The organism is Streptomyces sp. NRRL WC-3742, from assembly GCF_000720635.1.
Lineage (GTDB): Bacteria > Actinomycetota > Actinomycetes > Streptomycetales > Streptomycetaceae > Kitasatospora.
Map to the genome: position 1 here is coordinate 1 of NZ_JOCF01000012.1, position 111,293 is coordinate 111,293.

The following is a 111,293-nucleotide window of genomic DNA, read 5'->3' on the forward strand; positions in this document are numbered from 1 at the left end:
GGGAGGGAGGGGGCGGGGCCCGGGGGAGTGAACTGTTGCGGCGCGCTCCGGGTAGGCCCGGAGCGCGCCGCTGAAAAGCCAGAGCGCAAATCGTTCCGTCCGCCGATCAGGACAACCTGCGGAACCGTGTGGCGGGCCCTGGGTGCACCCAGGGCCCGCCACAGTAGGGGCAGGGCGCTGTGGATGCACGGAAGTCCTTTCGGAGCGGCTCGTGCCGCCATTGGTCTCGCCCGGGGCGCCTGCGTCGAGCGGACTTCAAGTTGCCCTAGGGTGTGGGGAGTTCCCGGTGGCGGATTGCTGCCGGGACTTCGTGCTTCCTGGGGCGGAGTGGATCATGCGGTACGGGCGGTTGCTGCGGCGTGGGCCTGGTGGCCGTGGCCGAGTCGCTGCCGTACATCGTTCTGGGCACGGTGGGGCGCCAACTGATGGACAGGTTCGCGTCGTTGCGGGCGCTGGCGATCGTCGACGCGGCGCGGCTGGTGCTGGTGGCCGCGCTGCCGTGGGCGTGGGCCGAGTTCGGCGCGGCGGGGCTGATCACCTCCGCCGCGCTGCTTGGGGTCGGTGGGGCGCTGTTCGATCCGAATCTCGGTGCGATGGTGCCGGACCTGGTCAGGCCGGGTGAGGTCCAGGCCGTCAGCGGGTTGATGGACCTGACCGGTCGGATCGCCCGGATCGCCGGCCCGATGACGTCCTGGACCGCAGACAACAACTGCGGGGCACGAACCGCCACATGGGCCCACTCGGCCTCCAGGTGCGGGTTGCGGGCGATCTCTCGTTGCTGGGCGCCGTGTTCAGCCACCAGTTGGACGGCCCGGGCCCGAGCGGCGCCTGGCGCGGACCATTCCACGCCAGCCCTCAGTCCGCGAGCCCCGAGGACGCCGTTGGTTCTGATCATGGCGGTCACTGAATCCCTTCGTCACGAAGTGCCCGTCCGGCTTAGCGGGACCGTGGGGTCGGTGATGGGGGAATGAAGCGGACTCGCCCATCGTGTGCGAGCCCTCCACGCGAGCGCGCTGATGATGGCCTCGATGGCTCGGCCCGGCCCCACGAGGAGATGGCGCCTGGTTACCGGCTGTTCGGGCAGGGCCAGTTCTGCCCACACCCGCTTGCCGTTTTCGGTGCGCGCGGCTCCATGTGCGAGAGCGAGGCATCCGATCAGTGCCAGACCCCGGCCGCTCTCCATGTCAGCCCCCGCCCTTCGGTGCCTGGGAAGCACGGCCGACCCGTCGTAGACCTCGATCAAGGCCCGGCGCAGCCTGACGCTCACATGAAGGGCAACAGCGAACACGGGCTGGTCGGAATGGTGTACGGCATTCGCCACCAACTCGGATGTGACCGTGTCCAACGCGAGCCGGCTGCCTTCGTCCAGAAGGACACCCCAGTCGGCGATGAGCGCCCGTACCTGGCGACGGGCATCGGAAACGGAAACCGGTTCTCTGGTCAGGAGGAAGACATGGGAATGCACGACCACGATGAGGAACCCTTCGGCACTGGCCTGGATAGCGGCGCCGGTCGCCTGGGAGCAGACGAGCAGGTGGCCGGCGCCGCCGATCGTGGAGCCGCAGCGGTCCCTGGATGGGACTCAGACTCGGCCTGACGTAGAGTCAACATGCATGTGCCGGGCGTGAACACGGCCCGGACTCCCCAGACGCTTGAAACCCTTGAAACCTGATCCGAGGGCAGCGATGGCAGCACGCGAACGGACACCCAACGTCAAGCTCGGTGCACTGGTCCAGCAGTGCCGTTGGGCGAGCAACGGAGAGTTCGCCCGAGCGGTCAACCGCGCGGGCACCGAAGCCGGGTACAAGCTCAGATACGACGAATCTGCAGTCTCGCACTGGCTTTCCGGTACCCGGCCCATGGCGAAATACCAGAACGTGGTTCTGGAGACCCTGACCCGCCGTCTGAGGCGGCCCGTCACGGCGTTCGAGGCGGGCTTCGCCGATCAGCCAGACGTTCAGCCGTGCTGTACGGATACCGTGGCTGGACTGGTCGACCTCGGGAGCGTGGACATGGACCCATCACGCAGGGGCGTACTTGGTGCGGGCCTCTACTCGATCGCTCTCACCATCCCTGACTGGCCGGATGTCATCGGGCGGTTCGAGCGGCTCAGGAGTGATCCGCACACCAGGATCGGAATGGCCGAGGTCGAGTCCGTGATCGCCATGACCGAGCGGATCAGCGAGCTCGACGACCGGTTCGGGGGGCGGACGGCCCGGCCGATGGCCGCCGCGTTCATGGTCAACAATATCGCGCCGCATCTGAAGGCCACTGCGTCCGACGATGTACGCAAGGCGATGCTGTCGGCTGCGGCTGACCATCTCTATCTGACGGGGTACATGGCCGTGGACGAACGGATGGACCTGCTCGGGCAGAGTTACTACACCAAGGCTTTGGAGCTCGCTCTCGCAGCCGGTGACCATCTCACTTACTGCACCACGCTTCGGGGCATGAGCGTGCAGGCCGTCGAGCTCGGTCATGGAGCCGAGGCGTTGCGGTTCGCGGACGCCGCTGCTGCCGCCTCGCCCGAGGCCGGGCCCCGGATGCGGGCCTTCCTTGCGGGGCAGCAGGCCCATGCTCTCGCCCAGAACCGGGACCGTGGCGGAGCGCTCGGCAAGCTCCGTGAGGCCGAAGCCGCCATGGAGCAGGCCGAGTCCAAGGCCAAGGCCCACGGGTCCTACGACCCTGCGTCGCTCTCGTACCACGTTGCGCAGGTCAGGTACGAACTCGGCGACCGTGAAGGTGCGATCCGCGCGCTCCAGCACTCCGAGAAGGTCCGCCCCGCGGTGTACCGGCGGGCCCGTGTTCGCCACCGCGCGATGATCGCCGAGTGGCAGCTCGAAGCGGGGCGGTTGGAGGAGGCCGTCCAGAACTGGCATCTCGCCTTGGACGACTTTCCCCATGTGCAGTCCGGCCGGGCCGACGACCGGTTTCGCAGGATGCTTTCCACCACGCGACCGCACCGGCGCAATCCTCACGTCCGCGAACTCCTCGAACGTGCCAGGCCGATTGCTCCCCGTCCGGCTTGATCCATCTCGTCACCGCACAGGCAGAGGGCTGTTGCGGCGCGCTCCGGGCAGGCCCGGAGTGCGCCGCTGAAAGCCCGATCGAGCCCCTTAGGAATCCGAAGGGGCCGTGGGGCTGGTCGCGGCGGGCTCTCGCAGGGCCGGAGCCCGCCGCTCGGGTTCCGCTTGTGGGACCAGCCTGCCCGGTGCATTCAGCGGTGAGCTCTGGTCCTGTCCAGAGCTCACCGCGCCACTCGCCGGGGGAGGGGCGGTCAGGCGGTTTCGCGCCAGCCCTCGTGGGTGGTGGCGAGGGCGTCGAGGGTGTGGAGGTGGGTGGGGGTCCAGCCGTCGGCGGGTGGGTCGAGGACGACGAGCCACTGGGCGTCCTCGGCGTCGTCCTCGCCGGCGAGGGCGTCGCGGACGATCTCGGGTTCGTCGAGGTCGGGGAGTTCGGTGGCGAGGGTCTCGGCGGCTTCCTCGGCGGCGTCGCGGTCGGGGAGGACGAGCAGCTGGCGGGCGTGGGGGTCGTCGGTGGGGTTGTTCTCGGTCACCTGGACATTCTCGGGCACTGTCGGCGGGCCGTGGGATGCTGGTAGGCGATGGCCAGGAAGAGTGCACCCGATGACCTGCTCGCCCCGCTGACCCTCGCGGTCGGTCAGGAGGAGCTGCTGCTGGACCGCGCGGTCGCCCAGGTGGTGGCGGCGGCGAAGGCGGCGGACCCGGACACGGACGTGCGGGACCTGCCGCCCGGGGGTCTGCAGCCGGGCAGCCTGGCCGAGTTGACCACGCCCTCGCTGTTCGCCGAGCGCAAGGTGATCGTGGTCCGCGCCGCGCAGGACCTCTCCGCCGACTCCGTGAAGGAGGTCAAGGCGTACATCGAGGACCCGGTCGAAGAGGTGATCATGGTGCTGGTCCACGCGGGCGGCGCCAAGGGCAAGGGCCTGCTGGACACCGGCCGCAAGGCGGGCGGGCGCGAGGTGGCCTGCGCGAAGCTGGCCAAGGCGAGCGAGCGGCTGGCCTTCGTGAAGGGCGAGTTCCGTACGCTCGGCCGTTCGGCGACGCCGGAGGCGTGCCAGGCGCTGCTGGACTCCCTGGGCAGCGATCTGCGTGAACTGGCCGCCGCGTGCAGCCAGTTGACCTCGGACGTCGAGGGCACGATCGACGAGACGGTGGTGGCCCGCTACTACAGCGGCCGCGCCGAGGCGACGGGCTTCGAGGTGGCGGACCTGGCGGTCACCGGCCGCGCGGCGGAGGCGCTGGAGCGGCTGCGCTGGGCGCTGGCGGTGGGCCAGCCGCCGACCGGCATCACCTACGCGCTGGCCTCCGGCGTGCGCAGCATCGGCCGGCTGGCGACGACGGGCCGGAACATGCGCCCGGCCGACCTGGCCCGGGAGCTGGGCATGCCGCCGTGGAAGGTGGACCGGGTGCGCCAGCAGATGCGCGGCTGGACGGGCGACGGCGTGGCCGCCGCGCTGACGGCGATCGCCCGGGCGGACGCGGAGGTCAAGGGCGGCTCGGACGATCCGGCGTTCGCCCTGGAGCGCGCGGTGGTCGCGGTCGCCCGCGCGGCCCGGGCGGGCTCCCGCCCGGCGTACTGACGGAGTCGGCCCGGCGGGACGGGGCTTCACCGCGCGGGGCCTCACCACACGGGCCTCACCGCACGGGGCTTCGCCGCGTCGGGGGCAGGACTCCCCGAACTTCACGGCCTTCACCGTCACCGTCACCGTCACCGACTGGCCGGTCAGGGCCGTGCCGGCGGTGAGGGCGGCGCTGCGGCGGCCAGGACCGCGCTCGCCGCGTGGCGGAGCGGTCGGAGCCCTGTGCGCGAAATGCGTACTGCCCGCCCGGTGTGTACCGGACGGGCAGTAGGAGAAGGGCCTGTGAGCAGGCGCTTCGGTCAGTCTCTGTGCACCGCACCCGCGTGGCGAACGCAGGCCGCGTGCGGTGCGAGGTCTTGCGCGCCTCGGGGTTCGGGTAGAGGGCCGGAACGTCCCGGGGCGGGGTGGGGGCGGAGCCCCCGGGGGCGTCAGGCCGAGACGGCGCTGTTGACGCGCTTGGTGATGGCCGACTTCTTGTTGGCGGCCTGGTTGGCGTGGATGACGCCCTTGCTCACGGCCTTGTCGAGCGCCTTGGAGGCGGCGCGGGCCAGCACGGTGGCCTTCTCGGTCTCACCGGCGGCAGCGGCCTCGCGGGCCTTGCGCAGAGCGGTCTTCAGCGAGGACTTGACGGCCTTGTTGCGCAGGCGCGCCTTCTCGTTGGTCTTGTTGCGCTTGATCTGGGACTTGATGTTCGCCACGAAGGAGCCTCAGTCTGTCTAAGGAGTTGAACGGGTTCGCACCGTGCGGCCGCCGGTCGTGCTGAGAGGGCATGCCGGGGCCAGGTGCAGCTGACCACGCTACCAGGGGCCCGCCGCCCGCCCCAAACCGGCGGGGGAGGAACTCCCCGACGGTCCCCCCGTCCGTAGTCGTGGGAGGATGGGAGGAACTCTTTCGATCGGACGAGACCGTCCGGTCCCCGGGGCGACCGGTCAGCGATGATCCGGCCCCCGGCCCCGGACGGACCAACGGAGAATCGGACCAAGGTGCCCGCGACCCCCAGCAATGTGCCAGAGCCCAGCCGTACCGACCCGGCGCTGATCCGCAACTTCTGCATCATCGCCCACATCGACCACGGCAAGTCGACGCTCGCAGACCGGATGCTGCAGATCACCGGCGTCGTCGACCCCCGGCAGATGCGTGCCCAGTACCTCGACCGCATGGACATCGAGCGCGAGCGCGGCATCACCATCAAGTCGCAGGCGGTCCGCCTCCCGTGGGCCCCGAGGACCGGGCCGGGCGCCGGTACGACGCACATCCTCAACATGATCGACACCCCGGGCCACGTGGACTTCACGTACGAGGTGTCCCGTTCCCTGGCGGCCTGCGAGGGCACCATCCTGGTGGTCGACGCGGCCCAGGGCATCGAGGCGCAGACCCTCGCCAACCTGTACCTGGCGCTGGAGAACGACCTCACGATCGTCCCGGTCCTCAACAAGATCGACCTCCCGGCCGCCCAGCCGGAGAAGTACGCCGCGGAGATCGCCCACATCATCGGCTGCGACCCCTCGGACGTGCTCCAGGTCAGCGCCAAGACGGGCCTGGGCGTCGAGGACCTGCTCGACCACATCGTCAACACCGTCCCGGCCCCGGTCGGCGTCAAGGACGCCCCGGCCCGCGCGATGATCTTCGACTCGGTGTACGACTCCTACCGCGGCGTGGTCACCTACGTCCGTGTCGTGGACGGCCAGCTCACCAAGCGCGAGCGCATCGCGATGATGTCCACCGGCGCCACCCACGAGCTGCTGGAGATCGGCGTCATCTCGCCCGAGCCGAAGGTCGCGGACGGCCTGGGCGTCGGCGAGGTGGGCTACATCATCACCGGTGTGAAGGACGTCCGGCAGTCCAAGGTCGGTGACACGATCACCTCGATGCACAAGGGTGCCACCGAGGCGCTGGGCGGCTACAAGGACCCGCGTCCGATGGTGTTCTCCGGCCTGTACCCGCTGGACGGCTCGGACTACCCGCTGCTGCGCGACGCCCTGGACAAGCTGCGCCTGAACGACGCCGCCCTGGTGTACGAGCCGGAGACCTCGGTCGCCCTCGGCTTCGGCTACCGCTGCGGCTTCCTCGGCCTGCTGCACCTGGAGATCATCCGGGAGCGCCTGGAGCGCGAGTTCAACCTCGACCTGATCTCCACCGCCCCGAACGTGGTCTACCGGGTGGTCATGGAGGACGGCACCGAGCACACCGTCACCAACCCGAGCGAGTTCCCCACCGGCAAGATCGCCGAGGTGTACGAGCCGATCGTGCGCGGCACCATCCTGGCGCCCAACGAGTTCGTCGGCGCGATCATGGAGCTGTGCCAGTCCCGCCGCGGCAGCCTCCAGGGCATGGACTACCTGTCCGAGGACCGCGTCGAGCTGCGCTACACCCTGCCGCTCGCCGAGATCGTCTTCGACTTCTTCGACCAGCTGAAGTCCAAGACCCGCGGCTACGCCTCGCTCGACTACGAGCCCATCGGCGAGCAGACCGCCGCCCTGGTCAAGGTCGACATCCTGCTGCACGGCGACGCGGTGGACGCCTTCTCCGCGATCGTGCACAAGGACAAGGCGTACGGCTACGGCGTGATGATGGCCGGCAAGCTGCAGAAGCTCATCCCGCGCCAGCAGTTCGAGGTGCCGATCCAGGCCGCGATCGGCTCCCGGGTGATCGCCCGCGAGACCGTCCGCGCGATCCGCAAGGACGTCCTCGCCAAGTGCTACGGCGGCGACATCTCCCGCAAGCGCAAGCTCCTGGAGAAGCAGAAGGAAGGCAAGAAGCGGATGAAGATGGTCGGCAGCGTGGAGGTTCCGCAGGAAGCCTTCATCGCCGCGCTGTCCACCGACGCCGAGTCCCCGAAGGACAAGAAGTAGCGATTGACCGCGAAGGGCCCTGGGCGGACACATCCGCCCAGGGCCCTTTCGGCTACTTGAGCGCGCTGAGGACGGCGCCGACGATCCCGGCCTTGACCAGCCGCCCCGCGGTGCCGGTGAGGACGGTGGGCTTCATCGAGTCGTCCGCGTGGACCAGCTGGAGCAGCCCGTCCCGCCGGCCGAGGCTCAGGCACTGCGCGGTGTACCTGAACGAGAACGGCTTCGAGGTGCGCCCGGCGAGCAGTCTGCCGACGTACCGGCCCTGCGGCAGGGCGGTGGCGCAGCCCATCCGCAGGGTGCCGACGCCGGGGACGGTGACGGCGGCGGCGTCGCCGATCACGTGGATGTCGGGGTGCGAGAGCGAGCGCAGGTGGTCGTCGACCAGGGCGCGGCCGCGCCCGTCGACGGCGAGTCCGGCCTCGGCGGCCAGCGGGTGGGGCTCCATCGAGGCGGCCCACACGGTGAGGTCGGCCTCGACCGGCCCGGCGGTGGTGCGCAGCCCGTCGGGGGTGACCTCGGTGACGGTGGCGTCCTCGTGGACGGCGACGCCGAGCCGGTCGAGGACGCGGCGGATGTGGGCGCGGCCCTTGGGCGAGTAGATCCCGCCGACCTGCCCGGCGGCGACGATCCGCACCGTCCAGCCGGGGTGGGCCTCGGCGAGTTCGGTGGCGAGCTCGATGCCGGTGGCGCCGCCGCCGACGACGGCCAGGGTGCCGGGGTGGTCGGCCTCGCGGATCAGGCGCCGTACCTCGGCGGCGCGCTCCACGGGGTGGGCGTGCTCGACGGCGCCGGGGACGCCGTGCCAGGCGGTGCGGCTGCCGAGGGCGTGGACGAGGGTGTCGTAGCCGAGGGTGGTGCCGTCGTCCAGGAGGACCTTGTGCCCGTCCGGGTCGATCTCGACGGCCCGGGCGCGGAGGTGCTCGATCCGGCGGCCGCGGGCGAGGTCGCCGAGGGCGGGCCAGTCGCGGCCGCGGCCGGCGGCGGCCTCGTGCTGGCGGATGCGGTGCAGGAGTCGCTCCTCGGGGGCGACCAGGGTGACGGTGCGGTGCCGTCCGGCGCCCTTGGCCGCGCTGAGTCCGGCGTACCCGGCGCCCAGTACGACGATCCGCCTGCCGGTGGTGCTGGTGCTGCTGCTCATCTCGTCCGCCTCCTCGCGGGGTCGCTCCGGTGGAGCGCTGTTCGGGAGGGGGACGACACGGCCGCCGGGGATGTGACGGTGACCCGCGTCACACGCCCGGCACGGGGCTGATCCGGGTGAGCTTCTCGGGGTTGGCCACGACATACGCCTCGGCGATCCGCCCGTCGGCCAGGACGAAGGCCACCACGCCGGCGACGGCACCGGTGGCCTTCTCGTACCAGACCATGCCCGGTTCGCCGTTGACCGTCGCGAGGTCGGTCCCGAACTCGGGGGTGAACCACTTGCCCACCGCGCCGGCCACCAGCCGGGCCACCTTCTCGGCGCCGTGGACCGGGCGGGCGGCGGCGCGGACGATGCCGCCGCCGTCGGCGTGCCAGACCACGTCCGGGTCGAGGATCTCCATCAGGCCCAGGATGTCGCCCCGGGTGCTGGCGGCGACGAAGGCTTCCACGGCCCGGCGGTGCTCGGCCGGGTCGGCGCCGGGGTGCCGGGCGCCGTCCTTGACCCGGCGGCGGGCCCGGGAGGCGAGCTGGCGGGTGGCGTCGGGGGTGCGGTCGAGGGAGGCGGCGATGTCCTCGAAGCCGACGGCGAAGACGTCGTGCAGGACGAAGGCGGCCCGCTCGGCCGGGGTGAGCTGTTCCAGGACGGCGAGCAGGGCGAGGGAGACGGACTCGCCGCGCTCGGCCAGCTCGTCGGGGGAGTCGGGGGCGCTCGCGAAGGAGACGGACGGCTCGGGCAGCCACTCCCCGTAGTACGCCTCGCGGCGGGCCCGGGCGGAGCCGAGCTGGTCGTAGCAGAGCCGGGTGACCACGGTGGCGAGGTAGGCGCGCGGGTCGTCGACGGCGGTGCGGTCGGCGGCCTGCCAGCGCAGCCAGGCGTCCTGGAGGACGTCCTCGGCGTCGGTGAAGGAGCCGAGCAGCCGGTAGGCGACGGAGCCCAGGTAGCGGCGGTTGCTCTCGAACGCGTCGGGGCTCCGGGGAGGTTCGGCGACGGGGCCGGAGCCGGGTCCGGGGGCGCTGGGCTGGGCGGTCACAGGGCCACGGTAGCGAAGGGTGCCGTCCGCTGAGAAGCCGGAACGCGAAGGGCCGGGCGGGGGAGTCCCCGGCCCGGCCCCTCGCGTGTGCGGGCGTCAGTCGACCTCGGCCACGGCCTGCGCGAACTGCGCCTGGTAGAGCCGGGCGTAGGCCCCGTCGGCGGCGATCAGCTCGTCGTGGGTGCCCTGCTCGACGATCGAGCCGTTCTCCATCACCAGGATCACGTCCGCGTCCCGGATGGTGGAGAGCCGGTGCGCGATCACGAAGCTGGTCCGCCCGGTGCGCAGCCGGGCCATGGCCCGCTGGATCAGCACCTCGGTCCGGGTGTCGACGGAGCTGGTCGCCTCGTCCAGCACCAGGATGGACGGCTGGGCGAGGAACGCCCGGGCGATGGTGATCAGCTGCTTCTCGCCGGCGCTGACGCCGGTGCCCTCGTCGTCGATGGTGGTGTCGTACCCGTCGGGCAGGGTCCGGACGAACCGGTCGACGTGGGCGGCCTTCGCGGCCTCGACGACCTGCTCGCGGGTGGCGCCCGAGGCCCCGTACGCGATGTTGTCGGCGATGCTGCCGCCGAACAGCCAGGTGTCCTGGAGGACCATGCCGATGCCCGAGCGCAGGTCCTCGCGGGACATCGCGGCGATGTCGACCCCGTCGAGGGTGATCCGCCCGCCGCTGACCTCGTAGAAGCGCATCAGCAGGTTGACCAGGGTGGTCTTGCCGGCGCCGGTGGGGCCGACGATGGCGACGGTCTGGCCGGGCTCGACCTTGAGGGAGAGGTCCTCGATGAGGGGCTTGTCCGCCTCGTAGCGGAACGAGACGTCCTGGAAGGCGACCCGCCCGCGCACCGCGTCGGGCCGCTCGGGCATGGCCGGTTCGGGGGTCTGCTCGGGGGCGTCGAGCAGTTCGAAGACCCGCTCGGCGGAGGCGACGCCGGACTGCACCAGGTTGGCCATGCTGGCGACCTGGGTGAGCGGCTGGCTGAACTGCCGCGAGTACTGGATGAACGCCTGCACGTCGCCGATGGACAGCGCGCCGCTCGCCACCCGCAGGCCGCCGACCACCGCGACCAGCACGTACTGCAGGTTGCCGATCAGCATCATCGCGGGCTGGATGATCCCGGAGATGAACTGGGCCCGGAAACTGGACTGGAACAGTGCCTCGTTGTGCTCGGCGAAGGTCTCCGCGGCCTCCTTCTGCCGGCCGAAGACCTTGACCAGGGTGTGCCCGGTGTACATCTCCTCGATGTGCGCGTTGAGCTTGCCGGTGGACGCCCACTGCTGGACGAACTGGGGCTGCGCCCGCTTGCCGACCTTGGCGGCCACGACCACCGACACCGGCACGGTGACCAGGGCGATGGCGGCCAGCAGCGGGGAGATCCAGAACATCATCGCGAGCACGCCGACGACGGTCAGCAGCGAGTTGACGACCTGTCCCATCGTCTGCTGCATGGACTGGCCGATGTTGTCGATGTCGTTGGTGACCCGGCTCAGCACCTCGCCGCGCGGCTGCTGGTCGAAGTAACTCAGCGGCAGCCGGGCGAGTTTGGCCTCGACGTCCTGGCGCAGCCGGTAGGCGGCGCGCTGGATGGCGGTGGTGGCCAGGCGCCCCTGGACGATGCCGAACACGGCGGAGGCGACGTAGATCGCCAGCACCCACAGCAGCACGCTGCCGATGGCGCCGAAGTCCATGCCGTGGCCGGGGGTGAAGTCGACGGCGGAGAGCAGGTCGGCGACACCGCCGTCGCCGTGGGCGCGCAGCCCGGCGACGGCCTGCTCCTTGGTGATGCCCGGGTCGAAGCGTTCGCCGACGACGCCGGCGAAGATCAGGTCGGTGGCGTCGCCGAGGACCTTGGGGCCGGTGACGGCGCAGCCGATGCTGAGCACGCCCAGGCCCAACACGCCGGAGAGCAGGGCGCGTTCGGGGCGCAGCAGGCCGAGGACGCGCTTGCCCGAGCCCTTGAAGTCCATGGACTTCTCGGTGCCCTGGCCGCCCATGAACCGGCCGGGCCCGGCGGGGCCTCTGCGGGCGGCGGCGGCCTGCGAGTCGCTGGGGAGGTCGTCCGCGTTCTTGGCGGGGGCCTTGTCGGGGGTGGTCACGCCGCCTCCTGCTCGGTGAGCTGTGAGAGCACGATCTCCCGGTACGTCGGGTTGTCGGCCATGAGCTCGTGGTGGGTGCCGGTGCCGACGACGGCGCCCTCGTCGAGGACGATGATCCGGTCGGCGTCGCGGATGGTGGAGACGCGCTGGGCGACGATCAGGACGGCCGCGTCGGCGGTCTCGCGGGCGAGGGCCTTGCGGAGCCTGGCGTCGGTGGCGTAGTCGAGGGCGGAGAAGGAGTCGTCGAAGAGGTAGACGTCGGGCTTGCGCACCAGGGCGCGGGCGATGGCCAGGCGCTGGCGCTGGCCGCCGGAGACGTTGCTGCCGCCCTGGGCGATGGGCGCGTCCAGGCCCTGGGGGAGCTTCTCGACGAAGTCCTTGGCCTGGGCGACCTCCAGGGCGTGCCAGAGCTCCTCGTCGGTGGCGTCGGGCTTGCCGTAGCGCAGGTTGCCGGCGATGGTCCCGGTGAACAGGTACGGCTTCTGCGGGACGAGGCCCACCGTCTCGGCGATGGCCTCGGGGGAGAGCTCGCGCACGTCCACGCCGCCGAGCAGGACCTGCCCGGAGGTGGCGTCGAAGAGCCGGGGTACGAGGCCGAGCAGGGTGGACTTGCCGCTGCCGGTGGAGCCGATGACGGCGGTGGTCTCGCCGGGGCGGGCGGTGAGCTCGATGCCGCGCAGCACGGGCGCCTCGGCGCCGGGGTAGCGGAAGTCGACGTCGCGCAGCTCCAGGTTGCCGCGGGTCAGCACCTCGGTGATCGGCGCGCTGGGCGGCACGACGCTGGAGGAGGTGGAGAGGACCTTCTCGATGCGCTCGGCGCAGACCTCGGCGCGCGGCACCATCATGAACATGAAGGTGGCCATCATGACGCTCATCAGGATCTGCATCAGGTAGGAGAGGAAGGCGGTCAGCGCGCCGATCTCCATGTCGTGGCTGTCGATGCGCATCGCGCCGAACCAGAGCACGGCGACGCTGGAGACGTTCACGACCAGCATCACGGCCGGGAACATGAGGGACATCAGCCGGCCGACCTGGAGGGCGGTGTCGGTGAAGTCCTTGTTGGAGCGGGCGAAGCGGTCCTGCTCGTGGCCGTCCTTGACGAAGGCGCGGATGACGCGGATGCCGGTGATCTGCTCGCGCAGCACCCGGTTGATGGTGTCGATCTTCTCCTGCATGCTGCGGAACTTGGGGCGCAGGGAGCGCACCAGCAGGAGGACGACGACGCCCAGCACCGGGATGACGGCCAGCAGCAGGCCGGACAGCGGGACGTCCTGGTTGAGGGCCATGATGATGCCGCCGACGCACATGATCGGCGCGGCCACCATGAGCGTGAAGCTCATCAGGGCGAGCATCTGGACCTGCTGGACGTCGTTGGTGGTGCGGGTGATCAGCGAGGGCGCGCCGAACTGGCCGGTCTCGCGGGAGGAGAAGCTCTGCACCTGGTCGAACACGGCGGCGCGCAGGTCGCGGCCGAAGGCCATGGCGGTGCGGGCGCCGTAGTAGACGGCGCCGATGGAGCAGAGCGCCTGGATGACGGTCACGCCGATCATCACGGCGCCGACGCTCACGATGTAGCCGGTGTCGCCCTTGACCACGCCGCTGTCGATGATGTCGGCGTTGAGCGTCGGCAGGTACAGCGCCGCGAGGGTCGAGATCAGCTGGAGCAGCACCAGCAGGGTGATCGGTCGGGAGTAGGGGCGCAGGTACGCCCTGAGCAGTCTGATCAGCACTGGCACACTCTTGTCGTCGGCGGGTGGGGTTCGCATCCCAATTCTCGTGCCTCGATGGGCTCGTACGGGTGATTCGCAGGATCAGCCCGTGAGTTTGCCATGGCTTTGCCGTACTCTCCCTCTCCCGGTACCTCCCTCCGTCCTCCCGCCGTCCCTCCCTCGGTCTCCCCCGGTCCTTCCCCGCGCCGCCGCGACCCGGGCACCGAGGTCACGGTGCGGTGCCGCCTGGGGCCGCCCCCTTACGGAATGACCGGTTTCCCCCTAGGCTGCTGGTTGCCCCCTTGTTACCGGCCGGTACCGCGCCGGTGTCACGCCGGTTTCGGGCGGGGCCGGCGACCGCCCCCACGGCGCCTACCCTCCAGTCCCTCGAACGGCCACCCGCCCCCGGAGGTCCTCGTTGAGTTCCGCGCAGTCCCTGATCGGCTCCGGCAAGACCGACATCGTCGCCCAGCGCCCCGCCTCCGTCGCCCACCTGTTCCTGGACCGCGTCGCGGCCACCCCGAACGGTGAGGCATACCGCTACCCCGCGCCGGTCGACGAGCAGGCCGCGGACGGCGCCCCGGGGGCGGAGCAGTGGCGCTCGGTGACCTGGGCGCAGACCGCCGAGCAGGTCTACGCGGTGGCCGCCGGCCTGCTGTCCCTGGGCGTCGCCCCGGAGGACCGGGTCGCCCTGATGTCCTCCACCCGGCTGGAGTGGATCGTCGCGGACATGGGCAACATGTGCGCCGGAGCGGCCACCACCGCCATCTACCCGAGCACCAACGCCGACGAGACGGCCTACATCCTCTCCGACTCCGGCTCCCGGGCCCTGTTCGTCGAGAACCCCGCCCAGCTCGCCAAGGTCGTCGGCGAACTCGGCCGGCTGCCCGAGCTGCGCACCGCCGTCCTCTTCGACGGCGAGGTGCCGGAGGAGACCGGCACCCTGAGGGTGCTCACCTTCGCCGAGCTGAAGAGCCTCGGCGCCGAGTACCTCCGGGAGCACCCGGACGCCATCGAGAAGGCCGTCGCGGCCCTCGACAAGGAACAGCTCGCCACCCTCATCTACACCTCCGGCACCACCGGCCGCCCCAAGGGCGTGCGCCTGGTCCACGACTGCTGGGCCTACCAGGGCCGCGCCCAGGAGCAGAGCGGGCTGCTGCGCGAGGACGACGTGCAGTTCATGTGGCTGCCGCTGTCGCACGTCTTCGGCAAGAGCCTCATCTGCGGCCAGATCGCCACCGGCCACGTCATGGCCGTGGACGGCCGGGTCGACCGGATCATCCACAACCTGCCCGTCGTGCGGCCCACCATGATGGCCTCCGCCCCGCGCATCTTCGAGAAGGTCTACAACGGCATCGCCGGCAAGGCCCGGGCCGAGGGCGGCGCCAAGTACAAGATCTTCATGTGGGCGGCCCGCACCGCCCGCGAGTACGCCAAGGTCAACCAGGCCAGCCGGGCCGCCACCGGCCACGACGCCGCCCCCCTCGGCCTGCGGGTGCAGCACGCCCTCGCCGACAGGCTCGTCTACGGCAAGATCCGCGCCGCGTTCGGCGGCCGGATGCGCGGCTCCGTCTCCGGCAGCGCCGCCCTCGCCCCCGAGATCGGCTACTTCTTCGCCGGCATCGGCGTGCCCGTCCTGGAGGGCTACGGCCTGACCGAGAGCTCGGCGGGCATCTGCGTCAACCACGCCGAGGACCTGCGCATCGGCAGCGTCGGCACCATGCTGCCCGGCAGCGAGGTCCGCATCGCCGAGGACGGCGAGATCCTGCTGCGCGGCCCCGGCGTGATGCGCGGCTACCACAACCTGCCCGAGAAGACCGCCGAGGTGCTGGAGGCCGACGGCTGGTTCCACACCGAGGACATCGGCGAGCTCACGGCCGACGGCTACCTGCGGATCACCGACCGCAAGAAGGACCTGTTCAAGACCTCCGGCGGCAAGTACGTCGCGCCCAGCGAGGTCGAGGGCAAGTTCAAGGCGATCTGCCCGTTCGTCAGCAACATCCTGGTGATCGGCAACGGCCGCAACTACGTCACCGCGCTGATCGGCCTCGACGAGTCCGTGATCATGCCCTGGGCCGCCGAACACGGCCTCGCCGGCAAGTCCTACGCCGAGGTCACCGCCGACCCGTCCGTCCAGAAGCTGATCGACGGCTTCGTGCGCACCCTCAACGGCGACCTCCAGCGCTGGCAGACGATCAAGAGGTTCCACCTGCTGCCGCGCGACCTCGACATCGAGCACGGCGAGCTCACCCCGAGCCTGAAGATCAAGCGGCCCGTGGTCGAGAAGGTCTACGCGGACGCCGTCACCGCGATGTACGCGGGCGCCAACGAAGCCTGAGCCCCGGCTCCCCCCGTACGGCCCGGCCGGGTTCGGTCGGGCCGTACGGGACAATGGGGTCATGCCCTCCGCACTTCCCGACGGTGACCCGGTGCCGTCCGACGGTTCCCTGCCCGCGCACGCCCTCACCGGGCTGGGCTCGCGACCGTTCGGCTTCTACCTGCACGTGCCCTACTGCGCCAGCCGCTGCGGCTACTGCGACTTCAACACCTACACCGCCACCGAACTGCGCTCCTCGGGCGCCGTCGCCTCCCAGGAGACGTACGCGGACAACGTCGTCGCGGAGATCCGCCTCGCCCGGCGCGTACTGGGGGACGCCGACCTGCCCGTGCAGACCGTCTTCCTCGGCGGCGGCACCCCCACGCTGCTGCCCGCCCGCGACCTGGTGAAGATGCTCGCCGCCATCCGCGACGAGTTCGGGCTCGCCGACGGGGCCGAGGTCACCACCGAGGCCAACCCGGAGTCCGTCGACCCCGCCTACCTCGCCGAACTGCGCGAGGGCGGCTACACCCGCGTCTCCTTCGGCATGCAGAGCGCCCGCCCCCACGTGCTCCAGCTGCTCGACCGCCACCACACCCCCGGCCGCCCCGAAGCCTGCGTCGCCGAGGCCCGCGCGGCCGGCTTCGAACACGTCAACCTCGACCTCATCTACGGCACCCCCGGCGAGAGCGACGACGACTGGCGCGCCTCCCTCGACGCCGCGATCGGCGCCGGGCCCGACCACGTCTCCGCGTACTCCCTCATCGTCGAGGACGGCACCCGCCTCGCCGCCCGCGTCAAGCGCGGCGAACTGCCGATGATCGACGACGACGTCCACGCCGACCGCTACCTCATCGCCGAAGAGGCCCTCGCCGCCGCCGGCTACTCCTGGTACGAGGTCTCCAACTGGGCCACCACCCCCGAGGGCCGCTGCCGCCACAACGAGCTCTACTGGACCGGCGCCGACTGGTGGGGCGCCGGCCCCGGCGCCCACAGCCACATCGGCGGCGTCCGCTGGTGGAACGCCAAACACCCCGCCGCCTACGCCCAGGCACTGGCCGAGGCCCGCACCCCCGCCCAGGCCCGCGAGGTCCTCACCGACGAGGACCGCCGCGTGGAGCGCATCCTCCTCGAACTCCGCCTCGAACAGGGCATCCCCCTGGCCCTGCTCACCCCCACCGGCCTCAAGGCCGCCGCCCGCCACCGCGCCGACGGCCTCCTGGCACCGGACTCCTACGAGCGCGGCCACGCCACCCTCACCCTCCAGGGCAGGCTCCTGGCAGATGCGGTAGTGCGTGACCTGGTGGACTGACATTCGTTGACGTGGGTGTCAGCCGTCGGAGGGAGCGTGCGATGACCGCCATCGATGATCGGATGACCGGGATCTTCGAGAACCTGGAGGTGCCGGAAGGCATCAAGGCCGAACTCATCAGGGGGGAAATCGTGATGACGGCGGGGCCGGACATGGTCCACAACCTCATCGTCCTGGCGATTCAGCACCAGCTCCCGTACGACCGGTGGCGCCCGCTGGCCACCCAGGATCTGGCGATCCCCGGCCAGGCGAGCGAGCCTCAGCCCGATCTGGTCGTCTTCGAACGCGGTGCGGTCGAGGAATGCGGACGGCTCCTGCCGTCACCTGCAGTCACCCTGGTGGTCGAAGTGGTGTCGAGGACCAGCGTCGATCGTGACTATCGGACGAAGCGAGAGCTCTACGCCGAGGGCACTGTTCCCGCCTATCTGATCGTCGACCCGATCAAGGGCGAGTGCATGCTCCTGACCGAGCTGGGTCAGGCTCCCGGATCCGGGCTCCCGAGGTATACGTCCGAGCAGACGAGCAAGTTCGGCGAGCCCATTCCGATGGATCTGCTGGATGTCACGCTCGACACCTCGGAGTTTCAGACCTACGCCTGAGGATCGGTGGGTACGGCCGGGGAAGCCGCCTGGGCGGCTTCCCCGGTGTCGTCGGGGTAGCCGATGGTGGAGAAGTCGATCCTGCCCTCGGTCACCATCGCGCGCATCCGGGCCAGTGCGGCGGCCCGGTGATCCCGGAGTGATGCGTCTGCGGATTGAGGCATGGCGACATTCTCCATTACTCCGGCAGGGCGGTGAAATCGATCAACTCCTCCACCCGCCCGAGGAGTTCGGGCTCCAGGTCCTTGTAGGAGTTGACCTTCGACAGGATGTGCTTCCAGGCCGCCGGGGTGTCCACGGGCCAGCCGAGGCGGCGGCAGGTGCCTTCCTTCCAGTCCTCTCCTCGCGGTACCGCCGGCCAGGCGGGGATTCCCACGCTGGAGGGCTTCACGGCCTGCCAGATGTCGATGTAGGGGTGGCCGACGACCAGGACCGAGTCGCCGGTGACCTGGGCGGCGATGCGGTGCTCCTTGGTTCCGGGGAGCAGGTGGTCGACGAGGACGCCGAGGCGGCGTTCCGGGCCGGGGGAGAACTCGGCGACGATGGCGGGCAGGTCGTCGATGCCCTGGAGGTACTCGACGACGACGCCCTCGATGCGCAGGTCGTCGCCCCAGACCCGCTCGACGAGTTCCGCGTCGTGCCGTCCCTCCACGTAGATGCGGGACTCGCGGGCGACCCGGGCGCGGGCGCCGGGGACGGCGAGGGAGCCGGAGGCCGTACGGGCGGGGGCCGCCGGGGCGGCAGCGGCGACAGGGCGCACCAGGGTGACCACCCGGCCCTCCAGCAGGAAGCCGCGCGCCACCATCGGGAACACCCGGTGCTTGCCGAAACGGTCCTCCAGGGTGACGGTGAACCCCTCCGCCGTCCTCTCGCACCGCACCACGGCCCCGCAGAACCCGGTGGCGGCCTCCTCCACCACCAGGTCCCGCTCGGCGGGCACCTCAGGGGCGGGGGCCTGGTTCTTCCACGGCGGGGTGAGGTCCGGTCCGTACTGGCGGCTGCGCATGGGCGCGAGTCTACGGACGGAAGCGGACGGGCCGTCACAACCCCGGCGCGCCCCACAGGGGGAACCAGCGGGTGAGGTCCTTCTCCAGGCGCAGGTCGTTGCCGAGCATCGCGTTGATCTGGAGCTCCAGCGGGCTGTTGCGCTTCTCGCCGCCGCCGGGCATCGGGGCGAAGGGGTAGAAGGTGCCGCGTTTGTAGAGGTAGACCAGCGCGAGCGGCTGGCCCTCCGCGTTGCGGAAGCAGGTCAGGGAGCAGAGCAGCTGCGGGCCGAAGCCGTTGGCCTCCAGCTCGCTGTTGACGGCGTGCAGGTCGTTGACCAGCTCGGGGAGTTCCTCGGGCTGGTGGCGGGCGAGCAGCCAGGAGTAGCCGTAGCCGTCCTTGGAGGCTTCCACGGGCACCCCGCCGCGCTCGGTGTCGGCGTCGAGCAGGGCCCGGACCTGCTGTTCGACCTGGACGAAGGCCGCGCCCTCGACGGCGGCGAAGCAGACGGAGCCCAGCCCGGTGGGCAGGAACCCGGCGCCGGCCTCCAGGGTGAGGGCGGCGGAGGGGACGCCGAAGAGCTGGTCGAGGTCGGGCTTGACGGGCTTGGTGCGGCCGAACAGGGTGTCCAGGAATCCCACGACGGTCCTTTCCGGGTCGGAGACGGGTTCAGCGGCCGAGCTGCTCGGAGATCTTCGCCAGCTGCTCCAGCCGCTTCTCCAGCGACGGGTGGGTGGAGAGCAGCTGCGAGGCGGTCTCCTTGGCGCTGAGCGCGGGGGCGAAGTAGAAGGCGTTGTAGGGCTGCGCCTGGCGCAGGTCCTTGGTGGGGATGGCCGCGATCTGCCCGGTGACCTTGGTGAGGGCCGAGGCGAGGGCGCTGGGCCGGCCGGTGAGCTGGGCGGCGGCGCGGTCGGCGGCGAGTTCGCGGTAGCGGGAGAGCAGCCGGGTGAGCAGGAAGCTGATGGCGTAGACGACCATCGACACCAGCGGGATGACCAGGGCCGCGATGGCCGCGTTCTGGTCGTTGTTGTTGCGTCCGCCGCCCATGAATCCGCCGTACATGGCGATCCTGGTCATGGCTCCGGCGAGCACGCCGAGGAATCCGGCGACCGTCATGACCGCGACGTCGCGGTGGGCGACGTGGGAGAGCTCGTGGGCGAGGACGCCCTCGAGTTCCTCGGGTTCGAGCCGGCGCAGCAGCCCGGTGGTGACGCAGACCACCGCGTTCTGCGGGTTGCGGCCGGTGGCGAAGGCGTTGGGCATGTCGTTGTCGGCGACCGCCACGCGGGGTTTGGGCATGTCGGCCAGCGCGCAGAGCCGGTCGATCGTGCCGTGCAGTTGGGGGTACTGTTCGGGGCTCACCGGGTGGGCGCCCATGGCCCGTTCGGTGATCTTGTCGCTGAACCAGAACTGGGCCACGAACAGCCCGCCGGAGATCAGGACGATCAGCGGCCAGGCCCCGCGCAGCAGCACGATCAGCAGGCCCGTGAAACCGACGTACAGCAGCCCGATCACGAACATCGTCGCCACCATGCGGCCGGTCAGGCCGCGGTCCGGCGCGAAACGCGTGTGCTGGCCCGAGCTCGACATCGCTTGCTCCTCCATTCGCCGTCGCTTTCGATGCTGCCACCCGGACGGCCCCGGGGCACCACCCCCGCGCCGGGACTTCCGGGACGGAGGGTGCGGCCGCGGAACTGCGGGCAGGATCACCCCGGCCGGGCCGTTCCTGGGGGAAGGCCCGGGCCTTACACTGGCAGGTACGGTTTTGGCACTCGTGTGCGCAGAGTGCCAGGGTCGGGGCCCTCCGAGAGCGGCCTCAGGGATCGAAACAGGGACACACGGACGGACAACGTGCGAAGAGGGAGGTGCGTGCCCCATGGCCGGTGAGGTCCGCCAACTGGACGAACGCAAGCTGGCCGTGCTGCGCGCCATCGTCCAGGACTACGTGGGCACCGAGGAGCCGGTCGGCTCCAAGGCCCTGGTGGAACGGCACAACCTCGGCGTGTCCCCGGCGACGGTGCGCAACGACATGGCGGCGCTGGAGGAGGAGGGGTACATCCACCAGCCGCACACCAGCGCCGGGCGGATCCCCACCGACAAGGGCTACCGCCTGTTCGTGGACCGCCTCGCCGAGGTGAAGCCGATGAGCGCCCCCGAGCGCCGGGCGATCCGGCACTTCCTGGACGGCGCCGTCGACCTGGACGACGTGGTCGCCCGTACGGTGCGCCTGCTCGCCCAGCTCACCCGGCAGGTCGCCGTGGTGCAGTACCCCTCGCTGACCCGCTCCACCGTGCGGCACATCGAGCTGGTGGCCCTGGCCCCGGCGAAGGTGATGCTCGTGCTGATCACCAACACCGGCCGGGTCGAGCAGCGGATGGTCGACTGCCCGGGCACGGTCGGCGAGACCGTTCTCGCGGACCTGCGGGCCCGGATCAACGCGCGGGCCGCCGGCCAGCGGCTGCCGGACGTGCCGGGGCTCCTGGAGGAGCTGCCGGCGGGGTTCGAGCAGGCGGACCGGCCGACGGTCACCACCGTCCTGGCGACGCTGTTCGAGGCGCTCGCCGAGCAGAACGAGGAGCGGATCATGCTGGCCGGCACGGCCAACCTGACCCGCTTCGGGCACGACTTCCCGCTCACCATCCAGCCGGTGCTGGAAGCCCTGGAGGAGCAGGTGGTCCTGCTCCGCCTCCTGGGTGAGACCGCGGACGCGGGGATGACGGTCCGGATCGGCCGGGAGATCGCGTACGAGGGGCTGAATTCCACCTCGGTCGTGTCGGTCGGCTACGGTTCGGGCGACGAGAGCGTGGCCAAACTGGGAGTGATCGGTCCGACCCGGATGGACTACCCGGGCACAATGGGGGCGGTGCGAGCGGTGGCACGGTACGTGGGTCAGATCCTGGCCGAGTCGTAGCAAACCCCCGTCAGACGGCTGACGGGTCCGATCGCAGCACTACTACAGGCGGAACAAGCGGAGCATTTGGTGGCCACGGACTACTACGCGGTACTCGGCGTCCGACGGGATGCGGGGCAGGACGAGATCAAGAAGGCGTTCCGGCGCCTGGCACGCGAACTGCACCCGGACGTCAACCCGGACCCGAAGACGCAGGAGCGGTTCAAGGAGATCAACGCCGCCTACGAGGTGCTCTCCGACCCGCAGAAGCGCCAGGTCTACGACCTCGGCGGGGACCCGCTGTCCCCGGGCGGCGGCGGCGCGGGCTTCGGCGCGGGCGCGGCGGGCTTCGGCTTCTCCGACATCATGGACGCCTTCTTCGGCGCCGCGGCGGGCCAGCGCGGCCCGCGCTCGCGCACCCGCCGGGGCCAGGACGCCATGATCCGGCTGGAGATCACCCTGGAGGAGGCCGCGTTCGGCACCACCAAGGAGCTCCAGGTCGACACGGCCGTCACCTGCACCACGTGCAGCGGCGAGGGCGCGGCCCCCGGCACCTCGGCGCAGACCTGTGACATGTGTCGCGGCAAGGGCGAGGTCTCGCAGGTCACCCGGTCCTTCCTGGGCCAGGTCATGACCTCCCGCCCCTGCCCGCAGTGCCAGGGCTTCGGCACGGTCGTGCCGACCCCGTGCCCGGAGTGCGCCGGCGACGGCCGCGTGCGCGCCCGGCGCACCCTGACCGTCAAGATCCCCGCCGGTGTCGACAACGGCACCCGCATCCAGCTGGCCGGCGAGGGCGAGGTCGGCCCCGGCGGAGGCCCGGCCGGTGACCTGTACGTCGAGATCGCCGAGACCACCCACACGGTGTTCCAGCGGCGCGGCGACGACCTGCACTGCACCGTCACCATCCCGATGACGGCCGCCTCCCTGGGCACCCAGGTGCCGCTGCAGACCCTGGACGGGCTGGAGGAGGTCGACATCCGGCCCGGCACCCAGTCCGGCCAGTCGATCCCGCTGCACGGGCGGGGCATCACCCACCTGCGCGGCGGCGGCCGGGGCGACCTGATAGTGCACGTCGAGGTGCAGACGCCCACCAAGCTCGACCCCGAGCAGGAGGACCTGCTGCGCCGCCTCGCGGTGCTGCGCGGCGAGGAGCGGCCCTCCGGGCAGTTCGCGCCGGGCCAGCAGGGGCTGTTCTCGCGCCTCAAGGACGCCTTCAACGGCCGTTAGTCCAGCTGCGTGAGGGGTGCCGGGGAGGGATTCCCCGGCACCCCTTCCGTGTCCCCACCCATCCGGAGGTACCCCCGCCATGACCGCCCCCGTCTTCGTCGTCGAGACCGAGCGGATCGCCGCCGCCGCGCCCGGCACGCTGGTGCGCCTGGACGGGCCCGAGGGGCGGCACGCGGCGGCGGTCAAGCGGCTGGGCGCCGGTGAGGCGGTCACCCTGGCGGACGGGCTGGGCCTGGGCGTGGACGGCACCGTCGCCGAGGTGCACGGCAAGGACGCGATCGACGTGGCCGTGGCCGCGGTGCGCCGCGAGGAGCGGCCGGCGCCGAGGATCGTCGTCGTCCAGGCGCTGCCCAAGGGGGACCGGGGTGAGCTGGCGGTGGAGACCATGACCGAGGTCGGCGTGGACGCCGTGATCCCCTGGTCGGCCTCGCGCTGCATCACCCAGTGGAAGGGCGAGCGCGGCGCCAAGGCGCTCGCCAAGTGGCGGGCCACCGCCCGGGAGGCGGGCAAGCAGTCCCGCCGGCTGCGCTTCCCCGAGGTGGGGGAGCCGATGACCACCAGGCAGCTGCTGCCCGTCCTGGAGGGGGCCGCGTTCGCCGCGGTGCTGCACGAGGAGGGCGCCGAGCCGCTGGCGCTGGCCGCCCTGCCCGGGAGCGGGGACGTGGTGCTGGTGGTCGGGCCGGAGGGCGGCGTCTCCCCGGAGGAGCTGGCCGCCTTCGCCGAGGCGGGCGCGAAGCCGTACCGGCTGGGGTCCTCCGTCCTGCGTACCTCCACCGCCGGGGTGGCGGCGGGCGCGCTGCTGCTGGGGCGTACCGGCCGCTGGTCGTAAAACCTCCAAACCGAGCTCCTCGGCCCGGGCGGCTGCCTAGGCTGGCCGGGTGACGGACTCCCTGAGCACCCCCGCGGGCGCCTATCCGCGCCACCCCCATCTGCACGGTGACCTGGTCGCCTTCGTCGCCGAGGACGACCTCTGGCTCGCCCCGCTCGACGGCGGCCGGGCCTGGCGGCTGACGGCCGACCACCTGCCGGTCCACCACCCCCGCTTCTCCCCGGACGGGAGCCGTCTGGCCTTCTCCTCCACCCGGGACGGCGCCCCCGAGGTGCACGTGCTGCCGGTGGAGGGCGGGCCCTCGCGGCGGCTCACCCACTGGGGCAGCGACCAGACCCGGGTGCAGGGCTGGACGGCGGACGGCCGCCCGATCGCCAGTACCTCCGCCGGTGAGGCCAGCCTGCGCCGCACCTGGGCGTACGCGGTGCCCCTGGACGGCGGCGAGCCGCAGCGGCTGCCGTACGGGCCGGTCGGCGCCCTGGCCTTCGAGCCCCTTGCCCTCGAGCCCCGTGCCCTCGAGCCGGGGAGCGCAGCGACCGACGACCGGCGCGGGCGCGTGCTGCTGGCCTCCAACAACCGCGAGCCGGCCCACTGGAAGCGCTACCGGGGCGGCCGGGCGGGCAAGCTGTGGCTCGGCGAGGAGGGCGGCGAGTTCGCCCGCGTCCACGAGGGCCTCGACGGGCAGCTCGACTCCCCGATGTGGGTGGGCGGCCGGATCGCGTTCCTCTCCGACCACGAGGGCGTCTCCGAGCTCTGGTCCAGCCTGCCGGACGGCTCCGACCTGCGCCGCCACACCGCCGACCCGGACGGCTTCTACGCCCGCAACGCCACCACCGACGGCACCCGGGTCGTCTTCCACCGGGCCGGCGAGCTCTGGCTGCTGGACGACCTGGACGGCGCCGCCCCGCGCCGCCTGGACCTGCGCCTGGCCGGCCCCCGCACCGGCCGCCGCCGGCGCCCGGTGCCCGCCGCGCACTGGCTGGAGACCGTCTCGCCCGACCGCACCGGCCGCGCCAGCGCCGTCGTGGTGCGCGGCGGCGTCCACTGGCTGACCCACCGCGAGGGCCCGGCCCGGGTGCTGGACGAGACCCCCGGTGTGCGCGGGCGCCTGGCCCGGGTGGTGCCCGGGGAGGACGGCGCCCAGGGAGTGCTGTGGGTCTCCGACGCCGAGGGCGAGGACGCCCTGGAGTTCGCCGCCGCCGTGCAGGGCGCCGAGCGCCGCCGCCTGGCCGCGGGGCAGCTCGGCCGGGTCAACGCGCTGGCCGTCTCCCCGGACGGCAAGCAGGCCGCGATCGGCGTGCACGACGGCCGGGTGCTGCTCGTCGCCCTCGCCGACGGCGCTGTGCACGAGCTGGACCGCAGCCTCGACGGCGAGGTCAACGGCCTGGCCTTCAGCCCGGACTCCGCCTGGCTGGCCTGGTCCCGCCCGGTGCACGGCCTCGGCCCGTACTCGCTGCGCCAGATCGTGCTGGCCAACCTCGCCACCCGCACCGTCAGCGAGGCCACCCAGCAGCGCTTCCACGACTCCTCGCCCGCCTTCACCGCCGACGGCCGCTACCTGGCCTTCCTCTCGATCCGCAACTTCGACCCGGTGTACGACTCCCACGGCTTCGACCTGGCCTTCCCCGGCGGCTGCCGCCCGTACCTGATCACCCTGGCCGCCGACACCCCCTCCCCGTTCGGGCCGCAGCGCTCCGGGCGCCCGCTCGGCGGCGAGGAGGACGAGCCGCGCGCCAAGAAGGCCGACGGCGAGGAGGGTTCGGCCGACAGCGCGCCGGTCACCCGGGTCGACCTGGACGGCATCGTCGACCGGATCGTGCCCTTCCCCGTCGAGGGCGGCCGCTTCGGCCGGCTGCGCGCCGCCAAGGACGGCGTGCTGTGGACCAGGGCCCCGCTGCTCGGCGAACTCGGCGACGACGCGGCCTCCCTGGACGCCGAGCGGCCCCGGCCGGTGCTGGAGCGCTTCGACCTCAAGAAGCGCCGCGTCGAGCAACTCGTCCACGGCCTCGACGACTTCGCGGTCAGCGGGGACGGCGGCAGGGTCGCCGTGGTGGACGAGGGCGAGCTGCGGATCGTCCCCGCCGACCACAAGGCCGGCGGCGAGGACGACGAGACCACCGTCGACCTCGCCCGGCTGCGGGTGAGCGTCGACCCGGGCGCCGAGTGGCGCCAGATGTACGACGAGAACGGCCGCCTGATGCGCGACAACTTCTGGCGCCCCGACCTCGGCGGCGTCGACTGGGCCGGCGTGCTGGAGCGCTACCGGCCGCTGGTCGAGCGGGTCGGCTCCCACGACGAACTCGTCGACCTGCTCTGGGAGGTGCACGGCGAACTCGGCACCTCCCACGCCTACGTGCTCCCGTACGGCCGCTACACCGAACCCGCCCGCCGCCAGGGCCTGTTGGGCGCCGACCTGGTCAAGGACGGCGAGCGGTGGCGGATCGCCCGCATCCTGCCCGGCGAGTCCTCCGACCCCAGGGCCCGCTCGCCGCTGGCCGCGCCCGGCGCCGCGATCCGCCCCGGCGACGCCGTCCTCGCCGTCAACGGCCGCCCGGTGGACCCGGTCACCGGCCCGGCGCCGCTGCTGGCCGGCACCGCCGGGCAGCCCGTCGAGCTGACCGTCGCGGGCAAGGACGGCACCGACCGGCGCCACCCCGTCGTCGTCCCGCTCGCCGACGAGGAGCCGCTGCGCTACCACGACTGGGTGGCCGGGCGCCGCGCCGCCGTGCGCGAGCTGTCCGGCGGGCGGCTCGGCTACCTGCACATCCCCGACATGCAGTCGGCCGGCTGGGCGCAGCTGCACCGCGACCTGACCACCGAGATGGCCCGCGAGGGCCTGATCGTCGACATCCGGGAGAACCGGGGCGGCCACACCTCCCAGCTGGTGATCGAGAAGCTCGCCCGCCGCATCGTCGGCTGGAACGTCGCCCGGGACACCGACCACCCGGTGCCGTACCCGATGGACGCCCCGCGCGGACCGGTGGTCGCCCTCGCCAACGAGTTCTCCGGCTCGGACGGCGACGTCGTCAACGGCGCGATCCAGGCGCTGGGCATCGGACCGGTGGTCGGCACCCGCACCTGGGGCGGGGTGATCGGCATCGACAGCCGCTACCGCCTCGTCGACGGCACCCTCGTGACCCAGCCCAAGTACGCGTTCTGGCTGGAGAACTACGGCTGGGGCCTGGAGAACCACGGCGCCGACCCGGACGTCGAGGTGCCCTTCGCCCCGCACCACTGGGCGGAGGGCTCGGACCCGCAGCTCGCCGAGGGCGTGCGCATCGCCCTCGCGGCGCTGGCCGAGAACCCGGCGCGCAGGGGGCCGGCGCGGCCGGGGGAGTAGGGGAGCAGCGGTGTGAAGGTTCGGCGTGGGAAGCCGGGGACGGTTTCCCACGCCGAACCGCCGTGCGGGCTGTGGGTAGGATGCGGGGCTGTTCTCGATCTTGACCGACCGCTCACGGGGGAGCACATGGCACAGGGCTATCCGCCACCGCAGCAGCAGTACTACGGCCAGCCGCAGCAGCCGCAGCCGCAACAGCCGTACGGCTACGGGCCGAACCCGTACGCCCCGCAGCCCCAGCAGCCGCAGCCGTACCCGCAGCAGCCGCAGCAGCCGTACGGTCAGAACCCGTACCCGCAGCAGCAGTACGCGTACCCGCAGCAGCCCTATCCGCAGCAGCAGTACGCGCAGCCGCAGCAGCCCTACCCGCCGCAGCAGTACGCGGGGCCCGAACGCCCGGAGTGCCCCGAGGAGGCGTACGCCGGGCGGCGCTTCCTGGCGATCGTGCTCGACTTCGCCCTCGCCCTCACCCTCGGCTTCTCCGCCGCCATGGCCACGGAGAAGGCGCGCGAGGCCCACCCGGTCGCGCACGCGGTCGGCCACGCCGCCACCCACCACAGTGGTCTCGGGGTCGTGCCCTTCTGGGCGGCGTTCATCGGCGTCGGCCTGCTCGTCTCCTTCGTCAACCAGGTGCTGCTGGCCCGCCTCACCGGCTTCAGCCTCGGCAAGGGCGTCCTGGCCATGCGGGTGGTCCGCAGCGAGGACGTCTCGCGGCCCCACACCTGGCGGCTGTCCCTGCGGTGGCTGGTCGGCTTCGTCCTCCTGGCGCTCTCCTTCCTGTCCGAGGAGTTCGACCTCTGGGAGGGCGACGTCGTCGGTATGCGCGCGGTGCGCTGGAAGCACCTGCGGGAGTACGAGCAGGCGGTCGCGCGGCTCGGCTAGGCTGCGCCCGTACGGACCACAGGACCCGCTCAACCGAGGAGAGACCGATGGCCGGCGAGCCGCAGTCCGACTGCCTGTTCTGCAAGATCGTGGCGGGCGAGATCCCGGCGACGGTGGTGCGCAAGACCGAACGCGTCCTGGCCTTCCGCGACATCGCCCCCAAGGCGCCCGTGCACGTCCTGGTCATCCCTCACGTCCACTACCCGAACGCCGCCGCCCTGGCCGCCGCCGAGCCCGAGATCGCCGGCGAACTCCTCGCCGAGGCGGGCCGGGTGGCCGAGGACGAGGGCGTCGCGGACTACCGACTGATCTTCAACACCGGTGCGGGCGCCGGGCAGACGGTCTTCCACGCCCATGTGCACGTGCTCGGCGGGACGTCGATGACCGAGCGCATGGTCTGACGTGTCCCAGCGCGAACTCGTCGTCCTCGGCACCGCCAGCCAGGTGCCCACCCGGCACCGCAACCACAACGGCTACCTCCTGCGCTGGGACGGCGAGGGCCTGCTGTTCGACCCCGGCGAGGGCACCCAGCGCCAGATGCTCCACGCCGGGGTCACCGCCACCCAGATCACCCGGATCGCCGTGACCCACTTCCACGGCGACCACTGCCTGGGCCTCGCGGGGGTGATCCAGCGGATCAACCTGGACCGCGTCCCCCACCCGGTGGACGTCTACTTCCCGGCCTCCGGCGAGGTCTACTTCGAGCGGCTGCGCCACGCCACCGCCTACCACGAGACCGCCGTGCTGCGCCCCCGCCCGATCGACGACCCCGGCCCGCTGCCCGCCCCCGGCGCCCGCTTCGCCCTGGACGCGATCCGGCTCGACCACCCCGTGGAGTCCTTCGGCTACCGCCTCACCGAGCCCGACGGGCGCCGCCTGGTGCCCGAGCGGCTCGCCGCGTACGGCGTGCGCGGGCCGGCCGTGGGGCGCCTGCAGCACGAGGGCTCCGTCGAGGTGGACGGCCGCACCGTCACCCTCGCCGAGGTCAGCGAGCCGCGCCCCGGCCAGAAGTTCGCCTTCGTGATGGACACCCGGCTCTGCGAGGGCGTCCACGAGCTCGCGCGGGACGCCGACCTGCTGGTGGTCGAGGCGACCTTCACCGACGCCGACGCCCGCCTCGCCGAGGACCACGGCCACCTCACCGCCGGGCAGGCCGCCAAGGTCGCCGCCGAGGCCGGGGCCCGCACCCTGGTGCTGACCCACTTCTCCCAGCGCTACCCCGACCTCGGCCAGCACCTGGCCGACGCCCGCAAGCACTTCGACGGGGACCTGGTCCTCGCCGAGGACCTCGTCCGGGTGCCCGTCCCGGCCCGCCGGCACGCGTGAACGGCCGGGAAAAGCGCTCGCGTCGCCGCGCGATCTGCCGGAGCATCTTCGCGTGCGGCCCCGCCGCCCGCCGCGGCGAGATCGCCCGCGGCGTACCCTGGTGCCCCGGAGAGACCGAGCGGCACACGAGACCACGGATTGGGATGAGGCAGGCCCCAGGGCCGACCCATGAGTGACACATCGCAGACCCGTACCAACGGACGGTCGCGTCCCGAGCCGGCCGACGACGGCCGCGTCAGCGCCCGGTTCGTCATCCCCGAGAAGCACCCGATGGTCACCCTGCTCGGCACCGCGGACTCGCTGCTGCGCGTGATCGAGCAGGGCTTCCCCACCGCCGACATCCACGTCCGCGGCAACGAGGTGACCGCCACCGGGGACCGCGCCGACGTCGCGCTCGTCCAGAAGCTCTTCAACGAGATGATGCTGGTGCTGCGCACCGGCCAGCCCCTGACGGAGGACTCCGTGGAGCGATCCATCGCCATGCTCCGCAGCCAGGAGCAGGACCCGGACAGCCCGGCGCCGTCCGAGGTGTTCACCGCGAACATCCTCTCCAACCGCGGCCGCACGATCCGCCCCAAGACGCTCAACCAGCAGCGCTACGTCGACGCGATCGACAAGCACACGATCACCTTCGGGCTCGGCCCGGCGGGCACCGGCAAGACCTACCTCGCGATGGCCAAGGCCGTCCAGGCCCTCCAGGCCAAGGAGGTCAACCGGATCATCCTGACCCGCCCCGCGGTCGAGGCCGGCGAGCGGCTGGGCTTCCTGCCCGGCACCCTCTTCGAGAAGATCGACCCGTACCTGCGCCCGCTCTACGACGCGCTGCACGACATGATGGACCCGGACTCCATCCCGCGCCTGATGGCGGCCGGCACCATCGAGGTCGCCCCGCTCGCCTACATGCGCGGCCGCACCCTCAACGACGCCTTCATCATCCTCGACGAGGCCCAGAACACCTCGCCCGAGCAGATGAAGATGTTCCTGACCCGCCTCGGGTTCAACTCCCGGGTGGTCGTCACCGGCGACACCAGCCAGATCGACCTCCCGGGCGGCACCCGCAGCGGACTCAAGGTCGTCCAGGAGATCCTGGCCGACGTGCCCGACATCCACTTCTCCGTCCTCACCAGCACCGACGTGGTCCGCCACAAGCTGGTCGGCCGGATCGTGGACGCGTACGAGCGCTGGGACGCGCTGCAGGAGGCCGAGCAGAGCGCTCCGGCCGACCGCAAGCCCGCCCAGCGGCGCCCCGGCAAGACCGCCGCGGCGCGCGCACCCCGACAGTCCCATCGCACCGAAAGCTGAGTAACCAGCCCGTCATGTCGATCGACATCGCCAACGAGTCCGGCTGGGAGGCCGACGAGGAATCCATCCTCGACGTCGCCCGCTTCGCCCTCGACAGGATGCGGATCCACCCGCAGTCCGAGCTGTCCGTGATCCTGCTGGACGCCGCGGCGATGGAGGAGCTGCACATCCAGTGGATGGACCTGCCCGGGCCCACCGACGTGATGTCCTTCCCGATGGACGAGCTGCGCCCCGGCAAGGAGGACGAGGAGCTGCCCCAGGGCCTGCTCGGCGACATCGTCCTGTGCCCCGAGGTCGCCCAGCAGCAGGGCAAGGCGGCCCCCTCCCAGCACTCGATGGACGAGGAGCTCCAGCTGCTCACCGTCCACGGCGTGCTGCACGTCCTCGGTTACGACCACGAGGAGCCGGAGGAAGAGGAGGAGATGTTCGCCCTCCAGAAGCGCATCCTCGACGACTGGCGGGCCGGGCGCGGCCTCGGGGGCATCTCGCCCGCCCCCACCACCCACTGAGCGCGGGGCCCGAACCCCTGTGAGCGGTGAGAGTACGAGCTACGTCCTCGGTGCCGTGGCCCTCGTCGTGCTCGGCTGGCTGGCCGCGTGCGCCGAGGCGGGCATCTCCCGGGTCTCCCGGTTCCGGGCGGAGGAGGCGGTGCGCAGCGGCCGGCGGGGTTCCGACCGGCTGCTGGCCGTCGCCTCCGACCCGTTCCGCTACCTCAACCTGGCCACCCTGATCCGGGTGGCCAGCGAGATGGCGGCGGCCGTGCTGGTCACGGCCGTGTGCGTGCGCAACCTGCACCCGACCTGGCAGGCCGTGCTGCTGGCCTTCGTGGTGATGGTGCTGGTGTCCTTCGTGGCGGTGGGCGTCTCGCCCCGCACGATCGGCCGCCAGCACCCGCTGTCCACGGCGACGGCGGCCTCCTTCGTACTGCTGCCGCTGGCGGCGGTGCTGGGGCCCATCCCGCGGCTGCTGATCCTGCTCGGCAACGCCCTGACCCCCGGCAAGGGGTACCGGGAGGGGCCGTTCGCCTCGGAGGCGGAGCTGCGGGCGCTGGTGGACCTCGCCGAGAAGGACGACCTGATCGAGGACGAGGAGCGCCGGATGGTGCACTCCGTCTTCGAGCTGGGCGACACCATCGTGCGCGAGGTGATGGTGCCCCGCACCGACCTGGTGATGATCGAGCGGCACAAGACCGTGCGCCAGGCGCTGACCCTGGCGCTGCGCTCGGGCTTCTCGCGCATCCCGGTGGTCGGGGACAGCGAGGACGACGTGGTCGGCATCGTCTACCTCAAGGACCTGGTGCGGCGCACCCACATCAACCGGGACGCCGAGTCGGAGGAGGTGGGCGCGGTGATGCGCCCGGCCGTCTTCGTCCCGGACTCCAAGGCGGCGGGCGACCTGCTGCGCGAGATGCAGCAGCGCCGCTCGCACGTGGCGATCGTGATCGACGAGTACGGCGGCACGGCCGGCCTGGTGACGATCGAGGACGTCCTGGAGGAGATCGTCGGCGAGATCACCGACGAGTACGACCGGGAGATCGCCCCGGTCGAGGACCTGGGCGACGGCTCGTACCGGATCACCGCCCGCCTCCTGGTGGAGGACCTGGGCGACCTGTTCGGCATCGAGCTGGAGGACGAGGACGTGGAGACGGTGGGCGGCCTGCTGGCCAAGCACCTGGGCCGCGTGCCGATCCCCGGTTCCGCCTGCGAGATCCCGCTGCCCGAGCCCGTCGAGGGCGGCCTGACCGGCATCCTGCTGACCGCCGAGTCCTCGGCGGGGCGCCGCAACCGCATCGGCTCCATGGTCGCCACCCCCGTCCGCGAGGGCGACCGCCCCGCGCCCGACCCGGGCGAGTAGCGGGCGAGTAGCGGGGTGGTCGCGGGCGAGCGACCATGGAGGGCATGACGCACAAACTTCGCGCGGAGTACGGCCCGCAGGGGGCGGCCGGCGGAGTCACGTCCTGGCACGTGGTGCGGGACGAGGACCTGTCGACGGCGCTCTGCGGCCGGACCATGCCCGACGAGGCCGAGACCCGGCCCGAGGAGGAGTGGGGTACCGGGCTGCGCTGCTGCCAGCAGTGCGGTTCGCTCTACATGCACGAGACGCCGCACATGCACAAGGCCCATCCCTACAGCTAGGGCTGCGGGCCTGTGGAGGTCGCGATGAAGCTGCAAGACGAACTGCCCACGGTCGACCGCCGACTCGCCCTGGTGTGGCGGGTCGGGGCGGCGCTCGGGGGGATCTTCCTGATCGTGTTCGGGATCCTGGGGCTGGCCGACCACCCCGGTTTCCTGGCCACCCACGGCGACCGGGTCGCCGGACTGTCGACCAACGGGGCGCTGAGCGTCCTGTCCATCGTGGCGGGAGCGGTCCTGCTGCTGGGAGCGGTGATCGGCGGGAACTTCGCGTCCAACCTGAACCTGGTGGTCGGGGTGCTGTTCGTCCTGTCCGGCTTCTACGGACTGACGGTGCTGGGGCGCCCGGACGCCAACATCCTCAACTTCCGGATGTCGAACGTGCTGTTCGCGTTCGTCTTCGGGATCGTCGTGACCACCTTCGGGATGTACGGCAGGGTGAGCAGCCACCTGCCGCACGACAACCCGTTCTGGCGGAAGCGGATCGGGAGCGAGGAGCCGCTGCCCTCCGGTTCGGCGAAGACCTTCGTCAAGGTCCTGCACCCGAATCCGGGGCGGACCCACCCGGTCGGCCACTGAGGAGAGGGCCGCCTATGCTCGGCGGCATGAGTGACATCGTCGAGCTGGACCCCGAGGACAAGAAGATCATCACCCTGGCCCGCTCGGCCCGCGCCCGCAACGGCGTGGCCGAGGGGGCCGCGGTGCGTGACGAGACGGGCCGCACGTACGTGGCCGGGACGGTCGCGCTGGAGTCGCTGAAGCTGAGCGCGCTGCAGACCGCGGTGGCGATGGCGGTGGCCAGCGGCGCGAAGTCGCTGGAGGCGGCGGCCGTGGTGAGCGAGGCGGGGGAGCCGGCCGAGGCGGACCTCGCGGCCGTACGGGACCTGGGCGGGGCCGGGACTCCGGTGCTGCTGGCGGGCCCGGACGGGGCGCTGCGGGTGGCGGCCGAGGCGCGCTGACTCGGGAGCCGGGCCTTGCCCTCATGGGCTCAGCCGATAATCTCACTGGGGGAGCGGGACCGGTGAAGGGGCTGGGGACATGGGGGCGTTGGCGTTCTTCGCCGGGCTGGTGCTGTGGGTCATGGGCCTGGGCAAGTGGCAGGAGACCGGCTCGCCGCTCTGGCTCTGGGGCTCGTTCGGATTCCTGGTCCTGCTGATCGTGTTCTCCCTGATCCGCACCGACGGCGGCAAGGGCTGACCACGCGGCTGACCACCCCCGGACGGCGGTGGGCGGGCCCCTGGGCGGCGCGGCTCCCGTGATCAGGGAGAATGGAGCCCATGAATGCCCCTTCCTCCTTCCGCTCCGGCTTCGCGTGCTTCGTCGGCCGGCCCAACGCGGGCAAGTCGACCCTGACCAACGCCCTGGTGGGGACGAAGGTCGCGATCACCTCCGACCGACCGCAGACCACCCGGCACACCGTGCGCGGCATCGTGCACCGCCCCGACGCCCAGCTCGTGCTGGTCGACACCCCGGGCCTGCACAAGCCCCGCACCCTCCTCGGCGAGCGCCTCAACGACCTGGTCCGCAGCACCTGGGCGGAGGTCGACGTGATCGGCTTCTGCCTGCCCGCCGACCAGAAGCTCGGCCCCGGCGACAAGTTCATCGCCAAGGAGATCGCCGGGATCAAGAAGACCCCCAAGGTCGCCATCGTCACCAAGACCGACCTGGTCGACTCCAAGCGCCTGGCCGAGCAGCTGATCGCGATCCACCAGCTCGGCCTGGAACTCGGCTTCGAGTGGGCCGAGATCATCCCGGTCTCCGCCGTCGGCGACAAGCAGGTCGACCTGGTGGCGGACCTGCTCACCAAGCTGCTGCCGGAGGGCGACCAGCTCTACCCGGACGGCGACCTCACCGACGAGCCCGAGCAGATCATGGTCGCCGAGCTCATCCGCGAGGCCGCCCTGGAGGGCGTGCGCGACGAACTGCCGCACTCCCTGGCCGTGGTGGTCGAGGAGATGCTCCCGCGCGAGGGCCGCCCGGCGGACCGCCCGCTGCTGGACATCCACGCCAACGTCTACATCGAGCGGCAGAGCCAGAAGGCGATCGTCATCGGCGCCAAGGGCTCGAGGCTCAAGCACGTCGGCACCACCGCCCGCAAGCACATCGAGGCGCTGCTGGGCACCCCGGTCTACCTGGACCTGCACGTCAAGGTGGCCAAGGACTGGCAGCGGGACCCGAAGCAGCTGCGCAAGCTCGGCTTCTGACCCCAACTCCCTGGTGCCGTACGGGGGTCAGGCACCCTCGCGCAGCACCAGGGAGACCAGCTCGCGCTGGGAGTCGCTGAGCTTCGGGTCGGCGCAGTGGACCGTCCGGCCGTCGACGGTGATCTCGTAGTGGAACCCGTCCGGCACGCCGTACGAGGGCGCCCGCAGCCCGCCGGCGACGGCCTCGCGGGCGAGGGCGTGGACGTGCGGGGCGTCCGTGCGGTCGGCGGTGTCGAGCTCCGCGTGTCGGACGATGCCGGCGAGGCCGCCGGTCCGGGTCACCTGGATACGCATGGTGTCCATGGTGCTACGCAGGGGATGGGTTCGCCGGACCTTTCCCGGACCGTGACCTTGAGCGGCGATCGAGGCGGACTCAGGCGGAGCTCACCCCCACCTGGGCCCAGGCGGCCGTCACCGTGTCGGCCACCGAGGGCTCGGTGGCGTAGCGGGCCTTCGCGGCGGCCACGGTGGCGCGGGCGAAGGCGGTGAAGTCGGCGTCGGCGGGCAGCCGGCGGCCGGTGAGGGCGTCGTACCAGATCCGCCCGGCGCGCTCCCAGGCCCGGCCGCCGAGGGCGGTGGCCAGCAGGTAGAACGCGTGGTTGGGGATGCCGGAGTTGATGTGCACCCCGCCCTGGTCGTCGGCGGTGTGGACGTAGTCGCGCAGGTGCGCGGGCTGGGGGTCCTTGCCGAGCCGGGGGTCGTCGTACGCGGTGCCGGGGGCCTTCATCGAGCGCAGCGCGACGCCCTGGACGCCGGGGGCGAGCAGCCCGGCGCCGATCAGCCAGTCCGCGGCGTCGGCGTCCTGGTGCAGCGCGTACTGCTTGACGAGGGAGCCGAAGACGTCGGAGAGGGACTCGTTGAGAGCCCCGGGCTGGTCGTGGTACTCCAGGCCGGCGGTGAACTGGGTGACGCCGTGGGTGAGTTCGTGCCCGATGACGTCCACGCAGGCGGTGAAGTCGCCGAAGATCTCGCCGTCGCCGTCGCCGAAGACCATCTGGTGGCCGTTCCAGAAGGCGTTGTCGTAGTTGCGGCCGTAGTGGACGCTGGCGTCCAGCCGCAGGCCCTGGTCGTCGATCGAGCGGCGCCCGTACGCCTCGGAGAAGAGGGCGAAGGTGGCGCCGAGGCCGTCGTAGGCGTGGTTGACGGACTCGTCGGCGACCGGCGGCCGGCCCTCGGTGCGCACGGTGCGCCCGGGCAGGTGCTGGAGGTGGCCGGAGTCGCAGATGACCCGGTTGAGGTCCGGGCCGGCGGCGACGGCCGGGAGAGGGGCGAGCCGGGCAGCGCGGTGCGCGGCGTCGAGGGCGAGGGAGTGGACGGCGGGCTCGTGACCGGCCTCGGCGAGGCGGTCCAGGACGTACGGCGGGACGATCGCGCAGAGCGGCACTCCTGCAGTCATGTGGCCCAGGGTGAGGCTTGGATGACCGGTTGTCACCACCTTTGGCATGACCGGAAGGCGTCTCAAGGGGTGGAACGGTAGCCCGGATCACTTCGGGGGCGCGCGGGCCTGGGTTACGCTGGGCCCCATCATGCGCAACGGGCTGCTTCTTCTTAGCTGCCGCGTCGAGGGCCTGTAGTCCCACAGGGGCCGGCTCCCTCGCCGCGGGGTACGAGCTGTGCGCGCACATCGGCGATCCAACGGCGGATCGCGAGCGGCACCGCTGAGGCCGGCCAATCGGTGTAGACCACCCCGACCGCCCGCACCACGCATCCACAGGAAGCCGAGAGTCACCTCCATGACCGAGCAGACCTCCGCCGCGTCCGTCCCCGCCGCCCGGGCCTTCGTCGACAGGCCCACCCCGATCACCGTCGCCACCGCGCGGCAGCGGCCCTCCGGAATGCGGCACGGGCGCTACCTGCCCTTCGGCACCGTCGACCTGCCGGACCGCACCTGGCCGGGCAAGGTCATCACCAAGGCGCCGCGCTGGCTCTCCACCGACCTGCGGGACGGCAACCAGGCGCTGATCGACCCGATGTCCCCGGCCCGCAAGCGCAAGATGTTCGACCTGCTGGTGGCCATGGGCTACAAGGAGATCGAGGTCGGCTTCCCCTCCTCGGGCGCCACCGACCACGCCTTCGTCCGCTCCCTGATCGAGGAGGGGGCGATCCCGGAGGACGTCACCATCTCGGTGCTCACCCAGGCCCGCGAGGAACTGATCGAGAAGACGGTGGAGTCGCTGGTCGGCGCCCCGCGCGCGACCGTCCACCTGTACAACGCGACCGCGCCGCTGTTCCGCCGGGTGGTGTTCCGCAACGACAGGGAAGCCACCAAGGCGATCGCCGTGGACGGCACCCGGCTGGTGATGGAGTACGCGGAGAAGCTGCTGGGCGAGGACACCGTCTTCGGCTACCAGTACTCGCCGGAGATCTTCGTCGACACCGAGCTGGACTTCGCCCTGGAGGTCTGCGAGGCGGTCATGGACGTCTGGCAGCCCGGCGAGGGCCGCGAGATCATCCTGAACCTGCCCGCCACCATCGAGCGGGCCACCCCCAACGTCCAGGCCGACCAGTTCGAGTGGATGTCGCGCAACCTGTCGCGCCGCGAGTTCGTCTGCCTGTCCGTGCACCCGCACAACGACCGGGGCACGGCCGTCGCCTCCGCCGAACTGGCGTACATGGCGGGCGCGGACCGCATCGAGGGCTGTCTGTTCGGGCAGGGCGAGCGCACCGGCAACGTCGACCTGGTGACCCTGGGGATGAACCTGTTCTCCCAGGGCGTCGACCCGCAGATCGACTTCTCCGACATCGACGAGGTGCGCCGCACCGCCGAGTACTGCAACCAGATGGAGGTCCACCCGCGCCACCCGTACGCGGGCGACCTGGTCTACACCTCCTTCTCCGGCTCGCACCAGGACGCGATCAAGAAGGGCTTCGACGCCCTGGAGGCGGACGCGAAGGCCGCCGGAGTGCCGGTGGAGGAGCACACCTGGGGCGTGCCGTACCTGCCGATCGACCCCAAGGACGTCGGCCGCACCTACGAGGCCGTCATCCGCGTCAACAGCCAGTCCGGCAAGGGCGGTGTGGCGTACGTCCTCAAGAACGACCACAAGCTGGACCTGCCGCGCCGGATGCAGATCGAGTTCTCCCGCATCATCCAGGCCAAGACCGACGCCGAGGGCGGCGAGGTCACCCCGGCCGAGATCTGGCGGGTCTTCGAGGACGAGTACCTGCCCACCACCGGCAACCCCTGGGGCCGCATCTCGCTGGCCGGCTCGCGCACCCTGACCACCGAGGACGGCCGGGACGCACTGGCCGCCGAGGCCGTGGTGGACGGCGTGCCGGTGCGCCTGAGCGGTACGGGCAACGGCCCGGTCTCCGCCTTCGCCGACGCCCTGTCCCGCATCGGCGTGGACGTACGCGTCCTGGACTACGCCGAGCACGCGCTGAGCGAGGGCGGCGACGCCCAGGCGGCCGCGTACGTGGAGTGCGCGGTGGACGGCAAGGTGCTGTGGGGCGTGGGCATCGACGGCAACACCGTGCTGGCCTCGCTGAAGGCGATGATCAGCGCCGTCAACAGGGCGCAGCGCGCCTAACTCGTACGGGTGGTAGACGAAGGGCCGTCCTGCGGGACGGCCCTTCGGCGTGTGTACGGTGCTCTGTGGCCTGCGCCACATTTTTTCGAATCGGAAGACGTTCCAGGTACTGACACGTGCCGGTAACCGTGGCAACATCGATCCACCGGAAAGCCGGGTCGGTGGGACGGCCTCGGTGTCCGGTCGCGCGACCTGCCCGTCGTCGAGCAGGAGCGCCTGCCATGTCTGGGGAGTGGCGCCGTGACCAGGTTGTGGGGTGTTCGCCCGAAGTGGCGGACTGACGTTCTCGGTGACTTCTTCTGCCCGGGCTGCGGCGGGGACCGCAACTACCGCCGGCAGTCCGGCCGGCGGTGGCTGCGGTTGCTCGGCGCCCCGGTGGTCCCGCTCGGCCCGGTGATCGCCGGCGTGCAGTGCACCGGCTGCCTCGGCCGCTTCGGGACCGAGAGCCTGGAACTGCCCACCAGCGTGCGCCTCGGCGCGATGCTGCGGGACGCCCAGTACACCGTCGCGCTGGCGATGCTCGCCGCCGGCGGCACCGCCAGCCGCGCGGCCCGCGAGTCGGCCTGCACGGCGGTGCGCGAGGCCGGCTTCGAGGACTGCGGCGAGGCCCAGGTGCTGGCGGCGCTCGCCGCCCTCTCGGGCCTGGGCGGCGAACTGCACGACGCGCACGGCATGTCCGGCGGCCTCGCGGTCGAACTGCACGCCGTCCTCCAGCCGATCGCCCCGCACCTGGCGCAGCAGGGCCGGGAGCGCCTCGTCCTCCAGGGCGCGGCGATCGCGCTCTCCGACGGGCGCTACCTGCCGCAGGAGCGCGACGCGCTGGACGCGGTCGGGCGCTGCCTGGACGTGCCGCAGGAGCGGGTCACGGTGCTGCTGGAGGCGGCCACGCGGGCGCTGAACTAGCCGGTCCCGCCTGCCGCCTTCGAACCTTCCGGACCTGCCGAACCTTCCGGACCTGCCGAACCTTCCGGACCTGCTGAACCTGCCGAACCTGCCGAACCTTCCGAATCCCCCACAAACGGGCCCGGCCACCCCCCTCCCGGGCCCGCCGTGACCCGCACCGCAGTGGTCCTCCCCCACGGCCCCCGGTGCGGGCAACACGGCTGTCCGCACCCTGGTGTCCTCCCTCTGGGGGACAATGGCTGGCATGAGTCTTTTCCGGGACGACGGCGTCGTGTTGCGGGCGCAGAAGCTCGGCGAGGCCGATCGGATCATCACCCTGCTGACCCGCCACCACGGCAAGGTCCGGGCGGTGGCGCGCGGGGTGCGCAAGACCAAGTCCAAGTTCGGCGCCCGCCTGGAGCCGTTCTCCCACGTGGACGTGCAGTTCTTCAGCCGGGGCAGCGAACTCGTCGGCCGGGGCCTGCCGCTGTGCACCCAGGTGGAGACCATCGCCCCGTACGGCGGCTCGATCGTCACCGACTACGGCCGCTACACCGCCGGCACCGCGATGCTGGAGACGGCCGAGCGCTTCGCCGAGAACGAGGGCGAGCCGGCCGTGCAGCAGTACCTGCTGCTGGTGGGCGGGCTGCGCACGCTGGCCGCCGGGCTGCACGAGTCGCACCTGGTGCTGGACGCCTTCCTGCTGCGCTCGCTCGCGGTCAACGGGTACGGCGCGAGCTTCACCGACTGCGCCAAGTGCGGCCTGGGCGGGCCGAACCGTTTCTTCTCGCTCCCCGCAGGTGGGGTGCTCTGCGCGGACTGCCGAGTGCCGGGATGTGCCGTACCCTCCCCTGAGACACTGGTACTGCTCGGGGCGCTGTTGTCAGGGGACTGGCGGACGGCCGATTCCTGCGAGCCCCGGTACTGGCGGGAGGGCAGCGGCCTGGTCGCTGCCTATCTCCAGTGGCACCTGGAGCGGGGCATCCGCTCGATGAGATACGTGGAGAAGTGAGCACATGGCAGCGCGACGGCTCTTCGGCGGTGGCAAGAAGCGAGCCTACGACCCCCCGACCCCGCATCCCAGCGGCGCACAGCCCCCGAAGATCCCCGGCGAGCTGGTGCCCCAGCACGTCGCGATCGTGATGGACGGCAACGGCCGCTGGGCCAAGGAGCGCGGGCTGCCGCGCACCGAGGGCCACAAGGTCGGCGAGTCCGTCGTGCTGGACGTCCTCGCGGGCGCCATCGAGCTCGGCGTGAAGAACATCTCGCTGTACGCCTTCTCCACCGAGAACTGGAAGCGTTCGCCCGACGAGGTGAAGTTCCTGATGAACTTCAACCGGGACGTCATCGCCCGCCGCCGCGACGAGATGGACGCCATCGGCGTGCGCATCCGCTGGGCCGGCCGGATGCCCAAGCTGTGGAAGAGCGTCGTCCAGGAGCTCCAGGTCGCCGAGGAGCAGACCAAGGACAACGACGCCGTCACCCTCTACATGTGCGTCAACTACGGCGGCCGGGCCGAACTCACCGACGCCGCCCAGGCGATCGCGCGGGAGGTCGCGGCCGGCCGGCTCGACCCGAAGAAGGTCAACGAGAAGACCATCGCCAAGTACATGTACCACCCGGACATGCCGGACGTGGACCTGTTCCTGCGCCCCAGCGGCGAGCAGCGCACCTCCAACTTCCTTCTCTGGCAGTCCGCTTACGCCGAGTTCGTGTTCCAGGACGTGCTCTGGCCGGACTTCGACCGCCGCGACCTGTGGCGCGCCTGCGAGCAGTACGCGCGGCGCGACCGGCGCTTCGGCGGGGCGATCCCGAACGAGGTCCCGGAGGTTCCGGCCCAGCGTTGACGCCGCCCGGGTACGGCGAAGGGCCCGCAGGATCGCTCCTGCGGGCCCTTCGCCGTACCCGGGTCCGTACCGGCTGCCCCGGCGCGGAGGTCAGGCCGTCTTCGCGCACTCCGCGCAGGTGCCGAAGATCTCCAGCGTGTGCGCGATGTCGCTGAACCCGTGCTCGGCGGCGACGGTGTTGGCCCAGCGCTCCACCGCCGGGCCCTCCACCTCCACCGTGGCGCCGCAGTGGCGGCAGACCAGGTGGTGGTGGTGCCCGCTGCTGCACCGGCGGTAGACGGCCTCGCCGTCCGAGGTGCGCAGCACGTCGACCTCGCCGGCGTCGGCGAGCGACTGGAGGGTGCGGTAGACAGTGGTCAGACCGACGGAGTCACCGCGGTGCTTGAGCAGGTCGTGGAGCTCCTGGGCACTGCGGAAATCCGCGATCTCGTCCAGGGCCGCCGAGACGGCGGCACGCTGCCGGGTCGATCGGGCGCGCGGCGACGGGCCTGCGGTGGTCACCGTGGGTCCTCCTGGGGTGGGGGGCGTCTCGCACCTCATTGTGCCAGCCCCGCCCCCCGCCCCGGGATGGTCGCGTCGGAGGAGCCCTGTGAGGGGAGTGCGACGTCGCAGACCTTCGGCCCCGGGTCGGCGCCCGCGCGGTGCCGGCGCCGGGCGAGCGGCGCCGCGATCGCGCTGAACACGGCGAACACGGCGATGGCGAGCAGCACGATGGCGGGCCCGGAGGGCACGTTGAGGTGGTACGAGCCGGTGACGCCGGCCAGGGCGACGACCACGCCCAGCGCGATCGAGGCGGCCTGGGTGGCGGCGAAGGAGCGGGTGAGCTGCTGGGCGGCCACGACCGGGACGACCATCAGGGCGCTGACCAGCAGCAGGCCCACCACCCGCATCGCCACCGTGACGGTGACGGCGGCCATCACCGCGAGCAGCAGGTTGAGGGTGCGCACCGGCAGTCCGGTGACGCGGGCGAAGTCCTCGTCCTGGCAGATCGCGAACAGCTGGCGGCGCAGACCGACCGTCACGGCGATGACCACGGCGCCGAGGATCGCGATGGTGATCAGGTCCCCGGGGGCGACGGTGAGGATCGAGCCCCACAGGTAACTCTCCAGCGAGCCGGCGCCGGCCTGGGCGGACATCGAGACCAGCAGCTTGCCGCAGGCCATACCGCCGTAGAAGAGCATCGCCAGGGCGATGTCGCCGCGCTGGTTGCCGCGGGAGCGGACCAGCTCCATGGTGACGGCGCCGAGCACGCAGACCAGCACGGCCATCCAGACCGGGCTGGTCTGGAAGATGAAGCCGAGGCCCACGCCCGTCATCGCGACGTGGCCCATGCCGTCGCCCATCAGGGCCTGGCGGCGCTGCACCAGGTAGATGCCGACGGCGGGGGCGGTGATCCCGACCAGGACGGCGGCGAGCAGGGCCCGCTGCATGAAGTCGTAGGAGAGCATCTCGGTCATGCCAGCAGCCTCGGCGGGGTCAGGTCGGCGTGCGGGTGCACGTGGTCGTGGCCGGGCAGCGCGTGCAGACCGGTGTTGGGCACGGGCGGGCCGTCGTGCGCCACGCAGCCGTCCCGCAGGACGACGGCGCGGTCGATCAGCGGCTCCAGCGGCCCGAGTTCGTGCAGGACGAGCAGGACGGCGGCGCCGCGTCCGACCTCGGCGCGCAGGGTGTCGGCGAGCACCTGCTGGCTGGCGGAGTCCACGCCGGCCATCGGCTCGTCCATGATCAGCAGGTCCGGCGAGGCGACCAGGGCGCGGGCGATCAGCACCCGCTGCTGCTGGCCGCCGGACAGGTCGGCGACGCCGTCCCCGGCGCGGTCCAGCATGCCGACGGCGTCCAGCGCGCGGTCCACGGCCTCGCGGTCCCTGCGGCGGAAGGGCAGCAGGCGGTGCTGCGCCAGCCGTCCGGTGGAGACCACCTCGCGGACGGTCGCGGGGACGCCGGAGGCGGCGGTGGTGCGCTGGGGGACGTACCCGATGCGGTGCCAGGCGCGGAAGGAGCGGTACGGCGTGCCGAACAGCTCCAGGCTGCCCTGCTCCAGCGGCACCGAGCCGATGACCGCCTTGACGGTGGTGGACTTGCCGGAGCCGTTGGCGCCGAGCAGGGCGACGACCTCGCCGGGGTGCACGGTGAGGTCGACGCCGCGCAGCACCGGGCGGCCGCCGCGGGCGGCGACGGCGTCGCGGAGGTGGACGGCGGGGGGCTGGGGCAGGGGTATCGGGTCGGTCATGGCGGTGCTTCCCGTCAGCTCGCGGGGGTGGCGGTGGCGCTCGGGTTGGCCGTGGTGCTCGGGTTGGCGCTCGTCGGGGCTCCCAGGGCGGCCTGGAGGTTGGCCAGGTTCTGCTTCATGACGCTCAGGTAGTCGTCCTTGGCCGGGTCCTTGACGCCCTCGAGCGGGTCCAGGACGGCGGTCCTGAGGCCGAGGTCCTTGGCGACGGTGTCGGCGAGCTTGGGGCTGACCAGGGTCTCGAAGAAGATCGTGGTGACGCCGTTGTCCTTGGCGGCCTTCTGCACGTCGGCGAGGCGGGCCGGGGTGGGCTCGGACTCGGGGTCGACGCCGTTGATGGCGACCTGGGTGAGGCCGTAGTGGTCGGCGAGGTAGCCGAAGGCGGCGTGGCTGGTGACGAAGGTCTTGGTCTTGGTGTCCTTCAGGCCGTCGCGGAACTCCTGGTCGAGGGCGCCGAGCTTGGTGACCAGCGCGTCGGTGTTCTTCCGGTACTCGTCGGCGTGGGCCGGGTCGGCCTTGGCGAACTCGTCGCCGACGCTCTTGGCGATGGCCGCGTAGCGGGTCGGGTCGAGCCAGATGTGCGGGTCGCCGGCCGGGCCGTCGTGCTTGTGGCCGTCGCCTTCCTGGCCCGCTTCGGGGAGGTGGTGGTCGACCAGGGGGCTGGCGGCGGTGGCGTCGATCCGGTGCTTGCTGGAGGACTGGTCGACGGCCTGGTCGACGGTGGGCTGGAGGCCCTTGAGGTAGACGATCGCGTCGGCCGTCTGGACGGCGCCGACCTGCTTGGCGGTGAGCTCCAGGTCGTGCGGCTCGACGCCGGGGGCGGTCAGGTCGGTGACCTGGACGTGGTCCCCGCCGATCTGCTGGGCGAGGAACTCCATCGGGTAGAAGGAGGCGACGACCTTGAGCTTGCCGTTCCCGCTGGAGGCGCTGCTGTCCCCGCCGCAGGCGGTCAGGACCAGCGCGCCGGTCACGGCGGTGGCGGCCAGGGCTATGGAGGTGCGGGTCCGGCGTCCAGACTTTCCGATCATCATGACAATCATTCTCAACTTAAGTGGAAATGATTGTCAAATCACTCGATCGGGTGAACGGCAGGTGGCGATGGGTGGGGGGTGCCGGACGATACCGATTTGAACCCCGTACCCATATGGCCGGTAACCTTGGGTATTCGGGTACGAGCAACCAGCCGTGCCCTGACCGTGCCGTACGTACTGAAGAGAGCACTGTGGCCGCCGACAAGATCGACACGATCGTCAGCCTGAGCAAGCGCCGTGGCTTCGTCTACCCCTGCAGCGAGATCTACGGCGGTACGCGTGCCGCCTGGGACTACGGGCCGCTGGGTGTCGAGCTCAAGGAGAACATCAAGCGCCAGTGGTGGCGTTCGATGGTCCAGGGTCGCGAGGACGTCGTCGGACTCGACTCGTCGGTCATCCTGGCCCGCGAGGTCTGGGAGGCTTCGGGCCACGTCGCCACCTTCAACGACCCGCTGACCGAGTGCCTCTCCTGCCACAAGCGCCACCGGGCCGACCACCTGGAGGAGAAGTACGAGGCCAAGCACGGCTTCCCGCCGCCGAACGGCCTCAAGGACGTGAACTGCCCCGACTGCGGCACCAAGGGCCAGTTCACCGAGCCCAAGGAATTCTCGGGCATGTTGAAGACCCACCTCGGCATCACCGAGGAGGCGTCCGGCCTGGCCTACCTGCGCCCCGAGACCGCCCAGGGCATCTTCACCAACTTCAGCGCCGTGCAGACCACTTCGCGCAAGAAGCCGCCGTTCGGCATCGCCCAGACCGGCAAGAGCTTCCGCAACGAGATCACGCCCGGCAACTTCATCTTCCGCACCCGCGAGTTCGAGCAGATGGAGATGGAGTTCTTCGTCAAGCCGGGCGAGGACGACCAGTGGCACGAGTACTGGCTCCAGCAGCGCTGGGACTGGTACGTCGACCTCGGCATGCGCACCGAGAACATGCGCTTCTTCGAGCACCCGAAGGAGAAGCTCTCCCACTACGCCAAGCGCACGGTGGACATCGAGTACCGCTTCAACTTCGGTGGCAGCGAGTTCTCGGAGCTCGAGGGCGTCGCCAACCGCACCGACTACGACCTGCGGGTGCACAGCGAGGCGTCCGGCAAGGACCTCCGCTACTTCGACCAGGAGTCGAACGAGCGCTACTTCCCGTACGTCATCGAGCCCGCGGCCGGCCTCAACCGCGCCATGCTCGCCTTCCTCCTCGACGCCTACTTCGAGGACGAGGCGCCCAACGCCAAGGGCGTCATGGAGAAGCGCGTCGGCATGCGTCTCGACCCGCGCCTGGCCCCGGTCAAGGTCGCCGTCCTGCCGCTGTCGCGCAACGCCGACCTCTCCCCGAAGGCCCGCGGCCTGGCCGCCGACCTGCGCACCGCGTGGAACGTCGAGTTCGACGACGCCGGCGCCATCGGCAAGCGCTACCGCCGCCAGGACGAGATCGGCACGCCGTTCTGCGTGACGGTCGACTTCGACACCCTCGAGGACAACGCGGTGACCGTTCGCGACCGCGACACCATGTCGCAGGAGCGCGTGTCGCTGGACCAGGTCAAGGCGTACCTGGGCGCGCGGCTCATCGGCTGCTGAGCCCTCGTTCCTCCCGGGAGCCCTCGTCCGCTCCGGCCCTTCGGCCGGGGTGGGCGGGGGCTCCCTCGTGTTTCTTGGAAGGTTGGAAGGGCGGCTAGCGCCAGGCCCAGCGGGAGCGGGGGGCCCGGGGGGTGGTCGGCAGGCCCGCGCTGCGCAGGGCGGCCAGGGTGGTGCGGTGGCGGGCCTCGTTGGCGAGCAGGGCGGCCAGCAACTGCCCGTACAGCGACGGGTGTTCGCTGATCGAGGCCGCCAGTCGGGCCACCTCCGTGGGCGGGCGAAGGGCGGCCAGCTCCTGCAGCAGGATGGTGGAGAGCTCGGGCAGCAGGTCGGTCGCGAGGACGGCGAGGTCCGGGGTGGGTCGGCCCGCGGCCTGGCGCAGCAGGGTGCGGACGTCCGCCTGGCGGCCGTGCTGGCGCAGGGCGGCCGCCAGGGAGGTCAGCTCCGGCGTCGGCGCCGAACCCCACTCCCACAGCAGCGTCGCGCCGTCCGCGTGCTGGCCGGCCCGCTCCAGCGCGGCGAGCAGGGCGGGCAGATCCGTCGCCGGGTAGGCCCAGAAGGCGCGGAACAGCTGCTCCGCCTCCTCCGCCAGGCCCAGCTCCCGCAGCTCCACGAGGACGGCCACTGCCTGCTCGGGCGCGGAACCGGCGCAGGTCGCGGCGAGCTGCAGCGAGGCGCCGGTGGGGCCGCGCCGGGCGAGCATGCCGATCAGTAGCGCCGCGTCGGCCGGGGTGAGGAGGACGGCGGCCTGGTTCAGCAGCTCGGTGGCCTCGGCGTCGGCGCCGGAGCGGTGGAGGGTGGTGATCCGCTGGGTGAGGGCGCCCAGGTCGGGTTTGACGGGGGGCGGCTCTTCCAGCGGTTGTTCCTGTGGCTGTGGCTGTGGCTGTGGTTGCGGGGGCTGGTGGGGCTGCTGGAGTTCGGGTTGCGGTTGGGGTTGTGAGGGCGGCTGTTGGGGCTGTTGCCCGGGGTGCAGCTGCTGGTCATGTCTGAGCTGGATCTCCAACTCCTGGATCTGATTGCTCAGTTGGAGGCATCGCGCGCCCAGCCCCTCGCGCAGGGTGCGGGCCTGGGCGAGCTGGCGCAGCAGGTCCCCGTCCGGGCGGTTGCGGCCGGGCGTCGAGCGTATGGCCTCGTTCAGTCTTCGTTCCCGCTGTCCCGCATAGCGGCTCGCTCTCAGTAACTCGTCGAGCTCGGTACGGAGTTCGTACGCCTCCTGCTCGATGGTGAGCTGCTGGCCTGCGGTTTCCTCCATAGGCCGCATGCGCATGATCGCCCCATCCCGTCCATCTAGACCCTGACTGTGGGACATATTGGCGAGGTTATGTGGCTGGGGAGTTAAGGGAGTGCGACCAGTCGTGTCCGAGTGGTGTCAAGGAGCGCGCAGAGGGCGGTCGTGGCGCGAAGTGCGCCGGTCGCGCTCCGTCGGCGGCGAGCACCACCGCGTGGGCACGGTGGTGCTCGCCGCCGACCTTCCTAGCCGCTCGACCGGCCGAAGTGGCGGGCGAAGAAGCGCGCGGGTCTCGGGACGACGAACAGGGCAGCGGCCGTGGAGACCGCCACCGTCACGTCCAGGATCGGGACGACGGGCCTCACTGCGCCAGCCGTGCCCGCGCCTCCATCAGGGCGAAGCCCAGCAGGTTCAAGCCGCGCCACTCGTCCGGCTGTTGGGCGCGGATGTCGTCGGCGGCGAGCCCGATGCCCCAGATCTGGTCCAGCGGGCTGGCCTCGACCAGGACGCGGGTGTTGGTGCTCAGGAGGTAGGAGAGGAGGTTCTCGTCCTGCTGGAACTTGGCGATGTTGCCCTCGACGACGAGCTCGAAGCGGTTGGCCACCCAGGTCTCGTCGTCGAAGTCCTTGACGAGCCGGCCCAGCTTCTTTGCCTCGGCGGGAGTGCGGGCATCGAGGATGCGGGCGGCGGTCGCGTGGTCGTCGAACATGCGGGCCTTGCCGGCCATCATCCAGTGCTCGGCGGAGGCGTAGGTGACCCCGTCCACGGTGAACGGCTGCGGCCACCACTGGCTGAGGCACGCCTGCCGGGTGCCGCCGCCCTTGCGCTCGGTGTGGCCCCAGAACATGACCCACTTGGGCTGCACCCCGGTGGCCATCAGCGCGGCGAGGTCGGCGCGGGTGCGGACGTCGGCGAGGGTGGCGGGCGTCTGGCGGGGTCCCATGGTGCTCATATCGTCATTCTGACGCAAAGGGGGGATTTAGGCCAGCGGGTTCTCCAGGCCGAGGACGGAGAGGGCTTCGTGGGCGACGGTACGGATCGGCTCGGAGGGGTCGGTGAGGAGGCTGGTGATCGTGGCGACCGACTCAGGCTCCTCGGGCCAGGCCAGCGCCAGCAGCTTGACGGCGACCATCCGCACGTCGTCGGACGCGTCCTGGCGGGCGAGGTCGAGCGCCGGGCGGAACGCCGCCTCGGTGAACCGCGCGGCCAGGACCTGGAGGGCGGCGACACGGACCTCCGGCTCGTCGTCGGCGAGGGCCGTGGCGGCAGCCGGGCGGCTGTCGGGGTGGTCGGGCCAGTACTCGCCGAGGAGGCGCAGGGCCTCCGCGCGAACGGCCGGGGCGGGGTCGCCGGTGGCGTTGTGGACAGTTGGACGGGTGTCGGAGTGGCCGGCCCAGCCGTCGGCGAGGAGTCGCAGGGCCTCGGTGCGGACGTCCGGGTGGGTGTCGCCGGCCGCATTGCGCACGGCGAGGTGGGTGTCGGCGCCTTCGCGCCAGTATTCGCAGAGGAGGAGGAGAGCCGTGACGCGGACAGTGGGGGCGGGGTCGTCGGTGGCCGCGCGGAGATCGGGTGAGGAGATGGAAGGGAGCAGGGCGACCAGCCGGAGGGCTTCGGCGCGGACGGCCGGGTCGTGGTCTCCTGCGGCAGTGCGGAGGGTGGGCACGGTGTCGGGGTGGTCGAGCCAGCGGTAGCCAAGGCTCTGCAGCGCTTCGATGCGGACGAGCGGTTCGTCGTCGGTGGTGGCGGCCTGAACCGTGAGGCGGCTGTGGTGGGAGGACCTTTCGACCTGGGGACCGTTCATGCGCAGGGGTGTTGCGCCGGAGAAGGTGGCCCGGAGGGAGTTGTCGAAGGGCCAGGAGCCCGAGAGCAGCCGGAGGGCTCTGATGCGAACCTCCGGTGAGGTGTCTCCGGCAGCGGCCTCGACGATTCGCGCGGCGTGATGGTCCTCGGGCCAGTACTCGGCGAGGAAGGCCAGCGCTTCCACGCGTGTGGCCGCATCCGGAGCTTGGGTGGCTACGGTCTTGACGACGGCGATGGCGTCACCTTGGGGTATCGACTCATCGACGAGAGCCTGGAGCGGCTCGCTCCACGGGCCGTCGGTGAGGTCGTCGGCGGGGTCGGACCGAGAAATGATCTTGGTGGCGAGCGGATGCCAGCGGACCGTCGACAGCGGCACCGTCGATCCGTCGGTGAGGCAGAGGCGCCGGGCGATGAGTACGCCGGTGGTCACTGCATGAGTGCCGGAACCGCTCAACGCGGAGTGGTACCAGTGCAGATAGCGTTGGCGGCCACTCCAGAAGCGATCGAAGGTCGCGAGGGCCGGAAGGGCCTCTTCGGCGTTGAGCATGGACTCCCGACGGAGCGCGATGGTCAGGGCGTCGATGATCGCGTCGCTCTGCGCCGACACGGAAAGGTGGTCGTCGCTGGTTCTCGGATCGGCCTGGGCGCTGATCTCGTCCACTTCGGCGAGCACCCGGATGGCGAAGACCAGCGGCGGCGAGTTCCGCGGCCGGTGGATCGACCGGTGCCGTTCGAGGAGTCGGGCGAGGAAGGCCGCCACGTCCCGTTGCTTGAGCCGACCGGCGGTCAGCAGTACCACTTCGTGCCAGGCCGGGTCCTTGGAGTACTCGTCGAGCAGGTCGATGAAGTCCTCCCGGCTCCACTCCTCCTCGTCCCGGCGGCGAACCAGGTCGGAGGACGCGAGATATTCGAGGAACGTCCGGTGGACGAAGCCGTAGATGCCGCCGCCGTAGTGGGCGAGCAGGAAGTTCCGGGTCCGCAACCGCTCGACCAGGGAGTCCGCCGCTATCTCGGCCGCCGGTCTGCCGATGTTGTGCTCGATGAAGAACTCGCTGATGAGGCCGGTGAGTTCATCATGGTGGATGAAGGTTCCGGCGAGCCGCCCGGCATCGCTCTGCATCCGGCGGGCGATGCGTTCGAGAAGCTTGAGCCTGCGGTTGGTGTTCAGCCACTCCAGAGCCTGCGCGGCTTCGGCGTTCGACGGCCCTGATGGCGTGAGGAATTTTGCGTCCCGGTCCCAGCGTTCGATCAGGACCTCGATGGCGTGGGCGTAGACGTTCCGTCGTTCGCGGGGGATGGTGTGCCCGAGGCCGATGGCGGCCAGGACGGTCAACAGCAAGGGGTTTCCGGCGAGTTCGCCGACCGCGCGGATGTTCCGGACGGCGTGCAGGAGCCGTTCGGTGAGCTGAGCGGCGCGGGCCGGGTCGGCAGGGTGGGCGGCCGTGTACCAGCGGCGTGTGAACGTCGTGACCTGGGAATCGTCCAGGTTCCGCAGCTTCACGTGACGGAACCCGGCGGAGATGAAGGGGCTCGGGAGATAGCCGTGCTCGCGCGACGTGACGATCGTGCGCACCCGGGGGTAGGCGGAGGTGAAGGCGGCGATCCGGCGGGAGACGGTCGCGCGCAGCTCCGGGTCGAAGATCTCATCGAGGCCGTCGAAGGCCACCAATGCCTGGCCGTCGCCGAATAGTTGGGACAGGATCCTGCGGGGGAGACCCATGCGCTCCTGGGCGTGGATGAACTCCAGGAACTCCTCGATGGTGCGTTCCTGGTGCTGTGCGTACTGCCGGAGTTCGACCACCACCGGCACCAGCCCCACCATGGGCGTCAGTTCGGAGGGGACCCTGTCCAGTGCACCGGCCAGCGCGAGGGCGAGGAACTTCGTCAGCGTCGACTTGCCTCCGCCGGGATCGCCGATGATGACGATCCGCGGTTCGGCGTACTCCGCGAGCAACTGAAGGATCGGGAGCCGCAGGTGCATCCTCAGATCGGTCGACCGTATGGGTGCCGACCAGTCGGACTCGGGACTTTGGGCGCGGTAGTTCCCGTAGTCCTGCGGGATGTACACCTGCCGCAGCTCGATCACCGGTTGCTCGCCCGCCATCCCGGACGGTCCGAGGACGTCCAGGTTCAGGCGGCGGTAGACCTCCCGCACCCGCGCCAGGTACGCCTCGATCGCCGCCTCCGCGTCGATGGCGGGCTCCGGCCGCATGCCCTGGTAGATGGTGATGTCACGCCCGGCGGCCATCGCCTCCTGGCCCTCCGCCGTGACGATCCGCTCGGCGCGTTCCCGCCGCCAGGGCCGCCAGAGGCTCAAGAGGACCGCCCGTTCAGGTCGATCCCGTTGATGTCACCGCCGGCCGCCACCGATCCCCGCCCGCTGGCCGAGACCTCCCGGCTCCCCGAACTCGCGCTGCTGCCCGTCCCGTTGATGTCCCCGCCCGCCGCGATGCCGCCGGCCCGCGCCTCGACCGTACGGTCGCTGCTCGCCGCCGGCGCCCGCAGGGCGAGGACGGCGGCCACCGCCCCGACCACTCCCGCCACCGTGCCCGCGACGCCGGAGACCAGCCCCGTCATCTCCTGGTCCGTCAGCAGAGCGACCAGCACCAGCGCCACTGTCGCCGCGCCCCCGACCCCGGCGACCCACCACCACGTCCCACGCTGCATCGCGCGCCCCTCCGCCCCTCCGCACAAACCCTGGAGGCAGAACGGTAGCTCAGCAGGCCGTCACCCGCCCCCGCTCGACCTAGGCAGGGCGCGCCCTAAGCTGCCCGGCTATGAGCGCACCCGACGACCGCCACCTCCGCCCGTTCCGCATCGCGATCCCGGACGCCGACCTGGCCGACCTGCACGAGCGCCTGGACCGCACCCGCTGGCCCGAGGAACTCCCGGGCGTCGGCTGGGACTACGGCGTCCCGGGCGCGCACCTGCGGGAGCTGGCGCGCTACTGGCGCCACGAGTACGACTGGCGCGCGGCCGAGGCGCGGCTCAACGAGTGGCCGCAGTTCACGACGACGATCGACGGCGCCAACGTCCACTTCGCACACCTGCGTTCGCCCGAGCCCGACGCCACGCCGCTGCTGGTCACCCACGGCTGGCCGGGCTCCTTCGCCGAGTTCGAGCGCATCGCCGGCCCGCTCACCGACCCGGCCGCGCACGGCGGGGACGCGGCGGACGCCTTCCACCTGGTGCTGCCGAGCATCCCCGGCTTCGGCTTCTCCGGCCCCACCCGCGACCGGGGTTGGGAGTTCAAGCGCGTCGCGGCTGCTCTCGCCGAGCTGATGCGGCGCCTCGGCTACGAACGCTACGGGGTGCAGGGAGGCGACTGGGGCTCGGCGATCTCCCGCGAGATCGGCCGCACCCGGCCCGAGCGGGTGATCGGCGTCCACCTGAACCTGATCCCCGGCGCGGCCGCCACCGCCGAGCCCACCGAGGAGGAGCTCGCCCCGCTGACCCCGGCCGAGCGCGAGCGCATCCGCGCGTCCTGGGAGCGGACGAAGGCGTGGAACCGCGACCGCCAGGGGTACGCGGACATCCAGTCCACCCGCCCGCAGACCCTCTCCTACGCGCTCACGGACTCGCCGGTCGGCCAACTCGCCTGGATCGCCGAGAAGTTCGTCGAGTGGACGGACACCCGCGAACACCCCGAGGGCCCGATCGACCGCGACCATCTGCTCACCGACGTGATGCTCTACTGGCTCACGGGCACGGCCGGTTCCTCCGCCCGCATCTACTACGAACGCGCCCACGCCGACTACTGGGGCGCGCCCCCGGAGCCGTCCACGGCACCGACCGCGCTGGCGGCCTTCCCGGAGGAGAACTTCGTCCTGCTGCGGCACATCGCGGAGCGCAGCAACAACATCGTCAGGTGGACGGAGTTCGACCGTGGCGGCCACTTCGCCGCGATGGAGCAGCCGGAGCTGCTCGTCGGCGACATCCGGGCCTTCTTCCGCCAGTTGAAGGACGCGCCTTAGCGCGGTGAGCTGTGCCAGCGCCACGTGGTCAGGCGGGGGTGCCCGGGCAGTTCGGCGCGGCCGGTGGCCCACAGCAGGGTGGGCCAGGGGTCCGTGCCGTCCGGGGCCTGCGGGAACAGGCGGGTGAGCACCCGGGAGCAGAGGTCGGAGGGCGGGGTCCAGGCCAGCCCGAAGCCTTCCGCCACGTCGTGCAGGTGCACCAGCGTCTCCACCACCCCCATCGCCGCGAACCCCTCGGGGTCCGACACCCCGGAGGTGTGGTGGGCGCGGACGTGGGGCGGCGTGGTGCGCACCATGGCGGCCAGCAGCGCGCCGCACGCCTCCAGCACCTGCACCAGGCCCGCCGGACCGGCGTCGCGTTCCGCGTGGGCGAAGACCATGGGAGCCTCGGCCCGCTTGCGGGTCAGCGCGAAGGGTACGTGGGTGTCCAGCGGCGGCTGCTGCGGCCCCAGTTGCACGGCGTAGTAGAACAGGTCGTTGGCGAGGTGCTCGGCGGTCTCCCAGCAGTCCCACTCCAGCGAACCGGCCCTGCTGCCCCACCCGTCCGGGGGCACGTCCCGCAGGGTGGCGACGGCGAGCCGCACGGCGAGCTCGACGTCGTCGGCGGTGACGGGGGACAGGGCCGGTGCGGGTTCGACTGATCGGGACATGGCGGCACCGTATCGTGAGGGGGGAGAACCGCCTGTACAGGTGCTGCGAAGGTTCGTCCGCCGCCTACCGTGTTCCGATGAGCCCCGACCATGCTCCCACCTGGCACGTTCTGCTGATCGGCGGCGCCTCCGGCGTCGGCAAGAGCCGGGCCGCCGCCGCCCTGGCGGCCGAACTCGGCGCGTTCGTCGTGGAGTTCGACGAGTGGTGGCCGCGCTCCAGGCCGCGACCACCGCCGACACCCAACCCCGGGCTGCACCTGTTCCGCGACGCGGCCGAACTGCCCGCCGACCGCGTCCTCGAGTTGCAGATCGCCACCGCCCGCGCCCTGGACGAGGCGCTGCTCGGGGTGGTCCGCAACCGGCTGACCGTAGGCGTGCCCGCGATCGTCGAGGGCGACTACCTCACCCCGGCCGCCGAGGCCCGCGCCCTGCGCCTGCCGGTGGTCGACTGCCGCCCGTACGCGAGCCTGCCGCTCCGCTTGAACTCGGCGCTGCAGCACACGCGTTGACCCGACCCTGCCCGCCCCGACCCTGCCCCCGCGCCAACATAAGGCCGGTTAACATACAGACATGAATGTACGTAAAGCACAGCCGAGCCCGTTAGCCCCCCGCCGCCCCGGCCAGGTCGAACGGAGCGCCCAGTCCCGCAGCGCCCTGATGGAGTCCGCCGCCCGCAGCCTCTCCCGGTACGGCTACGGCAACCTCGTCCTCGCCCAGGTGGCCGCCGACGCCGGGTACAGCCGAGGCGCGCTGTACCACCAGTTCAAGGGCAAGGATGAGCTCGTCCTCGCCGCCCTGGAGTGGGTCCTCGCCACCTGGGACCGCGAGGTCGGCGTCCTCGTCGAGCGCGAGCCGGACCCGGTCGGCGCGCTGCTGGCGATGGCGCGCGGGCACGCGGTCTTCTGCCGCCGCGACATCGCCCGCATGGCGCTCGCACTGCGCCTGGAGTTCAGCGGCCAGGACCACCCCGTGGGTCGCGCCGTGGAGGCCGGCTACGCCCTGCTCGTCGCCGACTGCGAGGCCCGCATCGAGGCGGGCCGCGCCGCCGGGGCGATCCCGCCGGGCCAGCCGGCGCACGTCCTCGCGCTGGCCTTCGTCGGGGCGCTGGAGGGCGTGGTCGTCTCCCTCGCCGGCCGGGCGCCCTACGACGAGGTGCTCGCGGAACGCGCCGCCGCAGGCGTGCTGGGAATCCGGCCATGAGGATTCCGAAGGAAACCCACACCCGACGCCCCTGGCGCATCCACGAGTTGACGCGCGACTTCCGCGTCGAGGACGTCTGGGCGCTGCCCACACCCGGCGGGCCCGACGACCTCCCGCTCCTCGTCGACTGGTTCACCGAGGGAAGCGCGGGCGGCAACGGCGAGGGCGACGGCAACGGCGACAGCAACGGCGAGAACCCCTTCACCGGCATCCCCGGCCTCCTCTACGAGGTCCGGCTGCGCCTCGGCCGCGCCTTCGGCTGGGACCGGGAGGGCGAGGGCGTCGGCGCGCGGGTCGACTCGCTGCGCACCCGCCTCCCCGAGGACCTCCGCGCGGGCCCGCGCGGCCCGGACCTGGCCTCGGTGCCCTTCACCTCCGTCTACCTGACCGACACCGAGTGGGCGGCCGAGATGGCCAACAGCACCGTGCACACCGTGATGCACATCGGATGGGTGCCGGACGGAAACGGCGGCCACCGAGGCGAGATGACCGTCCTGGTGAAGCCCAACGGCCTGCTTGGCAGGGCGTACATGGCCTTCGTCACCCCCTTCCGCCACCTCGTCGTCGACCCGGCACTGATGCGCATGATCGGCCGGGACTGGCGCGCGAGGACGGCGCCCCCGGTCGCCCGGCGGCAGGAGATCCCCGAGGAGATCCGCGCCCTCATCGGCCACGGGCGGCGCGGCTACGCCGACCTGTTCGCCCTCGCCACCGACGGCACGATCGCCACCCCGGAGGTCTGGGCCCGCGTCATGCTGGAGCAAGTCGCCGGAATCCAGGGCCAGTTCGTCTGGCGGGCGCTGCTCGGCCTGCGACTGCGCCGGGGCGCCTCACCGCAGCACATCGCCGGCTGGCGGATCGCCGAGCGGCGTGACGGCCTGATCCGCGTCGAGGCCCACGGCCGTATGCTCACCGGGAACCTCGTCGTGCAGGCCGACGGGGAACAGGTCTCACTGGCGACCGTCCTGCGCTACAGGCATCCACGGGGGGCCAGGATCTGGAAGCGGCTCTCCGCCGTCCACCGGCGCGTGGCGCCGGACCTCCTCCGCGACACCCACCGCCTGGTGCTCGCGCGAGCGACGGGACCGAAAGCGGGACCGAAACCGGGGCCGGACCGCACTCCCCGCCACTTCTAACGTATAGCGCAAGGGGGGCCTTGCGGCAAGGCCCCCCTGGAGGCGCACAATCGCTGGTCTGAGATCGGAGCTGATGCCATGACCCCCCTCACGACCAGCGTGTTCGCCCTCCCCGCCCACCTCTCCGCCAAGGCCGACCCGGCCCTGACCGCCGCCGACGAGCGGCACTTCGCGGCGGTCGCGGCGAGCCTGGAGGCGGCGATCGCCGAGCTGTCCGATCAACTGGACGCCGTGCGCCGCGCCCCCGGGGGCCTCGGCCGCGCCGCGATGGACCGCGACGTGGAGGTGCACCGCCTCACCTCCCGGCTGCGCGCCCTGCGCCGCTTCGGGCTCGACCTGTGCCTGGGCCGCATCGTCGACCGGACGCCCGGCGGCTCCGAGCCCGTGTACGTCGGCCGCCTCGGCCTCACCGACGGTGACGGCCGCCGGCTGCTGATCGACTGGCGCTCCCCGGCCGCCGAACCGTTCTTCGCCGCCACCCACGCCCACCCCCAGGGCCTCGCCAGCCGCCGCCGCTACCGCTGGACCAACGGCCGGATCACCGACTACTGGGACGAGGTCTTCACCCCCGACGGCCTGGAGGGCCACGCCGCCCTCGACGACCAGTCCGCCTTCATCGCCAGCCTCGGCACCAGCCGCTCACCCCGCATGCGCGACGTCCTGGCCACCATCCAGTCCGACCAGGACACCGTCATCCGCGCCGACTCACGCGGCGCCCTCGTCGTCGACGGCGGCCCCGGCACCGGCAAGACCGTCGTCGCCCTCCACCGCTCCGCCTACCTGCTGTACGCCGACCCCCGCCTCGGCCACCGGCGCGGCGGCGTCCTCTTCGTCGGCCCCCACCAGCCCTACCTGGCGTACGTCGCCGACGTCCTCCCCAGCCTCGGCGAGGAGGGCGTACGGACCTGCACCCTGCGCGACCTCCTCCCCGAGGGCGCGCAGGCCGGTACCGAGGCCGACCCCGAGGTCGCCCGCCTCAAGGCCACGACGGGCATGGTCACGGAGGCGATCGACGCCGCCGTCCGCCTGTACGAGGAGCCGCCGACCGAAGGGCTGACCGTCGAGACGTACTGGGCCGACCTCCCCCTCACCCCCGCCGACTGGGCCAATGCCTTCGCGGCCGTCGAACCCGGCACCCCGCACAACGAGGCGCGCGAGCAGATCTGGGACGAACTGGCCGCCGTCCTCTGGGAGAAGATGGAGGAGGCGGCCGAGGAGGACGACGAGGTCTCCCCGCAGCTCTTCCGCCGATCACTGCGCCAGAACCGGGAGTTGGTCACCGCACTCAACCGCGCCTGGCCGATGCTGGAGCCCACGGACATCGTCGGCGACCTCTGGACGGTCCCCGCCTACCTGCGCCGCTGCGCGCCCTGGCTCGAGGTGGAGGACGTCCGACAGTTGCAGCGTAAGGATGCGCCGCACGCCTGGACGGTCTCCGACCTGCCGCTCCTCGACGCCGCCCGGCACCGGCTCGGCGACCCGTCGGTCGGCACCCGCAAGCGGCGGCGGGAGGCGGCGGCGGAGGCCGAGCGGGAGCGGATGGCCGACGTCATCGGCCACATCCTGGAGGCGGACGAGGACGGGGACGGCGCGGTGGAGATGCTGCGCGGACAGGACCTCAAGGACGTCCTGGTGGACGAGAACGTCCTGCCGGGGGAGGAAGCCGAACCGCTGGACGGACCGTTCGCGCACATCGTCGTCGACGAGGCGCAGGAACTCACCGACGCGGAATGGCGGATGCTGCTGCTGCGCTGCCCGTCGCGCAGCTTCACGATCGTCGGCGACCGGGCGCAGGCACGGCACGGGTTCGCGGAGGCGTGGGAGGAACGGCTGACGCGGGCCGGGTTCGACCGGGTCCGGGAGGCGTCGCTGACGGTCAACTACCGTACGCCGGAAGAGGTCATGGCGGAGGCGGAGAAGGTGATCCGGGCGGCCCTGCCGGACGCCAACGTGCCGACCTCGATCCGTTCCAGTGGAATTCCCGTGCGGTACGGGCGAGTTGAGGAACTGGACGCGGTGCTCGACGGCTGGCTCGCCGAGCATCCGGAGGGGACGGCCTGCGTCATCGGCGCGGGCTCAGGGTTCCAGGAACGCCCGCGCGTACGGGCGTTGACGCCCGTGCTCGCCAAGGGGCTGGAGTTCGACCTCGTCGTGGTCGTCGAGCCGGCGGCGTTCGGGGACGGGGTCGAGGGGGCGGTCGACCGGTATGTGGCGATGACGCGGGCGACGCAGCGGCTGGTGGTGCTGGATCGCCCGGCTGAGTAGCGAGTTGGCGATCAGGGTCACGGAGGAGAGGACGAGGAGGAAGAGGAGGTTCGCCACCCCCGGGTCGTCGGGACGGACGGGGGAGGAGGCGAGGAACCCGGCACCCGCCCCGGTCGCGACGGAGAACATCGCGGCGACGACCAGGGCGGCCCGGGGGCGGGTCGGCGGAGGGGTCATGAGCCCAGGTGTGGGGGCGGGGGAGGCGAGGTCAGGTCTTCGAGCCGGGCGGTCCACTCGATGCCGCCGGTGGGCGGGCGGAGGTAGACCACGTTGCCCACGGTGTCCATGACGACGCCGAGTTGGCGGGTGCGGGTGTCGTAGAGGAGCTCGGGTTCGTCGATCACGTGATCAGCCAGGAGTCGAGACGGACGGTGATCACCTTTTCGCTGGTGCCGACGACCCTGGCGGGGAGCGGGGTGCCGCCGGCGCGGTTCAGGGTGACGGCCGAGCCGAGTTCGGGGTGCCAGGGCTGCTGCTCGGCCCGGGCCCGCTGGGCGCGGACGCCCAGGCGGAGGAGGTCGACGATCTGGAGGATCACGGAGGTGGGGGCGGCGCCGAGGTCGATCAGGACGATGCCGGTGACGGAGGCGCACTGCCAGTCGATGCCGGGGGAGGGGAGCTGGGTCCCGGCGTAGGCGAGGGTCGCCTTGAGGTCGTCGAGGGCGTCGGCGGCCTCCCGGCGGTCTTCGGCGGTGATCCTTCTGAGGATGGATGCCATGGGGGTGCGCTCCTGGGGGAATTGGTGCTTTCGCATCCAGGGTGCGGGTCGTGGGGTTACTCTGTGAAGTAGGGGAGGAACAGCGAGTTACTAGTTAGGATTTGCGTATGCCCGCGCCTGAATTCACCCTCGGCGGCATGACCCCTCGCGAGTTCTACGCGTTCGAACTCAAGCGCTATCGCGAGGCGATGGTCCCGAAGATGACCCAGGAACAGCTCGGGGCAGTGGTGTTCTGCTCCGGGGCCTACATCGGCCAGTTGGAGACGATGGCCCGAGTGCCGCAGCTCGCGCTCAGCAAGTTGATTGACAAGGCGCTCAACACCGGTGGGGCGCTGGAACGCTTGCACGCGCTGATGGGCTTCACGTACTTCCCGGACTACTTCACCCATGCGGCGGATCACGAGTCGCGAGCGCTGGTCATCGAGGAGTACGCCGGGCAACTCGTGCCAGGCGTCCTGCAAACCGCAGAGTACGCGCGAGCGTTGTTCTCGGCGGGTTCCATCCTGTACCCCGAGAAGCAGATCACTGAGATGGCCGACTCTCGGATCGAACGCGGGCGGCGCATCACTGCGGTGGACGGCCCCAGCTTGTGGTTCATCCTCGACGAAGCGGTCCTTCGGAGGGTGATTGGCAGCCGCCAGGTCATGGCGGATCAGCTGGATCACGTGACCGCGTTGATCAAAGAGCGGCGCATGGTTGTTCAAGTAGTCCCGTACGATGCCGGGGCCTATCCGCTGCTGTCGGGGTTGCTTAGCTTGATGACCTTCGAGGACGCCCCACCACTTGCATACAGCGAGTCGGCTCATGCGGGACAACTGCTGGACGATCCGCCAGAGGTGGCCAAGTGTCGTCGCGCATACGATGTGGCCCGGGCTACCGCGCTCCCGGCGCGGGATTCCCTGGAGTTCATCCAGTCAATCGCACAGGGGTTCAAGAGTGATAGGGACTACAAGCCGGTGGCGGAAGAGTAGCCACAGCAATGCTGAGAACGGCTCATGCGTCGAGGTGGACGACGCGACTCCCGGCCGCGTCCGCGACTCCAAGGACCCGAGCGGTCCGGCCCTCGCCTTCACGCCTGCGGCCTGGCAGTCCTTCGTATCCGCCGTCCGCTCCGGCGAGTTCGGCGCCTCCGCCATCTGACCTCTGGCCTCGGTCGTCGCCATTGCCGACGACCGAGGCCAGTTGCGTCACCTCAGCCCTGCTGAACCGCCTTGACCTTGTCCAACTGCTGCTTGACCCACTTCTCCTCCGGCATCGACGTATCCGCGAGCGCCGAGTTGGCGACCATCGTGATCACGTCCCCGGTGCGGACGAACACATAGGTCTTCGTCTCCATCACCGCGTTCTGCCCGCCGTCCTCGCGGTACTCCGCCTTCAACGCCAGCGTGGCGTCCCCGGACGCCTGGTACGTCCCCTTGCTGAACTTGGCCTGAGCCTTGGGCATGCCCGTCATGGCGATCTTGACGTTCGCGCAGGACGCGAGAGCCGACTCCGCAGCCGCCATGGCCTTCTCCGCCTGCCCGGGCGCGTACTGGGTCAGGTGGATCTCCAGGTACTCCCGGCCCATGCCGTGGTAGTACGCGCCCGTCGCCGAAGCAGCCGGCGCCTTCGCCGCGTTCCCCGCGTCGTCCAGGTCCGCGATGGCCTGGCAGGCGGGCTTCTCCGCAGTCTGCTTGTGCTCGTGCTGGGTCGGGCCCACGGTCGAGCGCTGCTCGTCCGCGTCCAGATCCTTCTTGGTGAGCAGCGCCTTCACGAGCTGCTCCTGCGTCAACTGCTTCCCCGCCGCCGGTGCGGCAGCCGTGGGTGCCTTGGAAGCGGCGCCGGTGGCAGCCGGAGCCGGGTCGTTGTCCGGCCCGCAGGCGGCGAGCGTCAGGGTCAGCGACGCGACGGCGGCTGCGGCCAGGGTGATGCGCATGGAACGCATGGTTCGAAATCCCCCGAAATCAGAACGAATTGCTTGAACACGCCAGCCGTCCGACCACAATGGATCACGGACGGCTGACGGCCGATCAAGGTACCGCACGATTCCGAAATCGGATTGATCACCGTCCGTGCGCCTGCATACGGTGTCCGTCATGGTGGCGACCTCAGACCCGGCCGACTGGCGCACGGCCAACCGCGCGATCTGGGACGAACGCGTCCCGATCCACACCGCCGGCACCTTCTACGACCTCCCCGGCTTCGTCGCGGGCGGCGACACACTCCGCGACTTCGAACCCGCCGAGGTCGGCGACGTCCGTGGGAAGACCCTGCTCCATCTCCAGTGCCACATCGGCCTGGACACCCTGTCCTGGGCCCGCCGGGGAGCCACCGTCACCGGCCTCGACTTCTCCGCGCCCGCCGTGGACGTGGCCGACGGCCTCGCGACGCAGATCGGCGCCACCACCGCCCGGTTCGTCACCGCCGACGTGTACGACGCCGTCCGCGCACTCGACGACCAGACCTTCGACATCGTCTACACGGGCCTCGGTGCCCTGTGCTGGCTTCCCGACATCGCCCGGTGGGCACGGACGGCGGCGGCCCTGGTCGCCCCGGGCGGCTTCCTGTACCTGGCCGAGTTCCATCCCGTGACCGAAGTCCTCGCCGAGGACGGCCGCACCGTCGAAGGCGACTACTTCCACCGCGATCCGATCGTCGTCGACGAGCCCGGCAGCTACGCCGACCGGACTGCGGCGACCACCGCAACCCTGACGTACGAATGGCGGCACGGCATCGGCGACGTCGTCAGCGCCCTGATCGCGGCGGGCCTGCGCCTGGAGTTCCTGCACGAGCACGACGGCGGCCACTTCCGCCTCCCCGCAGGCGTGGGCGTCCCGCAGCTCTACACACTCCGTGCTGCGAAGTGAAGTGGTCGGCGGTGCGGCATGGTCGCGCGGGGATTGCGGCGCTACCCGGCCGACGATGGCCGGCAGGCCCACTCCGGTAGGCCCTGGTACACCAACCCTTGCGGGGCGGGGCTGCCGAACGCACGCGAACCCGCGAACGCCTGAGACTCTCCACGGTAGACCGCCACGTACGAGTCCCGGCCCCGCCACCAGGTGTCGGCCAGGCCCTGGACCTCCGGGACCGGTTCGAAGCCGTCCAGGTCGAGGGCATCCAGCTCGGCGCCGTGCACGCGGGTGATGGTCCTGGCGAAGAGCGCGACATGGTGGGCCAGGGCCACCGATTCGACCCATCCTTCGACGCCGGCGTGCAGCGGCGCCCACTGCGGCCCGTGGATGCCGAACTCATCGTTCGGGCCGATCATGAACAAGAAGGGGACGGCGGAGCGTTGGTCGCCGGCCTCGAACCACCAGCCGTCATCAGCCGTACCCTCCGGGCTGTCGGCACCGAAGAGCCGCGGACCGCCGTCGTAAGCGGGCGCGGGGGGAAGCGCCAGCCCTCCCCATCGTTCCTCGAAGGCGATCATCCGGTCGATCTGCTCGTCGGGGATTTCGCGCTCGCGCCAGAACCGCCGGTGCTCCTCCAACGGCCGCGGGTCCAGGCGAATGCCGTGCATGGCCACGAACGACCGCGCCCGTCGGCTGAGGCCGGTGAGCGCCTGCGTATGGAAGCGATTCACAACCGCACAGGCTATTCGTGATGTTGGTCAGCCGTCCATGATCAGGCCAGTGCCGGCCAGGCAGGCGTCAACGAGGTCCGGACAGTACTGGATCTGCTTGAGCCGGTGCTTCACAGCCTTGGTGGGGTATCCGCTCACCGGAGCAGGAAGTCGGCCCAGCCGACTTCCTGCTCCGCCGTGTCACCCGGCCGCCACCGCCGGATTGCGACCCGGCATCACGGCTTCTCCCCTTGGGCTATGTGCTGCGGCCCCGGCAGCCGATCCCGAGGAGACGTGACCATGCCCCGCTCGACGATCCCCGCCGCAGTCGCGGCACTGGTCCTCGCCGCCGGCGGCCTGACCGCCGTGACCCAAGCGCCCGCCAGTGCCGCCGCCCCGGCCCCGGGACGCCAGGCTGCCCCGAGGCACTTCGGGGTCCAGGGTCCCGACGTCCTCGTACCGGCCGGGGAGAGCGCGATCGCGAGGGCCGAGTGCCCGGCCGGCTGGGAGCCCAGCGGGGGCGGAGGAGTGAGCAAGGCGGTGGGGCTCTTCCTCAACAGCTCCTCCATCAACGGCTCCCTCTGGGAAGCCAGTTACAGCAACGAGACCGGCTCCCCGGCGTACGCCGCGGCCTACGTCATCTGCAGCCAGCTGGTCCACTACACCTTCGACTCGGAACGGATCGACCTGCCGCGCAGCTCGCCGTGGACCGCCGCCGTGAGCGCAAACTGCCCCCGGGGCTACGTGCCGAGCGGGGGCGGCTTCTGGACCGACGCGGGGGACGCGCTCACACTGGGCACGTACCCGACCTACGGCGGCTGGTTCACCAGGGGCGTCAACAACACGACCCTCCCGCGGCAGCTCAGCTCGTTCGTGGTCTGCGTCGCCGGAGCACCGCACGTCATCCACGACGGCCCCGCCGTCAGCCTGCCGCCGCACGGCGAGGCCATCGCCGACGCGCTGTGCCCGGCCGGCGAGGAAGTGACCGGCGGCGGAGGCCGCGCCTCGTTCAACGGCACCGACCCCAACTACTACGCCCTCCTCATGTCGTCCCGGCTGCGCATCGACGGGAACGGATGGGAAGTCACGGCCTCCAACACCAGCGACACGGAGTACCGCACCCTCGTCGCGAACGTCATCTGCACCCCGGCCGTGTAGCGAACGGTACGGCGGCCTCGGTCGTCGCCACTGCCGACGACCGAGGCCGGGCGCATCACCGTGTGGCCAAGTGAATTGGCGCGCTGTTGAGATGATCAGTGTGAGGTCGAAGTGAAGACCTCGACCTCACACTTTGCCGCGCCACTGCGCTTGATCCGTGCATCGCTGGTGACGAGAGGCACGCCCAGGGCTTCCGCCAGAACGACGTACTGGGCGTCGTAGGCGCTGAGGTTGGCGTGCAGCTTCTTCACGCGGTCCCAGAAGGGCAAGGTCTCGCGCTTCGTGATGGGAAGCATTCGGTACGCGGCGACCGCCCTCTCGGCCTCCTTCTCGGTCAGTTTGCCGCCACGTTGCATGCCCAGCAGGGCTGACTGGATCTCGTAGTCCAGGAGGGTGGGCGCGTGCACGTCCCCTGCCTCGGCCACCCGGGCACGGACGAGTTGTCCGTCAGAACCGTGGGCCGTGAGAGCCAGGACGAGCGCGGAGCAGTCGATGACGATCAACGTCCGGCGCGCCCTTCATCGATGGCGGCAAGCACATCGGCCGAGGTGATGTTGGCGGTGGTCTCCCGGTCCAGCCGTGCCATCATCTCCGCCATCGTGGGCTTGGTTGTCTCCCTGGCGATCAGCTCCTGCATGAACGCCTGGAGCGATTGACCGGCCTGGGCCGCGCGGACCTTGAGGGTCTGGATCTGATCGTCCGGGACATCCCGGATTGTGAGGGCTGTCATGTCTGCATTCTAGCTCCATATTCTGCAAAATGCAGAATGACTAGGACTGGGTGGCAAGCCAGGCGGTCACGACGGCACCGCACAGCAGCCCGGCGTTGAGGGCGATCCTTCGATCGCCGCCGCTCAGGTGGACGGCGACGGCACCGAACTGCAGCACCACGAAGCCGACGGCCGCCGCCGTCGCCAGCCCCGGGGCGACGCCGGTGAGCGGCGGCAGCACCAAGCCCGCTGCGCCCAGCACCTCGACCACCCCCAGCGCCCTCAGGGCGGGCAGCGGCACGCCGTCCACCCACGCCATCATCGGCCGGAGCTGATCCCGGCTGCGGACCAGCTTCAGCACGCCCGCGTACGCGTAGAACAGCGCGAGCAGCCCCGCGAGGACCCAGTACGCGAGGTTCACGCCGGCTCCGTCGCATAGCGGCTCATCGCCTCGGCGTTCGCCTGGGGCGTCAGCGGCCGGCCGTCGGCCATCACCTGCGCGAGGTCCCGGAAGTACTGCACGTACAGGTCCGGCGTGAACGTGCTGAGCAGGACGGCCGGTTCGTCGGTCGGGTTGGCGAACGTGTGCGGGGCCCCGGGCGGAACCATCACCAGCGTGCCCGCGACGGCGTCGTACGTCTCCTCCCCGACGGTGAACCGCACCGTGCCGGACAGGACGTAGAACCCCTCGTCGTGCCGGGCGTGCCGGTGCTGCGGCGGCCCCTGCGTGTGCGGGGCGAGCACGGACTCGGCGATGGCGAGGCGGTGGCCGGTGTGGCTGCCGTCCTCCAGGATGCGCATGCGCGTGGTGCCCAGAACGATGCTCTCGCCCTCACCGGGGCGCACCACCGATACCGTGGCGCGGGTTTCTTCGGTCATGCCCACCAGTGCACCGCCGGGCGCCCGCCGCCGTCCAAGACCCATCCCGCCGCCCCGATACCCCACGGGTATCGTGGCAGCGTGGAGCTACGGACCCTGCGCTACTTCGTGGCCGTCGCCGAGGAACTCCACTTCGGCCGCGCCGCCACCCGTCTGCACATGAGCCAGCCGCCGCTGAGCCGGGCGATCAAGCAGCTGGAGGCCGAGGCCGGGGCCCTGCTGTTCACCCGCTCGCCCACGGGAGTCACGCTTACCCCCGTCGGCTCCGTACTGCTCCACGAGGCGCGGGCCCTGCTCGACCACGCCGACCGCCTCCGGGTACGCGTGAGCGTGGCGGCCGGCGCCTCGACCATCACCGTCGGCATCCTCGCCGACGGCACCGACCCGGGCGTGGCCCGCCTCGCCGCCGCCTACCGCCGCAGCCACCCCGGCATCGACATCCGCGTCCGCGAGACCGACCTCACCGACCCGACCTGCGGGCTGCGCGCCGGACTGGTCGACGTCGCCCTGACCAGGGCGCCCTTCGACGAGACCGCCCTGACGGTCCGCACCCTCCGCGCCGACCCGGTCGGCGTGGTCCTGCCCGCCGACGACCCGCTCGCGCGCCGCGACGGCCTGAGCCTCGCCGAACTGGCCGACCGTCGCTGGTTCCAGTTCCCGCCGGACACCGACCCGGTGTGGCAGGCGTACTGGAAGGGGGGCCTTCCGCGCGAGGGCCCGGTGGTGAGCACCGTCCAGGAGTGCTTGCAGGCCGTGCTGTGGAACGGCACGGTCGGCCTGGCGCCGCTCGGACACGAGCCTCCCGCAGAGCTGGCCGTGGTGCCGCTGCTCGACATGCCGCCGAGCCGGGTGGTGGCGGCGTGGAACGAGGGCGACACCAACCCGCTGATCCGCTCCTTCGTGGCCATCGCGACAGCGGCGTACCGTCACTGACTCCCGTGCGGGCAGGTCTCGTTGTGGCTGTGGGTCCGCCGGACCGGCCAGGCGGGGAAGTCCTCGGGCGCGGAGCCGGAGGTGGGGTCGTTCCACCGGTCGATCCAGGGCTGGGCGACCTGGGGGCAGCACCACACCCGGCCCCAGCTCCAGTACTTGCTGCCCTCCTTCACGCGCTGCACCGCAGGGCTGTAGAGGCCCTTGACCCGGAAGTTCTCCAGGTGCCTCCGGAAGAGGATCATGCTGATGTAGCGCGTCCGACTCCCACGATGCACGCCGACCACGTGGAGGCGGTCATCGTCCCCCTGGTACCGGGGCGGGAACACCCACAGCTTCGCGCCCGGCGCGAAGTGCTTGAGGCTGGTCTCGACGTCGGACGCCTCCCCGTGACGCGTCCGAGCTGCGACGTTGGCGACGACGCACCACTCCAGCGGCTGCGCGGGCCGGTCTCCGGGTTCGGTCATGCCGAGCAGTGTGCACCGTCGTACGGACGGTGTGCGAACGATTTGCTACAGCTCCGGCAGCCGGTCCTCAGGCGTGGGGGAGCTGCCCTGTTCCAGCCAGTAGAGGTAGATCCGCAGGTCCTGGGCGAGGCCGCCGGCCAGGTAGGACTCGAAGTCCCGGACGGAGGCGGCGATGCCCTGCTCCACCGAGTTGTAGGCGTCCCAGTCCCGGCCGGACAGGAACTCCGTGACCCGACCCCGGTCGCGCCACCACTTCCGGACGCCCTCCGGCGTCCAGTGCGTGTCGCCGTCGCAGCCGTACCCGAGGAAGGGGTCCTGGTCGGCCCCCTCCACCAGCAGGGCGACCTCCGTCGGGGTGCGGGGCTGGCGGTACACGTACTCGGTCAGGTAGTCGCCCCCGTAGAGCACGTGTTGGGGCGCGGAAAGCCTGCCGGTCCAGCAGGTGTCGGTATCGGCACCGTAGAAGGGCCCGGGGACGTTGAGCCAGAGCTTGTCCTCCCAGCGGCCCTGGAACGTGTCGCGATCAGTGCCGAGACCGGCCGTGGGATCGAAGTAGAGCGTCACCGCCGGAGCATAACGCGACGCACCCGGGCCGCCCCGTTGGTGCGGGGCGGCCCGGGTGGGGAGCTCAGTGACAGCTTCCGGGGTCGGGGCCCGGGAGGCAGGACGGGCGGGGGTCGGTGGGGCGGCGGGGCGTGGAGGTGCGGTTGTGGCACTGGCGGCAGGTCCACTCCTCGCGGATCTCCAGGGTGCCCGAGCAGTGGACGACCGGAACCGTCCACGGGCCGTCGAACGGGGTGTCCGTCCGGCAGGACGGGCAGTGCCTCTCGGTGCCCCCGGTCATCGGGCGGCCCTCCGGCCCCGCATGCGGCCCGCGTAGTGCAGGCCCGTGCGTCCGGCGGCGGGGCCGGCGGTGAGCCGGGCCAGCGGGGCGGCGAGCGCGCCCCACAGGGCTTCGGCCGGGAGGAAGCCGCCCAGCACCAGCACGGTGCCGAGCACGAGCACGGCCACGAACAGCAGGTGCGCCCGGGGCAGGTCCAGGGTGATGTCTGCGAGCATCTGGTCCTCTCCTTCTGGTGGTGCCGTCCCGGGCGCGCGGGCCCGGGACGGCGGGGTTCGTCCGATCCGTGCGTTCATCGGTGGTGGATCACATGGGGTTCTCCCTCCGCCGAAGTAGCCGGTTCTTCCGGGTACTTCGAGTCTGGGAGCGCCCCTCGCGGCCTTCAATGAATCGCGAACGCGCACGGTCCCAGCCGGACACCGGCGGCATTCGCCGACGAACGGCGGAACCCGGGTGGCACAAGCGGTCGTTGACGGACAATCAGGGCATCGGTTCCGCCGTTTCCTGCCGTCGTCCGCCCGTTCCCGCCCGTTCCCGCCCGTTCCCGCCAGCGCCCGCCCGCGCCCGTCCCGAGGGAAGCCATGTCGAAGCCGTACGACCCGATCCCGGCGCCCCAACTCCGATTCGCCGCCGAGCTGCGCAAGCTCTGGACCCGTGGCGGCGAGCCCACGCTCCAGGACCTCGCGGCCCGGATGCGGTGGGGCCGTACGACGGTGTCCGCGCTGCTCAACGGCAAGCGCTTCCCCAGCTGGGAGCAGATGGCGGCCCTCGCCGAGGCGTGCGGGGAGCGGCCGGAGGCGTGGCAGCCGCGCTGGCAGGAGGCGCGCGGCCAGCTGACCACCCTGCGCCTGGAGTGCGCCACGACCACCCCGGCGTCGGAGCCCGACCAGGAGGCGCCCCCGATCGTCGAGCACCTCGTCGGGGCCGCCGAACTGTCGGCCCACTGGTACCGGAACAACCCCGAGTTCTACGCCGCCGCCACCGAGCGCGTCCGCCTGGCCCGCGCGGAGATCCGCCTCACCTACACCCGCCAGTCCCCGCCGACGGCGCTGACCACCCCGGCCTCCGTCGAGTACTTCCGCGAGATCCTGGCCTGGGCCGCCGCGGAGAGCGAGGACGAGCGCTGCGTGCGCCGCATCATCGGCATCCCCGAGCGCGACGGCGTCCCGCAGGCCGACATGCTGGCCTGGGCCCGGCAGCATCACGAGGACACCGACGACCTGCTCAACTACGAGGCCCGCGTGCAGCGTTGGACGGCGGCGGCCGACGGCCTCAACATGGCGCTGATCGACGACAGCGTCGTCTTCCTGGCCTTCTCCGGCCACGCCCGCCAGAAGCTCAACGGCTTCAGCGTCGAGGACCGGACCTTCATGAGCTACTTCACCGCCCACTTCGACCAGCTGTGGAGCGCCCTGCCCAGCCTCGGCGACTACCTGGCCGACCAGGGCAGTCAGGAGACCCGCCGGGCGTGAGTGTCACCGCGGGCCCGTACTGTTCGCGGCATGGCAATCGTGATGTTCGTCGACGAGACGACGGCCGGCGACCGCAGCGACGGATGGGGGCTGGAGATCCTCGAGGAGAGGCTCACCGTGCGCGAGCTGATCCGGCGCAGGGTGTTCCAGGAGGTCGCCGAGTTCAACGCGAAGGCGCCGCAGGTGTTCCAGGGGCTGGTGCAGCCGCACGACACCGAGCGGGTGCTGAACGGGTACACGCTGCGCACGCCGCGCCGGATCGACCCGGAGGCGCAGAGCGAGCTGGCGCTCCGGGCGTTCGCGGGCAACGGCTTCCTGGTGCTGGTGGGGGAGCGGCAGGTGACCGATCCGGAGGAGGAGGTCGAGCTCGGGCCCGGCACCGAGGTCACGTTCCTGAAGCTCGTTCCGCTGGTGGGGGGATGACGGTGCTGGACTTCCGGGAGGTCACGGAGCTGCTCCGGCCGTTCGCGGGGCGCGCGGACGAACTCGCCGCCGCGCTGCTGAGGGCGGCGGCCGCGAACGAGGGCGTCCTCTACGACAGCCGGTGGAACCAGGTGTTCCACGACCTGCGCGCGCTGCGGCCCGACGGCCGTACGGCGCTCGCCGACGCGCTGGTCGCGCGCTACCACGCGGCCGATGAGGGCACGGTCGTCCGCGCTCAAGTTCCGCCCTTGCTCGGCGAGTTCGCGCCCGAGCTGTTCCGCGACCGGCTCCCGGAGGAGCACCGGGAGGCGCTCGCCGGGCTCGGCCGGGAGACGACGGTGGGGTACCGCGACCGCGACCGGCTCCTCGCCGGGGCCGAACTCGAGGCCGGGCGCCCCCTCGCGCCCGAGATCGTGGCCGCCTTCCGGCGCTCCGCCCTGAGCCCGTACTGGGGAAAGCCGCTCGTCGAGTTCGCCGCCGCCCTCACCGAACCCGTCCTCAACGTCGGCGAGGTGTGGGCCGAGCAGGCCGTGCGCGACACCCGGGACGACCCCGACATGCAGGCGCTCCTGCGGCACACGGTGACCGCCACCGCGGCCAAGCCCTCCCGCCCGTGGGAGAAGCGGGCCGAGAGCCTGATCCTGCCGCTTGGCGCCGACCGCGTCCGGACCGCCGTCCTGCCCTGGCTCGCCCTCGCCGGCCGCCGCACCTTCGCGCTGGACGGTCAACTCGCCGGGCCGGACGGGCAGAGCGCATACGACCCGTACAACGCCAACGCCCTGCGCGGACTGGCCTGGGTGCTCGCCCTGCTGCCCGCCCACCCGGACAGCGCTCACCCGGACAGCGCCCGCGCGGACACGGCCCGCGCCCTCGGCGCCCTGGTCGAGACCTCCCTGCGGAAGATCCCCGGGCTGGGCCCGCGCAACCCGAAGGTCGCCAACGCCGCCGTCGGCGCGCTCTCCCGCATCGACGGCGAGGCGGCCCTCGCCGAACTCGCCCGCCTGGGCACCCGCGTGACGTACAAGGGCACGCTCAAGCTGGTCGACGCCGCGCTCCAGGCGCGGGCGGAGGCGCTGGGCCTCTCCCGCGAGGAGATCGAGGAACTCGCCGTCCCCGCCTACGGGTTGACGGAGGTCGGCCGGGCCGAGCTGCTGCTGGGCGAGGTCACGGCCGGCCTGGAGGTCCGGGGCACCAGGGTGGCCCTGGGCTGGCGCAACGCCGCGGGCAAGGAGGTCAAGAGCGTGCCGGCGGTGGTGAAGCGCGACCACGCCGAGGAGCTCAAGGAGTTGAAGACGGCGGTCAAGGACATCGACGGGATGCTCTCCGCCCAGAGCGAGCGCCTCGACCGCCAGTTCCTCGCCAACCGCACCTGGCCGTACGCCACTTGGCGCGAGCGCTACCTCGACCACCCCCTGGTCGGCACCCTGGCCCGGCGGCTGCTGTGGACGGTCGACGGCACGACCGCCGGATTCGCGGACGGCGAACTGCGCACCCTCGCGGACGACTTGGTTCAGCCGGTGCGGGAGGGGAGCGAGGTCCGGCTCTGGCACCCGGTGGACCACGAGCCCGCCGAGATCGTCGCCTGGCGGGACTGGCTGGAGCGGCACGCGATCACCCAGCCGTTCAAGCAGGCCCACCGCGAGGTGTACCTGCTGACCGACGCCGAACGGGCGACGGGCACGTACTCCAACCGCTTCGCCGCGCACGTGCTGCGCCAGCACCAGTTCAACTCCCTCGCGTCGGCGAGGGGTTGGCGCAACAAGCTGCGGCTGATGGTCGACGACTCGGCCCCGCCCGCCACCCGTGCGCTGCCGCAGTGGGGGCTGCGCGCCGAGTACTGGATCCACGGTGAGGGCGAGGAGTACGGCGACGACACCACCGAGTCGGGCAGCTACCTGCGCCTGACCACCGACCAGATCCGCTTCTACCCGATCGACGCGCCGCAGAACGAGGCGGACTGCTACGGCAGCGAGTACCGCATGTGGCCGCGGGACGGCGCCGAGCCGGTGGAGCCGGTGCCGATCGCCGAGGTCCCGCCGCTCGTGCTGTCCGAGGTCCTGCGCGACGTCGACCTGTTCGTGGGTGTGGCGAGCGTCGGCAACGACCCCACCTGGTACGACGGCGGACCGGAAGGCCGCTACCGCGCGTACTGGGACTCCTACGGCTTCGGCGAGCTCGGCCAGGGCGCCGAGACGCGCCGCGCGCTGCTGGAGCGGCTCGTACCCCGGCTGGCGATCGCCGACCGCTGCACCCTGGAGGGGCGCTTCCTGCACGTGAAGGGCGAGCGCCACACGTACAAGATCCACCTCGGCTCGGGCAACATCCTGATGACGCCGAACGACCAGTACCTGTGCATCGTCCCGAAGCCGGCCGCAGCCACCCCGCAGACCGGGTATCTCCCCTTCGAGGGAGACCGGATGCTCGCCGTGATCCTCAGCAAGGCGATGCTGCTGGCCGAGGACACAAGGATCACGGACCCGACGATCCTGAGCCAGCTCTAGAGACCAAAACCACAGGCGCGACGGCCCGGCCGTGCCCTAGGTTGATCGCCGCCCCGTCGTCGTGGCAGGCGCCCACCCCTGGAGAACCGGCATGACCTGGACCGAGCACACCGTCGTCCGCGAGGGCGTCCGCCTCTCCTGCCGCGACCGGGGCGGGCCCGGCGTCCCGATCGTGCTGCTGCACGGACTGGCCGGCCACGCGGGAGAGTGGGACGCCCTCGCCGCCCACCTGGGCGACCGCGACCGCCACCGCCTCGTCGCCGTCGACCAGCGCGGCCACGGCGCGAGCGAGCGCCGCCCCGGCGACGTCTCGCGCGCCGCGTACGTCGCCGACGTGGTCGCCGTCGTCGAACAGCTCGGCCTGCACCGGCCGGTCCTCGTCGGCCAGTCTCTCGGCGGTCACACCGCCATGCTCACCGCCGCCGCGCACCCCGACCTGACCGGCGGCCTCGTCCTCGTCGAGGCGGGGCCCGGCCGCGACGACCCGGGCCGGCCCGCCGAGATCGCCCAGGCACTCGGCGCCTGGCCGACGCCCTTCCCCTCCCGCGCCGCCGCCGTCGACTTCTTCGGCGGCGGCACGGTCGGCGAGAGCTGGGCGGACGGGCTGGAGGAGCGCGACGGCGGCTGGTGGCCGCGCTTCGACCCCGACGTGATGGCCGAGGCGCTGGCCGAGAACGCCCGCCGCTCCTTCTGGGACGAGTGGACGGGCCTCACCTGCCCCACGCTCGCCGTCTTCGGCCAGGCGGGCATCATCCCCGCCGAGGAGACCGATGCCATGCTGGAGCGCCGCCCCGAGACCGTGGCCGCGAGCGTCCCCGCCGCAGGCCACGACGTCCACCTGGAACACCCCGAGGCCCTCGGCCGGCTCCTCCGGGAGTACGTCACGGGCCTCGGCCGTCACCGCTGACGACCGAGGCCCGTGCGAAGCTCTCAGCTCTTCCTACCGCTTTTACCGCTCTTACGGCCTTCTTCTACCGCGCGCCGACCGGCACCTGGCCCTTGTGGCCGACCTTGGGCAGGCCCGCCAGGAACCGGTCGACCTCGGCGCGCTGCGCCTCCGTGAACGGCGCCTTGAGCACCGTCGCCGAGAGCGGAGCGGCGCCCGCCTTCCGCGCCAGCACCGTCCACGCCACGGGGTTGTGCGCCACCTTGCTGACCGAGGTCCAGGGGATGCGGCGGTCCAGGGCCGGCGTCTTCAGCTCGAGGGCGTCCTCGGTGAGCGTGACGACCGTCGGCCCGACGTAGCGCGGGGCGACCTTCTGGCCCATCCGCTTCCCGCCCGCGGTGATGTTCACCACCTGGACGAACCCGAAGCAGACCGCCGCGATCGCGAACATGACGCTGCCCGCGGCCAGGCAGGCCGCCGCCAGCGCCAGCCACAGCCCGACGATCGTCCAGCGGAGCCAGGGCCGGGAGGCCGACGCGTTCGCCGTGACCGAGGCGACGATGTCCTCGGTGGTCGCGTCATAGGTGACCTGCATGTTCATGGTTCGCGTGCTCCCGGTTCGTCGAATGGCGGCACATCATGACGGGAACCCGCGACCCGACGCAAACGGACGAACCGTCACTCGCCGCCGAGGAATTCCAGCAGCAGGTCCGTCACCTCCGCCGGACGCTCCAGGCTCGGCAGGTGGCCGGCCCACTCCAGCTCCACGTGCCGGGCCGGGCCCGCGATCCGCCCGGGCACGGCCGCCGCGATCTCGCGGAAGTCCGCGAAGTCGTGCGCCCCCGCGACGGCCAGGCAACGGGCCGTGACCTTCCCGAGGTCGACCTCGGGGCTGCTGCGGAAGAACTCCGTCGCCGCCAACTGCACCTCGAACGCGTTGCGCTGCATCACCCCGACCAGCGCCCGGGCCTCCTCGCCGGCCTCCGGGCCCAGCCACGCCGCCACGTTCAGCTCCACCGCGCCCGCGACGTCACCCGCCTCCAGCAGCTCGTCCTCCTTGCCGCCGAAGGCCCGCAGCTCCGCACTGTGGTCGTGCCCGGGCAGCCCGGCGGCGAGCAGCGCCAGCGCCGTCACGGCCTCCGGACGCGTCGCCGCCACCTCCAGCGCGACCTTGCCACCGTACGAGGCGCCGACCAGCGCGGCGCTCCCCACCCCGAGACGGTCGAGGAGGTCCAGCACGTCACCGGCATCGCTGTACGGGGCATCCGCCATCGGCGACTCGCCGAACCCGCGGAAGTCCAGCCGCACCACCCGGTACCCGGCCTCGAGCAGGGCCTGCCACTGCCCGTCCCACATCCGCCGGTCGCACACCGAGGAGTGGAGCAGCACCACTGCGGGGCCATCGCCCGCCACGTCGTAAGAGATCGTCATCCGGCAGAGGTTAGCGGACGACCCCTCCGGTGATCACCGGTTTCCGGCTGCTCCTCTTCGCCGGTCGTCTGCGGATCGTCGCAGGTGAGGCAGCCCCTCGGGCGAGGAGCCGCCCGCCCCCGCCACGGCTACCGGGCGACGAACAACTCCTCGTTGCCCAGGATGCTCTCGTGAACGGACACCGTGGGGTACGCCGCCCGCATCCGCGCCGCCTCCGCCGTCTGCCGCGCCTCGATCAGCGCGCCCTCCCCGGCCCCGTGCGAGCGCGACCGCTCCCGGAACATCAGGAACGCCGCCGCCCCCACGATGACACCCACCAGCACGACCCCGAACACCACAACGGTCACCACGAGTCCAGCCTCCCCGTTCCCCGAATCACCAATCGTCCACGGCCCGAGCCGAGTTGGAGGGCGCAGCCCTCATTCGCAGTATGCACGCGACGATCGCCGAAGCCCACCCCACCGGCACCGTGCCCTCGCCCGGCCCGCCCTCAGCTGCCGTCAGCTGCCGTGGCGGGTCAACCGCCAGATCTGGTTCTCCCCGCTCTCGGCCGGTGCGAGGTCCCCGTCGGCTGCCTCCCGCCGGTGCACGGTGAATCCGGCCCGGGCCGGGACGGCGCCGCTGGCGAGGTTCGCCACGTCGTGCACCACCTCCACGTACTCGACGTCGGGCAGCCGGAACGCCTCCTCCACCAGCGCGCGAACCGTCCTGGTCATCAGCCCACGGCCGGTCGCCCCGGGACGCAGCCAGTACCCGATCTCCCGCCCGCCCTCCGGGGTGTCCTCCCGGCGGAACAGTCCGCAGACGCCCACGATCGCCCCGTCCAGCGTGACGGCGTAGGTGAACTCCTGCCGGCTCTCCCAGCAGCCCGCCCGCCCGGCGAGGAACTCCCGCGTCTTCTCCACCCCGTGCTCGGCCACCCACGGCATCCACGGCCGCAGGTGCTCCAGCGACTCCTCGATCACCCGGAACAACTCGGGCAGATCCGCCTCCCCCTCGAAGCGGCGCAGGGCGAGGCCGTCGGTCAGGCGTAGGACAGGCTGCGGTGTCTCCATCCCAGGAGCATTCCCTGCCCCTGCCCGCTCGGCAAAGCGATTTCGCGCTACCGTCCCCGCGCCTCACCGCAGGTCAGCCGCCACACCTGCTCCTCCCCGGTCTCCCCGGGGGCCATCGGCTCGACGCTCCTACGGCGGTGCACGCTGAACCCCAGCCGCGCCGGGACGCCGCCACTGGCGAGGTTCGTCACATCGTGCGCCACCTCCACGTACTCGACCCCGGGCAGCCGGAACGCCTCCTCCACCAGCGCGCGAACCGCCCTGGTCATCAGCCCCCGGCCCGTCGCCCCGGGATGCAGCCAGTACCCGATCTCCCGCCCCGCCTCCGGCGCGTCCCCGCAGGGCGCCAGCCCGAGGGACCCCACGATCGCCCCGTCCAGCACGATCGCGTAGTTGTACTCCTCACCGCTCTCCCACTGCGCCTGCTGCCGGGCGAGGTACTCCCGCGTCTTCTCCACCCCGTGCTCGGCCACCCACGGCATCCACGGCCGCAGATGCTCCACCGACTCCTCCACCACCCGGAACAACTCCGCCAGATCCGCCTCCCCCTCGAACCGCCGCAACACAAGCCCACCCTCAACCCGAATAACACCCCGCACCGTCCCCACCCCCCGAGCATCCCCCACCACCCCCCACCTACGCACCAGTTCGCGCCTCTGCACGAGAAGTCGGCCCGGCCGACTTCTCGTGCACGCGCGCAGCCTCGGCGTCGTCACCGAACTCGACGGATCGCAGGCCGGCGCTCAGGACGAGCGGACGCCGTTCCCCCGGGCGGCGCGCTGCAGCGCGATGTGGGTCAGCCAGGCGATCCCGAAGGTGAACGGCGCAGCGCTGTTCTCGGGCGGCCCGGGAATCGCGGAGCAGATCACCACCACCGCCAGCGGTACCCAGACCCGCAGCGCCACCCGCCGAACGGCCGCCGAACCGGGCACGAGCGGCAGGAGGAACCCCACCACCCCGAACAGGACGGTCAAGCCCGCATGCTTCACCGCCTCGAACACCGTCCAGACGAGCAGAAACAGCCCAACCACGCCCCAGACCCAACGCACGCCCCAGGAAACCGATTCGCCCGTTACCTCAGGTGCCACTCCGCCTACGTTTCGCGTGCTCAACGCGTCGGCGGCTCGAGTCGTGCCGCCAGAGCATCCTGAGCTGCTCGACCCGGCCGACTTCTCGTGCAGGCGGGCAACTGGTCGGCGCGTGGTCAGAGTTCGCCGAGGAACCCCGGGTCGGCCTGGCCCAGCTGGGCGGCGAACTCGCCGGCCGAGCCCAGGACCTGGTGCATCGGCGTCGTGCGGCGGCTCAGGGCGCCGAGGCCGGACTGACCCTCCTGGGACCAGAGGAACGGGTAGACCGTGAAGCCCTCGGAGAGGGTCAGAGCCGTCGTCTCCTCGCGCCAGCCCGGCCAGCGCAGGCCGTCGTAGAACTGTTCCAGCCGGTCGTCCAGCAGCCAGGCGATCCAGCCGGAGTGGCCGGTCTCCATGGCCTCCCACTCCAGGGTGTCGGGCGCGAAGTACGTCATCTGGCCGGGGGCGCCGGGGCGGCCCGCGCCGGCGGGGTCGTGGCCGTTGAGGGCGAACACGCCGCCGAGGACGTCGTAGCCGACGACCAGGCCCGTGCCCGGCTGCCAGCCGGGGTCGACGGTGGCGGGGAAGCGGTTGGCGCGGCCCAGCCCGGGCAACTCGCCCGCGCCGCCGCCGAGGACGCGCAGCCACCCGCCGTCGAGCAGCAGCCCGCCGGTGTGCAGCACCAGCGCGCCGAGTGTCGACCGTGCGGTGACCTGGAGTTGCAGCAGGCAGCGCCGCCCCTCCTCCGGGTCGTCGGGCGGCAGGACCTGTACGGCTCCGGTGGCGGCGAGGGCCGGGCCGAGCGCGGGCCAGGCGGGGTCGTCGACGGTGATCAGGTCCTCGAGTGCGCGCATCCGGCGATGATCGCACGTCATGCGTCGTCCTCCGGCCGGTTCGCCTCCCACAGGGCGCGCAGTTGCGCGTACGCCCGGCCGAAGGCGGCCGAGTGGCCGAGGTCGAGGGCCATGGTGGCGCGTCCGTAGAGGTAGTGGGCGTCCCGGTGGGCGGCGGGGTCGAGGTCGGGCAGGCCGCACAGGAGCCGGAAGTGGTAGTCCAACGAGCTGCGCGTGTACTCCCAATGCTGCTGGTGCCCGTCGGGCAGGAGGGGGCGCAGGACGTCCCGGGCGTGTTCGCGGATGATGCGGTCGAGCTCGTCCGGCGCGGGGTCGACGGGCTTCAGCGGGTGGTCGTCCAACTCGCGCTCCATCACGGCGAGTTCCTCGGCAATCGCCTCCAGCGCCCGTAGGTCCAGCGGGGCGACCGCGTACGCCCGCGTGCCGAGCTCGGCGGCCGTGCGGGCGCGCCGGGCATCGCCCGTACAGGCGGCGACGAAGCCCGCCGACGTGCCGCAGCGCCACCGCAGTTCGGCGAACCGCCACACCAGGTCCCGGTCCACGGCCGTCATGCGGCGCCGAAGTGCCGCTTGGTGTCGGCGATCAGCTTCTTCATGAACCTGACGCCGGGCGCGTCCGTGAGCGCGGCGGGGCGGCGCAGCAGCGGTTCGGGTTCGAAGGCGAACGTCCAGGTGAAGCGGGCGCCGGTCGGGGTGGGGACGACCTCGTAGTCCTCGCCGAAGCGACGGAAGATCGGCAGGGTGGCCTCCGTGACCAGGAACGAGTGCCGCCTGCCCTCCTCCCAGCGCACGAACTCCTCACGCAGGTGCAGCAGTTGGATCGCGGTGACCTCGCGGGTCGCGCCGACGCCGTGCGGCGGGGGAGAGGTGTAGCGGCCGTTGCTCAGCCCCCGGCACCAGGACAGCGGCGCGGGGCCGGCCAGCCCCTCCCAGACGGCCTCGGGGCTGACGGGCAGGTCCATGGTGTACGAGTGGCGGTGCGGGGCGGTGTCGAAGAAGGACAGGTCGAACCGTTCGAGCGTGAACCACGGCATGGGATCTCCCCTGAACTCGGCGAAGCGGCGGCGGAACTCCGTGAACCGAAGAATGTCAGCCCGCCCACGGCACGGCTATGTTGGCCCCATGACCACCCAGCCGCCCCTCTCCCTCCCCACCCGCTACGACGCGGGCCGGGGCCGCGTCGCCCTGGTCGTCCCCGGTGTCGGCTACTCGCCGGCCCGACCGCTGCTGCACTTCGCCCGTGAGGTGCTGCTCCGGCACGGCTGGACCGTCCAGGAGCTGTGGTGGCAGCCGCCGGGCGACCTCAGCGGCCTCCCGATGGACGAGCGGATCGCCTGGGTCGAGGACGAGGCCGCCCGCGCCATCGACGCGGAGAACGGCGCCTGCGGACTGCTGCTCGGCAAGTCGCTCGGCTCCCTCGCCGGCGGCCTCGCCGCTGAACGCGACCTCCCCGCCGTCTGGCTCACCCCCCTCCTCACCGCCGAGCAAGTCGCCGCCTCCCTCCACGCGGCCAAGGCCCCGACCCTCCTGATCGGCGGCACCGCCGACCACTGGTGGAACGGCCCGACCGCCACCGCAACCGGCCACCAGATCCTGGAGATCCCCTCGGCGGACCACTCCCTCGAACTCCCCGGCGACCCCCTCACCTCCGTGGACATCCTGCGCAACGTGATCACCCGCCTGGACACCTACCTCACCGCCCTGCCCGCCGACTAGCACCCACCCTCTGCCAGGGGCGCGGGCACCCCGTCGGACGCCGTGGCCGACGTCGACCGATGCGGGGGTGACCGGGGGCTTCGGGGAGTCTCCACCTGTGCGAGAGCGCTGGTGGCATGGCTCTCGGAGCCACGGGCCGAGAGGATCGTTCAGAAGAAGGGCGTCGGAGGCCGAGCCGAGCTGGATGTCGATCGTCGGCGGCGTCCAGTCGGCGAGGCCACGAGCGGTGGCGGCGGGGGCGGGACGGTGGCTACCACTGCCTGTGCGGGGGAGCGGAGTTCAGGTGTCGGCAGGGGGCCGATGTTCTATCGTCGACATCCATGTCAAGGTCCAGTCGGCCGGACTCCGGCCCCGGCGTAAGGGTGGTCACATGCGGATCGGCGAGCTTGCCCGGATGACGGAGAGCACTCCGCGCCTGCTGCGCTACTACGAGGAGCAGGGCCTGATCACCCCGAGCCGCCGGCCCAACGGCTACCGCGACTACGACGACTGCCTGGTGGACCGGGTGCTGCAGATCCGGGGCCTCCTGGACGCGGGCCTGCCGACCCGCATCATCAAGCAGATCCTGCCCTGCCTGGAGGCGCCCCGGACGATCCACTTCGCCGAGGCCACCCCGGAGATGCTGGAGACCCTGGAGTCGGAGACCGAGCGGATGTCGAGACGGATCGACTGCCTGACCCGCAACCGGGACGCCATCCGCGAGTACGTGTCCGTGGTCCGGAGCATGGTCTGACGGGGCACGGCCCGACGGAGCGAACCGACGTCTCGACCTTGATACCGATGTGGAGGCGGAGGGCTGCGGCCATGGTCGCTTCCCCTCCGCGACCCCTGACGGTCCCTGACGGCGCCTGAACTACGGAAGTAGTGCCACTACTTCCGTAGTGCCGCCGCGGGGGGGAGAACACCACTACGCCGGTAGTGCCACTACCGAAGTAGTGGCACTACCGGCGTAGTCCCCGCCCGCCCCGGGAGAGGCGGGAAGCCTCAGCCGATGGACCGCGGCAGTCGGGTGGTCAGGTACAGGATGGTGACCGACCCGGTGAACTGCAGGCCCAGGCAGATCGCCAGCGCCCGGTCCACCCCCAGGCTCGGCGAGAGCGCCAGGTACAGCGAGCCGAGGGTGGCGACTCCGAGCGCCAGGCTGGACTGCTGCCCGGTGGCGAGCACCCCGGAGCCGACGCCGGCCCGGGCGGCGGGCACCTTGGACAGGACGATCCGGAACAGCGGGGTGCCGATCAGGCCCTGTCCGATGCCCGCGAGGGCCACGCCGGGCGCCATCGCCAGCGGCGTCAGGTGCTCCCAGTCGGTGAGGACGGTCACCGCGAGCGCGGCCAGGCCCGTCCCCTGGACCACGGCCCCGGCGCTGAGCACCCGGCTGCCCCAGCGTCCGAGCAGCCGGGGGCTGGCCAGCGAGGCGGAGAAGTAGCCGACCGCCATCGGCACCAGCGCCCACCCGGCCGCGACCACGCCGAGGTGCAGGCCCTGCTGGAGGACGACGGCGATCACGAACATGAAGCCGCCGAAGCCCGCGAAGTACGGCAGCGCGATGCCGAGCCCGCGCCGCATCTCCGGGATGCGCAGCAGGGACGGCGGCACCAGCGGCGTGCCCCCGTCGCGCTCGGCCCGGCGCTCGACCAGGGCGAACGCGACGGCCAGGACCGGGAACAGGGCGAGCAGCACCCAGGACCAGACCGGCCACCCGGCCGCGCGGCCCTCCATCAGCGGCACGAGCAGCGAGAGCAGCGTGGCGGTGAGCAGCACGGTCCCGGGCACGTCGACCTTGGCCGCCGTCGTGGCGCGGCTCTCCGGCACGTACCGGACGGCCAGGACGACGGCGATCAGCGCGAACGGCACGTTCATCAGGAACACCGAGCGCCACCCGGTGCCGAACAGGTCGGCGGCGACGAGCATCCCGCCGAGCACCTGCCCGATGACCACCGCGATCCCGCCGGCCGCGCCGTAGATGCTCAGCGCCCGCCCGCGCCGGGCGCCTTCGGTGGCGGCGGTGATGGTGCCGAGTACCTGGGGCAGCAGCAGCGCGGCCGAGGCGCCCTGGGCGGCCCGGGCGGCGACGAGGGTCCACGCGCCGGGGGCGAGGCCGCAGGCCAGCGAGGTGAGGGCGAAGGTGACGGCGCCGATGACGAACAGCCGCCGGCGGCCGTAGGTGTCGCCGAGCCGCCCGCCTAGGACGAGCAGGACGGCGAAGGCGATGCCGTACCCGGCGGCGACGAGTTCCAGGACGGCGGGCCCGGCGGCGAGGTCGTGGTCGATGGTGGGCAGGGCGACGTTGACGATGAAGAAGTCCAGCATCGGCAGGAACGCCCCGAGCAGGACGGTCACCAGTCCGGCGGTGCCCAGCGACGGGCTGCCGGACGGGCTGTCGGACGGGGAGGCGGAGGAGGGAGCGGCTGCGGGACGGGCGAGGGTGGGGGAGTCGGCGAGTTGTCGGGTCACGGTCCTACGATCCATCGCGCCTCAGCCTGGTACCAGAGTGTCCTTATCCAGGTATAACGAGTACCTGGCAACCGCCTGCCCCCTGCAGCATCCTGGGATGATGAGCGTCATGACGCAGGCCCCGCAAGCCCACTCCACCCCCGTCACCCAACAGCCCGCGAGCCCCGGCGACGTCCGCCGCCACGAGCTGGCCGCGTTCCTGCGCAGCCGCCGCGAGCGCATCGCCCCCGAGCAGGTGGGCCTGCCCATGACCGGCCGCCGCCGCACCCCGGGCCTGCGCCGCGAGGAGGTCGCGCAGCTCGCCGCCGTCGGGGTCACCTGGTACACGTGGCTGGAGCAGGGGCGCGCCATCCAGGTGTCCGCCCAGGTGCTGGACGCGGTGGCCCGCACGCTGCTGCTGGACCAGAGCGAGCGCGCCCACCTGTTCACCCTCGCCGGCGCCGACGACCCGGCCCCGGTGCGCCAGTGCCTCTCGGTCACCACGGGCGTGCGACTGCTCCTGAAGCAGATGGAGCCCTACCCGGCGGTGGTGATCAACAGCCGCTACGACGTACTGGCGTACAACCGCACCTACCCCGCCTTCGTCGGCGACCTCGAGGAACTCCCGCCCGAGGACCGCAACCTGCTGTGGCTGGCGTTCACCCCCTCGCACTTCCGCAAGGTGCTCATCGACTACCGCAGCGAACGGCCCGGCATGGTGGCCCGGTTCCGCTCGGCGATGGCCGACCACGGCTCCGAACCGGCCTGGAAGTGCCTGCTGACCCGGCTGCGCAAGGCGTCCCCGGACTTCGAGGAGTCCTGGCAGCAGCACGACGTGGCCCTTCCCGGCAACGGCGTCAAGCGTTTCCAGGTGCCGGGCGTCGGCCTGCTGAGCTGCGAGTACACCAACTTCTGGCTCGGCCCCTCCCAGGGCACCCGCATGATCGCCTACACCCCGCTCGACGAGGAGTCCCGCACCCTCATGCAGCGGCTGTAGCGCCCGTCCGCCCCAGCAGCACGCACACCGCCGCCAGCGGCAGTTCCACGCACCCCGCCATCACCAGCGCCGCCAGCACCTCGTGCCCCGGCCCGGCGAAGGCCACGTCCACCAGCGCGTCCCCCGCCAGCAGCAGGGCCGCGACCGCACCCACCCGGGCGGCACCCGCGCTGCGCCGACGCACCAGCGCGTCCAGCCACAGCAGGACGGAGAACTCCGCGAGGTCCAGCACCACCCACGGCGTCTCGTGCCGGGCGGCGAGCATCAGCAGCCACGGCACCAGGGCGACGGCCGCCACCAGCGGCACCCGGGCGAGGCGGGCGGAGGGGACGTACGACGCCGGGGCGCCGAACGCGACGGCGGTGCTCATCGGGCACCCCCGACCGGCGCGCCCTGCACCCCGCGCACCCGCTCCAGCGGCAGCCGCTCGGCCACACCGGCCTCGGCGACCCGCACCACCACCGCGCCCACCGGCCCCTGCGCCCACGCCAGCCAGAACTCCCCGGCCACCGTGACCACTTCGGCCGCCACCGCGACCGGCGCCGACCGGAACCGCCGCCGCCCGGTGAACTCCACCGCCGGCACCGCCCCGTCCGCCGGCAGCCGCCCCCAGGCCAGCGCCTGCCAGGACCGCGCCGCCCGGGGCCCACCGGAGGTGGACGGGCAGCGCCGCGCACCCCGCAGCAGCTGCGAGGTCAGCCGCGCCGCGACCAGCACATCGGCCAACTCGCCGTCCTGGTACAGCTCCAGCGCCGCCCGCCCCCGGTTCGGCCGCACACAGCGGACCGACCAGGGGCCGACGCCGGCCGGCAGCGCACCCTCCGGCCCCGCCGCAGGGCGCAGCCCGCCCTCGGGGACACCCCCGTGACCCCCGAGGGCGGGCCGCCGGTGCGGCGGGGTGGCGGAGTGCGAAGCGGTCGTCGTCATGCCGTCAAGGCTCCCGCCCCACGGGGGTCGTTGTCGGTGGTGCTCCACACCGAAACGGGGGTGTAGCTAGCTACACCCCCACCCGGAACCCCCCTTCATGGTGGTCCCTGATCTTCGGGTTCTACGCTGTCGGCCATGACCTCCACCACGTTGCGCCGGGCGCTCGTCAGGAGCCTGGGGCGCCCACCGTGGTCGCCCGGGGTCTGGCGGGACACCCGCTTCACCGCCGCCGGCATACCCCTGGCCGTCCCGGTCTGGACGGCCGTCCTCTCACCCGACACGGTCCTGCCGGTCCTCGCCCTCATGCTGACCTGCGCCCGCCTGCTGACCGCCGCCCAGCGCGGACGGCTGCGCGCCCTGTACGGCGTCGAGGTGCCGCCGCCCAGCGCCTCCCTCACCTGGCGGATCGGCCCGCTGCGCCTGGGCCTGAACTGGCGTCAGTTCGTGCACCACCTCCTGGTCGGCCCCGTCCTCGCCGCCGGAGCCCTGGGCGTCGTCTACCTCTGGGGCGTCGCCCTCACCCTCACCACCCTCTACGCCTGGGTCTGGCTGCTGCCGGCCGACGCCGGGGTGCGCCACGACCTGGCCGGCCTGGACGTCCTGCTCGTCGTGGTCGGCGTCGTACTGATCGTCGTGACGCCCTGGCTCACCGCCGCCCTGGCCTGGCTGGAGGTCTTCGCCGCGCAGAAGCTGCTGGGCCCGAACCGCGCGGAGGCACTGGAGCGCCGCGTCGAGGAGATCGCCGAGAGCCGGGCCGGCCTGGTCGACGCCGTCGACGCCGAACGCCGCCGCATCGAACGCGATCTGCACGACGGCGCCCAGCAGCGCCTCACCTCCCTCGCGATGAACCTGGGCCTGGCCAAGCGCACCCTCAAGGACGTCCCGCCCGAGGTCATGCAGGTCATCGAGGACGCGCACGCCGAGGCCCAGGCGGCCATCGACGAGCTGCGCGACCTGGTCCGGGGCCTGCACCCCGCCGTCCTGGAGGACCGGGGCCTGGACGCCGCCCTCTCCGGCATCGCCGCCCGCGCGCCCCTGCCGGTGCGCCTGGACGTCGAGCTCTCCGAGCGGATCGCCCCGACCGTCGAGGCCGTCGCCTACTTCACCGTCTCCGAGGCCCTCACCAACGTGGCCAAGCACGCCCGCGCCGCCTCCGTCGACGTCTCGGTGCGTACGGACGGCGGCCGGCTGCGCCTGGTCATCAGCGACGACGGCGTGGGCGGCGCCGACGCCTCGCGCGGCACCGGGCTCACCGGACTGCGCAAGCGCGCCGCCTCCGTCGACGGAACCCTGTCCGTAGTCAGCCCCCTCGGGGGCCCCACCACCATCTCCGTGGAGTTGCCGTGCGCGCTGTGATCGCCGAGGACTCGGTCCTGCTGAGGGTCGGCCTGGTCAAGGTCCTGGAGGCGGTGGGCTTCGAGGTCGTCGCCGCCGTCGGGGACGCCGTCGAACTGCTGGCCGCCGTCGAGGAGCACCTCCCCGACGTGGTGGTCGCCGACGTACGGATGCCCCCGGGCTTCCACGACGAGGGCGTCAAGGCCGCCATGATCATCCGCCGCCAGTGGCCCCAGGTCGCCGTGCTGCTGCTCTCCCAGTTCGTCGAGGAGCGCTACGCCGCCGACCTCCTGGCCACCAACACCAGCGGCGTCGGCTACCTGCTCAAGCAGCGCGTCGCCAACGTGGACGACTTCGTGGAGGCGCTCCAGCGCGTCGCCGCGGGCGGCACCGCCCTGGACCCGGAGGTCGTCGCCCAGCTGCTGGTGCGCCGCAAGAACGACCCGCTGGAGAAGCTGACCCCGCGCGAGCGCGACGTCCTCGGGCTGATGGCGGAGGGCCGCTCAAACGCGGCCATCGCCGCGGCCCTGGTGGTCAGCGACAGCGCGGTGGCCAAGCACATCAACTCGATCCTCACCAAGCTCGACCTCCCGCCGACGGACGAGAGCCACCGCCGGGTGATGGCGGTGCTGCGCTTCCTGGAGGTGGGGGGAGCGTGACCGCCCCGACAGACCCGACCGGCCGGACTGCCCCGACAGACCCGACCACCCGGACCGAACGGACCACCCGGATCGACCGGACCGCCCGGACCACCCGGATCTGGCGGATCACCGGCGTGGTCACCGTGCTCGTCGTCCTGGTCACGGGCGCGGGGCAGACCCTCGCCGTCGTGGCCAAACAGGAACGCGTCGAGGACACGGTGTACCCCGTCGCCGTCCACCGGATCCAGCTGGTGACGGGCAGCGCGTCCGTGCGCATCAGGCCGGGTTCGGACGGCCAGGTCCTGCTGACCAAGACTCTCGACTGGACGGTGAGCGAGCCGAAGGTGAAGGTCGATGTCAGCGCCGCCGGGGTGATGAACGTCGACGTCCAGTGCCGGCGCCAGCTCTCCTTCTACAACTGCGGAGCCCAGATCGACCTGAAGGTGCCGCCCGGCGTCGAGGTCGGCGGCCTGGTCACCTCGGGCAGCGTCGAGCTGGAGGACCTCACCGGGCCCGTCGCCCTGGAGGGCACCTCCGGGGCGATCAACCTGAACCGCCTCACCGGCCCGGTGCACGCCAGGACCACCTCCGGCATGGTGCAGGGCAGCGAGCTCAAGTCGAACAGGGTGGAGGCGACCAGCGACTCCGGCTCGGTGCAGCTGGACTTCGCCACCGCGCCCGCGAACGTCAACGCGACCACGAACTCCGGCTCGGTGACCGTGACCCTGCCCAGGGACAGCCACTACAGGATCAACAGCAGGACGGGCTCCGGCAGCAGCCAGATCGACGGGTCGCTGGGGGACGCCTCCAGCCCGAACAGCCTGGTGGCCGCGGTCGGCTCGGGCTCGCTGCAGATCGGCTACAACAGCGGCCGGTAGGCGAGGGCCGTCGGCCGGGAGAGGAAGGGGAGGAAACGGCTGACCCGAGTGGGGGACAATGGAGAGTCCCGTCCCCGATCCGAGGTCAGCCGCGCCCATGACAGCCACGCCCGCCCCCACCGCGCCCGGCACCGCACCGAGCGCCGCGCCCGACTCCGAGTTCGCGCCGCTGGACCTCGGCCCGATCCGGGTGTGGCCGCCGGTCGTGCTGGCCCCGATGGCCGGGATCACCAACGCCCCCTTCCGCACCCTGTGCCGCGAGCAGAGCGGCGGCAAGGGCCTGTTCGTCTCCGAGATGATCACCACCCGGGCGCTGGTCGAGCGCAACGCCAAGACCATGCAGCTGATCAAGTTCGACGCGAGCGAGAAGCCCCGCTCGATCCAGCTGTACGGCGTCGACCCGGTGACCGTCGGCAAGGCCGCCCGGATGATCTCGGACGAGGGCCTGGCCGACCACATCGACCTCAACTTCGGCTGCCCCGTCCCCAAGGTCACCCGCAAGGGCGGCGGCTCGGCCCTGCCGTACAAGCGCAACCTGCTGCGCGAGATCCTGCGCGAGGCCGTGGCCAACGCCGGGGACCTGCCGGTGACCATGAAGATGCGCAAGGGCATCGACGACGACCACCTCACCTACCTGGACGCCGGCCGCATAGGCGCCGAGGAGGGCGTGGCCGCGATCGCCCTGCACGGGCGCACTGCCGCCCAGCACTACGGCGGTACGGCCGACTGGTCGGCGATCGCCCGGCTGCGCGAGTCCGTCCCGGCGCACGTCCCGGTGCTCGGCAACGGGGACATCTGGTCGGCCGAGGACGCGCTGCGGATGATGCGCGGGACCGGCTGCGACGGCGTGGTGGTGGGCCGCGGCTGCCTGGGCCGGCCGTGGCTGTTCAAGGACCTGGTGGCGATCTTCGAGGGCGACGTGGACCACGCCCGCCCGGACTTCGGGTACGTGGCGCGGGCGATGGTGCGCCACGCCCAGCTGCTCGGCGAGTGGATGGGGGACGAGACCCGCGGCGTGGTCGACTTCCGCAAGCACGTCGCCTGGTACACCAAGGGCTTCTCGGTCGGCTCCGAGCTGCGGGTGAGGCTCGCCAACTCCTCCTCCCTGGCCGAACTGGCCGAAACCCTCGCCCAGGTGGAGCAGACCCAGACCTGGCCGATCGGCGCGGACGGCCCCCGGGGCCGCACCAGCGGCAACGGCCGGGTGGTCCTGCCCGAGGGGTGGTTGGACGATCCGTACGACTGCGCCCGCCCCGGCGAAGATGCCGAATCGGACACCTCCGGCGGATGAGCTAGCCGAAGTGGCGAAGTGGCCCCTTTCGGGCCTCTGGCCATCAAGGACCAGCCCTCTTGTCCATTCTGGACAGGAGGGCTCCTTTTCGGCGTGATCATATGACTCAAGGTGCGCGAACCGCCGCGCAGTGTGAGGATGGGCCCCGCTCGATCGGTGAGATGCGCTGGTGACGCTGACCACATGCGGGGTCGACTGACGCCCGGCCAGTGGACGAATTGGACAGGTCGGCCATGGATCGCTTCCCGAAGCCGGGTGGCCGGAGTTCGGCCGATCGGGTGCAGGAAATCAAGCCGGGGAAACACGAGGGGCGATCAGCCACCACTCTGCGTCCGGTTGGTGTGATCCTCGTGTTGCGACGCGTTCAAGACTTGAACGCAGCATCGCGTCAGCCGGACGATTTCACCAACAGAGGTGAACACCTTTATGTGCATTCGATCTAGCGGGTTACCCCGCGGTACCGGCCTCGTGTGGCCTATTCAGGGCAGAGAAGTGCCTTCGAAATGGGTATGTTCTCCGGCGTCAGGGCAACCGCGTTCGAGGAGACCTTCCCGTGACGTCCCAGCAGAAGTTTGTTTACTCCTTCACCGAAGGAAACAAGGACCTCAAGGACCTTCTCGGCGGCAAGGGCGCGAACCTGGCCGAGATGACCAACCTGGGGCTCCCCGTCCCTCCGGGGTTCACCATCACCACCGAGGCGTGCAAGGTCTTCCTGGAGACCGGCAGTGAGCCCACCTCCCTCCACGAGGAGATCAGCGCCCACCTGGACGCCCTCGAGAAGGAGATGGGCAAGAAGCTCGGCCAGGCCGACAACCCGCTGCTCGTCTCCGTACGCTCCGGCGCCAAGTTCTCCATGCCCGGCATGATGGACACCGTCCTCAACATCGGCCTCTCCGACGAGTCGGTGACGGGCCTCGCCGCGCAGTCCGGCAACGAGCGCTTCGCCTGGGACTCCTACCGCCGCCTGGTCCAGATGTTCGGCAAGACCGTGCTGGGCGTCGAGGGCGAGCTGTTCGAGGAGGCCCTCGACGAGGCCAAGCACGCCAAGGGCACCGTCAACGACCTGGACCTGGACGCCGCGGACCTCAAGGCCCTCGTCGAGGTGTTCAAGGGCATCGTCGAGCGCGAGACCGGCCGGGCCTTCCCGCAGGAGCCGCGCGAGCAGATGGACCTCGCCATCCACGCGGTCTTCCACTCCTGGAACGGCGACCGCGCCCGGCTCTACCGCCGCCAGGAGCGCATCCCGAACGACCTGGGCACCGCGGTCAACGTCTGCACCATGGTCTTCGGCAACCTCGGCGAGGACTCCGGCACCGGCGTCGCCTTCACCCGCGACCCCTCCACCGGCACCCAGGGCGTCTACGGCGACTACCTCTCCAACGCCCAGGGCGAGGACGTGGTGGCCGGCATCCGCAACACCCTGCAGCTGTCCGAGCTCGAGAACCTCGACAAGAAGTCGTACGACGAGCTCATGGCGATCATGCAGACGCTCGAGAACCACTACCGCGACCTCTGCGACATCGAGTTCACCATCGAGCGCGGCAAGCTCTGGATGCTCCAGACCCGCGTCGGCAAGCGCACCGCCGCCGCCGCCTTCCGCATCGCCGTCCAGCTCGTCGACCAGGGCCTGATCGACCTGGACGAGGCGCTGATGCGCGTCACCGGCGGCCAGCTGGCCCAGCTGATGTTCCCGCGCTTCGCCCCGACCGCCGAGTCCAAGCAGATCGGCTGGGGCCTGGCCGCCTCCCCGGGCGCCGCGATCGGCAAGGTCGTCTTCGACTCGTACACGGCCGTCAAGTGGTCCCGCTCCGGCGAGAAGGTCATCCTCGTCCGCCGCGAGACCAACCCCGACGACCTGGACGGCATGATCGCCGCCGAGGGCATCCTCACCTCGCGCGGCGGCAAGACCTCGCACGCCGCCGTCGTCGCCCGCGGCATGGGCAAGACCTGTGTCTGCGGCGCCGAGGAGCTGGAGGTCGACACCAAGTCCCGCAAGTTCACCACCGCGGACGGCCTCGTCGTCCACGAGGGCGACCTGGTCTCCATCGACGGCGCCAGCGGCAAGGTCTACCTCGGCGAGGTGCCCGTCCTGCCGTCCCCCGTCGTCGAGTACTTCGAGGGCACCCTGCACGCCGGCGCCGACGTCCAGGGCGGGCTCGTCCAGGCCGTCCACCGCCTGATGTCCCACGCCGACGGCCGCCGCCGCCTCGCCGTGCGGGCCAACGCCGACAACGCCGAGGACGGCGGGCGCGCCCGCCGCTACGGCGCCCAGGGCATCGGCCTGTGCCGCACCGAGCACATGTTCCTCGGCGAGGAGCGCCGCAAGGAGGTCGAGCACCTGATCCTCGCGGACAACGACAAGGACCGCGAGCAGGCCCTCACCACCCTGCTGCCGCTGCAGAAGAGCGACTTCCTCGAGCTGTTCCAGGCGATGGACGGGCTGCCCGTCACCGTCCGCCTGCTCGACCCGCCGCTGCACGAGTTCCTGCCCGACATCACCGAGCTGTCGGTGCGCGTCGCCCTCGCCGAGGCCCGCAAGGACCCGAACGAGAACGACCTGCGCCTGCTCCAGGCCGTGCACAAGCTGCACGAGCAGAACCCGATGCTGGGCCTGCGCGGCGTGCGCCTCGGCCTGGTCATCCCCGGCCTGTTCGGCATGCAGGTGCGCGCCATCGCCGAGGCGGCCGCCGAGCGCAGGCTCGCCGGCGGGGACCCGCGCCCCGAGGTGATGATCCCGCTGGTCGGCACCGTCCAGGAGCTCGAGCTGGTCCGCGACGAGTGCGAGCGCGTGCTCGCCGAGGTCGCCCAGTCCACCGGCGTCCAGCTGGACATCAAGCTCGGCACCATGATCGAGCTGCCGCGCGCCGCCGTGACCGCCGGGCAGATCGCCGAGGCCGCCGAGTTCTTCTCCTTCGGCACCAACGACCTCACCCAGACGGTCTGGGGCTTCTCCCGCGACGACGTGGAGGCTTCGTTCTTCACCGCCTACCTGGAGAAGGGCATCTTCGGGGTCTCCCCGTTCGAGACCATCGACCGCGACGGCGTCGGCTCGCTCGTCAAGCACGCCGTCGAGGCCGGCCGGGCCACCCGCCCCGACCTCAAGCTCGGCGTCTGCGGCGAGCACGGCGGCGACCCGGACTCCGTCCACTTCTTCCACGAGGTGGGGCTGGACTACGTCTCCTGCTCCCCCTTCCGCATCCCGGTGGCGCGCCTGGAGGCCGGCCGCGCCGCCATCGAGACGGCGGGCAGCGACTCGCGCTGAGGAGGGTAGGCATCCCCACCTCGCGCGGACTCGACTGACCGCTCATCCCTCCCGTCGGGAGGGCGTACACCGGAGCTCGGCGCAGGAGAACCGGCGTACGTGACACGGCCGGGCGGGAACGGACAACGGCGTCCGTTCCCGCCCGGCCGTTACTACTTCCGTAGTGGCACTACTGCGGTAGTGCCACTACTCGCGTAGTCCCGCGCCCGCGCGGACGTGTGGACACGCTGATGCGTGGACGTTCGGACGCGCGGACGTGTGGCCTCCACCACGCGTGTACCTGATCGGACGCGGCGCCCGCGCCTGCCAAGCTGGGGCGCATGACCAGACGCAAGAGCCCGCTCCTCGTCGTGGCCGTCCTGATCCTGGCGGCCCTGGCCGGAGTCGGCTACCTCCTCGCCGGCAAGGGCGGCGGCAGCCACCCCAAGGCTGCCGCGACCTCCACCGCCACCGCGGGCACCTCGGGCACCTCGGCCCCCAAGCCCTCCGCGCCCAAGCCCACCCCGCCGCCCGGCGGTGGCGGCGGCGCCGGCACCTGGGTCCCCGCCGACCCCGCGCTGGCCGACGTCTGCCGCACCAAGCTCCCCAGCCAGGCCCAGGACACCCTCGCCCTGATCGCCAAGAACGGGCCCTACCCGTACAACCGGGACGGCATCGTCTTCGAGAACCGCGAGAGCCGGCTGCCGAAGAAGACGGACGGCTACTACCACGAGTTCACCGTCGTCACCCCGGGCTCCAACGACCGCGGCACCCGACGGGTCGTCACCGGCGGCTCCGGCGAGCAGTACTGGTCCCCGGACCACTACGCCACCTTCCAGGAGATCGACCCCCGCTGCTGACCCGCGCCCCCGGCTTCCCGGCCCCCGCCTCCTTCTCCCGGAGCGGGGGCCGCGCCGTATCCCTCACGTCCGGCCGGCCGCCTCCCCTTCCCGCCGGAATGTACTTTCCAACTAGGAAAGTATGTGCCATTCTGAAACCACCATCACCGACGAGGGGGCTGCCATGAGTGATTCCGTTCCCACACCGCTTCCCGCCGCCGAGGCGCTGCGCCTGGCCGAGCGGGCCGACGCGGCCGCCCGACGGCCGGGAGAGCTGCCCGGCTGGTACGGCCCGGCCTTCGCCTTCGCCTTCACCGCCTACGGGCTGGGGATCGGCCAGGTCATCGAGGCCCGGCAGTTCGCCATGATCGCCGCGCTTGCGGGCGGCTTCGCCGCCCTGACCGGAGTCCTCGCCCGGGTCGCCGTGCGCAGCGACGGCATCGTCCGCCGGGGCGTGCCGGACGGTATCGCGGGCCCGGTCGCGCTGGCGGTCCTCGCGGTCTGCGCCGCGTCGGCGGCCGGGATGGTGCTCGCCTGGCAGTCCGGCGGCGGCCCGCGCTGGATCGGCGGAGCCGCCGGGCTCGCGGCCGGCCTGACCTTCTGGGCGGGCACCAACCGGCTCGGCCGCCGGGTCCGGCGCCTGCAGGAGGCCGGCTGATGCCCCCCGCCCTGGACCCGCTGCTCCAGCACCCCACCCGGCTGACCGTCCTCGCCTTCCTCTCCGCCTGCCACGAGGCCGAGTTCGGCGCGGTGCGCGACCACTGCGAGGTCTCCGACTCGGTGCTGAGCAAGGCCGCGACCGCCCTGGAGGAGGCCGGCTACCTGACCGTCAAGAAGGGCTACGTCGGCAAGCGCCCCCGCACCTGGCTCGCCGCCACCCGCACCGGCCGGGCGGCCCTCGCCGGCCAACTCGCAGAATTCCAGCGGATGGTGGCAGCCGCCGAGGCCGCCGGCTCCCAACACTCCACCACCGCGGGCTGATTCACCGTGCCCGCCGCCAGCTGATCCTGTCGTGCGGCCCGTGCGGCCCGGTGGTGACCAGCGCCGTCAGCTCGTGCAGCACCGGTGTCGGATCGCGCCGCAGCTGCACGGGCGTGGTCCGCACCACCGGCAGCCCGGCGGCCGTCAGCCGGTTGGCGCGGGTGAGGCCGTGCTCGTAGTCGGCCGGGCGCAGGTGCCAGGCGCGGGAGTCGATCTCCAGGGCCACGCAGGCGTGCGGCCAGTAGGCGTCGGGCACGGCGAGGAAGCGGCCGTCCAGGAACAGCACCGGGTTCCACAGCGGTTCGGGCAGGCCCGCGTGGGTGATCAGCTCGCGGGCCTCGCCCTCGACCACCGACCGCACCCCGGCCGTCAGCTCCTCCACCACCCGGGCCACCTGCGGCAGGCCCAGCGCACCGGGGCGGGCGAGCAACTGGTCCAGCAGTTCCCCGAGTTCGCACGCCCGGCGCTGCACCGCCTCCGCGCACAGCGCCCGGAACCGCCGCTGCCCGCTCTCCCGGGGCGCGAGGTCCGCCAGCGCCCGCGCCACCGTGGTGCCCCACAGCCCGTCCCCCCGCTCGACCCCGCCCGGCATCGGCCCGGACGCCCGGTGCACCCGGACGAACCCGCGCTCCCCGACCCGCCGCCGCCCGGGGATCAGCACGTCCACCTCGGCGACGTCGGCCGGGTGCCCGGCGCTCGGCAGCCCGGCCTCCGCCAGTACGACGATCCCGGTCAGCAGCACCTCCCCGGCCTGCGGCTCGCGCCCCTTCGGACTCGCGTACGCCAGTGCGGCGCGCATTTTCTGATGAGCCGTCAGTCGCCCGGTCTGCAGGCAGATCACCCGGGGCAGCACCTGCTGCCAGGGCCCGCCGGGGCGCAGCCGGTGGGCGATGGTCCCGGAGGGCACGCCGAGCCGGCGCAGCTGCGCCCGGGTGGCGACGTGCTGCTGGTCGGCGCCGAGCAGCACGAGCGGGTCGAGGGGGTTCGCGCGGGTCATACCCCGGTGCTGCCCGTCCGGATCGGAGGTATGCGAAACATCAGCCTTGGGGGGAGTCCGGACAACAACGGTGTTGACGAACCCGGGTCCGGTCCGCTGGGCTGGGGCCCATATGACGACCGCACACACCGGCCCGGCGTTCGACGCCCTCAACGGCCTTTCCGTCGGCGACGCCCTCGGCGCGCAGATGTTCGTCCCGGCCACGGCCCGCGCCCACTTCGCCACCCGCACCGACCCGCCCGGCCCCTGGCCGTGGACCGACGACACCGAGATGGCCTGCTCGGTGTACGCCGCGCACACCGCGCGCGGCGCGATCGACACCGCCGAGCTCACCCACGCCTTCGCCCACCACCACGACTTCGACCGGGGCTACGGCCCGTCCGCGAACCGCCTGCTGCGGCTGATCCGCGAGGGCGGCGACGCGAAGGCGCTCGCCGCGGGGCTCTTCGACGGCCAGGGCTCGTACGGCAACGGCGCCGCGATGCGGGTGGCCCCGCTGGGGGCGGCGTACGCGCACGACCCGGCGGCCGTGGTCGGCCCCGCCGTCGACACCGCCGTCATCACCCACACCCACCCGCAGGCGGTGGACGGGGCGGTCGCGGTCGCCGTCGCAGCGGCCCTCGCCGCGCGGGCGCGCAGCGAGGCACCGACGCCGACAACGGCGACGACAACGGCGACGACAACAGCGACGACGGCGCCGAAGGGCTTCCTGGAGGCGGTGGTCGAGCTCACCCCGCAGGGCGCCGTACGCAGGGCCCTCGCCGAGGCGGTGGCCCTGCTGGGGCAGTCGGACGCGCAGGCGGTGGCCCGCCTGCTCGGCAACGGCAGCCGCACCTCGGCCCTCGACACCGTCCCGTACGCCCTGTGGTGCGCGGCCCGGCACCTGACCGACTACCGCACCGCCGTGTGGGAGGCGATCGGGGCGGGCGGCGACATGGACACCGTCGCGGCGATCACCGGCGGCGTGGTCGCGGCCCGCACCGGCACCGCGGGCATCCCGCCCGAGTGGCTGGCCGCCCGCGAACCGCTGCCCGCCTGGGCGTTCCCGGAGCCGGCCGGGCCGTAGCCCGGCCCGGACCGCGACCCCGCAGCCCGGTAGCCCCGCAGCCCGGTAGCCCCGCAGCCCCGTAGCCCCACACCCCAGCGCCCCCGCTCGGGCCGTCCCCCGGCCCGAGCGGCAGCCCGGCAGCCCGGGTCAGGCCGGGATCATCAGATGCCCGGCGCCAGTGCCGCCGTGTCTAAGACACTCCTGGTTGATCGACGGGTCCGGCGCGCTCGGCGAGGTGGCCGCGGCGATCCGCAGTTCGATGATGTCCCGCACGGCGGGCCACTCGTCGTCGAGGATCGAGTAGAACGCCGTCGAGCGCACGACCCCGTCCAGCCCGCGCGAGTGGGCCCGGCGCACCCCTTCGGAGGTGGCGCCGAGGCGCTCGATGGCGGTGCGGGAGCGCAGGTTGCGGGCGTCCGCGCGCAGCGAGATGCGCTGCACGCCCCAGGTCTCGAAGGCGTGGCGGAGCATCAGCAGCTTGGCCTCGGTGTTGATGCCGGTGCCCTGGGCGCGCGGCGAGAGCCAGGTGTTGCCGATCTCGGCCGCGTCGGGGACGGCCGTGGCCGGGTCGCCGAAGGGCACCCCGGGCGCGGGCGGCCACACCAGCGGGCCCTGCCAGTAGTCGAGTTCCAGGAACCGGGTGGATCCGACCACCCGGCCGTCCGCGGTGCTCACCGTCGCGAACGGCACCGCCCGGCCGGCGGCCTGGTCCGCGAGGGCGCGCGCGACGTAGTCGCGGGCCGCTTCGAGGCCGTGCGGGACGGGGGTGAAGGCGTAGGTCGTACGGTCCTCGGCGCCGGCCTTGGCGATGGCCTCGGCATGGTGCGCGGCGAGGGGCTCCAGCCGCACGGTGCGGCCGGTGAGGATGACAGGTACGGGCACGGAACCTTCGGTCCTTCATCGGTCGTAGGGCGCATCCCGCACCGAAGTGCGGCACGGGCTGCTGTGGACTGTTCGCCCCGGCCCGGAACCGCCCACCGGGTACCCGTGTGCGCCGGATCACTCCGGTCGGGCGGGGCGGGGGGCGGCGGCCCGGAACGGGCGGCGCGGTGCCGGAACGGACGCGGGTCCTCGGACCGGTCCGGCGGGATGAGCGAGGGGACAGTGTGCGTCCGCGAAATGGCCGAAGAGGGGAGGAGTGCGCGAAGGGAAGCAGGCGGCCAGGTGAAGGCAAGATGCGTCGTGGGTGACTGGCCGAGCATCGGACCGGGACGTGATCGACGGCGTTACGGACGACGTGACGACGACGCGACGATGCGAGGCAGCGAGAGGACGATACCCGCCAGAAGGCGGTGCGTCACTTCGCGGCGCGCGAATGTCGTGACGACCCGCTGCGGCGGGCCCCGGAAGGGCCCTCCGCACACCCTGTGACCAGCGGTTTTGTACCCGGGTGCGATCATGGTCCGGGACGGCGGGCGAGGGAGGTCTCGAGCCGGGTCCGGGTGCACGGGAATTCCGGCGGCGCCCGGCACGCTGGAGTGGACGACAGGCCGGTGCGTCGGAGCGACGGCGGAGCGAGCAGAGATCGGGGTTGGGTGCGCGGTGCGTGACTTCCAGGCGCTGTACGAGCTGGATCAGCAGGGCGTGGCCGCGGTGGCCACGGCCAACGCGCAGTTGCGCGACACCGGCGCGGGCCTCGTGCTGCTGCACCAGTTCGAGGGCTTCATGGACGCGGGGGAGGCCGGCGGCCAGGTGGTGGAGCACCTGCTGGAGACGGGTTCTCCGCAGGTGGTGGCCCGTTTCGACCACGACCGCCTGGTGGACTACCGGGCCCGGCGTCCCGCGATGGTCTTCGACCGCGACCGCTGGACGTCCTACGACCCGCCGGAGATCCTGCTCCAGCTGGTCCACGACGCGGCCGGCGCGCCGTTCCTGCTGCTCACCGGCCCGGAGCCGGACGTCGAGTGGGAGGGCTTCGCCCGGGCGGTGCGCGAGCTGGTCGAGCGCTTCGAGGTCCGGCTGAGCGTCGACTTCCACGGCATCCCCATGGGCGTGCCGCACACCCGCCCCGTCGGCCTGACGCCGCACGGCAACCGGCTCGACCTTGCGGCGGGGTACCCCCAGTGGTTCGAGCAGGCGCAGGTGCCCGGCAGCGCCCAGGCCCTGCTGGAGTACCGCCTGGCCGAGGCCGGGCACGACGTGCTGGGCTTCGCCGTCCACGTCCCGCACTACGTGGCCCGCTCCGCCTACCCGGCGGCGGCCGTGGTGATCCTGGAGGCCGTGCAGTCGGCCACGGGCCTGGTCCTGCCGGGCGCGGGCCTGCGCGAGCGCGTCGGAGAGGTGTACGCCGACATCGAGGAGCAGCTGGCCCAGGGCGACGGCGAGCTGCGCTCGGCGATCCGCGGCATGGAGGGCCAGTACGACGCGGTGGCCGGTTCGGAGGGCCGCGAGAGCCTGCTGGCCGAGCCGGTCGACCTGCCCTCGGCGGACGAACTGGGCCGCCGCTTCGAGGAGTTCCTGGCCGAGCACGAGCGCGGCGCGGAGTAGAACCGGCGGAGTGGAACCGGCGGAGTGGATCCGATCGACGATCCGGGCCCGGCGGGAGTCATCCGCCGGGCCCGTGCGTTGAGCCCTTGGTGCCCGGGGGACGGGCCGCCGCTACGAGCCCGCCCGTGACGCCGACCCTCCCGAGGACGCCATGCCCAGGACCACCCGCCCGACCGCCGCGCTGACGGCCGGTCTGGCCGTCATGCTCCCGGCCGCCCTGCTGCTGACCGGCTGCACGAGCGGCGGCTCGGAGGGCGACGGCTTCGCGGGCGCCCTGCCCGCCCGCGAGCACGCGACGCCGACGCCCACCCCGCCGCCCACCTGGCCGTACGTGGCGCTCGGCGACTCGTACACGGCCGGGATGAGGATCTCCCCGCAGGTCGGTGAGCCGCGCGGCTGCTCCCGCTCCTCGGTCAACTACCCGTCCCTGGTCGCCAAGGCCCTCGGGCTGACCGCCGCCCAGTTCCAGGACGTCAGCTGCACCGGCGCCCGCACCGGGGACCTCACCGCCGCCCAGAGGACGGGGGACGGCTCCAACCCGGCCCAGTTCGAGGCCCTCACCCCGGCGACGCGGCTGGTGACCCTCGGCATCGGCGGCAACGACGCCGGTTTCATGGACGTCGTCACCGAGTGCGCCAAGGACAACCTGGTCGACGTGGTGAAGGGCCTCGTCGGGGCGCGCTCCGCCTCGCCCTGCCGCGACCACTTCGCCTCCGACGGCACCGACGAGGTTCAGCGCAAGGTCGAGGCGGCCGGCGACCGGGTCGGGCAGGCGCTGCAGGAGGTCAAGCGCCGCTCCCCGCAGGCCCGGGTCTTCGTGGTCGGGTACCCCTCGCTGCTGCCCGCCGACCCGGCGGTCTGCAAGCCGGTGCTCGGCAGCACCGTCACCCCCGGCGACCTGGGCTTCCTCGTGGAGAAGGAGCAGCAGCTCAACGCCATGCTCAAGAAGCGCGCGGAGGCGGCCGGGGCGGTCTTCGTGGACGCGGCCGCGCCCTCCACCGGGCACGACATGTGCGCGGGGGAGGAGGCCCGCTGGATCGAGCCGCCGTTCCCGGCCGAGGGCCTGGCGCCCGTCCACCCCAACGCCAAGGGGCAGGAGGCCGTGGCCGCGGTCGTCCTCAAGGCCGTCAAGGGCTGAGCCCGGGGCGGGTTACCACCCGGCCACCCGGCCCCCGGCTACCGCCCGGCCACCCCCGGCCGGGCCTCGACCCGTTCGACGGCCTCGACGGGTATGCGGTGGAGGTCCCGCCCCGCTCGACGACCACGTGCAGCGGCTCCAGTCGGGCCTGGGCCCGGGTGCCGCGCAGCACCAGCGGGGGCATCTGCGGCGCGGGCGGTGATGAAGATCCTTCAGGCATGGCCGCAGGCTAGTGCCGCCGAGGGGCGTATGGGGGAGGGTTCACGCTCCCGTCCACGCCCCTTCGTGCGCGGCTCACCCCGCGTGTCGGGGGCGCGGCGTACCGTGAGACGCATATGGACGACACCGCGCACCGCCTCGCCGCCCCGATCCCGTACGACCACGCCGCCGAGGCCCGCTGGGTCCCCGAACCGGACAAGCGCCCCGGCCGTACGGCGTTCCAGCGCGACCGCGCCCGGGTGCTGCACTCGGCGGCGCTGCGGCGCCTGGCCGGTACCACGCAGGTCGTCGCCCCGATGCGCCGCGACTTCCCGCGCACCCGCCTCACCCACTCCCTCGAATGCGCCCAGGTCGGGCGGGAGTTGGGCGCCGCCCTCGGCTGCGACCCGGACCTGGTGGAGACGGCCTGCCTCGCCCACGACATCGGCCACCCGCCCTTCGGCCACACCGGCGAGGAGGCCCTCGACCAGGCCGCCGAAGCCTGCGGCGGCTTCGAGGGCAACGCCCAGTCGCTGCGCATCCTCACCCGGCTCGAGCCCAAGCGCTTCGCGCCCCAGGAGGAGCCCACGAGCCGGCTCGCGCCCTGGCCCGGCCGCGCCGTGGGCCTGAACCTGACCCGCGCCGCCCTGGACGCCGCCACCAAGTACCCGTGGACGCGCGGCTCCCACCCCACCGACCCGGCCTCGCCCAAGTACGGCGTCTACGCCGACGACCTGCCGGTCTTCCGCTGGCTGCGGGCCGGCTCCCCGCCCGGGCGCAAGTGCTTCGAGGCCACCGTCATGGACTGGTCCGACGACGTGGCCTACTCCACCCACGACGTCGAGGACGGCCTCCAGGCCGGCCACATCGACCCGGCCGCCCTGCGCAGCCCGGAGGAGCGCGCCGAACTGTTCAAGGTCGCCGAGCGCTACGCCCGCGACGCCGAGCCCGAGGAGCTCGCCGCCGCGCTCGACCGGCTGCTCGCCCAGGACTGGTGGCCCGACGCCTACGACGGCACCGCCCGCGCCCGCGCCGGGCTCAAGGACCTCACCAGTCAGCTCATCGGCCGCTTCTGCCTGGCCGCCGAGCAGGCCACCCGCGCCCGCTACGGCCCCGGCCGGCTCTCCCGCTACACGGCCGAGCTGGTGGTGCCCCGGGGCGTGCGGCTGGAGTGCGCGGTGCTCAAGGCCGTCGCCGTCCGGTACGTGATGCAGCGCGACGAGCAGGCGCAGCTGCGGGCCCGCCAGCGGATCGTGATCGCCGAGCTGGCGTACGTACTGACCCAGCGCGCCCCCGAGGGCCTGGACCCGGTCTTCACGGCGATGTACCACGAGGCGGAGGACGACCGCGCCGCTCTGCGCACCGTCATCGACCAGATCGCGACCCTCACCGACGCCTCCGCCCTGGCCCTGCACGCCAACCTCGTCGGCTCCGCCTGGACGTAGGCCGTGTCTTTCGGCTCAGGCGGCCCCGGCCGGAAACCCCGGCCGCCCCAGTAGACTTCCGGGGTGGCCGGGCGGATCAGGGACGAAGACGTACAGGCGGTGCGCAGCGCACTGCCGATCGACGCGGTGGTCGGCGACTACGTACAGCTCACCAACGGTGGCGGTGGCGAGTACAAGGGCGTCTGTCCCTTCCACGACGAGAAGTCCGCCTCCTTCTACGTGAACCCCGCCAAGGGCGTCTTCCACTGCTTCGGCTGCCAGGAGAACGGCGACACCATCGCCTTCCTGATGAAGATCGAGCACTTCACCTTCGCCGAGGCCGTCGAGCGCATGGCCGCCCAGGCCGGGATCACCCTGCGCTACGAGGAGGGCGGCTACAGCCCCCGCCACCAGCAGGGCGAGCGCACCCGCCTGGTCGAGGCCCACAAGGTGGCGTCCGCCTACTACCGGGAGCAGCTGGCCTCGCCGGAGGCGGAGATCGGGCGCCGCTTCCTGGCCGAGCGCGGTTTCGACGAGGAGGCGGCGACGACCTTCGGCGTCGGCTACGCGCCCGTCGGGTGGGAGCACCTGGTCCGCTTCCTGCGCGGCAAGGGCTTCACGGACAAGGAGATCCTGCTCGGGGGCCTGGCCTCGCAGGGGCAGCGCGGCGGCCTGATCGACCGCTTCCGGGGCCGCCTGGTCTGGCCGATCCGCGACATCGCCGGCGAGGTGGTCGGCTTCGGCGCCCGCCGTCTGCGCGAGGACGACAACGGTCCGAAGTACCTGAACACCCCCGAGACGCCGATCTACAAGAAGTCCCACGTGCTGTACGGCATCGACCTGGCGAAGAAGGAGATCGCCAAGTCGGGCCGCGCGGTGGTGGTCGAGGGCTACACCGACGTGATGGCCTGCCACCTGGCCGGGGTGACCACGGCGGTGGCGACCTGCGGCACGGCCTTCGCCGAGGACCACATCAAGATCATCCGTCGGCTGCTGATGGACACCTCCCAGTACCGGGGCGAGACCGTCTTCACCTTCGACGGCGACGCCGCCGGGCAGAAGGCCGCCCTGCGCGCCTTCGAGGACGACCAGAAGTTCGCCGCCAAGACCTCCATCGCCGTCAGCCCCGGCGGCATGGACCCCTGCGAACTGCGCCTGGCCCAGGGTGACGAGGCCGTCCGGAACCTGATCGACAACCCCGTCCCGCTCTTCGAGTTCGCCCTGACCTCGGCCGTCGCCCGGCACCGCGTGGACACCCCGGAGGGGCGTTCGGCGGCGCTGGAGGAGGCGGCCCCGATCGTCGCCAAGATCAAGGACCGCTCGATCCAGCACGAGTACGCCGTCCGCCTGGCCGGCATGCTCGGCATCCTCGACGAGCAGTTCGTCGTCCGCCGGATCTCCCAGCTCGCCCGCTGGGACCGCGAGCGCCAGCAGAACCCCCGGGGCGCCGCCGCCCAGCGCCGCCCCGAGGCCGTCCAGCCGCCGAGCCCCGCCCAGCCGGCCTTCCGGCTGAACCCGCGCGACGCCGCCCAGTTCGTCGAGCGCGAGCTGCTCAAGCTGGCCCTCCAGCACCCGGACCTGGTCAGCCCGGCCTTCGACCACTACGGCGAGGACGAGTTCCCGACCCCGCCGTACACCGCCGTGCGCCAGGCCATCGCCAAGGCCGGCGGAGCCGCGTACGGGGCCACCGTGAAGGACTTCACCACTGCCGTGCGCGAGGCGTGCCCGGACGACCGGGTCCGCTCGCTGGTGACGGAGCTGACCGTGGAGCCCGTCCGCTCCCGCCGCAAGGCCGACGCGATCTACGCCGGGGAGTTCCTGGTCAAGCTGCGCCTGCTGGCCGTCGACCGCCGCATCGCGGAGGGCCGCGCCTACCTCCAGCGCCTCGGCCACCGGGCCGACGCGGAGCAGCTGCACGCGGTGCAGACCGAGCTGTGGCAGCTCCAGCAGTACGGCGATCAGCTCAAGAGCAGGGGCTCGGCGGCTCTCTAGCGCAGAAAGTCGACGCACGAGTCTCGGCCACGGAGTGTGGCGTGGCGCACACTGGTTGGCGCCCCCACCTCCGTACAGCGCGGGTCCGCCAGAGTCGCGCCCGCCCAGAGGATGCCCGTGGACCGAGGCCCAGCCGCAGCGACCGCCCCCACCGTCACCGCTACCGCCGTACCGGACCCCGTGCTCGAGCCCGAGCAGGAGCCGGAGTCCGAATCCGACCCGGAATCCGAGTCCGGGCCGGAACCTGAAGACGAACCCCGCGAGCGCGCCGCCGAGGCGGGCGACGGGCCGGCCGCCGACCTGCTGCGCCAGTACCTGCGCGAGATCGGCCGGGTGCGCCTGCTGACCGCCGCCGAGGAGGTGGAACTGGCCCGCCGCGTCGAGGCGGGCCTGTTCGCCGAGGAGCGGCTGAACGCCGACCCGCCCCCGCCCGAGCGCCTCGCCCGCGAGCTGGACTCCCTGGTGGTGCTCGGCCGGATCGCCAAGCGCCGCCTGATCGAGGCGAACCTGCGCCTGGTGGTCTCCGTCGCCAAGCGCTACGTCGGCCGCGGCCTGACCCTGCTGGACCTCGTCCAGGAGGGCAACCTCGGCCTGATCCGTGCGGTGGAGAAGTTCGACTACGCCCGCGGCTACAAGTTCTCCACGTACGCGACCTGGTGGATCCGCCAGGCGATGAGCCGGGCGCTGGCCGACCAGGCCCGCACGATCCGGGTGCCGGTGCACGTGGTCGAGCTGATCAACCGCGTGGTGCGCGTCCAGCGGGGCCTGCTCCAGGAGCGCGGCCTGGAACCCGCCCCGGCCGACATCGCCGCCGCCCTGGAACTGACCGAGGCGCGGGTGCGCGACCTGCTGAGGCTGGCCCAGGAGCCGATCTCCCTGCACACCCCGGTCGGCGAGGACGAGGACGTGGCGCTCGGCGACCTGATCGAGGACGCCGACGCCGCCTCACCGGCCGAGTCCGCGACCTTCCTGCTGCTGCGCCAGCACCTGGAGGCCGTCCTGGACACCCTGGGCGAGCGCGAGCGCCAGGTCGTCCAGCTGCGCTACGGCCTGGACGACGGCCGCCCGCGCACGTTGGAGGAGATCGGCGCCGTCTTCGGCGTGACCAGGGAGCGGATCCGCCAGATCGAGTCCAAGACCCTGGTCAAGCTCCGCGCCCACGCCTACGCCGAACAGTTGCGCGGCTACCTCGACTGAGGGCTCGGGGACTCCGAGGCCGGGGCCGCCGGGGTCGTCGGAGCCGCCGGGGCCGTCTCGCCCGGAGCGGCCGGTGTGATCGGCGGGGCCTGGGGCGCGACGGTGGCCGGAATGGACGGCGTGCCCGGGGTGGCCACGGCGGGCGTGGTGCTCGCCCCCGCGCCCGTGCCCGGGGGAGGGGTGGCCTTGCCGGTCGGGATCGGCGTGGAGTCCACCACCATGGCCAGGTTGGAGAGGACCAGGGTGCAGTCGTGCCCGGACGGCTGGAAGCCGCAGACCTGGAAGCCGATCGCCGGGTCCGCCGCGCTCAGCATCGGCGAGTAGTTGTCGTAGCCGTAGTGGATGAGCGCCGTCTCGCTGTCCCCGGTGGTGTCGGTGATCGTCGCGTAGTCCTTGGGCTCGCCCTCGGTGATCGCCGACCAGGCGGCCTCGCAGATCCGGCTGTAGCGCAGGTAGACGACCACCTTGCCGATGACCGTGGTCGCGAGCGTACGGGCGTCCCGGCCGCAGCCGGTGTTCTTCGGGTCCTTGTGCGCGCAGCCGAGCGCCTGGCAGGTCGCGACGGTGGGGACGGGCGAGGGCGGGGTGACGGTCGGGCTGGCGGTCGGCGTCAGTGTGGCCTCGGCGGCGGCCGCCCGGTCGTCCTGCTGACGCCCGACGTTGAGGCCCGCGAGCACCAGCAGGGCCGCCACCGCGACCGCGGCGGAGACCAGCACCGCCGGGCGCCGCCACCAGGCCGGTACGGGCCCGGGCTCGTCCGCGGAGGGCTCGGCAGCGGGCTCGGCGCCGGGTTCGGCGTCAGGTGCCGCGACCGGCTCGGCCGCGAGCTGAGCGTCGGCCGCGGCGGAAGCCTCCGCGGGCGCCTTCTCCAGGGAGACCTTGGGCCGCTCCTCCACCGTCCGCTGCCACAGCGCCCGCAGCGCGGGACCGTCGCACTCGACCGCCCCGACCAGCGCCTCCAGCGCCTGCTCGGTGATGCTCCGCTTGCCGTTGAGCCAGCGCTCCCAGGAGGCCCGGCTGTAGTGCGTCCGGGAGGCCAGCTCGGAGAGCGACAGCCCGGCGGCGTCCTTGATGGCCCGGAGTTCCCCGGCCAGGTCCCTCTCGGGCCCCGACAGCTCCTCGGGCAGGTCCTTCCACGCGGAACTCAATGCGGCCTTCCAAGCTGGGAGTCGGGGAGGGGCGGCGGGGCACGGGCCGTCCGGGTGTCTCCGCCTCTCCAACCTCTTCGGCCTGCCGTCTCAAACCCCAGGTCCTGGCGCTGAGACGCTCGGAAGTGTCTCACAACCCCCGGAAACGCTCGAACATTCACGCGTCTGTCAGGCACAGTTCTCTCACCGGTCCGGTTCGCCGACCGGCCGCGACGTTCGGGAGCCGACCGGTCAGCCGGATTCGGCCCGATCGCACGTCCCGTTCACCCCCACTCGACCGAGGCAGCCTCGCGGGGGGAGGCTGCCCCGGTCGGAACGGGACGCACGGCGGGGAGGGCGCTTCACCGCGCCCTCCCCGCCGTGACCACGTTCGTACGCGGCGGACGCAGGTACCGGGCGTTCAGTGGTGGAAGCCCGCCCGGGCCGGCACGCCGAGGTCCCTGAGCGGGACGGGCTGGCGCCGCAGCTCCGGCAGCAGTCGGCCGAGGTCGGCGAGCAGCAGGTCGGCGAGGTCCCGGGAGAAGCCGTTGCGGCAGACGATCCGCAGCACCGACAGGTCCTCCCGGTGCGGCGGGAACGTGTACGCGGGCACCTGCCAGCCGCGTTCGCGCAGCCGCCGGGAGACGTCGAAGACGTCGAAGGGCATGTCCTCGGTGGTCGTGAAGGCGAACACGGGGACCTCGTCCCCGCGGGTGAGCAGCCGGAAGCAGCCGAGTTCGCCGATCCGCCCGGCCAGGTACCGCGCGACCTCCCGGCTGGCGCCCTGCACGGCCCGGAAGCCCTCCCGGCCCAGGCGCAGGAACACGTAGTACTGGGCGGCCACCTGCGCGCCGGGCCGGGAGAAGTTCAGCGCGAAGGTCGGCATCTCCCCGCCGAGGTAGTTGACCCGGAAGACCAGTTCCTCGGGCAGTGCCTCCTTGTCCCGCCACAGCGCCCAGCCCACGCCCGGGTAGACCAGCCCGTACTTGTGGCCCGAGCAATTGATCGAGGCGACCCGGGGCAGCCGGAAGTCCCACACCAGCTCCGGGTCGAGGAAGGGCGCCACCATGCCGCCGGAGGCGCCGTCCACGTGTACGGGCACGTCCAGGCCCGTGCGCTCCTGGAAGGCGTCCAGGGCGGCGCAGATGTCCGCGATCGGCTCGTAGGAGCCGTCGAAGGTGGAGCCGAGCACGCCGACCACACCGATGGTGTTCTCGTCGCACAGGGCGGCGGCCTGTTCGGCGTCGAGGTGGAAGCGCTCGCCGCTCATCGGCGCGGTGCGGGCCTCGACCTCCCAGAAGGTGCAGAACTTCTCCCAGCAGACCTGCACGTTGATGCCCATCACCAGGTTGGGCCGGGCCCCGGTCGCGTAGCGGTCGGGGTTGCGGCGCATCCAGCGGCGCTTGAGGGCCATCCCGGCGAGCATGCAGGCTTCGCTGGAGCCGGTGGTGGAGCAGCCGACGGCGGCGTCCGGGTCGGGGGCGTGCCACAGGTCGGCGAGGATGGCCACGCAGCGGCGCTCCAGTTCGGCGGTCTGCGGGTACTCGTCCTTGTCGATCATGTTCTTGTCGAGGCACTCGGTCATCAGCCGGGTGGCCTGCGTCTCCATGGTGGTGGTGACGAAGGTCGCCAGGTTGAGCCGGGCGCTGCCGTCGAGCAGCAGCTCGTCATGGACGAGCTGGTAGGCGGTGTCGGCGCTGACGGGCCCCTCGCCGAGCCGGTGCAGGGGCGGGGCGAGCTCCATGGCGCCCAGCGGGTCGGAGATGCCCGTGAACGGGCCGATGCTCAGCCGGCGGTCGTCGCCGGCCCCCTTGTGCAGCGCCATCGCGTCCCGCCGCCCTTCACGCCCGTGGCCCGTCGTCGATGTCCAGCCCGGTCCACGCTGCCACCGGCGGCGGGGTGACGCATCCTCGCGGGCCCGCCCCGCGGGCTACTGCGCCTCGGGGTGGATCCGGTCCCGCGCTGCCCGGTACTGCTGGCGCACCGCCGAGCCGATCGCCAGGTCCTGGTCGCCGTCCGGCTCGACGGTCTGCGCCTCGGGCAGCTCCCACTCGGGCGGCTCGGGGGTGCCGGCCAGCGCCCAGGCGGCCTGCCGGGCGGCACCGCGCGCGGCGTGCGCCCCGGGCGGCGGCACCACGACGGGGACGCCGAACAGCATCGGCGCGACGTGCCGTACGGCGGGCAGGCGCCCGGCGGTGCCGAGCAGGAACACCCGCTTGATCTCGACGCCCTGGGCGCGCAGCACGTCCAGCGCGTCCGCGATGTTGCACAGCATGCCCTCGACGGCTGCCCTGGCGAGGTGCTGAGGGGTCATCGCCTCGGCCCGCAGGCCCGTCAGGGTGCCGGCGGCGTGCGGCAGGGCGGGGGTGCGCTCGCCGTCCAGGTAGGGCAGCAGCACCAGCCCGTACGCGCCGGGGGTGGAGTGCAGGGCGAGGTCGCCGAGCCCGTCCAGGTCGCAGCCGAGCATGGCGGCGGTGGAGCGCAGCACCTGGGCGGCGTTGAGGGTGGCGACCATCGGCAGGTGGCGGCCGGTGGCGTCGGCGAAGGAGGAGACCAGGCCGGAGGCGTCGATGACGGCCTCCTCGTGCACGGCGAAGATCGTCCCGGCGCTGCCGAGGGAGACCACGGCGTCGCCGGGGCGCAGGCCCAGGCCCAGGGCGGCGGCCATGTTGTCGCCGGTGCCGGCGGAGATCAGCAGGCCCTCGGGGGTGTGCCCGGCGGGTTCGGCGGGGCCGAGCACGTGCGGCAGCTTGAGTTCGTGGCCGAGGGCCAGTTCGACGAGGTCCTGGCGGTACTCGCCGGTGACGGGGGACCAGTAGCCGGTGCCGGAGGCATCGCCCCGGTCGGTGGTGCGGCGCTTGGGGTGGCCGAGCAACTGCCACACCAGCCAGTCGTGGGGCAGCAGCACCTCGGCGACGCGGCGGGCGTTGGCGGGCTCGAACTCGGCCAGCCAGCGCAGCTTGGCGATGGTGTACGTCGGGGCGGGCACGGCGCCGATCGCGGCCGTCCAGGCGGCGGGGCCGCCGAGGGCGTCGAGCAGCTTGGCGGCGGCGCCGCTGGAGCGGGGGTCGTTCCACAGCATCGCGGGGCGCACCAGCACCCCGCCCGCGTCCAGGCCGATCATGCCGTGCTGCTGGGCGCTGACGCCGATGGCCCGTACGCCCTCCAGCAGGCCCCCGGTGGCGGCGTCGCCGAGGGAGTGCAGCCACATCTGGGGGTCGGCCTCGCCGGGGCGCAGGTCCTGGTCCTCGGGCACGGGATGGGGCGCCTTGCCGGAGCGCAGCACCTCGCCGGTGTCACCGTCGCACGCGACGATCCGGGTGCTGGTGGTGGAGCTGTCTATCCCCGCGACGATGGCCATGTCGAGATCATGCCTCAGCCCGGCCCGGGACGCGTCCGGGCCGGGCGTGCTGTTGCCGGTTCGCGACCCGGCGTTGGGCTGTGTGTCGCCCGGGGATCACCGGCCCGTCACGGCCGGACGGTACCCCAGCCGTCCTCGCCCCCGTCGCGGGTGCGGTTGAGGTACGGCACCCGGTCCGTGACCGCGTTCGGCAGCCGGCCCCCCACCCGGTCGGCGACCGCCCCGGCCGCCTTCCCGGCGACGGCGCCGGCCTGCTGCCGGGCCCGGTCGGTGGCCCCCTGCACCGAGGGACTCTGGGCGATCTGCCGGGTGACCTTGGCGATCTGTTCGTAGCGCTCTCGCCCGGCCTTGGAGCCGAGGACGTAGCCGGCCGCGAAACCCACGGCCAACGACAGCTTCCACATGGTCGAAACCCACCCTCTCCTGGCGGCCTGCTGCCGCGTTGCCCTACCCGTTGGTCGGGACGGCGAACCGCCCGCGCCCCCAGCATCCCCGCGCGGTGCCCGGCGCGCACGGGGCGCGCCGGGTCCGGCCGGGCCGGCCGGGGAAAGCGATTGGCGGACCACCCCCCCGAGTGCGCTAATGTATGTCCCGCAGCGAACGCCGAGGAGCCCGGGAAGCCGGGGCCGGAGCGGAAGCCGATCCCCCATAGCTCAATTGGCAGAGCAGCCGACTGTTAATCGGCAGGTTATTGGTTCGAGTCCAATTGGGGGAGCTGGGAAGGAGCCCGTCAAGGCTCTCCTCCCTTGCGTGGTACGGAAGTTGTGTACCGCGATCCCGCATAGCTCAATTGGCAGAGCAGCCGGCTGTTAACCGGCAGGTTTTTGGTTCGAGTCCAAATGCGGGAGCTGCGCCGGGCCCGCCCGGTGACTGCTCAGAGCGAAGGCCCCTCGGACGACCGGGGGGCCTTCGTGTTGCCCCCGTGTCGCCCTCGTCACACCGCGCTCGTCACACCGCGCTCGTCACGCGGCGCACGGACCTCGCCGCACCGCGCCCGCTCAGGTGGTGGCCTGCCGGTACAGGTCGGCGACCCGCTGGTCGAAGGTCACGCTGTACGAGGTGTCCGGGCTGTTCCCGCCGCCCTCGTAGCCGCCGATCACCCCGATCACCGTCCCGTCGCCGGTCACCCACGGGCTGCCGCTGGTGCCGTCGGTGTAGCCGCCGCAGTCGAATCGTTCCTGCGTGGGGCTCTGGGAGCGGGTCCTCACCGCGCAGGTGATCGGCTCGTCGCTCTCGTTCGGGTAGCCGGTCACGGAGACGGCCAGTCCGAAGCCCTTCCCGGTGGCGATCGGGTTGCCGCCCACCGCGTCCTCGATCTGCCGGCCGCCCGTGCCGCGGACCGTGACGAACGCGACGTCGTACTCGGGGTCGGCGTCCTCCGCCCAGCGCGGGTCCACGGTGACCGACTGCACCGGCCAACTCCCGTACGGGGAATAGCCGTTGCGGTAGCCCGGGGTGAACACCAGGCCGTCCAGCAGTCCGACCTCGTGGCTCTGCACGCAGTGCGCGGCGGTCACCAGCAGATTGCGGGCCGGGCTGTGCACGACGCTCGCGGTGCAGGCGCGCGGGCCCTGCGCGGTGTGGACGGAGAGGGTGCCGACACGGTCCCGGGCAGGGCTCTGCTGCGCCACCTCGGCGGTGGGCGCCGTCCGGTCGTCCTGCCCGCCGCAGGCGGCGACGGCGGCCAGCAGCAGTGCGGCCGACAGCGGGGCCGTCAGCGAGGCCGTGCGGGCCGCGCTCGCGGGCCGTGCCGGGCGGGGGGCCATCGGGGGCTCCGTCTCGTTCCTCGGGGCGGGCACCGGGGCCGTGCGTTCCGCCGTTCGTGAGGAACATCTACCAGCCCGGGCCCGGCGACGCCACCGCCGGGTGCGGCAGAGCCGCGGCTCAGCCCGTCGCCCGGTCGTAGAGGGCCTGGACGCGGTCGCCGAAGTAGCTGCTGTACGAGGTGTTGGGGTCGTCCCCGCCCTCCTGGTAGCCGCCGATGACGCCGACCACGGTGCCGGTGCGGGTGCTCGGGTCGAAGTCGGTGACCCAGGGGCTGCCGCTGGTGCCGCCGGTGTAGTCGGGGCAGTCGATCCGCAGCTGGGTGGGGCTCTGCTCGGTGGTCCTGTTGGAGCAGGTGATCGGGACCTCGCTGCTGCCCGGGTAGCCGGTGACCCGCACGGAGAGGTCGTAGCCGAGGTTGACGCCCAGTTTGTTGGCGCCGAGCACCTGCTGCACCTGCAGCCCGTTCTGGGCCTGGACGACGGCGAAGGCCACGTCCATGTCGGGGTCGGCGCCGTTCTTCCAGGCGTCGTCGACGGTGACGGCCAGCAGCGGCCACACCCCGCTCGGGGTCTCGCCGTCGCGGTAGCCGGGGACGAAGACCAGGTCGCTGCGCTGGCCGAGCTTCGGGTCCCAGACGCAGTGGGCGGCGGTGACCACCAGGTTGAGCCCGGCACTGTCCACGACGCTGGCGGTGCAGAAGTGGTCGCCGTCCGCGTTGCGGGTGAACACGGCGCCGACCAGCCCGTTGAGCACGTTCGGCTTGGCGGTGCGGGTGACCCCGGTCCTGCCGGCCGCCGCCCCCTTGAACCGCTGCTTGCTCCAGCCGTGGTTGCTGCCGGACGCGATGCCGCCGGACGCGGTGGCGGGCGCCGAACTGACGGTCGCGGTGGCCGCGCCCGGCCGCGCCGCGGTCGTGCAGCCGGCCGCGGCGAGCACCAGCAGCAGCGCCCCTGCCGCCGCACCCGCCCCACGCATCGTCATCCGCCCAGGCTGCCCTGTCCGCCCCCGCCGCCGCCACCCGGGGGTCCTCCGTCCGGAGAGGCGCGCACCCCCGGCTACCCGTGTGCGCCCCCGGCGCGCACCACCGGTGATCGACCGGCTATGCTGCCCGGAGCGGCCTTCCGGGGCCGCGCACTGCTGCTGCGGCCGCCAAGGGCCCGCGCGGCGAACCGGGGCGGTAGCTCAGCCGGTTAGAGCAGGGGACTCATAATCCCTTGGTCGTGGGTTCGAGTCCCACCCGCCCCACCTCTCACTCCGACGTTTCGTCGGATGAAAAGCCCGTCCGACCAGGTGATTCCTCCCTGGCCGCACCACTCCCAGGCTAGATCAGCCACCCCCGCGAACCCCTCCCGCCACGCCGTCAGGCGCTGCGCGGGTGGGTGGCGGCGCGGGTGAGGTCGTGGGCGAGGCGGGGGGTGGGGCGGGGGATCTCGCCGTGGTGCTGGTCGTCGGAGTCGACGGGGAGCTGGTGGACGACGGCGGCGACCCGGGGCGGCAGGCTCAGGGACAGGCCCCGGTGGCAGGCGGCGAGGGTGTCCTGCCAGACCGCGGGGGGCAGCGGGCTGGTGGGCCAGGAGGCGCTGCGGTCGGCGCCGCCGGGCAGGTCGGTGGTGAGCTGGTCGGCCTGTTCGCGCCAGTACTCGGCGTCGCGGAACTCGCCCCGGCTGGCGTGTTGCAGGGACAGGCAGCTGGCGGCGGTGGCGTTGCCGCCGCCGGCGGCGAACTGGAGCCAGAACTGGCAGGCGTCGTGGTGCCCGGTGAGCCAGAGCAGCGCGCCCAGCACCAGCGCGCCGCCGGGGTGGACACGGTGGCTGTCGGCGAGGGAGTCCAGGGAGCTGGCGGCCGCCGGCTGGGCGATCACCAGGGTGGCGGCGAGGTCGAGTTCGTGACGGGCCTGGGCGTGCGCGGCGCCCATCGGCGCCGGGGGGCGCAGCAGGTGGCGCAGGTCGGGGCCGGGCGTGACGGGCAGGGCGGTGGTGGGCAGCGCGGTGTGGCGGTCGGGCGGGGTGGCCGTCCGGTTCTCGCGTCCGTGGGTCACCGCCTCTCCTCCAGCGCGGCGGTGTCGGAGCCCAGGAGGCGGTGGAGCTTGTCGAGGCCCTGGACGGCGGCGGACCGGGCGCCGGCCTCGGTGATGCCGAGGTGCACGGCGATCGCGGGGTAGGCGAGGCCGAGCACGTAGCGCAGGACGATCACGTCGTACTGGCGCTCCGGGAGGCGCAGGATCGCCGCGTGG

Annotated in this window: 114 protein-coding genes and 3 tRNA genes (1 of these 117 running past the window's edge); 62 read left to right on the plus strand and 55 right to left on the minus strand. The window is 72.3% G+C overall.

What is annotated here, in order from left to right; translation table 11 throughout:
• The first annotated feature begins 368 nt into the window (after positions 1-368).
• The 3 genes from IH61_RS0109680 (at position 369) to IH61_RS0109690 (ending at position 3,029) form a co-directional block, all read left to right on the plus strand.
• A complete protein-coding gene (locus IH61_RS0109680) occupies positions 369-971 on the plus strand; it encodes an MFS transporter (RefSeq protein WP_267884004.1) in 603 nt (200 codons plus the stop codon).
• A 296-nt stretch (positions 972-1,267) separates the two neighbouring features.
• On the plus strand, positions 1,268-1,597 hold the full coding sequence (locus tag IH61_RS46875; RefSeq protein ID WP_158844857.1) for a hypothetical protein: 330 nt from the start codon (positions 1,268-1,270) through the stop codon (positions 1,595-1,597).
• An 88-nt stretch (positions 1,598-1,685) separates the two neighbouring features.
• Positions 1,686-3,029: a tetratricopeptide repeat protein gene (locus IH61_RS0109690; RefSeq protein ID WP_234327106.1), complete on the plus strand. Its 1,344-nt coding sequence runs from the start codon at positions 1,686-1,688 to the stop codon at positions 3,027-3,029.
• A gap of 248 nt (positions 3,030-3,277) precedes the next feature.
• Here IH61_RS0109690 and IH61_RS0109695 read toward each other — a convergent pair whose 3' ends face one another.
• Positions 3,278-3,556 (minus strand): hypothetical protein, encoded by a 279-nt coding sequence (locus IH61_RS0109695; RefSeq protein WP_051836681.1) that lies wholly within the window; start codon positions 3,554-3,556, stop codon positions 3,278-3,280.
• Positions 3,557-3,604: 48 nt separating this feature from the next.
• On the opposite strand from IH61_RS0109695, the gene holA reads away from it, so the two are divergent.
• Complete coding sequence (gene holA / locus IH61_RS0109700) at positions 3,605-4,603, plus strand: DNA polymerase III subunit delta (protein ID WP_031067862.1); 999 nt, start codon at positions 3,605-3,607, stop codon at positions 4,601-4,603.
• Positions 4,604-5,031: 428 nt separating this feature from the next.
• On the opposite strand, the gene rpsT is transcribed toward holA, so the two are convergent.
• A complete protein-coding gene (gene rpsT / locus IH61_RS0109705; protein ID WP_031067863.1) occupies positions 5,032-5,301 on the minus strand; it encodes a 30S ribosomal protein S20 in 270 nt (89 codons plus the stop codon).
• 285 nt (positions 5,302-5,586) lie between these two features.
• Here rpsT and lepA point away from each other — a divergent pair, with 285 nt between their 5' ends.
• Positions 5,587-7,455: a translation elongation factor 4 gene (gene lepA / locus IH61_RS0109710; protein WP_031067866.1), complete on the plus strand. Its 1,869-nt coding sequence runs from the start codon at positions 5,587-5,589 to the stop codon at positions 7,453-7,455.
• A gap of 52 nt (positions 7,456-7,507) precedes the next feature.
• Here lepA and IH61_RS0109715 read toward each other — a convergent pair whose 3' ends face one another.
• The 4 genes from IH61_RS0109715 to IH61_RS0109730 form a co-directional block, all read right to left on the minus strand.
• A complete protein-coding gene (locus tag IH61_RS0109715; protein WP_031067867.1) occupies positions 7,508-8,593 on the minus strand; it encodes an NAD(P)/FAD-dependent oxidoreductase in 1,086 nt (361 codons plus the stop codon).
• 88 nt (positions 8,594-8,681) lie between these two features.
• Entirely contained in the window at positions 8,682-9,626 is a 945-nt protein-coding gene (sigJ, locus tag IH61_RS0109720) for an RNA polymerase sigma factor SigJ (RefSeq protein WP_078910973.1), read from the minus strand.
• Between the two features lie 96 nt (positions 9,627-9,722).
• Entirely contained in the window at positions 9,723-11,723 is a 2,001-nt protein-coding gene (locus IH61_RS0109725) for an ABC transporter ATP-binding protein (protein WP_031067870.1), read from the minus strand.
• The gene (locus tag IH61_RS0109730) at positions 11,720-13,453 is read right to left on the minus strand and encodes an ABC transporter ATP-binding protein (protein ID WP_031067873.1); all 1,734 of its coding nucleotides are present in this window, start codon (positions 13,451-13,453) and stop codon (positions 11,720-11,722) included. Before IH61_RS0109730 ends, IH61_RS0109725 begins: the two co-directional genes overlap by 4 nt.
• 397 nt (positions 13,454-13,850) lie before the next feature.
• Here IH61_RS0109730 and IH61_RS0109735 point away from each other — a divergent pair, with 397 nt between their 5' ends.
• From IH61_RS0109735 to IH61_RS0109745, 3 genes are all read left to right on the plus strand, one after another.
• Complete coding sequence (locus IH61_RS0109735; RefSeq protein WP_078910974.1) at positions 13,851-15,770, plus strand: AMP-dependent synthetase/ligase; 1,920 nt, start codon at positions 13,851-13,853, stop codon at positions 15,768-15,770.
• A 61-nt stretch (positions 15,771-15,831) separates the two neighbouring features.
• The gene (gene hemW, locus IH61_RS0109740; protein WP_031067877.1) at positions 15,832-17,061 is read left to right on the plus strand and encodes a radical SAM family heme chaperone HemW; all 1,230 of its coding nucleotides are present in this window, start codon (positions 15,832-15,834) and stop codon (positions 17,059-17,061) included.
• Between the two features lie 41 nt (positions 17,062-17,102).
• Positions 17,103-17,660, plus strand: a complete 558-nt coding sequence (locus tag IH61_RS0109745; RefSeq protein ID WP_031067878.1) for a Uma2 family endonuclease — start codon at positions 17,103-17,105, stop codon at positions 17,658-17,660.
• Here IH61_RS0109745 and IH61_RS0109750 read toward each other — a convergent pair.
• From IH61_RS0109750 to htpX, 4 genes are read right to left on the minus strand one after another with little or no spacing between them, the layout of a single operon-like run.
• Complete coding sequence (locus tag IH61_RS0109750) at positions 17,651-17,824, minus strand: hypothetical protein (protein WP_158844860.1); 174 nt, start codon at positions 17,822-17,824, stop codon at positions 17,651-17,653. The two genes, IH61_RS0109745 and IH61_RS0109750, sit on opposite strands and share 10 nt — an antisense overlap.
• A 14-nt stretch (positions 17,825-17,838) precedes the next feature.
• A complete protein-coding gene (locus tag IH61_RS0109755) occupies positions 17,839-18,666 on the minus strand; it encodes a DUF3097 domain-containing protein (RefSeq protein ID WP_031067881.1) in 828 nt (275 codons plus the stop codon).
• 34 nt (positions 18,667-18,700) lie between these two features.
• A complete protein-coding gene (pspAB, locus tag IH61_RS0109760) occupies positions 18,701-19,285 on the minus strand; it encodes a PspA-associated protein PspAB (RefSeq protein WP_031067883.1) in 585 nt (194 codons plus the stop codon).
• Between the two features lie 28 nt (positions 19,286-19,313).
• Positions 19,314-20,234, minus strand: coding sequence for a zinc metalloprotease HtpX (htpX, locus tag IH61_RS0109765; RefSeq protein WP_031067884.1), 921 nt, complete (start codon positions 20,232-20,234; stop codon positions 19,314-19,316).
• A gap of 286 nt (positions 20,235-20,520) precedes the next feature.
• On the opposite strand from htpX, the gene hrcA reads away from it, so the two are divergent.
• From hrcA to era, 15 genes are all read left to right on the plus strand, one after another.
• Positions 20,521-21,555 (plus strand): heat-inducible transcriptional repressor HrcA, encoded by a 1,035-nt coding sequence (hrcA, locus tag IH61_RS0109770; protein ID WP_031067885.1) that lies wholly within the window; start codon positions 20,521-20,523, stop codon positions 21,553-21,555.
• Positions 21,556-21,624: 69 nt separating this feature from the next.
• Positions 21,625-22,761 carry a molecular chaperone DnaJ gene (gene dnaJ, locus IH61_RS0109775; RefSeq protein WP_031067888.1) on the plus strand — a complete coding sequence of 379 codons (1,137 nt, stop codon included), beginning with the start codon at positions 21,625-21,627 and terminating at the stop codon, positions 22,759-22,761.
• Positions 22,762-22,840: 79 nt separating this feature from the next.
• Positions 22,841-23,590 carry a 16S rRNA (uracil(1498)-N(3))-methyltransferase gene (locus IH61_RS0109780; RefSeq protein ID WP_031067889.1) on the plus strand — a complete coding sequence of 250 codons (750 nt, stop codon included), beginning with the start codon at positions 22,841-22,843 and terminating at the stop codon, positions 23,588-23,590.
• A gap of 49 nt (positions 23,591-23,639) precedes the next feature.
• Entirely contained in the window at positions 23,640-26,930 is a 3,291-nt protein-coding gene (locus IH61_RS0109785; protein ID WP_234327107.1) for a S41 family peptidase, read from the plus strand.
• Between the two features lie 126 nt (positions 26,931-27,056).
• Positions 27,057-27,809, plus strand: a complete 753-nt coding sequence (locus IH61_RS42740) for an RDD family protein (RefSeq protein ID WP_031067892.1) — start codon at positions 27,057-27,059, stop codon at positions 27,807-27,809.
• A gap of 47 nt (positions 27,810-27,856) precedes the next feature.
• Entirely contained in the window at positions 27,857-28,210 is a 354-nt protein-coding gene (locus IH61_RS0109795; protein WP_031067894.1) for a histidine triad nucleotide-binding protein, read from the plus strand.
• Position 28,211: 1 nt separating this feature from the next.
• The gene (locus tag IH61_RS0109800; RefSeq protein WP_031067896.1) at positions 28,212-29,135 is read left to right on the plus strand and encodes a ribonuclease Z; all 924 of its coding nucleotides are present in this window, start codon (positions 28,212-28,214) and stop codon (positions 29,133-29,135) included.
• A 270-nt stretch (positions 29,136-29,405) separates the two neighbouring features.
• Positions 29,406-30,437 carry a PhoH family protein gene (locus IH61_RS0109805; protein ID WP_234327112.1) on the plus strand — a complete coding sequence of 344 codons (1,032 nt, stop codon included), beginning with the start codon at positions 29,406-29,408 and terminating at the stop codon, positions 30,435-30,437.
• Between the two features lie 14 nt (positions 30,438-30,451).
• Entirely contained in the window at positions 30,452-30,946 is a 495-nt protein-coding gene (gene ybeY, locus IH61_RS0109810; RefSeq protein WP_031067899.1) for an rRNA maturation RNase YbeY, read from the plus strand.
• Positions 30,947-30,965: 19 nt separating this feature from the next.
• Positions 30,966-32,291 (plus strand): hemolysin family protein, encoded by a 1,326-nt coding sequence (locus IH61_RS0109815; protein WP_031067900.1) that lies wholly within the window; start codon positions 30,966-30,968, stop codon positions 32,289-32,291.
• A 44-nt stretch (positions 32,292-32,335) separates the two neighbouring features.
• On the plus strand, positions 32,336-32,572 hold the full coding sequence (locus tag IH61_RS0109820; protein WP_031067902.1) for a hypothetical protein: 237 nt from the start codon (positions 32,336-32,338) through the stop codon (positions 32,570-32,572).
• 24 nt (positions 32,573-32,596) lie between these two features.
• On the plus strand, positions 32,597-33,148 hold the full coding sequence (locus IH61_RS0109825; RefSeq protein WP_031067903.1) for a DUF4383 domain-containing protein: 552 nt from the start codon (positions 32,597-32,599) through the stop codon (positions 33,146-33,148).
• Between the two features lie 26 nt (positions 33,149-33,174).
• Positions 33,175-33,528: a cytidine deaminase gene (locus IH61_RS0109830; RefSeq protein WP_037972191.1), complete on the plus strand. Its 354-nt coding sequence runs from the start codon at positions 33,175-33,177 to the stop codon at positions 33,526-33,528.
• Between the two features lie 79 nt (positions 33,529-33,607).
• The gene (locus IH61_RS46880) at positions 33,608-33,766 is read left to right on the plus strand and encodes a hypothetical protein (protein ID WP_158844863.1); all 159 of its coding nucleotides are present in this window, start codon (positions 33,608-33,610) and stop codon (positions 33,764-33,766) included.
• 80 nt (positions 33,767-33,846) lie between these two features.
• On the plus strand, positions 33,847-34,773 hold the full coding sequence (era, locus tag IH61_RS0109840) for a GTPase Era (RefSeq protein WP_107057094.1): 927 nt from the start codon (positions 33,847-33,849) through the stop codon (positions 34,771-34,773).
• Between the two features lie 27 nt (positions 34,774-34,800).
• On the opposite strand, the gene IH61_RS0109845 is transcribed toward era, so the two are convergent.
• Together IH61_RS0109845 and IH61_RS0109850 are read right to left on the minus strand one after the other, a co-directional pair.
• Complete coding sequence (locus IH61_RS0109845; protein ID WP_031067909.1) at positions 34,801-35,067, minus strand: protealysin inhibitor emfourin; 267 nt, start codon at positions 35,065-35,067, stop codon at positions 34,801-34,803.
• 79 nt (positions 35,068-35,146) lie between these two features.
• Complete coding sequence (locus tag IH61_RS0109850) at positions 35,147-36,169, minus strand: M4 family metallopeptidase (RefSeq protein ID WP_031067911.1); 1,023 nt, start codon at positions 36,167-36,169, stop codon at positions 35,147-35,149.
• 337 nt (positions 36,170-36,506) lie between these two features.
• Between IH61_RS0109850 and leuA the strand changes: the two genes are divergently transcribed.
• The 4 genes from leuA to IH61_RS0109870 all read left to right on the plus strand — a co-directional run bounded on the left by leuA (position 36,507) and on the right by IH61_RS0109870 (position 41,032).
• Positions 36,507-38,303 (plus strand): 2-isopropylmalate synthase, encoded by a 1,797-nt coding sequence (gene leuA, locus IH61_RS0109855; RefSeq protein ID WP_031067913.1) that lies wholly within the window; start codon positions 36,507-36,509, stop codon positions 38,301-38,303.
• Between the two features lie 240 nt (positions 38,304-38,543).
• Positions 38,544-39,206 (plus strand): TerB family tellurite resistance protein, encoded by a 663-nt coding sequence (locus IH61_RS0109860; RefSeq protein WP_078910975.1) that lies wholly within the window; start codon positions 38,544-38,546, stop codon positions 39,204-39,206.
• Between the two features lie 244 nt (positions 39,207-39,450).
• Positions 39,451-40,197: a DNA repair protein RecO gene (gene recO, locus IH61_RS0109865; protein WP_031067916.1), complete on the plus strand. Its 747-nt coding sequence runs from the start codon at positions 39,451-39,453 to the stop codon at positions 40,195-40,197.
• Between the two features lie 4 nt (positions 40,198-40,201).
• Positions 40,202-41,032: an isoprenyl transferase gene (locus IH61_RS0109870; protein WP_031067918.1), complete on the plus strand. Its 831-nt coding sequence runs from the start codon at positions 40,202-40,204 to the stop codon at positions 41,030-41,032.
• A gap of 90 nt (positions 41,033-41,122) precedes the next feature.
• Here IH61_RS0109870 and IH61_RS0109875 read toward each other — a convergent pair whose 3' ends face one another.
• From IH61_RS0109875 to IH61_RS0109890, 4 genes are read right to left on the minus strand one after another with little or no spacing between them, the layout of a single operon-like run.
• Entirely contained in the window at positions 41,123-41,533 is a 411-nt protein-coding gene (locus IH61_RS0109875) for a Fur family transcriptional regulator (protein WP_031067920.1), read from the minus strand.
• Between the two features lie 35 nt (positions 41,534-41,568).
• Complete coding sequence (locus IH61_RS0109880; protein ID WP_031067921.1) at positions 41,569-42,489, minus strand: metal ABC transporter permease; 921 nt, start codon at positions 42,487-42,489, stop codon at positions 41,569-41,571.
• The gene (locus tag IH61_RS0109885; protein WP_031067923.1) at positions 42,486-43,262 is read right to left on the minus strand and encodes a metal ABC transporter ATP-binding protein; all 777 of its coding nucleotides are present in this window, start codon (positions 43,260-43,262) and stop codon (positions 42,486-42,488) included. Before IH61_RS0109885 ends, IH61_RS0109880 begins: the two co-directional genes overlap by 4 nt.
• A 14-nt stretch (positions 43,263-43,276) precedes the next feature.
• Complete coding sequence (locus tag IH61_RS0109890; RefSeq protein ID WP_107057095.1) at positions 43,277-44,299, minus strand: metal ABC transporter substrate-binding protein; 1,023 nt, start codon at positions 44,297-44,299, stop codon at positions 43,277-43,279.
• Positions 44,300-44,481: 182 nt separating this feature from the next.
• On the opposite strand from IH61_RS0109890, the gene IH61_RS0109895 reads away from it, so the two are divergent.
• On the plus strand, positions 44,482-45,864 hold the full coding sequence (locus tag IH61_RS0109895) for a glycine--tRNA ligase (protein ID WP_031067926.1): 1,383 nt from the start codon (positions 44,482-44,484) through the stop codon (positions 45,862-45,864).
• A 94-nt stretch (positions 45,865-45,958) separates the two neighbouring features.
• Here IH61_RS0109895 and IH61_RS46885 read toward each other — a convergent pair whose 3' ends face one another.
• The 4 genes from IH61_RS46885 to IH61_RS0109920 form a co-directional block, all read right to left on the minus strand.
• Entirely contained in the window at positions 45,959-47,113 is a 1,155-nt protein-coding gene (locus IH61_RS46885) for a hypothetical protein (protein WP_031067927.1), read from the minus strand.
• A 337-nt stretch (positions 47,114-47,450) separates the two neighbouring features.
• Positions 47,451-48,041 carry an NADAR family protein gene (locus IH61_RS0109910; protein WP_078910976.1) on the minus strand — a complete coding sequence of 197 codons (591 nt, stop codon included), beginning with the start codon at positions 48,039-48,041 and terminating at the stop codon, positions 47,451-47,453.
• Positions 48,042-48,068: 27 nt separating this feature from the next.
• Positions 48,069-51,206: a HEAT repeat domain-containing protein gene (locus tag IH61_RS0109915; RefSeq protein WP_051836687.1), complete on the minus strand. Its 3,138-nt coding sequence runs from the start codon at positions 51,204-51,206 to the stop codon at positions 48,069-48,071.
• A complete protein-coding gene (locus tag IH61_RS0109920) occupies positions 51,203-51,556 on the minus strand; it encodes a hypothetical protein (protein WP_031067933.1) in 354 nt (117 codons plus the stop codon). Before IH61_RS0109920 ends, IH61_RS0109915 begins: the two co-directional genes overlap by 4 nt.
• A 110-nt stretch (positions 51,557-51,666) precedes the next feature.
• Here IH61_RS0109920 and IH61_RS0109925 point away from each other — a divergent pair, with 110 nt between their 5' ends.
• On the plus strand, positions 51,667-52,863 hold the full coding sequence (locus tag IH61_RS0109925; RefSeq protein ID WP_031067935.1) for an epoxide hydrolase family protein: 1,197 nt from the start codon (positions 51,667-51,669) through the stop codon (positions 52,861-52,863).
• Here the strand turns inward: IH61_RS0109925 and IH61_RS0109930 are convergent.
• Positions 52,860-53,513 carry a hypothetical protein gene (locus IH61_RS0109930; RefSeq protein WP_031067936.1) on the minus strand — a complete coding sequence of 218 codons (654 nt, stop codon included), beginning with the start codon at positions 53,511-53,513 and terminating at the stop codon, positions 52,860-52,862. The two genes, IH61_RS0109925 and IH61_RS0109930, sit on opposite strands and share 4 nt — an antisense overlap.
• A gap of 77 nt (positions 53,514-53,590) precedes the next feature.
• Between IH61_RS0109930 and IH61_RS0109935 the strand changes: the two genes are divergently transcribed.
• The 4 genes from IH61_RS0109935 to helR all read left to right on the plus strand — a co-directional run bounded on the left by IH61_RS0109935 (position 53,591) and on the right by helR (position 58,114).
• The gene (locus tag IH61_RS0109935; protein WP_051836689.1) at positions 53,591-54,022 is read left to right on the plus strand and encodes an AAA family ATPase; all 432 of its coding nucleotides are present in this window, start codon (positions 53,591-53,593) and stop codon (positions 54,020-54,022) included.
• A 61-nt stretch (positions 54,023-54,083) separates the two neighbouring features.
• Entirely contained in the window at positions 54,084-54,713 is a 630-nt protein-coding gene (locus IH61_RS0109940) for a TetR/AcrR family transcriptional regulator (RefSeq protein WP_031067940.1), read from the plus strand.
• On the plus strand, positions 54,710-55,849 hold the full coding sequence (locus IH61_RS49915; protein ID WP_078910977.1) for a DUF2867 domain-containing protein: 1,140 nt from the start codon (positions 54,710-54,712) through the stop codon (positions 55,847-55,849). Before IH61_RS0109940 ends, IH61_RS49915 begins: the two co-directional genes overlap by 4 nt.
• A gap of 78 nt (positions 55,850-55,927) precedes the next feature.
• Positions 55,928-58,114, plus strand: coding sequence for an RNA polymerase recycling motor ATPase HelR (gene helR, locus IH61_RS0109950; protein WP_031067944.1), 2,187 nt, complete (start codon positions 55,928-55,930; stop codon positions 58,112-58,114).
• A 173-nt stretch (positions 58,115-58,287) separates the two neighbouring features.
• Here helR and IH61_RS46890 read toward each other — a convergent pair whose 3' ends face one another.
• The gene (locus IH61_RS46890) at positions 58,288-58,458 is read right to left on the minus strand and encodes a hypothetical protein (protein ID WP_158844865.1); all 171 of its coding nucleotides are present in this window, start codon (positions 58,456-58,458) and stop codon (positions 58,288-58,290) included.
• Positions 58,455-58,832: a hypothetical protein gene (locus IH61_RS44350; RefSeq protein ID WP_031067945.1), complete on the minus strand. Its 378-nt coding sequence runs from the start codon at positions 58,830-58,832 to the stop codon at positions 58,455-58,457. The genes IH61_RS46890 and IH61_RS44350 overlap by 4 nt, the downstream gene beginning before the upstream one ends.
• Before the next feature lie 107 nt (positions 58,833-58,939).
• Between IH61_RS44350 and IH61_RS0109965 the strand changes: the two genes are divergently transcribed.
• Both IH61_RS0109965 and IH61_RS0109970 read left to right on the plus strand, forming a co-directional pair.
• Positions 58,940-59,803: a helix-turn-helix domain-containing protein gene (locus tag IH61_RS0109965; RefSeq protein WP_051836691.1), complete on the plus strand. Its 864-nt coding sequence runs from the start codon at positions 58,940-58,942 to the stop codon at positions 59,801-59,803.
• Between the two features lie 34 nt (positions 59,804-59,837).
• On the plus strand, positions 59,838-59,972 hold the full coding sequence (locus IH61_RS0109970; protein WP_420713876.1) for a DUF397 domain-containing protein: 135 nt from the start codon (positions 59,838-59,840) through the stop codon (positions 59,970-59,972).
• Positions 59,973-60,024: 52 nt separating this feature from the next.
• Here the strand turns inward: IH61_RS0109970 and IH61_RS0109975 are convergent, their stop codons facing one another.
• A complete protein-coding gene (locus tag IH61_RS0109975) occupies positions 60,025-60,747 on the minus strand; it encodes a hypothetical protein (protein ID WP_158844867.1) in 723 nt (240 codons plus the stop codon).
• 160 nt (positions 60,748-60,907) lie between these two features.
• Here IH61_RS0109975 and IH61_RS0109985 point away from each other — a divergent pair, with 160 nt between their 5' ends.
• Entirely contained in the window at positions 60,908-61,678 is a 771-nt protein-coding gene (locus IH61_RS0109985; protein ID WP_031067953.1) for a class I SAM-dependent methyltransferase, read from the plus strand.
• 41 nt (positions 61,679-61,719) lie between these two features.
• Here IH61_RS0109985 and IH61_RS0109990 read toward each other — a convergent pair whose 3' ends face one another.
• A complete protein-coding gene (locus IH61_RS0109990) occupies positions 61,720-62,331 on the minus strand; it encodes a hypothetical protein (protein WP_324607591.1) in 612 nt (203 codons plus the stop codon).
• A gap of 342 nt (positions 62,332-62,673) precedes the next feature.
• Between IH61_RS0109990 and IH61_RS0110000 the strand changes: the two genes are divergently transcribed.
• A complete protein-coding gene (locus IH61_RS0110000; protein WP_031067955.1) occupies positions 62,674-63,531 on the plus strand; it encodes a hypothetical protein in 858 nt (285 codons plus the stop codon).
• Positions 63,532-63,626: 95 nt separating this feature from the next.
• On the opposite strand, the gene IH61_RS0110005 is transcribed toward IH61_RS0110000, so the two are convergent.
• From IH61_RS0110005 to IH61_RS0110020, 4 genes are read right to left on the minus strand one after another with little or no spacing between them, the layout of a single operon-like run.
• Positions 63,627-64,034, minus strand: coding sequence for a type II toxin-antitoxin system VapC family toxin (locus IH61_RS0110005; RefSeq protein ID WP_031067957.1), 408 nt, complete (start codon positions 64,032-64,034; stop codon positions 63,627-63,629).
• Positions 64,031-64,261: a FitA-like ribbon-helix-helix domain-containing protein gene (locus IH61_RS0110010; RefSeq protein ID WP_031067958.1), complete on the minus strand. Its 231-nt coding sequence runs from the start codon at positions 64,259-64,261 to the stop codon at positions 64,031-64,033. Before IH61_RS0110010 ends, IH61_RS0110005 begins: the two co-directional genes overlap by 4 nt.
• 40 nt (positions 64,262-64,301) lie before the next feature.
• Positions 64,302-64,661, minus strand: coding sequence for a DoxX family protein (locus IH61_RS0110015; RefSeq protein ID WP_031067959.1), 360 nt, complete (start codon positions 64,659-64,661; stop codon positions 64,302-64,304).
• Positions 64,658-65,119, minus strand: coding sequence for a cupin domain-containing protein (locus tag IH61_RS0110020; protein WP_031067961.1), 462 nt, complete (start codon positions 65,117-65,119; stop codon positions 64,658-64,660). Before IH61_RS0110020 ends, IH61_RS0110015 begins: the two co-directional genes overlap by 4 nt.
• Positions 65,120-65,200: 81 nt before the next feature.
• Between IH61_RS0110020 and IH61_RS0110025 the strand changes: the two genes are divergently transcribed.
• Entirely contained in the window at positions 65,201-66,052 is an 852-nt protein-coding gene (locus tag IH61_RS0110025) for a LysR family transcriptional regulator (protein WP_234327108.1), read from the plus strand.
• Here IH61_RS0110025 and IH61_RS42750 read toward each other — a convergent pair.
• From IH61_RS42750 to IH61_RS0110045, 4 genes are all read right to left on the minus strand, one after another.
• Positions 66,046-66,516: a hypothetical protein gene (locus IH61_RS42750; protein WP_051836694.1), complete on the minus strand. Its 471-nt coding sequence runs from the start codon at positions 66,514-66,516 to the stop codon at positions 66,046-66,048. The genes IH61_RS0110025 and IH61_RS42750 overlap by 7 nt on opposite strands.
• Positions 66,517-66,561: 45 nt before the next feature.
• Positions 66,562-67,080 carry a hypothetical protein gene (locus IH61_RS0110035; protein ID WP_031067965.1) on the minus strand — a complete coding sequence of 173 codons (519 nt, stop codon included), beginning with the start codon at positions 67,078-67,080 and terminating at the stop codon, positions 66,562-66,564.
• A gap of 64 nt (positions 67,081-67,144) precedes the next feature.
• Entirely contained in the window at positions 67,145-67,360 is a 216-nt protein-coding gene (locus tag IH61_RS0110040; protein WP_031067967.1) for a hypothetical protein, read from the minus strand.
• Positions 67,357-67,575: a hypothetical protein gene (locus IH61_RS0110045; RefSeq protein WP_031067969.1), complete on the minus strand. Its 219-nt coding sequence runs from the start codon at positions 67,573-67,575 to the stop codon at positions 67,357-67,359. Before IH61_RS0110045 ends, IH61_RS0110040 begins: the two co-directional genes overlap by 4 nt.
• A 363-nt stretch (positions 67,576-67,938) precedes the next feature.
• Between IH61_RS0110045 and IH61_RS0110050 the strand changes: the two genes are divergently transcribed.
• From IH61_RS0110050 to IH61_RS0110065, 4 genes are all read left to right on the plus strand, one after another.
• Positions 67,939-68,829: a helix-turn-helix domain-containing protein gene (locus IH61_RS0110050; protein WP_031067970.1), complete on the plus strand. Its 891-nt coding sequence runs from the start codon at positions 67,939-67,941 to the stop codon at positions 68,827-68,829.
• A gap of 30 nt (positions 68,830-68,859) precedes the next feature.
• On the plus strand, positions 68,860-69,252 hold the full coding sequence (locus IH61_RS0110055; protein ID WP_031067972.1) for a hypothetical protein: 393 nt from the start codon (positions 68,860-68,862) through the stop codon (positions 69,250-69,252).
• Positions 69,249-71,753: a DUF4132 domain-containing protein gene (locus IH61_RS0110060; RefSeq protein ID WP_031067973.1), complete on the plus strand. Its 2,505-nt coding sequence runs from the start codon at positions 69,249-69,251 to the stop codon at positions 71,751-71,753. The genes IH61_RS0110055 and IH61_RS0110060 overlap by 4 nt, the downstream gene beginning before the upstream one ends.
• Before the next feature lie 91 nt (positions 71,754-71,844).
• Positions 71,845-72,660, plus strand: a complete 816-nt coding sequence (locus tag IH61_RS0110065; protein ID WP_031067974.1) for an alpha/beta fold hydrolase — start codon at positions 71,845-71,847, stop codon at positions 72,658-72,660.
• A 64-nt stretch (positions 72,661-72,724) separates the two neighbouring features.
• Here the strand turns inward: IH61_RS0110065 and IH61_RS0110070 are convergent, their stop codons facing one another.
• From IH61_RS0110070 to IH61_RS0110110, 9 genes are all read right to left on the minus strand, one after another.
• Positions 72,725-73,240 carry a hypothetical protein gene (locus IH61_RS0110070; RefSeq protein ID WP_031067976.1) on the minus strand — a complete coding sequence of 172 codons (516 nt, stop codon included), beginning with the start codon at positions 73,238-73,240 and terminating at the stop codon, positions 72,725-72,727.
• A 77-nt stretch (positions 73,241-73,317) separates the two neighbouring features.
• Positions 73,318-74,070 carry an alpha/beta fold hydrolase gene (locus IH61_RS0110075; RefSeq protein WP_031067978.1) on the minus strand — a complete coding sequence of 251 codons (753 nt, stop codon included), beginning with the start codon at positions 74,068-74,070 and terminating at the stop codon, positions 73,318-73,320.
• A 128-nt stretch (positions 74,071-74,198) separates the two neighbouring features.
• Entirely contained in the window at positions 74,199-74,420 is a 222-nt protein-coding gene (locus IH61_RS0110080; protein WP_031067980.1) for a hypothetical protein, read from the minus strand.
• 150 nt (positions 74,421-74,570) lie between these two features.
• Positions 74,571-75,125, minus strand: coding sequence for a GNAT family N-acetyltransferase (locus IH61_RS0110085; protein WP_031067981.1), 555 nt, complete (start codon positions 75,123-75,125; stop codon positions 74,571-74,573).
• A 47-nt stretch (positions 75,126-75,172) separates the two neighbouring features.
• Positions 75,173-75,691: a GNAT family N-acetyltransferase gene (locus IH61_RS0110090; protein WP_420713877.1), complete on the minus strand. Its 519-nt coding sequence runs from the start codon at positions 75,689-75,691 to the stop codon at positions 75,173-75,175.
• 177 nt (positions 75,692-75,868) lie between these two features.
• Entirely contained in the window at positions 75,869-76,213 is a 345-nt protein-coding gene (locus IH61_RS0110095; protein ID WP_031067983.1) for a hypothetical protein, read from the minus strand.
• A gap of 116 nt (positions 76,214-76,329) precedes the next feature.
• Complete coding sequence (locus IH61_RS0110100; RefSeq protein ID WP_031067984.1) at positions 76,330-77,046, minus strand: DUF2625 family protein; 717 nt, start codon at positions 77,044-77,046, stop codon at positions 76,330-76,332.
• Between the two features lie 17 nt (positions 77,047-77,063).
• On the minus strand, positions 77,064-77,597 hold the full coding sequence (locus tag IH61_RS42755) for a hypothetical protein (RefSeq protein WP_051836699.1): 534 nt from the start codon (positions 77,595-77,597) through the stop codon (positions 77,064-77,066).
• The gene (locus IH61_RS0110110; RefSeq protein WP_031067987.1) at positions 77,594-78,079 is read right to left on the minus strand and encodes an SRPBCC family protein; all 486 of its coding nucleotides are present in this window, start codon (positions 78,077-78,079) and stop codon (positions 77,594-77,596) included. The genes IH61_RS42755 and IH61_RS0110110 overlap by 4 nt, the downstream gene beginning before the upstream one ends.
• A gap of 88 nt (positions 78,080-78,167) precedes the next feature.
• Between IH61_RS0110110 and IH61_RS0110115 the strand changes: the two genes are divergently transcribed.
• Complete coding sequence (locus IH61_RS0110115) at positions 78,168-78,761, plus strand: hypothetical protein (RefSeq protein WP_031067988.1); 594 nt, start codon at positions 78,168-78,170, stop codon at positions 78,759-78,761.
• 370 nt (positions 78,762-79,131) lie between these two features.
• Positions 79,132-79,494: a MerR family transcriptional regulator gene (locus IH61_RS0110120; protein ID WP_031067990.1), complete on the plus strand. Its 363-nt coding sequence runs from the start codon at positions 79,132-79,134 to the stop codon at positions 79,492-79,494.
• A 251-nt stretch (positions 79,495-79,745) separates the two neighbouring features.
• Here IH61_RS0110120 and IH61_RS0110125 read toward each other — a convergent pair whose 3' ends face one another.
• Positions 79,746-81,230 carry an MFS transporter gene (locus IH61_RS0110125; protein WP_037972164.1) on the minus strand — a complete coding sequence of 495 codons (1,485 nt, stop codon included), beginning with the start codon at positions 81,228-81,230 and terminating at the stop codon, positions 79,746-79,748.
• Positions 81,231-81,324: 94 nt separating this feature from the next.
• On the opposite strand from IH61_RS0110125, the gene IH61_RS0110130 reads away from it, so the two are divergent.
• Positions 81,325-82,191 (plus strand): helix-turn-helix transcriptional regulator, encoded by an 867-nt coding sequence (locus IH61_RS0110130; protein ID WP_051836701.1) that lies wholly within the window; start codon positions 81,325-81,327, stop codon positions 82,189-82,191.
• Here the strand turns inward: IH61_RS0110130 and IH61_RS40655 are convergent.
• Together IH61_RS40655 and IH61_RS0110140 are read right to left on the minus strand one after the other, a co-directional pair.
• Positions 82,175-82,561, minus strand: a complete 387-nt coding sequence (locus IH61_RS40655) for a hypothetical protein (RefSeq protein WP_037972166.1) — start codon at positions 82,559-82,561, stop codon at positions 82,175-82,177. The two genes, IH61_RS0110130 and IH61_RS40655, sit on opposite strands and share 17 nt — an antisense overlap.
• Positions 82,558-83,118: a hypothetical protein gene (locus IH61_RS0110140; protein WP_031067996.1), complete on the minus strand. Its 561-nt coding sequence runs from the start codon at positions 83,116-83,118 to the stop codon at positions 82,558-82,560. Before IH61_RS0110140 ends, IH61_RS40655 begins: the two co-directional genes overlap by 4 nt.
• Positions 83,119-83,253: 135 nt before the next feature.
• Between IH61_RS0110140 and IH61_RS0110145 the strand changes: the two genes are divergently transcribed.
• From IH61_RS0110145 to IH61_RS0110180, 8 genes are all read left to right on the plus strand, one after another.
• Positions 83,254-84,474 (plus strand): sensor histidine kinase, encoded by a 1,221-nt coding sequence (locus tag IH61_RS0110145; RefSeq protein ID WP_031067998.1) that lies wholly within the window; start codon positions 83,254-83,256, stop codon positions 84,472-84,474.
• Positions 84,462-85,112, plus strand: coding sequence for a response regulator (locus IH61_RS0110150; RefSeq protein WP_031068000.1), 651 nt, complete (start codon positions 84,462-84,464; stop codon positions 85,110-85,112). Before IH61_RS0110145 ends, IH61_RS0110150 begins: the two co-directional genes overlap by 13 nt.
• On the plus strand, positions 85,109-85,972 hold the full coding sequence (locus IH61_RS49535) for a DUF4097 family beta strand repeat-containing protein (RefSeq protein ID WP_031068001.1): 864 nt from the start codon (positions 85,109-85,111) through the stop codon (positions 85,970-85,972). Before IH61_RS0110150 ends, IH61_RS49535 begins: the two co-directional genes overlap by 4 nt.
• A 97-nt stretch (positions 85,973-86,069) precedes the next feature.
• Complete coding sequence (gene dusB / locus IH61_RS0110160) at positions 86,070-87,263, plus strand: tRNA dihydrouridine synthase DusB (RefSeq protein WP_031068003.1); 1,194 nt, start codon at positions 86,070-86,072, stop codon at positions 87,261-87,263.
• A gap of 553 nt (positions 87,264-87,816) precedes the next feature.
• The gene (gene ppdK / locus IH61_RS0110165; RefSeq protein WP_031068004.1) at positions 87,817-90,525 is read left to right on the plus strand and encodes a pyruvate, phosphate dikinase; all 2,709 of its coding nucleotides are present in this window, start codon (positions 87,817-87,819) and stop codon (positions 90,523-90,525) included.
• A 320-nt stretch (positions 90,526-90,845) separates the two neighbouring features.
• The gene (locus IH61_RS0110170; RefSeq protein ID WP_031068006.1) at positions 90,846-91,364 is read left to right on the plus strand and encodes a ribonuclease; all 519 of its coding nucleotides are present in this window, start codon (positions 90,846-90,848) and stop codon (positions 91,362-91,364) included.
• 163 nt (positions 91,365-91,527) lie between these two features.
• A complete protein-coding gene (locus tag IH61_RS0110175; protein ID WP_031068007.1) occupies positions 91,528-92,001 on the plus strand; it encodes a hypothetical protein in 474 nt (157 codons plus the stop codon).
• Complete coding sequence (locus tag IH61_RS0110180; protein ID WP_031068009.1) at positions 92,001-92,324, plus strand: transcriptional regulator; 324 nt, start codon at positions 92,001-92,003, stop codon at positions 92,322-92,324. The genes IH61_RS0110175 and IH61_RS0110180 overlap by 1 nt, the downstream gene beginning before the upstream one ends.
• A gap of 1 nt (position 92,325) precedes the next feature.
• Here IH61_RS0110180 and IH61_RS0110185 read toward each other — a convergent pair whose 3' ends face one another.
• Entirely contained in the window at positions 92,326-93,321 is a 996-nt protein-coding gene (locus tag IH61_RS0110185) for a hypothetical protein (RefSeq protein ID WP_051836704.1), read from the minus strand.
• 112 nt (positions 93,322-93,433) lie between these two features.
• Between IH61_RS0110185 and IH61_RS0110190 the strand changes: the two genes are divergently transcribed.
• Positions 93,434-94,387, plus strand: coding sequence for an ADP-ribosylglycohydrolase family protein (locus tag IH61_RS0110190; protein WP_031068013.1), 954 nt, complete (start codon positions 93,434-93,436; stop codon positions 94,385-94,387).
• A 129-nt stretch (positions 94,388-94,516) separates the two neighbouring features.
• Here IH61_RS0110190 and IH61_RS0110195 read toward each other — a convergent pair whose 3' ends face one another.
• Positions 94,517-95,251 carry a GNAT family N-acetyltransferase gene (locus IH61_RS0110195; RefSeq protein WP_037972173.1) on the minus strand — a complete coding sequence of 245 codons (735 nt, stop codon included), beginning with the start codon at positions 95,249-95,251 and terminating at the stop codon, positions 94,517-94,519.
• Positions 95,252-95,911: 660 nt separating this feature from the next.
• Here IH61_RS0110195 and IH61_RS0110200 point away from each other — a divergent pair.
• The 5 genes from IH61_RS0110200 (at position 95,912) to IH61_RS0110220 (ending at position 102,805) form a co-directional block, all read left to right on the plus strand.
• Positions 95,912-96,856, plus strand: a complete 945-nt coding sequence (locus tag IH61_RS0110200) for a PAC2 family protein (protein ID WP_031068016.1) — start codon at positions 95,912-95,914, stop codon at positions 96,854-96,856.
• A 151-nt stretch (positions 96,857-97,007) separates the two neighbouring features.
• Positions 97,008-97,994 carry an SGNH/GDSL hydrolase family protein gene (locus tag IH61_RS0110205; RefSeq protein WP_051836705.1) on the plus strand — a complete coding sequence of 329 codons (987 nt, stop codon included), beginning with the start codon at positions 97,008-97,010 and terminating at the stop codon, positions 97,992-97,994.
• A gap of 335 nt (positions 97,995-98,329) precedes the next feature.
• Positions 98,330-99,637, plus strand: coding sequence for a deoxyguanosinetriphosphate triphosphohydrolase (locus IH61_RS0110210; RefSeq protein WP_037972176.1), 1,308 nt, complete (start codon positions 98,330-98,332; stop codon positions 99,635-99,637).
• Positions 99,638-99,700: 63 nt separating this feature from the next.
• Entirely contained in the window at positions 99,701-101,608 is a 1,908-nt protein-coding gene (dnaG, locus tag IH61_RS0110215) for a DNA primase (RefSeq protein WP_031068019.1), read from the plus strand.
• 111 nt (positions 101,609-101,719) lie between these two features.
• Positions 101,720-102,805: an RNA polymerase sigma factor gene (locus IH61_RS0110220; protein WP_078910979.1), complete on the plus strand. Its 1,086-nt coding sequence runs from the start codon at positions 101,720-101,722 to the stop codon at positions 102,803-102,805.
• Here the strand turns inward: IH61_RS0110220 and IH61_RS0110225 are convergent.
• From IH61_RS0110225 to IH61_RS0110240, 4 genes are all read right to left on the minus strand, one after another.
• On the minus strand, positions 102,793-103,953 hold the full coding sequence (locus IH61_RS0110225; RefSeq protein WP_031068022.1) for a helix-turn-helix domain-containing protein: 1,161 nt from the start codon (positions 103,951-103,953) through the stop codon (positions 102,793-102,795). The genes IH61_RS0110220 and IH61_RS0110225 overlap by 13 nt on opposite strands.
• Before the next feature lie 400 nt (positions 103,954-104,353).
• On the minus strand, positions 104,354-105,757 hold the full coding sequence (locus IH61_RS0110230; protein WP_031068023.1) for a glutamate decarboxylase: 1,404 nt from the start codon (positions 105,755-105,757) through the stop codon (positions 104,354-104,356).
• A 105-nt stretch (positions 105,758-105,862) separates the two neighbouring features.
• On the minus strand, positions 105,863-107,293 hold the full coding sequence (locus tag IH61_RS0110235; RefSeq protein ID WP_031068024.1) for an FGGY family carbohydrate kinase: 1,431 nt from the start codon (positions 107,291-107,293) through the stop codon (positions 105,863-105,865).
• 107 nt (positions 107,294-107,400) lie between these two features.
• On the minus strand, positions 107,401-107,697 hold the full coding sequence (locus tag IH61_RS0110240) for a hypothetical protein (protein WP_031068026.1): 297 nt from the start codon (positions 107,695-107,697) through the stop codon (positions 107,401-107,403).
• A 238-nt stretch (positions 107,698-107,935) separates the two neighbouring features.
• On the opposite strand from IH61_RS0110240, the gene IH61_RS0110245 reads away from it, so the two are divergent.
• Together IH61_RS0110245 and IH61_RS0110250 are read left to right on the plus strand one after the other, a co-directional pair.
• A tRNA-Asn gene (locus IH61_RS0110245) sits at positions 107,936-108,008 on the plus strand.
• Positions 108,009-108,068: 60 nt separating this feature from the next.
• Positions 108,069-108,141: transfer RNA gene (locus IH61_RS0110250), tRNA-Asn, on the plus strand.
• Between the two features lie 150 nt (positions 108,142-108,291).
• Here the strand turns inward: IH61_RS0110250 and IH61_RS0110255 are convergent.
• Both IH61_RS0110255 and IH61_RS0110260 read right to left on the minus strand, forming a co-directional pair.
• Positions 108,292-109,059: a trypsin-like serine peptidase gene (locus IH61_RS0110255; RefSeq protein WP_031068027.1), complete on the minus strand. Its 768-nt coding sequence runs from the start codon at positions 109,057-109,059 to the stop codon at positions 108,292-108,294.
• A 118-nt stretch (positions 109,060-109,177) separates the two neighbouring features.
• The gene (locus tag IH61_RS0110260) at positions 109,178-110,041 is read right to left on the minus strand and encodes a trypsin-like serine peptidase (RefSeq protein WP_234327110.1); all 864 of its coding nucleotides are present in this window, start codon (positions 110,039-110,041) and stop codon (positions 109,178-109,180) included.
• A gap of 190 nt (positions 110,042-110,231) precedes the next feature.
• On the opposite strand from IH61_RS0110260, the gene IH61_RS0110265 reads away from it, so the two are divergent.
• A tRNA-Ile gene (locus IH61_RS0110265) sits at positions 110,232-110,305 on the plus strand.
• 115 nt (positions 110,306-110,420) lie between these two features.
• On the opposite strand, the gene IH61_RS0110270 is transcribed toward IH61_RS0110265, so the two are convergent.
• Positions 110,421-111,098 carry a hypothetical protein gene (locus IH61_RS0110270; RefSeq protein WP_234327111.1) on the minus strand — a complete coding sequence of 226 codons (678 nt, stop codon included), beginning with the start codon at positions 111,096-111,098 and terminating at the stop codon, positions 110,421-110,423.
• Positions 111,095-111,293: the 3' end of an RNA polymerase sigma factor gene (locus tag IH61_RS0110275; RefSeq protein WP_051836706.1), read on the minus strand. 371 nt of this gene lie beyond the right edge of the window; only the last 199 of its 570 coding nucleotides appear in the window; its start codon lies off the right edge, out of view; the stop codon is at positions 111,095-111,097. Before IH61_RS0110275 ends, IH61_RS0110270 begins: the two co-directional genes overlap by 4 nt.

Coding starts and splice junctions, on each gene's coding strand:
- IH61_RS42750 (WP_051836694.1), bottom strand. CDS start 66,516: ATGACCGAACCCGGAGACCGGCCCGCGCAGCCGCTGGAGTGGTGCGTC.
- IH61_RS0110185 (WP_051836704.1), bottom strand. CDS start 93,321: ATGACCCGCGCGAACCCCCTCGACCCGCTCGTGCTGCTCGGCGCCGAC.
- IH61_RS0109965 (WP_051836691.1), top strand. CDS start 58,940: ATGCCCGCGCCTGAATTCACCCTCGGCGGCATGACCCCTCGCGAGTTC.
- hrcA (WP_031067885.1), top strand. CDS start 20,521: ATGGCCGGTGAGGTCCGCCAACTGGACGAACGCAAGCTGGCCGTGCTG.
- IH61_RS0110190 (WP_031068013.1), top strand. CDS start 93,434: ATGACGACCGCACACACCGGCCCGGCGTTCGACGCCCTCAACGGCCTT.
- IH61_RS42755 (WP_051836699.1), bottom strand. CDS start 77,597: ATGACGGCCGTGGACCGGGACCTGGTGTGGCGGTTCGCCGAACTGCGG.
- IH61_RS0109715 (WP_031067867.1), bottom strand. CDS start 8,593: ATGAGCAGCAGCACCAGCACCACCGGCAGGCGGATCGTCGTACTGGGC.
- IH61_RS0109755 (WP_031067881.1), bottom strand. CDS start 18,666: ATGCGCAGCCGCCAGTACGGACCGGACCTCACCCCGCCGTGGAAGAAC.
- IH61_RS0110145 (WP_031067998.1), top strand. CDS start 83,254: ATGACCTCCACCACGTTGCGCCGGGCGCTCGTCAGGAGCCTGGGGCGC.
- IH61_RS0109745 (WP_031067878.1), top strand. CDS start 17,103: ATGACCGCCATCGATGATCGGATGACCGGGATCTTCGAGAACCTGGAG.
- IH61_RS0110100 (WP_031067984.1), bottom strand. CDS start 77,046: ATGCGCGCACTCGAGGACCTGATCACCGTCGACGACCCCGCCTGGCCC.
- IH61_RS0110175 (WP_031068007.1), top strand. CDS start 91,528: ATGAGTGATTCCGTTCCCACACCGCTTCCCGCCGCCGAGGCGCTGCGC.
- IH61_RS0109780 (WP_031067889.1), top strand. CDS start 22,841: ATGACCGCCCCCGTCTTCGTCGTCGAGACCGAGCGGATCGCCGCCGCC.
- IH61_RS0110230 (WP_031068023.1), bottom strand. CDS start 105,757: ATGGCGCTGCACAAGGGGGCCGGCGACGACCGCCGGCTGAGCATCGGC.
- IH61_RS0110085 (WP_031067981.1), bottom strand. CDS start 75,125: ATGGAGACACCGCAGCCTGTCCTACGCCTGACCGACGGCCTCGCCCTG.
- IH61_RS0110140 (WP_031067996.1), bottom strand. CDS start 83,118: ATGACGACGACCGCTTCGCACTCCGCCACCCCGCCGCACCGGCGGCCC.
- IH61_RS0109690 (WP_234327106.1), top strand. CDS start 1,686: ATGGCAGCACGCGAACGGACACCCAACGTCAAGCTCGGTGCACTGGTC.
- dusB (WP_031068003.1), top strand. CDS start 86,070: ATGACAGCCACGCCCGCCCCCACCGCGCCCGGCACCGCACCGAGCGCC.
- IH61_RS0109795 (WP_031067894.1), top strand. CDS start 27,857: ATGGCCGGCGAGCCGCAGTCCGACTGCCTGTTCTGCAAGATCGTGGCG.
- era (WP_107057094.1), top strand. CDS start 33,847: ATGAATGCCCCTTCCTCCTTCCGCTCCGGCTTCGCGTGCTTCGTCGGC.
- IH61_RS0109940 (WP_031067940.1), top strand. CDS start 54,084: ATGAATGTACGTAAAGCACAGCCGAGCCCGTTAGCCCCCCGCCGCCCC.
- IH61_RS0110010 (WP_031067958.1), bottom strand. CDS start 64,261: ATGACAGCCCTCACAATCCGGGATGTCCCGGACGATCAGATCCAGACC.
- IH61_RS0110210 (WP_037972176.1), top strand. CDS start 98,330: ATGGACGACACCGCGCACCGCCTCGCCGCCCCGATCCCGTACGACCAC.
- IH61_RS0110070 (WP_031067976.1), bottom strand. CDS start 73,240: ATGAACATGCAGGTCACCTATGACGCGACCACCGAGGACATCGTCGCC.
- IH61_RS0109830 (WP_037972191.1), top strand. CDS start 33,175: ATGAGTGACATCGTCGAGCTGGACCCCGAGGACAAGAAGATCATCACC.
- IH61_RS0110110 (WP_031067987.1), bottom strand. CDS start 78,079: ATGCCGTGGTTCACGCTCGAACGGTTCGACCTGTCCTTCTTCGACACC.
- IH61_RS0109850 (WP_031067911.1), bottom strand. CDS start 36,169: ATGACTGCAGGAGTGCCGCTCTGCGCGATCGTCCCGCCGTACGTCCTG.
- IH61_RS0109885 (WP_031067923.1), bottom strand. CDS start 43,262: ATGACCGACCCGATACCCCTGCCCCAGCCCCCCGCCGTCCACCTCCGC.
- IH61_RS0110260 (WP_234327110.1), bottom strand. CDS start 110,041: ATGACGATGCGTGGGGCGGGTGCGGCGGCAGGGGCGCTGCTGCTGGTG.
- IH61_RS0110255 (WP_031068027.1), bottom strand. CDS start 109,059: ATGGCCCCCCGCCCGGCACGGCCCGCGAGCGCGGCCCGCACGGCCTCG.
- IH61_RS0110115 (WP_031067988.1), top strand. CDS start 78,168: ATGACCACCCAGCCGCCCCTCTCCCTCCCCACCCGCTACGACGCGGGC.
- IH61_RS0109890 (WP_107057095.1), bottom strand. CDS start 44,299: ATGATTGTCATGATGATCGGAAAGTCTGGACGCCGGACCCGCACCTCC.
- leuA (WP_031067913.1), top strand. CDS start 36,507: ATGACCGAGCAGACCTCCGCCGCGTCCGTCCCCGCCGCCCGGGCCTTC.
- IH61_RS0109985 (WP_031067953.1), top strand. CDS start 60,908: ATGGTGGCGACCTCAGACCCGGCCGACTGGCGCACGGCCAACCGCGCG.
- IH61_RS44350 (WP_031067945.1), bottom strand. CDS start 58,832: ATGGCATCCATCCTCAGAAGGATCACCGCCGAAGACCGCCGGGAGGCC.
- htpX (WP_031067884.1), bottom strand. CDS start 20,234: ATGTCGAGCTCGGGCCAGCACACGCGTTTCGCGCCGGACCGCGGCCTG.
- IH61_RS0110055 (WP_031067972.1), top strand. CDS start 68,860: ATGGCAATCGTGATGTTCGTCGACGAGACGACGGCCGGCGACCGCAGC.
- IH61_RS0110130 (WP_051836701.1), top strand. CDS start 81,325: ATGACGCAGGCCCCGCAAGCCCACTCCACCCCCGTCACCCAACAGCCC.
- IH61_RS0109845 (WP_031067909.1), bottom strand. CDS start 35,067: ATGCGTATCCAGGTGACCCGGACCGGCGGCCTCGCCGGCATCGTCCGA.
- IH61_RS0109910 (WP_078910976.1), bottom strand. CDS start 48,041: ATGAGCACCATGGGACCCCGCCAGACGCCCGCCACCCTCGCCGACGTC.
- IH61_RS46875 (WP_158844857.1), top strand. CDS start 1,268: ATGAAGGGCAACAGCGAACACGGGCTGGTCGGAATGGTGTACGGCATT.
- IH61_RS0109825 (WP_031067903.1), top strand. CDS start 32,597: ATGAAGCTGCAAGACGAACTGCCCACGGTCGACCGCCGACTCGCCCTG.
- IH61_RS0110075 (WP_031067978.1), bottom strand. CDS start 74,070: ATGACGATCTCTTACGACGTGGCGGGCGATGGCCCCGCAGTGGTGCTG.
- IH61_RS0109805 (WP_234327112.1), top strand. CDS start 29,406: ATGGTCACCCTGCTCGGCACCGCGGACTCGCTGCTGCGCGTGATCGAG.
- holA (WP_031067862.1), top strand. CDS start 3,605: ATGGCCAGGAAGAGTGCACCCGATGACCTGCTCGCCCCGCTGACCCTC.
- IH61_RS0110050 (WP_031067970.1), top strand. CDS start 67,939: ATGTCGAAGCCGTACGACCCGATCCCGGCGCCCCAACTCCGATTCGCC.
- IH61_RS0109935 (WP_051836689.1), top strand. CDS start 53,591: ATGAGCCCCGACCATGCTCCCACCTGGCACGTTCTGCTGATCGGCGGC.
- IH61_RS46880 (WP_158844863.1), top strand. CDS start 33,608: ATGGGGGCGTTGGCGTTCTTCGCCGGGCTGGTGCTGTGGGTCATGGGC.
- IH61_RS0109870 (WP_031067918.1), top strand. CDS start 40,202: ATGGCAGCGCGACGGCTCTTCGGCGGTGGCAAGAAGCGAGCCTACGAC.
- IH61_RS0110020 (WP_031067961.1), bottom strand. CDS start 65,119: ATGACCGAAGAAACCCGCGCCACGGTATCGGTGGTGCGCCCCGGTGAG.
- IH61_RS40655 (WP_037972166.1), bottom strand. CDS start 82,561: ATGAGCACCGCCGTCGCGTTCGGCGCCCCGGCGTCGTACGTCCCCTCC.
- IH61_RS0109820 (WP_031067902.1), top strand. CDS start 32,336: ATGACGCACAAACTTCGCGCGGAGTACGGCCCGCAGGGGGCGGCCGGC.
- IH61_RS0110125 (WP_037972164.1), bottom strand. CDS start 81,230: ATGGATCGTAGGACCGTGACCCGACAACTCGCCGACTCCCCCACCCTC.
- IH61_RS0110065 (WP_031067974.1), top strand. CDS start 71,845: ATGACCTGGACCGAGCACACCGTCGTCCGCGAGGGCGTCCGCCTCTCC.
- IH61_RS0109925 (WP_031067935.1), top strand. CDS start 51,667: ATGAGCGCACCCGACGACCGCCACCTCCGCCCGTTCCGCATCGCGATC.
- IH61_RS0109975 (WP_158844867.1), bottom strand. CDS start 60,747: ATGCGCATCACCCTGGCCGCAGCCGCCGTCGCGTCGCTGACCCTGACG.
- IH61_RS0110045 (WP_031067969.1), bottom strand. CDS start 67,575: ATGCTCGCAGACATCACCCTGGACCTGCCCCGGGCGCACCTGCTGTTC.
- IH61_RS0110240 (WP_031068026.1), bottom strand. CDS start 107,697: ATGTGGAAGCTGTCGTTGGCCGTGGGTTTCGCGGCCGGCTACGTCCTC.
- IH61_RS0110205 (WP_051836705.1), top strand. CDS start 97,008: ATGCCCAGGACCACCCGCCCGACCGCCGCGCTGACGGCCGGTCTGGCC.
- IH61_RS49915 (WP_078910977.1), top strand. CDS start 54,710: ATGAGGATTCCGAAGGAAACCCACACCCGACGCCCCTGGCGCATCCAC.
- ybeY (WP_031067899.1), top strand. CDS start 30,452: ATGTCGATCGACATCGCCAACGAGTCCGGCTGGGAGGCCGACGAGGAA.
- IH61_RS0110120 (WP_031067990.1), top strand. CDS start 79,132: ATGCGGATCGGCGAGCTTGCCCGGATGACGGAGAGCACTCCGCGCCTG.
- IH61_RS0110220 (WP_078910979.1), top strand. CDS start 101,720: ATGCCCGTGGACCGAGGCCCAGCCGCAGCGACCGCCCCCACCGTCACC.
- IH61_RS0110170 (WP_031068006.1), top strand. CDS start 90,846: ATGACCAGACGCAAGAGCCCGCTCCTCGTCGTGGCCGTCCTGATCCTG.
- IH61_RS0110235 (WP_031068024.1), bottom strand. CDS start 107,293: ATGGCCATCGTCGCGGGGATAGACAGCTCCACCACCAGCACCCGGATC.
- hemW (WP_031067877.1), top strand. CDS start 15,832: ATGCCCTCCGCACTTCCCGACGGTGACCCGGTGCCGTCCGACGGTTCC.
- IH61_RS0110000 (WP_031067955.1), top strand. CDS start 62,674: ATGCCCCGCTCGACGATCCCCGCCGCAGTCGCGGCACTGGTCCTCGCC.
- IH61_RS0109990 (WP_324607591.1), bottom strand. CDS start 62,331: ATGCACGGCATTCGCCTGGACCCGCGGCCGTTGGAGGAGCACCGGCGG.
- recO (WP_031067916.1), top strand. CDS start 39,451: ATGAGTCTTTTCCGGGACGACGGCGTCGTGTTGCGGGCGCAGAAGCTC.
- IH61_RS0110060 (WP_031067973.1), top strand. CDS start 69,249: ATGACGGTGCTGGACTTCCGGGAGGTCACGGAGCTGCTCCGGCCGTTC.
- IH61_RS0110180 (WP_031068009.1), top strand. CDS start 92,001: ATGCCCCCCGCCCTGGACCCGCTGCTCCAGCACCCCACCCGGCTGACC.
- helR (WP_031067944.1), top strand. CDS start 55,928: ATGACCCCCCTCACGACCAGCGTGTTCGCCCTCCCCGCCCACCTCTCC.
- IH61_RS46885 (WP_031067927.1), bottom strand. CDS start 47,113: ATGGAGGAAACCGCAGGCCAGCAGCTCACCATCGAGCAGGAGGCGTAC.
- IH61_RS0109930 (WP_031067936.1), bottom strand. CDS start 53,513: ATGTCCCGATCAGTCGAACCCGCACCGGCCCTGTCCCCCGTCACCGCC.
- IH61_RS0109920 (WP_031067933.1), bottom strand. CDS start 51,556: ATGCAGCGTGGGACGTGGTGGTGGGTCGCCGGGGTCGGGGGCGCGGCG.
- IH61_RS42740 (WP_031067892.1), top strand. CDS start 27,057: ATGGCACAGGGCTATCCGCCACCGCAGCAGCAGTACTACGGCCAGCCG.
- IH61_RS0109880 (WP_031067921.1), bottom strand. CDS start 42,489: ATGACCGAGATGCTCTCCTACGACTTCATGCAGCGGGCCCTGCTCGCC.
- IH61_RS0110040 (WP_031067967.1), bottom strand. CDS start 67,360: ATGACCGGGGGCACCGAGAGGCACTGCCCGTCCTGCCGGACGGACACC.
- IH61_RS0109750 (WP_158844860.1), bottom strand. CDS start 17,824: ATGCCTCAATCCGCAGACGCATCACTCCGGGATCACCGGGCCGCCGCA.